Annotated in this window: 108 protein-coding genes and 1 tRNA gene (2 of these 109 only partly in view); 84 read left to right on the forward strand and 25 right to left on the reverse strand. The window is 70.4% G+C overall.

From position 1 onward, the window contains the following. A protein-coding gene (locus GNT64_RS01040) for a M61 family metallopeptidase (protein ID WP_156677840.1) crosses the window boundary here: on the reverse strand, window positions 1-1,507 show its 5' portion. 461 nt of this gene lie to the left of the window's left edge; only the first 1,507 of its 1,968 coding nucleotides appear in the window; its start codon is at window positions 1,505-1,507; its stop codon lies beyond the left edge, outside the window. Between the two features lie 163 nt (window positions 1,508-1,670). Here GNT64_RS01040 and fabD point away from each other — a divergent pair, with 163 nt between their 5' ends. Both fabD and fabG read left to right on the forward strand, forming a co-directional pair. Beyond that, entirely contained in the window at window positions 1,671-2,606 is a 936-nt protein-coding gene (gene fabD / locus GNT64_RS01045) for an ACP S-malonyltransferase (protein WP_156677841.1), read from the forward strand. A 237-nt stretch (window positions 2,607-2,843) separates the two neighbouring features. Beyond that, window positions 2,844-3,584, forward strand: a complete 741-nt coding sequence (fabG, locus tag GNT64_RS01050; protein WP_156677842.1) for a 3-oxoacyl-[acyl-carrier-protein] reductase — start codon at window positions 2,844-2,846, stop codon at window positions 3,582-3,584. On the opposite strand, the gene GNT64_RS01055 is transcribed toward fabG, so the two are convergent. Continuing rightward, entirely contained in the window at window positions 3,538-4,770 is a 1,233-nt protein-coding gene (locus GNT64_RS01055) for a glycosyltransferase family 87 protein (RefSeq protein ID WP_156677843.1), read from the reverse strand. The genes fabG and GNT64_RS01055 overlap by 47 nt on opposite strands. A 127-nt stretch (window positions 4,771-4,897) precedes the next feature. Between GNT64_RS01055 and GNT64_RS01060 the strand changes: the two genes are divergently transcribed. The 3 genes from GNT64_RS01060 (at window position 4,898) to mltG (ending at window position 7,516) form a co-directional block, all read left to right on the forward strand. Next, window positions 4,898-5,134, forward strand: coding sequence for an acyl carrier protein (locus GNT64_RS01060; protein ID WP_145150105.1), 237 nt, complete (start codon window positions 4,898-4,900; stop codon window positions 5,132-5,134). A 123-nt stretch (window positions 5,135-5,257) separates the two neighbouring features. Then, window positions 5,258-6,517: a beta-ketoacyl-ACP synthase II gene (gene fabF / locus GNT64_RS01065; RefSeq protein WP_156677844.1), complete on the forward strand. Its 1,260-nt coding sequence runs from the start codon at window positions 5,258-5,260 to the stop codon at window positions 6,515-6,517. Between the two features lie 3 nt (window positions 6,518-6,520). Beyond that, window positions 6,521-7,516 (forward strand): endolytic transglycosylase MltG, encoded by a 996-nt coding sequence (gene mltG / locus GNT64_RS01070; RefSeq protein ID WP_156677845.1) that lies wholly within the window; start codon window positions 6,521-6,523, stop codon window positions 7,514-7,516. A 24-nt stretch (window positions 7,517-7,540) separates the two neighbouring features. Here mltG and GNT64_RS01075 read toward each other — a convergent pair whose 3' ends face one another. Further along, window positions 7,541-8,470 carry a right-handed parallel beta-helix repeat-containing protein gene (locus GNT64_RS01075; RefSeq protein WP_156677846.1) on the reverse strand — a complete coding sequence of 310 codons (930 nt, stop codon included), beginning with the start codon at window positions 8,468-8,470 and terminating at the stop codon, window positions 7,541-7,543. 87 nt (window positions 8,471-8,557) lie between these two features. Continuing rightward, window positions 8,558-9,082 carry a CHAP domain-containing protein gene (locus GNT64_RS01080; RefSeq protein ID WP_156677847.1) on the reverse strand — a complete coding sequence of 175 codons (525 nt, stop codon included), beginning with the start codon at window positions 9,080-9,082 and terminating at the stop codon, window positions 8,558-8,560. Between the two features lie 259 nt (window positions 9,083-9,341). Here GNT64_RS01080 and typA point away from each other — a divergent pair, with 259 nt between their 5' ends. The 7 genes from typA to GNT64_RS01115 all read left to right on the forward strand — a co-directional run bounded on the left by typA (window position 9,342) and on the right by GNT64_RS01115 (window position 17,524). Next, complete coding sequence (typA, locus tag GNT64_RS01085) at window positions 9,342-11,162, forward strand: translational GTPase TypA (protein WP_156677848.1); 1,821 nt, start codon at window positions 9,342-9,344, stop codon at window positions 11,160-11,162. Between the two features lie 114 nt (window positions 11,163-11,276). Next, complete coding sequence (locus GNT64_RS01090) at window positions 11,277-11,933, forward strand: cysteine hydrolase family protein (protein ID WP_231639170.1); 657 nt, start codon at window positions 11,277-11,279, stop codon at window positions 11,931-11,933. Between the two features lie 246 nt (window positions 11,934-12,179). Further along, entirely contained in the window at window positions 12,180-13,013 is an 834-nt protein-coding gene (locus tag GNT64_RS01095; protein ID WP_231639171.1) for a c-type cytochrome, read from the forward strand. Further along, the gene (ctaD, locus tag GNT64_RS01100) at window positions 13,010-15,526 is read left to right on the forward strand and encodes a cytochrome c oxidase subunit I (protein ID WP_156677850.1); all 2,517 of its coding nucleotides are present in this window, start codon (window positions 13,010-13,012) and stop codon (window positions 15,524-15,526) included. The genes GNT64_RS01095 and ctaD overlap by 4 nt, the downstream gene beginning before the upstream one ends. After that, entirely contained in the window at window positions 15,523-15,903 is a 381-nt protein-coding gene (locus tag GNT64_RS01105) for a hypothetical protein (protein WP_156677851.1), read from the forward strand. The genes ctaD and GNT64_RS01105 overlap by 4 nt, the downstream gene beginning before the upstream one ends. Continuing rightward, window positions 15,900-16,481, forward strand: a complete 582-nt coding sequence (locus GNT64_RS01110; RefSeq protein WP_156677852.1) for a cytochrome c oxidase assembly protein — start codon at window positions 15,900-15,902, stop codon at window positions 16,479-16,481. Before GNT64_RS01105 ends, GNT64_RS01110 begins: the two co-directional genes overlap by 4 nt. Continuing rightward, complete coding sequence (locus tag GNT64_RS01115) at window positions 16,478-17,524, forward strand: c-type cytochrome (protein ID WP_156677853.1); 1,047 nt, start codon at window positions 16,478-16,480, stop codon at window positions 17,522-17,524. The genes GNT64_RS01110 and GNT64_RS01115 overlap by 4 nt, the downstream gene beginning before the upstream one ends. A gap of 25 nt (window positions 17,525-17,549) precedes the next feature. Here GNT64_RS01115 and GNT64_RS01120 read toward each other — a convergent pair. After that, window positions 17,550-17,626, reverse strand: a tRNA-Pro gene (locus GNT64_RS01120). A 262-nt stretch (window positions 17,627-17,888) separates the two neighbouring features. On the opposite strand from GNT64_RS01120, the gene GNT64_RS01125 reads away from it, so the two are divergent. After that, window positions 17,889-19,421: a UbiA family prenyltransferase gene (locus tag GNT64_RS01125; protein WP_156677854.1), complete on the forward strand. Its 1,533-nt coding sequence runs from the start codon at window positions 17,889-17,891 to the stop codon at window positions 19,419-19,421. Window positions 19,422-19,428: 7 nt separating this feature from the next. After that, the gene (locus GNT64_RS01130) at window positions 19,429-19,788 is read left to right on the forward strand and encodes a DMT family transporter (RefSeq protein WP_197277219.1); all 360 of its coding nucleotides are present in this window, start codon (window positions 19,429-19,431) and stop codon (window positions 19,786-19,788) included. A 28-nt stretch (window positions 19,789-19,816) separates the two neighbouring features. Here the strand turns inward: GNT64_RS01130 and GNT64_RS01135 are convergent, their stop codons facing one another. From GNT64_RS01135 to GNT64_RS01150, 4 genes are all read right to left on the reverse strand, one after another. Then, window positions 19,817-21,322: a TolC family outer membrane protein gene (locus tag GNT64_RS01135; protein ID WP_156677856.1), complete on the reverse strand. Its 1,506-nt coding sequence runs from the start codon at window positions 21,320-21,322 to the stop codon at window positions 19,817-19,819. Further along, the gene (locus tag GNT64_RS01140) at window positions 21,322-22,671 is read right to left on the reverse strand and encodes an HlyD family type I secretion periplasmic adaptor subunit (protein ID WP_231639172.1); all 1,350 of its coding nucleotides are present in this window, start codon (window positions 22,669-22,671) and stop codon (window positions 21,322-21,324) included. Before GNT64_RS01140 ends, GNT64_RS01135 begins: the two co-directional genes overlap by 1 nt. A gap of 1 nt (window position 22,672) precedes the next feature. Next, on the reverse strand, window positions 22,673-24,409 hold the full coding sequence (locus GNT64_RS01145; RefSeq protein WP_197277220.1) for a type I secretion system permease/ATPase: 1,737 nt from the start codon (window positions 24,407-24,409) through the stop codon (window positions 22,673-22,675). A 76-nt stretch (window positions 24,410-24,485) separates the two neighbouring features. After that, a complete protein-coding gene (locus GNT64_RS01150) occupies window positions 24,486-25,448 on the reverse strand; it encodes a DUF808 domain-containing protein (protein ID WP_156677857.1) in 963 nt (320 codons plus the stop codon). 156 nt (window positions 25,449-25,604) lie between these two features. Here GNT64_RS01150 and GNT64_RS01155 point away from each other — a divergent pair, with 156 nt between their 5' ends. Then, on the forward strand, window positions 25,605-27,620 hold the full coding sequence (locus GNT64_RS01155; RefSeq protein ID WP_231639173.1) for a transglycosylase domain-containing protein: 2,016 nt from the start codon (window positions 25,605-25,607) through the stop codon (window positions 27,618-27,620). A 61-nt stretch (window positions 27,621-27,681) separates the two neighbouring features. Here GNT64_RS01155 and bfr read toward each other — a convergent pair whose 3' ends face one another. The 8 genes from bfr to GNT64_RS01195 all read right to left on the reverse strand — a co-directional run bounded on the left by bfr (window position 27,682) and on the right by GNT64_RS01195 (window position 33,719). Then, window positions 27,682-28,167 (reverse strand): bacterioferritin, encoded by a 486-nt coding sequence (gene bfr, locus GNT64_RS01160; RefSeq protein WP_156677859.1) that lies wholly within the window; start codon window positions 28,165-28,167, stop codon window positions 27,682-27,684. A 97-nt stretch (window positions 28,168-28,264) separates the two neighbouring features. Next, the gene (locus GNT64_RS01165) at window positions 28,265-28,435 is read right to left on the reverse strand and encodes a (2Fe-2S)-binding protein (protein ID WP_156677860.1); all 171 of its coding nucleotides are present in this window, start codon (window positions 28,433-28,435) and stop codon (window positions 28,265-28,267) included. A 63-nt stretch (window positions 28,436-28,498) separates the two neighbouring features. After that, window positions 28,499-29,719, reverse strand: coding sequence for a DUF418 domain-containing protein (locus GNT64_RS01170; protein WP_156677861.1), 1,221 nt, complete (start codon window positions 29,717-29,719; stop codon window positions 28,499-28,501). Between the two features lie 4 nt (window positions 29,720-29,723). Continuing rightward, on the reverse strand, window positions 29,724-31,880 hold the full coding sequence (gene purL / locus GNT64_RS01175; RefSeq protein ID WP_156677862.1) for a phosphoribosylformylglycinamidine synthase subunit PurL: 2,157 nt from the start codon (window positions 31,878-31,880) through the stop codon (window positions 29,724-29,726). Between the two features lie 94 nt (window positions 31,881-31,974). After that, window positions 31,975-32,193 carry a hypothetical protein gene (locus GNT64_RS01180; RefSeq protein ID WP_156677863.1) on the reverse strand — a complete coding sequence of 73 codons (219 nt, stop codon included), beginning with the start codon at window positions 32,191-32,193 and terminating at the stop codon, window positions 31,975-31,977. 93 nt (window positions 32,194-32,286) lie between these two features. Further along, complete coding sequence (locus tag GNT64_RS01185) at window positions 32,287-32,550, reverse strand: hypothetical protein (RefSeq protein WP_156677864.1); 264 nt, start codon at window positions 32,548-32,550, stop codon at window positions 32,287-32,289. A 144-nt stretch (window positions 32,551-32,694) separates the two neighbouring features. Then, the gene (locus tag GNT64_RS01190) at window positions 32,695-33,075 is read right to left on the reverse strand and encodes a hypothetical protein (RefSeq protein WP_156677865.1); all 381 of its coding nucleotides are present in this window, start codon (window positions 33,073-33,075) and stop codon (window positions 32,695-32,697) included. A gap of 110 nt (window positions 33,076-33,185) precedes the next feature. Next, window positions 33,186-33,719, reverse strand: coding sequence for a DNA-deoxyinosine glycosylase (locus tag GNT64_RS01195; RefSeq protein ID WP_156677866.1), 534 nt, complete (start codon window positions 33,717-33,719; stop codon window positions 33,186-33,188). A gap of 61 nt (window positions 33,720-33,780) precedes the next feature. Here GNT64_RS01195 and GNT64_RS01200 point away from each other — a divergent pair, with 61 nt between their 5' ends. From GNT64_RS01200 to GNT64_RS01305, 22 genes are all read left to right on the forward strand, one after another. Further along, complete coding sequence (locus GNT64_RS01200) at window positions 33,781-34,800, forward strand: cysteine synthase A (RefSeq protein WP_156677867.1); 1,020 nt, start codon at window positions 33,781-33,783, stop codon at window positions 34,798-34,800. Between the two features lie 114 nt (window positions 34,801-34,914). After that, complete coding sequence (locus GNT64_RS01205; protein WP_231639174.1) at window positions 34,915-35,196, forward strand: hypothetical protein; 282 nt, start codon at window positions 34,915-34,917, stop codon at window positions 35,194-35,196. 152 nt (window positions 35,197-35,348) lie between these two features. Continuing rightward, window positions 35,349-36,602 (forward strand): hypothetical protein, encoded by a 1,254-nt coding sequence (locus GNT64_RS01210; RefSeq protein ID WP_156677868.1) that lies wholly within the window; start codon window positions 35,349-35,351, stop codon window positions 36,600-36,602. A gap of 153 nt (window positions 36,603-36,755) precedes the next feature. Continuing rightward, entirely contained in the window at window positions 36,756-37,328 is a 573-nt protein-coding gene (locus tag GNT64_RS01215) for a division/cell wall cluster transcriptional repressor MraZ (RefSeq protein WP_156677869.1), read from the forward strand. Then, complete coding sequence (rsmH, locus tag GNT64_RS01220) at window positions 37,325-38,329, forward strand: 16S rRNA (cytosine(1402)-N(4))-methyltransferase RsmH (protein WP_231639175.1); 1,005 nt, start codon at window positions 37,325-37,327, stop codon at window positions 38,327-38,329. Before GNT64_RS01215 ends, rsmH begins: the two co-directional genes overlap by 4 nt. Next, window positions 38,326-39,003, forward strand: a complete 678-nt coding sequence (locus GNT64_RS21470) for a hypothetical protein (RefSeq protein ID WP_197277222.1) — start codon at window positions 38,326-38,328, stop codon at window positions 39,001-39,003. Before rsmH ends, GNT64_RS21470 begins: the two co-directional genes overlap by 4 nt. Beyond that, window positions 39,000-40,736, forward strand: a complete 1,737-nt coding sequence (locus GNT64_RS01230; protein WP_479683740.1) for a peptidoglycan D,D-transpeptidase FtsI family protein — start codon at window positions 39,000-39,002, stop codon at window positions 40,734-40,736. The genes GNT64_RS21470 and GNT64_RS01230 overlap by 4 nt, the downstream gene beginning before the upstream one ends. Continuing rightward, a complete protein-coding gene (locus GNT64_RS01235) occupies window positions 40,723-42,186 on the forward strand; it encodes a UDP-N-acetylmuramoyl-L-alanyl-D-glutamate--2,6-diaminopimelate ligase (protein WP_156677870.1) in 1,464 nt (487 codons plus the stop codon). Before GNT64_RS01230 ends, GNT64_RS01235 begins: the two co-directional genes overlap by 14 nt. 124 nt (window positions 42,187-42,310) lie before the next feature. Continuing rightward, the gene (locus GNT64_RS01240; RefSeq protein WP_156677871.1) at window positions 42,311-43,708 is read left to right on the forward strand and encodes a UDP-N-acetylmuramoyl-tripeptide--D-alanyl-D-alanine ligase; all 1,398 of its coding nucleotides are present in this window, start codon (window positions 42,311-42,313) and stop codon (window positions 43,706-43,708) included. After that, entirely contained in the window at window positions 43,696-44,766 is a 1,071-nt protein-coding gene (gene mraY, locus GNT64_RS01245; protein ID WP_156677872.1) for a phospho-N-acetylmuramoyl-pentapeptide-transferase, read from the forward strand. The genes GNT64_RS01240 and mraY overlap by 13 nt, the downstream gene beginning before the upstream one ends. Next, window positions 44,763-46,187 (forward strand): UDP-N-acetylmuramoyl-L-alanine--D-glutamate ligase, encoded by a 1,425-nt coding sequence (murD, locus tag GNT64_RS01250; protein WP_156677873.1) that lies wholly within the window; start codon window positions 44,763-44,765, stop codon window positions 46,185-46,187. The genes mraY and murD overlap by 4 nt, the downstream gene beginning before the upstream one ends. 13 nt (window positions 46,188-46,200) lie before the next feature. After that, window positions 46,201-47,385, forward strand: a complete 1,185-nt coding sequence (locus GNT64_RS01255) for an FtsW/RodA/SpoVE family cell cycle protein (RefSeq protein WP_156677874.1) — start codon at window positions 46,201-46,203, stop codon at window positions 47,383-47,385. After that, window positions 47,382-48,551 (forward strand): undecaprenyldiphospho-muramoylpentapeptide beta-N-acetylglucosaminyltransferase, encoded by a 1,170-nt coding sequence (gene murG, locus GNT64_RS01260; RefSeq protein ID WP_156677875.1) that lies wholly within the window; start codon window positions 47,382-47,384, stop codon window positions 48,549-48,551. Before GNT64_RS01255 ends, murG begins: the two co-directional genes overlap by 4 nt. Continuing rightward, window positions 48,548-49,966, forward strand: a complete 1,419-nt coding sequence (murC, locus tag GNT64_RS01265; RefSeq protein ID WP_156677876.1) for a UDP-N-acetylmuramate--L-alanine ligase — start codon at window positions 48,548-48,550, stop codon at window positions 49,964-49,966. Before murG ends, murC begins: the two co-directional genes overlap by 4 nt. Next, window positions 49,963-50,160: a hypothetical protein gene (locus GNT64_RS01270; protein ID WP_156677877.1), complete on the forward strand. Its 198-nt coding sequence runs from the start codon at window positions 49,963-49,965 to the stop codon at window positions 50,158-50,160. Before murC ends, GNT64_RS01270 begins: the two co-directional genes overlap by 4 nt. Further along, entirely contained in the window at window positions 50,157-51,077 is a 921-nt protein-coding gene (gene murB / locus GNT64_RS01275; RefSeq protein ID WP_197277223.1) for a UDP-N-acetylmuramate dehydrogenase, read from the forward strand. The genes GNT64_RS01270 and murB overlap by 4 nt, the downstream gene beginning before the upstream one ends. 151 nt (window positions 51,078-51,228) lie before the next feature. After that, the gene (locus GNT64_RS01280) at window positions 51,229-52,167 is read left to right on the forward strand and encodes a D-alanine--D-alanine ligase (RefSeq protein ID WP_156677878.1); all 939 of its coding nucleotides are present in this window, start codon (window positions 51,229-51,231) and stop codon (window positions 52,165-52,167) included. Further along, window positions 52,164-53,138: a cell division protein FtsQ/DivIB gene (locus GNT64_RS01285; RefSeq protein ID WP_156677879.1), complete on the forward strand. Its 975-nt coding sequence runs from the start codon at window positions 52,164-52,166 to the stop codon at window positions 53,136-53,138. Before GNT64_RS01280 ends, GNT64_RS01285 begins: the two co-directional genes overlap by 4 nt. Before the next feature lie 57 nt (window positions 53,139-53,195). Beyond that, window positions 53,196-54,461 (forward strand): cell division protein FtsA, encoded by a 1,266-nt coding sequence (gene ftsA, locus GNT64_RS01290; RefSeq protein ID WP_156677880.1) that lies wholly within the window; start codon window positions 53,196-53,198, stop codon window positions 54,459-54,461. A 97-nt stretch (window positions 54,462-54,558) separates the two neighbouring features. Beyond that, complete coding sequence (ftsZ, locus tag GNT64_RS01295; RefSeq protein WP_156677881.1) at window positions 54,559-56,007, forward strand: cell division protein FtsZ; 1,449 nt, start codon at window positions 54,559-54,561, stop codon at window positions 56,005-56,007. Between the two features lie 180 nt (window positions 56,008-56,187). Continuing rightward, window positions 56,188-58,971, forward strand: coding sequence for a tetratricopeptide repeat protein (locus tag GNT64_RS01300; protein ID WP_156677882.1), 2,784 nt, complete (start codon window positions 56,188-56,190; stop codon window positions 58,969-58,971). 44 nt (window positions 58,972-59,015) lie between these two features. Continuing rightward, on the forward strand, window positions 59,016-60,179 hold the full coding sequence (locus GNT64_RS01305; RefSeq protein ID WP_156677883.1) for a deoxyguanosinetriphosphate triphosphohydrolase: 1,164 nt from the start codon (window positions 59,016-59,018) through the stop codon (window positions 60,177-60,179). Window positions 60,180-60,267: 88 nt separating this feature from the next. On the opposite strand, the gene GNT64_RS01310 is transcribed toward GNT64_RS01305, so the two are convergent. Together GNT64_RS01310 and GNT64_RS01315 are read right to left on the reverse strand one after the other, a co-directional pair. After that, window positions 60,268-60,933 (reverse strand): DUF4336 domain-containing protein, encoded by a 666-nt coding sequence (locus GNT64_RS01310; RefSeq protein WP_197277224.1) that lies wholly within the window; start codon window positions 60,931-60,933, stop codon window positions 60,268-60,270. 143 nt (window positions 60,934-61,076) lie between these two features. Next, window positions 61,077-61,886 carry a Rossmann-fold NAD(P)-binding domain-containing protein gene (locus GNT64_RS01315; RefSeq protein ID WP_156677884.1) on the reverse strand — a complete coding sequence of 270 codons (810 nt, stop codon included), beginning with the start codon at window positions 61,884-61,886 and terminating at the stop codon, window positions 61,077-61,079. 136 nt (window positions 61,887-62,022) lie between these two features. Between GNT64_RS01315 and pepN the strand changes: the two genes are divergently transcribed. Then, the gene (gene pepN, locus GNT64_RS01320; protein WP_156677885.1) at window positions 62,023-64,623 is read left to right on the forward strand and encodes an aminopeptidase N; all 2,601 of its coding nucleotides are present in this window, start codon (window positions 62,023-62,025) and stop codon (window positions 64,621-64,623) included. Window positions 64,624-64,804: 181 nt separating this feature from the next. Here pepN and pdxH read toward each other — a convergent pair whose 3' ends face one another. Beyond that, entirely contained in the window at window positions 64,805-65,380 is a 576-nt protein-coding gene (gene pdxH, locus GNT64_RS01325) for a pyridoxamine 5'-phosphate oxidase (protein WP_156677886.1), read from the reverse strand. Between the two features lie 76 nt (window positions 65,381-65,456). On the opposite strand from pdxH, the gene GNT64_RS01330 reads away from it, so the two are divergent. The 3 genes from GNT64_RS01330 to GNT64_RS01340 all read left to right on the forward strand — a co-directional run bounded on the left by GNT64_RS01330 (window position 65,457) and on the right by GNT64_RS01340 (window position 72,422). Then, window positions 65,457-68,828, forward strand: a complete 3,372-nt coding sequence (locus tag GNT64_RS01330; RefSeq protein WP_156677887.1) for a transglutaminase family protein — start codon at window positions 65,457-65,459, stop codon at window positions 68,826-68,828. A gap of 38 nt (window positions 68,829-68,866) precedes the next feature. Next, window positions 68,867-71,344 (forward strand): circularly permuted type 2 ATP-grasp protein, encoded by a 2,478-nt coding sequence (locus GNT64_RS01335; protein ID WP_156677888.1) that lies wholly within the window; start codon window positions 68,867-68,869, stop codon window positions 71,342-71,344. Between the two features lie 196 nt (window positions 71,345-71,540). Beyond that, on the forward strand, window positions 71,541-72,422 hold the full coding sequence (locus tag GNT64_RS01340; RefSeq protein WP_156681358.1) for a transglutaminase family protein: 882 nt from the start codon (window positions 71,541-71,543) through the stop codon (window positions 72,420-72,422). A gap of 81 nt (window positions 72,423-72,503) precedes the next feature. On the opposite strand, the gene GNT64_RS01345 is transcribed toward GNT64_RS01340, so the two are convergent. Beyond that, complete coding sequence (locus GNT64_RS01345; protein ID WP_156677889.1) at window positions 72,504-72,770, reverse strand: hypothetical protein; 267 nt, start codon at window positions 72,768-72,770, stop codon at window positions 72,504-72,506. Window positions 72,771-73,019: 249 nt separating this feature from the next. Between GNT64_RS01345 and GNT64_RS01350 the strand changes: the two genes are divergently transcribed. Then, a complete protein-coding gene (locus GNT64_RS01350) occupies window positions 73,020-73,910 on the forward strand; it encodes an RcnB family protein (protein ID WP_197277225.1) in 891 nt (296 codons plus the stop codon). 18 nt (window positions 73,911-73,928) lie between these two features. Here the strand turns inward: GNT64_RS01350 and GNT64_RS01355 are convergent, their stop codons facing one another. Together GNT64_RS01355 and GNT64_RS01360 are read right to left on the reverse strand one after the other, a co-directional pair. After that, window positions 73,929-75,239, reverse strand: a complete 1,311-nt coding sequence (locus GNT64_RS01355; protein WP_156677891.1) for a M20/M25/M40 family metallo-hydrolase — start codon at window positions 75,237-75,239, stop codon at window positions 73,929-73,931. 79 nt (window positions 75,240-75,318) lie between these two features. After that, window positions 75,319-75,774: a universal stress protein gene (locus GNT64_RS01360; RefSeq protein WP_156677892.1), complete on the reverse strand. Its 456-nt coding sequence runs from the start codon at window positions 75,772-75,774 to the stop codon at window positions 75,319-75,321. Between the two features lie 133 nt (window positions 75,775-75,907). Here GNT64_RS01360 and GNT64_RS01365 point away from each other — a divergent pair, with 133 nt between their 5' ends. From GNT64_RS01365 to gdhA, 34 genes are all read left to right on the forward strand, one after another. Continuing rightward, entirely contained in the window at window positions 75,908-77,242 is a 1,335-nt protein-coding gene (locus tag GNT64_RS01365; RefSeq protein ID WP_156681359.1) for a pyruvate dehydrogenase complex dihydrolipoamide acetyltransferase, read from the forward strand. A gap of 82 nt (window positions 77,243-77,324) precedes the next feature. Then, complete coding sequence (locus tag GNT64_RS01370) at window positions 77,325-77,819, forward strand: endonuclease domain-containing protein (RefSeq protein ID WP_231639176.1); 495 nt, start codon at window positions 77,325-77,327, stop codon at window positions 77,817-77,819. After that, window positions 77,735-79,147 (forward strand): dihydrolipoyl dehydrogenase, encoded by a 1,413-nt coding sequence (lpdA, locus tag GNT64_RS01375; RefSeq protein ID WP_156677893.1) that lies wholly within the window; start codon window positions 77,735-77,737, stop codon window positions 79,145-79,147. Before GNT64_RS01370 ends, lpdA begins: the two co-directional genes overlap by 85 nt. Before the next feature lie 167 nt (window positions 79,148-79,314). Then, window positions 79,315-79,872, forward strand: coding sequence for a phosphatase PAP2 family protein (locus GNT64_RS01380; RefSeq protein ID WP_156677894.1), 558 nt, complete (start codon window positions 79,315-79,317; stop codon window positions 79,870-79,872). 231 nt (window positions 79,873-80,103) lie between these two features. Beyond that, entirely contained in the window at window positions 80,104-80,475 is a 372-nt protein-coding gene (gene rpsL / locus GNT64_RS01385) for a 30S ribosomal protein S12 (protein ID WP_156677895.1), read from the forward strand. Window positions 80,476-80,553: 78 nt separating this feature from the next. After that, complete coding sequence (gene rpsG, locus GNT64_RS01390; RefSeq protein ID WP_156677896.1) at window positions 80,554-81,024, forward strand: 30S ribosomal protein S7; 471 nt, start codon at window positions 80,554-80,556, stop codon at window positions 81,022-81,024. A gap of 30 nt (window positions 81,025-81,054) precedes the next feature. Further along, on the forward strand, window positions 81,055-81,282 hold the full coding sequence (locus GNT64_RS01395) for a hypothetical protein (RefSeq protein WP_156677897.1): 228 nt from the start codon (window positions 81,055-81,057) through the stop codon (window positions 81,280-81,282). 42 nt (window positions 81,283-81,324) lie between these two features. After that, on the forward strand, window positions 81,325-83,418 hold the full coding sequence (gene fusA / locus GNT64_RS01400) for an elongation factor G (protein ID WP_156677898.1): 2,094 nt from the start codon (window positions 81,325-81,327) through the stop codon (window positions 83,416-83,418). Between the two features lie 77 nt (window positions 83,419-83,495). Then, window positions 83,496-84,686 (forward strand): elongation factor Tu, encoded by a 1,191-nt coding sequence (gene tuf / locus GNT64_RS01405; RefSeq protein ID WP_156677899.1) that lies wholly within the window; start codon window positions 83,496-83,498, stop codon window positions 84,684-84,686. A 138-nt stretch (window positions 84,687-84,824) separates the two neighbouring features. After that, entirely contained in the window at window positions 84,825-85,133 is a 309-nt protein-coding gene (gene rpsJ / locus GNT64_RS01410; protein WP_156681361.1) for a 30S ribosomal protein S10, read from the forward strand. Between the two features lie 251 nt (window positions 85,134-85,384). Next, complete coding sequence (gene rplC, locus GNT64_RS01415; protein ID WP_156677900.1) at window positions 85,385-86,224, forward strand: 50S ribosomal protein L3; 840 nt, start codon at window positions 85,385-85,387, stop codon at window positions 86,222-86,224. 2 nt (window positions 86,225-86,226) lie between these two features. Then, on the forward strand, window positions 86,227-86,853 hold the full coding sequence (gene rplD, locus GNT64_RS01420; protein ID WP_156677901.1) for a 50S ribosomal protein L4: 627 nt from the start codon (window positions 86,227-86,229) through the stop codon (window positions 86,851-86,853). Beyond that, window positions 86,846-87,160: a 50S ribosomal protein L23 gene (locus GNT64_RS01425; RefSeq protein WP_156677902.1), complete on the forward strand. Its 315-nt coding sequence runs from the start codon at window positions 86,846-86,848 to the stop codon at window positions 87,158-87,160. Before rplD ends, GNT64_RS01425 begins: the two co-directional genes overlap by 8 nt. 4 nt (window positions 87,161-87,164) lie before the next feature. Then, on the forward strand, window positions 87,165-88,001 hold the full coding sequence (gene rplB, locus GNT64_RS01430; RefSeq protein WP_156677903.1) for a 50S ribosomal protein L2: 837 nt from the start codon (window positions 87,165-87,167) through the stop codon (window positions 87,999-88,001). 3 nt (window positions 88,002-88,004) lie between these two features. Further along, window positions 88,005-88,280, forward strand: coding sequence for a 30S ribosomal protein S19 (gene rpsS / locus GNT64_RS01435; RefSeq protein WP_156677904.1), 276 nt, complete (start codon window positions 88,005-88,007; stop codon window positions 88,278-88,280). Next, a complete protein-coding gene (gene rplV / locus GNT64_RS01440) occupies window positions 88,280-88,663 on the forward strand; it encodes a 50S ribosomal protein L22 (RefSeq protein WP_156677905.1) in 384 nt (127 codons plus the stop codon). Before rpsS ends, rplV begins: the two co-directional genes overlap by 1 nt. A 1-nt stretch (window position 88,664) precedes the next feature. After that, window positions 88,665-89,360 (forward strand): 30S ribosomal protein S3, encoded by a 696-nt coding sequence (rpsC, locus tag GNT64_RS01445; protein WP_156677906.1) that lies wholly within the window; start codon window positions 88,665-88,667, stop codon window positions 89,358-89,360. Window positions 89,361-89,433: 73 nt separating this feature from the next. After that, on the forward strand, window positions 89,434-89,865 hold the full coding sequence (gene rplP / locus GNT64_RS01450; RefSeq protein ID WP_156677907.1) for a 50S ribosomal protein L16: 432 nt from the start codon (window positions 89,434-89,436) through the stop codon (window positions 89,863-89,865). Window positions 89,866-89,867: 2 nt separating this feature from the next. Next, complete coding sequence (gene rpmC / locus GNT64_RS01455; RefSeq protein ID WP_156677908.1) at window positions 89,868-90,071, forward strand: 50S ribosomal protein L29; 204 nt, start codon at window positions 89,868-89,870, stop codon at window positions 90,069-90,071. Window positions 90,072-90,083: 12 nt separating this feature from the next. Beyond that, entirely contained in the window at window positions 90,084-90,356 is a 273-nt protein-coding gene (gene rpsQ / locus GNT64_RS01460) for a 30S ribosomal protein S17 (protein ID WP_156677909.1), read from the forward strand. A gap of 14 nt (window positions 90,357-90,370) precedes the next feature. Then, entirely contained in the window at window positions 90,371-90,742 is a 372-nt protein-coding gene (gene rplN, locus GNT64_RS01465; protein ID WP_156677910.1) for a 50S ribosomal protein L14, read from the forward strand. Window position 90,743: 1 nt separating this feature from the next. Next, window positions 90,744-91,061, forward strand: a complete 318-nt coding sequence (gene rplX / locus GNT64_RS01470; protein ID WP_156677911.1) for a 50S ribosomal protein L24 — start codon at window positions 90,744-90,746, stop codon at window positions 91,059-91,061. Next, on the forward strand, window positions 91,054-91,638 hold the full coding sequence (rplE, locus tag GNT64_RS01475; RefSeq protein ID WP_156677912.1) for a 50S ribosomal protein L5: 585 nt from the start codon (window positions 91,054-91,056) through the stop codon (window positions 91,636-91,638). Before rplX ends, rplE begins: the two co-directional genes overlap by 8 nt. 59 nt (window positions 91,639-91,697) lie before the next feature. Next, a complete protein-coding gene (rpsN, locus tag GNT64_RS01480) occupies window positions 91,698-92,003 on the forward strand; it encodes a 30S ribosomal protein S14 (protein WP_156677913.1) in 306 nt (101 codons plus the stop codon). Between the two features lie 10 nt (window positions 92,004-92,013). Continuing rightward, window positions 92,014-92,409, forward strand: coding sequence for a 30S ribosomal protein S8 (rpsH, locus tag GNT64_RS01485; RefSeq protein ID WP_156677914.1), 396 nt, complete (start codon window positions 92,014-92,016; stop codon window positions 92,407-92,409). A 1-nt stretch (window position 92,410) separates the two neighbouring features. Then, window positions 92,411-92,944, forward strand: coding sequence for a 50S ribosomal protein L6 (gene rplF / locus GNT64_RS01490; RefSeq protein WP_156677915.1), 534 nt, complete (start codon window positions 92,411-92,413; stop codon window positions 92,942-92,944). Then, complete coding sequence (gene rplR, locus GNT64_RS01495) at window positions 92,944-93,300, forward strand: 50S ribosomal protein L18 (protein ID WP_156677916.1); 357 nt, start codon at window positions 92,944-92,946, stop codon at window positions 93,298-93,300. Before rplF ends, rplR begins: the two co-directional genes overlap by 1 nt. Then, on the forward strand, window positions 93,301-94,065 hold the full coding sequence (rpsE, locus tag GNT64_RS01500; protein ID WP_156677917.1) for a 30S ribosomal protein S5: 765 nt from the start codon (window positions 93,301-93,303) through the stop codon (window positions 94,063-94,065). It begins immediately after the preceding gene. Between the two features lie 5 nt (window positions 94,066-94,070). Continuing rightward, window positions 94,071-94,250 carry a 50S ribosomal protein L30 gene (rpmD, locus tag GNT64_RS01505; protein WP_156677918.1) on the forward strand — a complete coding sequence of 60 codons (180 nt, stop codon included), beginning with the start codon at window positions 94,071-94,073 and terminating at the stop codon, window positions 94,248-94,250. A 99-nt stretch (window positions 94,251-94,349) separates the two neighbouring features. Continuing rightward, complete coding sequence (rplO, locus tag GNT64_RS01510; protein ID WP_156677919.1) at window positions 94,350-94,904, forward strand: 50S ribosomal protein L15; 555 nt, start codon at window positions 94,350-94,352, stop codon at window positions 94,902-94,904. 130 nt (window positions 94,905-95,034) lie between these two features. Beyond that, window positions 95,035-96,402 carry a preprotein translocase subunit SecY gene (gene secY / locus GNT64_RS01515; RefSeq protein ID WP_156677920.1) on the forward strand — a complete coding sequence of 456 codons (1,368 nt, stop codon included), beginning with the start codon at window positions 95,035-95,037 and terminating at the stop codon, window positions 96,400-96,402. A 28-nt stretch (window positions 96,403-96,430) separates the two neighbouring features. After that, window positions 96,431-97,093, forward strand: coding sequence for an adenylate kinase (locus tag GNT64_RS01520; RefSeq protein ID WP_156677921.1), 663 nt, complete (start codon window positions 96,431-96,433; stop codon window positions 97,091-97,093). A 22-nt stretch (window positions 97,094-97,115) separates the two neighbouring features. After that, complete coding sequence (locus GNT64_RS01525) at window positions 97,116-99,026, forward strand: hypothetical protein (protein ID WP_197277226.1); 1,911 nt, start codon at window positions 97,116-97,118, stop codon at window positions 99,024-99,026. A gap of 120 nt (window positions 99,027-99,146) precedes the next feature. Next, entirely contained in the window at window positions 99,147-100,508 is a 1,362-nt protein-coding gene (gdhA, locus tag GNT64_RS01530) for an NADP-specific glutamate dehydrogenase (RefSeq protein WP_156677923.1), read from the forward strand. A gap of 164 nt (window positions 100,509-100,672) precedes the next feature. Here the strand turns inward: gdhA and GNT64_RS01535 are convergent, their stop codons facing one another. Both GNT64_RS01535 and glsA read right to left on the reverse strand, forming a co-directional pair. After that, window positions 100,673-101,407 (reverse strand): Stf0 family sulfotransferase, encoded by a 735-nt coding sequence (locus GNT64_RS01535; protein ID WP_197277227.1) that lies wholly within the window; start codon window positions 101,405-101,407, stop codon window positions 100,673-100,675. Window positions 101,408-101,563: 156 nt separating this feature from the next. Continuing rightward, complete coding sequence (gene glsA / locus GNT64_RS01540) at window positions 101,564-103,405, reverse strand: glutaminase A (RefSeq protein WP_156677925.1); 1,842 nt, start codon at window positions 103,403-103,405, stop codon at window positions 101,564-101,566. A 382-nt stretch (window positions 103,406-103,787) separates the two neighbouring features. Here glsA and GNT64_RS01545 point away from each other — a divergent pair, with 382 nt between their 5' ends. The 8 genes from GNT64_RS01545 to guaA form a co-directional block, all read left to right on the forward strand. Continuing rightward, a complete protein-coding gene (locus GNT64_RS01545) occupies window positions 103,788-104,489 on the forward strand; it encodes a winged helix-turn-helix domain-containing protein (RefSeq protein WP_156681362.1) in 702 nt (233 codons plus the stop codon). Window positions 104,490-104,517: 28 nt separating this feature from the next. After that, entirely contained in the window at window positions 104,518-105,888 is a 1,371-nt protein-coding gene (locus GNT64_RS01550) for a sensor histidine kinase (RefSeq protein WP_156677926.1), read from the forward strand. Window positions 105,889-106,080: 192 nt separating this feature from the next. Then, the gene (gene rpsM, locus GNT64_RS01555; RefSeq protein WP_156677927.1) at window positions 106,081-106,449 is read left to right on the forward strand and encodes a 30S ribosomal protein S13; all 369 of its coding nucleotides are present in this window, start codon (window positions 106,081-106,083) and stop codon (window positions 106,447-106,449) included. 99 nt (window positions 106,450-106,548) lie between these two features. Next, window positions 106,549-106,938, forward strand: a complete 390-nt coding sequence (gene rpsK / locus GNT64_RS01560; protein ID WP_107969344.1) for a 30S ribosomal protein S11 — start codon at window positions 106,549-106,551, stop codon at window positions 106,936-106,938. 83 nt (window positions 106,939-107,021) lie between these two features. Continuing rightward, entirely contained in the window at window positions 107,022-108,083 is a 1,062-nt protein-coding gene (locus tag GNT64_RS01565) for a DNA-directed RNA polymerase subunit alpha (RefSeq protein WP_156677928.1), read from the forward strand. Window positions 108,084-108,234: 151 nt separating this feature from the next. Beyond that, complete coding sequence (gene rplQ, locus GNT64_RS01570; RefSeq protein ID WP_156677929.1) at window positions 108,235-108,657, forward strand: 50S ribosomal protein L17; 423 nt, start codon at window positions 108,235-108,237, stop codon at window positions 108,655-108,657. A gap of 141 nt (window positions 108,658-108,798) precedes the next feature. After that, window positions 108,799-110,952, forward strand: coding sequence for a prolyl oligopeptidase family serine peptidase (locus tag GNT64_RS01575; protein ID WP_479683750.1), 2,154 nt, complete (start codon window positions 108,799-108,801; stop codon window positions 110,950-110,952). Between the two features lie 201 nt (window positions 110,953-111,153). Continuing rightward, on the forward strand, window positions 111,154-112,607 hold the 5' portion of the coding sequence (guaA, locus tag GNT64_RS01580; protein WP_156677931.1) for a glutamine-hydrolyzing GMP synthase. 142 nt of this gene lie beyond the right edge of the window; the window shows 1,454 of its 1,596 coding nt (coding positions 1-1,454); it begins with the start codon at window positions 111,154-111,156; its stop codon lies off the right edge, out of view.

The following is a 112,607-nucleotide window of genomic DNA, read 5'->3' on the forward strand; positions in this document are numbered from 1 at the left end:
TCAGAAAGCCGGCCCAGTCGAACGGGGCGACGCCGTTCAGCGTCTGCACCACGGTGTCGAGATCGTAGGTGGAGACGCCCCAGTCGCGATCGCCGGGGCCGAAGAAGGCGCGGGCGAAATCGTCGAGCGACTTGCGGCCGCCGGTCAGCTCGCGGATCTTCATGTCCGCGTCCAGCCACAGCAGCAGGCCCTCATTGTAATAATCCTCCGATCGTTGCCAGCTGAGCCACGGCTGCGGCCGCCTGGCCGACATGATCGGATCGTTGGTGGTATCGGCCAGCGGCCGCCACTGGCGGCCGGGCCGCTTCTCGTGCAGCGCCGCGATCATCGCGTAGGCGGCGAGCGTATCCTCCTTCGAGACAATGCCGGAGCGGGCGCCCAGCACATAGCCCCAATATTGCGTCTGCCCTTCGTACACCCACAGCAGCGAATTGCGCATCGGCATCGAGAAATCGGGCGTGAACAGGTCCGCGCCACGGCGATACTTGCCGTCCCAGCTGTGGGTATATTCGTGCGGCAGCAGGTTGTGGCGGCCGGCATTGGCATCCCACTTGGTGAAATAGCCGGGCACGACGCCGTTCTCGCTGGATCGGTGATGCTCCAGGCCGATGCCGCCCTGCCGCTCGCTGATGGCCAGCAGGAAATCATAGTGGTCGTAATGCTGCGATCCGAACAGCTTCACCGCCTGCCGCACCAGCTCGCGATGCTTCTCGATCTGGTCCGGCGTGGCGGCGAGTTCGCCGGGCGTGTCGGCGACGATGTTGAGGCGGACGCCGGGGGCGAGCTGTTCCTGGCGGAAGAAGCGGCCGGCGAACATCGGCGAATCGACGAGATCGTCGAAGTCGATCGTCTTGAACGCCACGGTGCCGGTCGCGGCCGGGTCGCGCGGTTCCAGCGCGGTGCCGTAGCGCCAGCCGGCGGGCAGGATGGCGGTGGCGTCCACCGGTATGCCGCGGGTGAAGTAGCCCGCCGGGTAGAAGGCGACGAGGTTCCACTGCAGGTTCAGCATGTCCGGCGTGGCGACGATGCGGCCCTGGGCGGCGCTGGTGGGCGACAGATACTGGAACTCCGCCATCACCTCGGTCGCGCCGGCCGGCACGTCCAGGTGGATGGCGTAGACGTTCACCGGATCGCGCCGCCACGCGATCGTCGCGCCCCCGGCGGTGAAGCGGAAGCCGGCGACGTCGTCGATCGGGCCGCGCGGGGCGTGGTTGCCGGGCAGCCACTCGGGATAGAGCAGGGTCAGGCGGGTGGTGCCGGCGGCGACGGGGATCACCTCCTTCACCCGGAAGATGCCGCGCGCGGTGTCGGTGGCGTCCACCGTCAGCCGGATCGTGCCGGGATAGGGCATGTCGCGCGCGGGCGGGATGGTGGCGGGCAGGGCGGTCGGCTGCGGCGCGCTCTGCGGCACCGGCTGGGCGAGCGCCGGCGCGGCGGTGGCGAGCAGGGCGGCGGACAGCGCCGTGGCGAGGGCCGTGGACAGGGCGGAAAGCGGGGCTGGGCGCATGGTGGCTCCGGTGCGTTCGATCATGACCGCCTGCCTGTCCGCTCGGGCAGGCGTCGTCAATCTGTCATCCGGCCGGGCGGTCGTCCGGCCGGGCCTTGCCTTCGGCGCGCGGCCTACCTAACCGGCTGGACCTTGTTTTCGATCCGGAGCGGAGCCTCTTCCCATGCGCGCATTCCTCTTTCCCGGGCAGGGCAGCCAGGTCGTCGGCATGGGGCGCGACCTCGCCGATGCGAGCGCCACGGCGCGGGAGGTGTTCCAGGAGGTGGACGAGGCGCTTGGCCAGCACCTGTTCCGCCTGATGGCCGACGGGCCGGACGCGGACCTGATGCTGACCGAGAACGCCCAGCCGGCGATCATGGCGAACGCCGTCGCCACCTTGCGCGTGCTGGAGCGCGAAGGCGGCGCGCGGCTGGCCGAGAAGGCCGATTTCGTCGCCGGCCACAGCCTTGGCGAATATAGCGCGCTGTGCGCCGCGCAGGCGATCGACCTCGCGACCACGGCGCGGCTGCTGAAGACGCGCGGGCGGGCGATGCAGGCGGCGGTCCCGGTGGGCGTCGGCGCGATGGCGGCTCTGCTCGGTGCCGACGTCGCCAGGGCGCAGGCGCTGGCGGAGGCGGCGGCCGAGGGGCAGGTCTGCACCGTCGCCAACGACAATGATCCGACGCAGGTCGTGATCTCCGGCCACCGCGAGGCCATCGAGCGGGCGGTGGCGATGGTGAAGGAGCATGGCATCAAGCGCGGCGTGCTGCTGCCCGTCTCGGCGCCGTTCCACTGCGCGCTGATGCGCCCGGCGGCGGAGGCGATGGCCGAGGCGCTGGCCGCCGCCGATCTGCGCCCGCCGCTGGTGCCGGTCTACGCCAACGTGACGGCGGCGCCGGCGGCCGACCCCGACACCATCCGCGACCTGCTGGTGCGGCAGGTGACGGGCACCGTGCGCTGGCGCGAGAGCGTGGCGGCGATGGCGGCGGCCGGCGTGACCGACTTCGTCGAGTTCGGCGGGAAGGTGCTGGCGCCGATGGTGAAGCGCATCGCCCCCGACGCGACCGTGACGAGCGTGGTGGCGATGGCCGACATCGAGGCGCTGGCGAAGCGGCTGTAGGCGCGGAACGCGGCCGGGATCGAAGTTTATCTCCTTGTGTCGAGCGCAGTCGAGACACGGCTGGCGGCACTCGAAACCATCGCCGTTATGCTAGACGCGACCGCAGCGTCCCTCGACTGCGCTCGGGAAAAGGTGAAGCTGGTCTCTCGACTGCGCTCGGGACAGGGAGAAGCGGGCTTCACTCGTTCGGGATGCGGCGGGTAGACGATCCGGTCACGGATCAGGAAAGGAAACAGCATGTTTGACCTCGATGGCATGACCGCGCTCGTCACCGGCGCGTCGGGCGGTATCGGCTCGGCGATCGCGCGCGGGCTGGCGGGGCAGGGGGCGCGGCTGGCGCTCAGCGGCTCGAACGCAAGCAAGCTGGAGGCGTTCGCCGGAGAGATCGGTGGCGATCACGCCATCCTTCCGTGCGACCTCGCCGATGCGGCAGCGGTGGACGGGCTCGTGCCGCGCGCGGCGGAGGCGCTCGGCGGCAGGCTCGACATCCTCGTCAACAATGCCGGCGTTACGCGCGACAACCTCGCCATGCGGATGAAGGACGAGGAGTGGGATCAGGTGATCCGGGTCAACCTGGAAGCCGCGTTCCGCCTGGTCCGCGCCGCGGCCAGGCCGATGATGAAGGCCCGCTTCGGGCGCGTCATCTCGATCACCTCGGTCGTTGGCGTCACCGGCAATCCGGGGCAGGCGAACTATGCCGCCTCCAAGGCCGGGCTGATCGGCATGTCCAAGGCGCTGGCGCAGGAGCTGGCGAGCCGCGGCATTACGGTGAACTGCGTCGCGCCCGGCTTCATCGCCTCGGCCATGACGGACGCGCTGCCGCAGGCGCAGAAGGATGCGCTCACCACCCGCATCCCGGCGGGCAAGCTGGGCGAGGGCGCGGATATCGCCGCCGCGGTGGTGTATCTCGCCAGCCGCGAGGCCGCCTACGTCACCGGGCAGACGCTGCACGTGAACGGCGGAATGGCGATGATCTGAGCGGGGCCGCGGCGTCCAGCAGCACCGCGCGGCGCAGCGCCAGCGCGAACACGGCGGCGGCGGCGATCAGGGCGACGGGCACGCCGGTGAGGGCCGTGGCGGCGCGGGCGAACAGCGGCGCGGCCCAGGCGAAGGCGAGCAGGCTCGCCTCCCACCGCAGGCGCCCGCGCGCGCCGGCGTCCGCCGCCAGGAAGGCGATGGCGACGCCGAGCATGACGAAGTCGTAGTCGAGCACATAGGGGGTGGAGAGCAGGGCCGCCGCCAGCACCGCCGCGTTGCGCACCGCCGGCGCCGCCCGCGTGGCGAGGACGGCGCCGGCCACGGCGAGGACGGTCACGATCGTCTGCGCGGCATAGGCGGCCGGCACCGCCCCGCCCCACATCCGCACGAACGAGAAGGCGCTGGCGATCTTCTCCCACCCGGTCGAGCCCTGCTCGATCACCACGGTGCGGGTGAGCGGCAGCGAATCGAGGAAGGCCCGCCACACCGGCCAGCCCCACGCGACCAGGGTGGCGGCGCACAGCAGCGCCGCCGATGCCGCCGCCCCGGCGATCGCCCGCCAGTGCCGCCCGGCTATCAGGACGAGCGGCAGCAGCACGGCGAACTGCGGCTTGTAGACGAGGCAGCCGATCAGCAGCCCGGCCGCGAACGGCCGGCGATCGAGCAGCAGCAGCCCGCCGCCGAGCAGGGCGGCGGAGAGGAAGCCGTTGTGGCCGTGGCCGAGGCAGACGAGCACCACCGGCGCGCCGAGCGCGACGCGCAGGGTGAGCGGGTGCGGCACGATGCGGCGCACCAGCAGCAGCGCCGGCGCCAGCGTGGCCGCCTGCCACACGATCAGCGCCGGCACGTAGGGCATCGTCGCCAGCAGCGCCGCCACCAGCAGGAACGGCGGCGGATAGTGCCAGCCGTAGAAGGGCACGGCCGGATCGTGGTGCGCCGCCACCTGCACGGCATGGTGCGCCGGCCAGTTCCACGCCAGCGCGGCGCGGCCGTGATCGGCCATCCACCCGGCCGTCCAGACGTTGGAGAAATCGGTGCCGAGCGGCCGGCCGGCCGCATCCAGCGTGCCGTGCGCGCCGAGCGCCAGCACCGCCAGCGACAGGATCGTGGCGGCCAAGGTCATGGCCGAAACGGCACGGACGCGGCGTGCCGTCAGCCAGTCCCCGGTGGCGATCTTTTCCAGCATCGGCGCAGCCTAGCCGCGCCGCCGTTAGATAGGGTTAACGTGCTGCGACGCGCAACGCGATGTGCTTGCCAGCGGCGACGCCCCCGTCTAGGGCACGGCAAAACACGGCCCGAAGGAAGGTGACACCATGAGCGAGACCGCCGAGCGCGTTAAGAAGATCGTTGTCGAGCATCTGGGCGTGGAGGCCGAGAAGGTCACCGAGGACGCCAGCTTCATCGACGATCTGGGCGCCGACAGCCTCGACATCGTCGAACTGGTGATGGCCTTCGAGGAGGAGTTCGGCGTCGAGATTCCCGACGACGCGGCCGAGAAGATCGCCACCGTGAAGGACGCGATCAGCTATATCGAGGCGAACAAGGGCTGAGCCCGTAGCGGCCGGGCCGCGCCAAGAGCCGACAGGTTACAGCGGCTCCCCGGCCTGGGGCATGATCGGGCCGGGGGGCCGTTTGCCGTTGGACGAACAGGATCATAAGGACAGGAGAGAGCCATGCGCCGCGTGGTCGTAACCGGATTGGGGCTCGTCACGCCGCTGGGCGCGGACGTGGAGACGGCGTGGGCGAACATCCTCGCCGGCAAGTCGGGCGCGGGGCAGATCACCCGCTTCGACACCGCCGGGCAGAAATGCACGATCGCGTGCGAGGTGAAGCCGGCCGACCACCCCTATGGCTTCGATCCCGGCAAACGCGTGGACCACAAGGTGCAGCGCCAGGTGGATCCGTTCATCGTGTTCGGCATCGATGCCGCCGGCCAGGCGCTGGAGGATGCCGGCCTGACCGAGATGACCGAGGCGGAGCGGTTCCGCGCCGGCTGCTCGATCGGCTCCGGCATTGGCGGCCTGCCGGGCATCGCCAGCGAATCCCTGATCTGCGAGAATAAGGGGCCGTCGCGCGTCTCGCCCCATTTCGTCCACGGCCGGCTCATCAACCTGATCTCGGGCCAGGTCTCGATCAAGTACGGGCTGATGGGGCCGAACCACGCGGTCGTCACCGCCTGCTCCACCGGCGCCCACTCGATCGGCGATGCTGCGCGGATGATCGCGATGGACGATGCCGACGTGATGCTGGCGGGCGGCGCGGAGGGCGCGATCTGCCCGCTCGGCATCGCCGGCTTCGCGCAGGCCAAGGCGCTCTCGACGCGCAACGACGAGCCGGAGAAGGCGAGCCGCCCCTACGATAAGGATCGCGACGGCTTCGTCATGGGCGAGGGCGCCGGCGTGGTGGTGCTGGAGGAATATGAGCGGGCCAAGGCGCGCGGCGCGAAGATCTACGCCGAGGTGATCGGCTACGGCCTCTCCGGCGACGCCTATCACGTGACGGCGCCGCACCCGGAGGGATCGGGCGCCTACCGGTCGATGGAGATGGCGCTGCGCAAGGCCGGCCTGGCGCCTGCCGACATCGACTATATCAACGCCCACGGCACATCGACGCCGATGGGCGACGAGCTGGAGCTGGGCGCCGTGCGGCGGCTGTTCGGCGATGCGCTGGGCAACGTCTCCATGTCGTCGACCAAGTCGGCGATCGGCCACCTGCTGGGCGGCGCGGGCGCGGTGGAATCGATCTTCTGCATCCTGGCGCTGCGCGACCAGATCGTGCCGCCGACGATCAACCTCGACAATCCGAGCGACGGCTGCGTCGGCGTGGACCTGGTGCCGCACGTGGCGAAGAAGCGCGAGGTGCGGGCGGTGCTGAACAACTCGTTCGGCTTCGGCGGCACCAACGCCAGCCTCGTGATGCGCAAGGCCGGCTGAGCCATGGCGCGGCGCGGCCGGTCTGGTAAGGTCGGCCGCTGGCTGATCCTGGTGGCGGTGCTGGCGGCGCTGGCGATCGGCGGCTGGGCTTATGTGACGCGCGGCTGGAAGGCGGCCGGGCCGCTCTCGGCGGAAACGGGCGTGACGGTGCCGGAAGGCGCATCGCTGGCCGCCGCCGCGCGGGCGCTGGAGAAGGCCGGCGCGATCCGATCGACCACCGGCTTCCTGCGCGACGTGAAGCTGTTCGGCACGACCGACCCGATCCGGGCCGGCGAATATGCCATCCCGGCGCGGGCCAGCGAGGCGGAGATCCTGGCGCTGCTGCAATCCGGCAAGGTGCGGCAGCGGCTGGTGGTGGTGCCGGAGGGGATGCCCTCCATCCTGGTGCAGCAGCGGCTGGCGACCCAGCCGCTGCTGACCGGGCCGGCGGCGATCCCGGCAGAGGGATCGGTGCTGCCCGACGGCTACAGCTTCGAGCGGAACGAGGCGCGCGCCGCCGTGCTGGCGCGGATGCAGGCGGCGATGACGAAGGCGCTGGCGGAGGAGTGGAAGCGGCGCCGGCCGACCACCGCCGTCGCCAGCCCGCGCGAGGCGCTGATCCTGGCCTCGATCGTGGAGAAGGAGACGGCGCTCGCATCGGAGCGGCGGATGGTGGCGGCGGTCTACTCGAACCGGCTGCGTGCCGGCATGATGCTGCAGGCCGATCCGACCACGATCTACCCGATCACCCATGGCAAGCCGCTGGGCCGGCGCATCCGCAAGTCCGAACTGGCGGCGGTGAACGGCTACAACACCTATGCGATGGCGGGGCTGCCGGCGGGGCCGATCTGCAACCCGGGCCGCGCCTCGATCGCGGCGGTGCTCGATCCCGCCGACAGCCGTGCGCTCTACTTCGTGGCGGACGGGAAGGGCGGGCACGTGTTCGCCGAGACGCTGGCGCAGCACAATGCGAACGTGCAGCGTTACTACGCCCTGAGGCGCGCGCGCGGAGAGATGTAGGGTGCCGCTGCCGGGGCGCCGATCTTAGCGCGTCTCGAACGGCTTGATGCCCTTGCCCAGCATGTTGGGCGAGACGGTGAGCGGCTCGTGGCTCCAGTCGGCCACGAACACGGTCGGCCAGGTGATGCCCGGCGCCAGCGACGCCTTGTTGCCCGTCACGCGCAGGCCCGCCGATGGCGTCTCGCGCGCTTCCGGGGCGACGGTGATGAAGGCGGAGTGATTCTCCTTGTCCGGCCCCTGGACGAAGGTGTTGCCGGTGATGCTGCCGGTGGCGCCGCTGGAGAGATCGATCATGTAGTTGGTCGTGTGGCCGCGCGTATCGTCGAAGCTGGAATCGCTCACGGCGATGCGGCGGGCGCGGCTCTTGAGATAATGGCCGCCACGCCCCCGCTCGAAGCGGGAGCGGACGACGGTGAGCGAGCCGTAGGCGTTGACGTACACGGAGTGCGCGCAGGACATGCCGCGATCGCAGCGGCCGAGGCCGGCGAAGCTCGAATCCTCGATACGGATGCTCGACGCGGGATCGTCGGCGGTGAGGATGCCCTCCTCGGAATCGCGGAAGATGGCGTTGCGGACGAGCAGCGGGCCTTTCTCCAGCCGGATGCCGGCGCCGTTGGCGTCGGGCACGCGGATGTTCTGGAAGACCAGGCCGTCCACCACCGCATCCCGCCCGCGCAGCACCAGCACGGCCTTGCCCTCGCAGGCGGTGCCGTCGAAGATGGCGGTGCGCGGGGTGACGGCGCGGTAGGCGATGCGGCCCGCCTCCTGCACGGCGCAGTCGCGATAGGTGCCGGGCGCGATGCGGATCACGGCATCGCGATCGCCGATCGACTTCACCGCATCGTCGAGCCGGTAGAAGCCCCTGCCGCTATCCTCGATCGTGAACGGCGCCGGCCCCTGCGCGGACAGCGGAGCGGCGATGGCGGCGGCGAGCAGGGCGAGGGCGATCTTCATGGCAGGCGTCTCCCGGAGAGTTCGTTCTCTGCGGGGCGGCGCGGCGGAAGTCGATATCAATAGGTGGTTAACCGCGTTGCGTCGCGTTCAGCGATCCAGCATCGCCACTTCGGTCGGGCGGCCGTCGGCATCGGCCTTCGCCCCGCTCTTGTCGGCGTAGATGAAGCCGAAGGCGGGATAGGCGCGGGTGCCGAGATCCTTAAGCGGGGCGTACCACACGCGCACCTGGCTCCAGTCGCCCTTCGGCGAGGTGTCCATCACGGTGACGTCCTTCTCCACCTGCCCGCGATGGCCGTTGATCAGCGACCAGTTGGCGTGCGTCACCTTGATGATGCGATCGCTGACGACCTTGCTGACGGTGGCGACATGGCCCGAGCGCATCGAGCCGATCGCCTTGAACACCAGCACCGCGCCGGCCTTGGGCACGCTGCCCTGGGCGTAGCGGCCAACCGCCTGCTGCCACCAGCCGGCGGCGGCGCCGAACAGCTGGATGCCGGAGATCATGCGGGCGAACGGCGCGCACTGCCAGGAGGCCGCCTGGGCGCCGGTGCTGCCGAAGCAGGCCGCAAGAAGGAGCACGGAACCGAACAGGTTCCGGGTGGTTTTCATCATCTGGATTCGCGCCCCGACTTCGTGTCGAGCCTTGGGTAGCCAGGGTCGGTTAAGGCTGTGAACCCTTCGCCTCGCCCTTTGCGGCGAGGCGAGCCGATCCTGCGTTCGGTGCGCCGCAGCATCGAAACGGCTGCGACCTTCGTCTGATCCGGCTTGCGACGTTCGTCGCGACCGCCGGCGGAGTGCCGCAGGGTTGTTGCATCGCCATATTTCCGTTATGCGCGCGGCCAAATCCCCTCATCTTCAGGACCACACGACCATGAGCCTCCGCAACGTGGCGATCATCGCGCATGTCGATCACGGCAAGACGACGCTCGTCGATCAGCTGTTCCGCCAGTCCGGCACGTTCCGCGACAATCAGCGGATCGAGGAACGGGCGATGGATTCGAACGATCTGGAGAAGGAGCGGGGCATCACGATCCTCGCCAAGTGCACCTCCGTCGAGTGGGAGGGCACGCGGATCAACATCGTCGACACGCCGGGCCACGCCGATTTCGGCGGCGAGGTGGAGCGCATCCTCTCGATGGTGGACGGCGTGATCCTGCTGGTCGACAGCTCGGAAGGCGCGATGCCGCAGACCAAGTTCGTCACCGGCAAGGCGCTGGCGCTGGGCCTGCGCCCGATCGTCGTGGTCAACAAGATCGACCGGGCGGACGAGCGCACGCAGGAGGTGCTGGACGAGGTGTTCGACCTGTTCGTCAGCCTTGAGGCGAACGACGACCAGCTCGACTTCCCGGTGCTGTTCGCCAGCGGCCGCAACGGCTATGCCAGCGAGGACGCCGCCGCGCGGGAGGGCACGCTGCGCCCGCTGTTCCAGAAGATCGTCGATCACGTGCCGGCGCCCTCGGCCGATCCGGACGGGCCGTTCAAGTTCCTCGTCACCCTGCTCGACCGCGACAATTTCCTTGGTCGCATCCTCACCGGCCTCGTCTTCTCGGGCTCGGTGAAGACGAACATGCCGATCCACGCGCTCGACAATGACGGCAACATCGTGGAGACGGGCCGCGCCTCCAAGATCATGACCTTCCGCGGGCTGGAGCGGGTGCCGACCGAAGAGGCGAATGCCGGCGACATCATCTCGATCGCCGGGCTGACCACCGCCACCGTGTCGAACACGATCGCCGACCCGACCGTCAGCGAGCCGCTGCACGCCCAGCCGATCGACCCGCCGACGCTCTCGATGCGCTTCGCGGTGAACGATTCACCGATGGCGGGCCGCGAGGGCAGCAAGGTGACGAGCCGCATGATCCGCGACCGCCTGTTCCGCGAGGCGGAATCGAACGTGGCGATCAAGGTGACGGAAGCGGCCGACAAGGACAGCTTCGAGGTGGCCGGGCGCGGCGAGCTGCAGCTGGGCGTGCTGATCGAGACGATGCGCCGCGAGGGCTTCGAGCTCGGCATCAGCCGGCCGCGCGTGCTGTTCCGCGAGGATGAGGACGGCAAGCGGACGGAGCCGTACGAGACGGTGGTGATCGACGTGGACGAGGAGTTCTCCGGCACCGTCGTCGAGAAGATGAACATCCGCAAGGCGGAGCTGACCGACATGCGCCCATCCGGCGGCGGCAAGACGCGGATCACCTTCTCCGCGCCGTCGCGCGGGCTGATCGGCTATCATGGCGAGTTCCTGTCCGATACGCGCGGCACCGGCATCATGAACCGGCTGTTCGAGAAGTACGGGCCGCACAAGGGCAATATCGAGGGCCGCAAGAACGGCGTGCTGATCTCGAACGGCGCGGGCGAGGCCAATTCCTATGCGCTGGGGCCGCTGGAGGAGCGCGGCATCCTGATGGTGGGGCCGGGCGAGGCGCTGTACGAGGGCATGATCATCGGCGAGAACGCCAAGACGGACGACCTTGAGGTCAACCCGATGAAGGCCAAGCAGCTGACCAACTTTCGCGCATCCGGCGGCAAGGACGACGCGATCCGCCTCACCCCGCCGCGCCGGCTGACCCTGGAGCAGGCCATCGCCTATATCGACGATGACGAGATGGTGGAGGTGACGCCGAAGAACATCCGCCTGCGCAAGCGCCACCTCGATCCGCACGAGCGCAAGCGGGCGAGCCGCGCCAAGGCGGCCTGATCGCGCTTCGGACAGGGGCGGTGGGCGGAGGCGCCCGCCGCCCTTTTTCCGTTACGGAACCTGCGCACGACGATGCCGTTACGCCTCCGTCAGGAACGGGAGGCGGCGTAAGCGATGGAGATGGCGGGCGCGGCCGGAGCGGCGAGCAATGGCGCGGAAGCGGCGGGGGCGATCGCACCCGCCCGCGATCGCAGTGGCGGGCGGACGGCCCTGCTGATCGTCGACATGATCAACGATCTCGACTTCGTCGGCAGCCGGACGATGCGCCGCGATGCGGTGCGGATCGCGGCCACGATCGCCGACCTGCGGCGGCTGGCGGCGGCGCGCGACGTGCCGGTCGTCTTCATCAACGACAATTTCGGCCAGTGGCATTCCGAGCGGACGCGCCTGGTGGAACATGCCCGCCGCCCCGGCAGCCAGGGCCGCGCGATCGTGGACCAGCTGGAGCCGGACGCGGAGGACTTCTTCGTCATCAAGCCGCAATTCTCCGGCTTCTACGCGACGAACCTGCCGGTGCTGCTGCCCAAGCTCGGCGTGCGACGGCTGATCCTCACGGGTCTCGCCACCGACATCTGCGTGCTGTTCACCGCCGCCGACGCGCACATGCGCGACTATGACATGTGGGTGCCGCGCGACTGCGTGGCCGGCACCAACCCGGAACGCGACCGCTGGGCGCTGGAGCTGATGCGGCAGAGCATGGCGGCCGAGGTGCGGCCGACCAGCGAACTGACGCTCGACGCCTGGCTCGGCAACCCGGCGACGCAGGGCTGATCGCGGCACGCCCGGCCGGCGCGCGCCATCGAGCAATGAAACGTCGCACCAGCGGCAGGTAGGCGGGGTGGACGACGGCGGCGCCGCATTGTTATCGCGGGCCGACCGCCGCCCGAGGGGACCATCATCTTCGCACGATCGTACAGGCCGCTGTTTCTCGCCGTCACGCTTGCGGGGTGCAATCGCCATCAGTCCGCGCTCGCGCCGTTCGGCGAGGAGGCGGCGGCCACGCGGGCGCTGACGATCGTGCTGCTGATCGCCGCGGTGGCGATCGCGGCGGCGATGACCCTGCTGATCCGCCACGCGATCCGCGCGCCCGCCGAGCGGCTGAGCCACGCGCAGGGCATGCGGCTGATCCTGTGGCTGGGCGGGGTGGTGCCGACGGTGCTGCTGCTGGCGCTGCTGGTGGCGTCGCTGCCGATGATGCGGCCGATCGCGATGACGGCGGCCGACCTGCGCATCGACGTGACGGGTGAGCAATTCTGGTGGCGCGTCGGCTATCGGCGGGCCGGGGCAGCGCCGATCGCCAGCGCCAACGAGGTGCGCCTGCCGGTCGGCCGCACCGTGGCGCTGCACCTTGCGGCGGGCGACGTGATCCACAGCTTCTGGATCCCCGGGCTGGCGGGCAAGATGGACATGATCCCGGGCCGGACGAACATGCTGGTGGTCCGCGCCACCAGGGCCGGGCGGTATCGCGGAGTCTGCACCGAGCTCTGCGGGCTTTCCCACGCGCTGATGGCCTTCGACGTCGTCGCGATGCCGCCGGCCGCGTTCGACGCGTGGCTCGCCGCAGAGGCCGGGCCGGCGGCGCACGGCGACGCCCTGTTCCGGCGCTACGGCTGCGGCGGCTGCCACGCGATCCGCGGCACCGGGGAGACCGGCGCGATCGGGCCGGACCTCACCCGTTTCGGCGCCCGATCGACCCTGGCGGCCGGCGTGCTGCCGATGACGACGGCCAACGTCGCCAACTTCATCCGCCATCCCGAGGCGACCAAGCCCGGCGTTCGGATGCCGGCGTTCGACGCGATGCCGCAGGACCATGCGACCGCCATCGCCCGCTACCTGCAGGGCCTGCGATGAGCGCCCAGGACGATCCCGCGCTGCGCCGCGCGCAGGAGGAGCGGCTACGCGCGGCGTGGCAGCCGCCTAAGGGGCTGTTCCTGCGGTGGACCGACGTGAACAACAATCGCGTGGGCGTGTGGTACACCCTGACGGCGTTCGCCTTCATGCTGTTCGCCGGCGTGCTGGCGCTGGTGATGCGGGCGCAGCTGGCGGTGCCGGAGAACGATCTCGTCTCGGCCGGCACGTTCAACCAGCTGTTCACGCTGCACGGCTCGATGATGATGTTCCTGTTCGCGGTGCCGATGTTCGAGGCGGTCTCGATCATCCTGCTGCCGCAGCTGCTCGGCGCGCGGGATCTGCCGTTCCCGCGCCTATCGGCCTTCGGCTACTGGAGCTTCCTGATCGGCGGCGTCTTCGTCGGCGGATCGATCTTCTTCAACGCCGCGCCCGATGGCGGCTGGTTCATGTACCCGCCGCTCACCACCCGCACCGACCTGTCGGGGCTGGGGGCGGACATCTGGATGCTGGGCCTCAGCTTCATCGAGGTATCGTCGGTGGCGGCGGCGGTGGAGCTGATCGTGGGCGTGCTGAAGTGCCGCCCGCCGGGCATGCGGCTGAACCTGATGCCGCTCTACGCCTGGTACATATTGGTGGTCGCGGTGATGATCCTGTTCGCCTTCCCGCCGCTGATCGCCGGCGACATCCTGTTCGAGATGGAGCGGCTGCTGGGCTGGCCCTTCTTCGATGCGGCGCGGGGCGGCGATCCGCTGCTGTGGCAGCACCTGTTCTGGATCTTCGGCCATCCGGAAGTCTACATCGTCTTCCTGCCCTCGATCGCGCTGTTCGCGATGCTGATCCCCACCTTCGCCCAGCGCCACCTGCTCGGCTATCCGTGGATCGTGCTGGCGGCGGTGGGCACGGCCTTCCTCAGCTTCGGCCTGTGGGTGCACCACATGTTCGCCACGGGACTGCCCAAGATCAGCCTCGCCTTCTTCTCGGCCGCGTCTGAGGTGGTGGCGATCCCCACCGGCATCCAGGTGTTCGCCTTCATCGCCACCCTGTGGGCGGGGCGGGTGATCTGGTCCACGCCGCTGCTCTACGCCGTGGGATCGATCGCGATCTTCACCATCGGCGGGCTCACCGGCGTGATGGTGGCGATCGCCCCGTTCGACTGGCAGGCGCACGACACCTATTTCGTCGTCGCCCACCTCCATTATGTGCTGATCGGCGGCACCTTGCTGCCGCTGTTCGGCGGCCTCTATTACTACTGGCCGCTGGTGACGGGAAAGACGCTGTCGGACAGGATCGGCCGCGCCGCCTTCTGGATCCTGTTCGCCGGCGCCAACCTGGCCTTCTTCCCGATGCACCTCTCCGGCCTGGCCGGCATGCCGCGCCGCGTGTTCACCTATCCGGCGGAACTCGGGATCGGCGGGCTGAACCTCGCCTCCACGATCGGCGCGTATCTGTCCGCTTTTGGCGTGCTGCTGATCGTGATCGATCTGGCGCTCTCGCCACGCCGCGCCAAGGCCCCGCGCAACCCGTGGAACGCCGGCACGCTGGAATGGCTGTCCCACCCGGACGACGAGAATTGGGGCATCCGCTCCGTGCCGCTGATCGAGAGCCGCTATCCCATCTGGGACCAGCGGGACTTCGTGGCGAAGGTGGACGAGGGCCGCTTCTTCCTGCCCGACGCCGAGGAGGGGCGGCGCGAGACGATCGTCACCTCCGTGCTGGATGCGCGGCCGATCCAGGTGCTGCGGCTCGGCACGCCCAGCGTGATCCCGATGCTCACGGCGGTCGCGCTGGGCAGCGTGTTCATCCTCACGACCTTCCATCTCTACGCCACGGCGCTGGCGGGTGCGGTGGCGACGCTCGCCTGCGTGCTGACCTGGCTGTGGACGGGCACGGCCGAGATACCGGAGAAGCCGTGCAAGGCGATCGGCCACGGTCTGGTCGTGCCGCTCTACCTATCCGGCCCGGCGGCCGGCGGCTGGTGGGCGATGTTCATCACGATGATGGCGGACGCCACGGCCTTTTCCGGCCTGGTCTTCGGCTATTATTTCTACTGGACGATCCACCCCGATTTCCCGCCGCCGGACGCGGCCGGGCCGGGCATGCTGTGGCCGATGGCGGCGCTCGCCCTCACCCTCGTCGGCTGGGGCGCCACGGTGGCGGCGCGGCAGGTGCATGCGGCCGGGTGGATCGGCGCGGCGCGGGCGCTGCTGGCGCTGGCTATCGCCGCCACGCTCGCCAGCCTCGCCGCCGGCCTCGCCGGGCCGTGGACCACCGGGCTCGATCCGGCGCGCCACGTCTACCCCGCGATCGTGTGGACGCTGGCGATCTGGACGGCGGCGCATGCCGGCATCGGCGCGATCTGCCAGAGCTATGCGCTGGCCCGCAGCCTGGCCGGCCGAATGACGCCCGTATATGATGCCGATCTGCGCAACATCACCGTCTACATGCACTTCCTCGCGCTCACCGCGCTGGTCGCCTACGCCACGATCGGCCTGTTCCCAGAGGCGGCGGCATGAGGCGGCGGCTGCGGGATCGGATCGCGGGCCTGCGCGCGACCCTGTGGACGCTTATCGTGCCGCCGGCGACATGGGCGGCGCACTTCCTGTTCTCCTATCTGTGGGCGGCGCTGAACTGCGCGAAGATCGGCCGGTTCGCCCGCTTCCCCACCGTGTTCGCGGCCGGCACCGTGGCGGCCTTGGCGATCATCGCCGCGGCCGGCTGGATCGCCTATGTGCAGGCGCGGCTGGAGGGCGACGCCCCGCCGCACGACGCCGGCACCGAGATCGACCGCCTGCGCTTCCTGGCCCGCGCGACCGAACTGCTCGCCGCGCTGAGCGCCATCGGCGTGGTCTTCACCGCGGTGCCGGTGATCTTCCTTACGGACTGCCGGTGAGGCGCGCCGCCCTGATCGCGGGCGCGGCGCTGCTGCCGGCGGGCTGGGCGGCGGCCGCCGCCGGCGGAATGACGGGCCACATGGCCGGCCACATGATCGCCGTGGCCGTCGCCGCGCCGCTGATCGCCTGGGGGATCGGCGGCACGGCGGCCGATCCCGCCCGACGCTGGCCGCGGCTGGTGACGCCGATGGCGATGATGCTGGTGGAACTCGTCACCGTGTGGAGCTGGCACCTGCCGGCCCTGCGCGCGCTGGCGGACGGCGGCTGGCCGTGGCTGGTGGCGGAGCAGGCCTGCTTCGTCGCGGCAGGCGTGCTGCTGTGGGCGGCGGTGCTGGGCGCGGGGCCGGATCGGCGGGCGGCGGGCATCGGCGCGCTGCTGCTCACCTCGATGCACATGACCTTGCTGGGTGCGCTGATCGGCCTCGCCCCCCGGCCGCTCTACGCGCACCATCACGGCCTGCAGGATCAGCAGATCGGCGGCGTGGTGATGCTGATGGTGGGGGCGGCGAGCTACTTCGTCGGCGGGCTGGCGATGCTGGCCGATCTGCTGCGCACGAAGCCCGGCGTGCGCGCATGACGATCCGCCTCACCTGGGCGCGCGCCGCCACCGCCTTGCTGGGACTGGCGGTGGCGGGGCTGCTGTTCGCCTGGTCCGGCGTGTTCAACGTCGCCGCCTCGTCCGGCCACTGGGCGGTGACGGACTGGTTCCTGCACTGGACGATGCGCAACTCGGTGCGCACCTATGCCGCCTTCACCGCGCCGGCCGAGCCGGCCGATGCCGCCGGCCTCGTCAGCGCCGCCGGCCTCTACGACACCTCCTGCGCGGTCTGCCACGGCGCGCCGGGCCGCCGACCCTCGCCGGTGATGCAGGCGGCGACGCCGCCGGCGCCCGACCTCACCGTCACCGCGCGCGAGTGGAGCGACGCCGAGCTGTTCCGCATCATCGCCCACGGCGTGAAGTTCACCGGCATGCCCGCCTGGGGCGCGCCCGACCGGCCGGACGAGGTGCGCCGCATGGTCGCCTTCGTCCGCCGGCTGCCGGCGATGAGCCCGGCCGCCTATCGCGCCCTGGCCGGCCCGCGCGCCGGCTGCACGACCTGCCACGGCGGCGACGGGCGCGGGCGCGGACAGGCGGACATTCCGATCCTCGGCGGGCAGCGGCCGGCCTATCTGCTCGCCGCGCTGAAGGCCTATGCCGCCGGCACGCGCCACAGTGCGGTGATGGGCAATGCCGCCGCCGCCCTCTCCGATGCCGACATGCGGAGCCTGGCCGGCCTGTTCGCGGCGATGCCGGGCCTGGGCACGGCGCAGTCCGGCGGATCGCCGGCGGCCCGCGCCATCGTGGAGCGCGGCCTGCCGCAGCGGCAGCTGCCCGCCTGCATCAGCTGCCACGCGCCCGGCCGGCCCTATCCGATCCTGACCGGCCAGCGCGCCGCCTATATCGCGCAGCGGCTGCGCCGGTGGCGCGGCGAGGAGGCGGTGGTCGACGCGCGCAAGAGCCACGCGACGATGCCCGTCATCGCCCGCCGCATCCCCGAGGCGCTGATCGATCCGGTGGCGGAACTGCTGGCCGGCCCCTGCGGCGCGGGTAATGCGGACTGCGCGCGGACGCCGGACTGAGGCGAGAGGCGCCGCCTGCGTCGCGTGGTCGGGGAGACAGGATTCGAACCTGCGACCCCCTGGTCCCAAACCAGGTGCGCTACCAGCCTGCGCCACTCCCCGAGCGGGTTCGCCTTAGTTGCACGGCATCGCCAGCGCAAGCAGCGCGGGGTTGCCGATCATGCCCTCGCCATCCCTGACGAAGTGCGCTGCGGCGATCCGGTCGACGGTCGGCACACAGTGCGGGCGGCGCGGTGCTGGGCGACGGCTCCTCGCCCGGTATTCACGGTTCCGTTTCTCCGATCGTCCGCCGGTACGACCGCCGCTGCGCCTTACCGCCCGTTAAGGGATCGTCATCCATAAGCCCGCCGGCGGCGGCTGCGACTTGGCCTTTGCCGTCGCCGCCGCGAAGCGGCAGGGTATGGCCGGCGATCGGGGGAACGGAGTGGCGGCGAGCGATCTGCGGGAGGTACGGGCCAGCGAGCGGCTACGCGCGGCACCGCCACGCCCGCTCGTCGTCGATCTCGATCATACGCTTGTGCGCACCGATACGCTGGTCGAGAGCATCGTCTGGATCCTCTTCCACGCGCCGTTCCGGCTGTTCGCCGTGCTGGCGGCGCTGCCGGCCGGGCGGGCCGCGTTCAAGGCGGCGGTGGCGCGCGCGGCGCGGCTCGATTGCGCGAGCCTGCCCTATGACGAGGAGATACTGGCGCTGATCCGCGACCGGCGCACGGCGGGCGGCGAGGTCCACCTCGTCACCGCGGCGCATGAGAGCATCGCGGCGGGCGTCGCCGCCCATCTCGGCCTGTTCGATCGGGTGATCGGCACCGCCGGCGACGACAATGTGAAGGGTGCGCGCAAGGCCGCCCGCATCGCCGCCGCGATCGCCGGCCCCTATGCCTATATCGGCGACAGCCGATCGGACGTGCCGGTGTGGGCGGCGGCCGAGGAGCGCCTGATCGTCTCGCGGCGGCCGGACTTCGTCGCGCGGATCGGCCGCGAGGGGATCGTGCCGGCGGCGGTGCTGGCCCGGCCGGGCGGCGGGCCGCGCGCGTGGGTAAGCGCGCTGCGGTTGCACCAGTGGCCGAAGAACGCGATCCTGCTGGCGCCGCTCGCTCTGTCGCAGCAGATCGGCAATCCGCGCGCGGCGCTGACGGCGCTGGCCGCCTTCCTGCTGTTCGGCCTCGTCGCCTCGGCCACCTATATCGTCAACGATCTGGCGGATCTGGCTGCCGATCGCGTCCATGCCACCAAGCGCCACCGCGCCTTCGCCGCCGGCCGCCTCTCGCCGCTGGACGGGCTGGCGGCGGCGGCGGCGCTGATGGCGGCGGGGCTGGGCCTCGCCTTCGCGCTCCACGCCGGCTTCGGCCTCTATCTGGCGGGCTATGTCGGGCTGACGCTGCTCTACTCGTTCCGGCTGAAGCGGGAGCCGCTGGTGGACGTGCTGGTGATCGGCGGCCTGTTCTCGCTGCGTATCCTGGCCGGCATGGCGGTGCTGGACCAGCCGATCTCGCTCTGGCTCACCTCGTTCACGATGATGCTGTTCACCGGGCTGGCCATGGCCAAGCGGCATGCCGAGGTGATCCGCGCCGCACGCACGGGCCGCGCCCTGCCGGGGCGCGACTATGAGCCCGGCGACGCGCCGATCACCGCCGCGATCGGCGTGGGCGCGGGCGTGGCCTCCACTTTGGTGATGCTGCTCTACATGCAGTTCGAGGCGAGCCTGACCGGCCTCTACGTGCGCACCGGGCCGCTGTTCGTGATGCCGGTGGTGCTGGCGTCGTGGCTGATGCGCATCTGGTCGCGCGCGCAGCGCGGCAACCTGCACGACGATCCGGTGATCTTCGCCCTGAAGGACGGGGTGAGCTGGGGCCATGCCGCGGCCATCGCGATCCTGTGGGTCGCGGCGGCCTACTGATCCGGCGATGACCCCGCTCGCCTTCGTCCTCGTGCTGTTCAGCGTGTGCTGCAACGCGCTGGCGCAACTGCTGCTGAAGGCGGCGGTGACGCGTGCGGGCACGCTGACCCCGGTGACGATGGGCCTGCGGCTGGCCGGCGACGCCGGTTTCTGGGGCGGCGTGACCGCCTTCGGCGCCAGCTTCGCCCTCTGGCTGCTGGTGCTGGCGCGGCTGCCGGTTAGCGTCGCCTATCCGCTCGCGTCGCTCGGCTACGTGCTGGCCGCAGGCCTCGGCGTAGCGGTGCTCGGCGAGCCGCTGACGGCGCTGCGGATCGCCGGCGTGCTCACCATCTGCGCCGGCGTGGTGCTGCTGACCGCCACCGCCTGACCGCGTCGACGCCCCGCGCGCGCTTTCCTCAAGGTATCGTCTGCACGGCGGGCGCCGGGGGCATCGGCCCGCTGCCGGGTTTCAGCGTGCCGGCCGCCGGATCGCGTGGGCGCCGATCGCGCACCGGGCTCTGCAACGCCGCGTCGGCCGCGTGCAGCAGCGGCTGGTAGGGCGGGATCAGCACATCCCGCACGCGGCGCAGGTTGCGCTGCGGATCGTAGGGCACCACGGCCTCCACCAGCCGCGGCGCCTCCAGCACGCCCATGCTGGCGAGCAGGTTCGCTCGCGTGAGATATTCGTTGGCGAGCGCCTGCGCCAAGGCGGTGCGCGCATCCAGCAGGTCGCGCGTCTGATCCAGCACGTCCAGCGTGGTGCGCACGCCCGCGCGCTCCTGCTCGCGCGCGCCGGCGTAGGCGGCCTCGGCGCTGACCACGGCGTTGCGATAATCGGCGATCGTGCCGCGCGCGCCGATCATCTGATCCCACGACTGGGCGATCGCCTGGCGCACCTCGCGGCGCGTCTGATCGACGAGATACCAGTCCTGATCGTTGCGCTTCTGCGCCTCCCGCACGCGGGAGGAGGTGAGGCCGGAGTTGAACACCGGCACCGTCGCCACCACGCCGCCGACGAAGAAGTCGCGCCGGCTGTCGATGAACTGGGTGACGGTATCGCGCCCGCCGGACGCCTGCAGCGACACGACCGGGCCGAACTCCGCCCGCGCCGTGCCGATCGCGGCGCGCGATGCATGCTCGCGTGCCATAGCGGCCAGCAGCGAGGGGTTGTTCTCGTCCGCCACGCCATAGGCCTGGTCGAGCGAGAGGGGCATGCCGGCCAGCGGCGGCTCCGGCGCCAGATCGCCCGGCAGCGCGCCTACCGCGAGCAGATACTGGCCGCGGCTCACCTCCAGCGCCGCCGTCGCCTCCTTCACCCGGGCGAGGGCGAAGTTCACCCGCACCTCGGTCTGCGAGAAATCGGTGGCGGTCGCCTCGCGCCCCCGCAGCCGCGCATCCGTATCCTCGCGCTGGCGCGAGAGCAGCGCGAGATTCTCCTGCGCGATGCCCAGCAGCTGCCGATCCCGCCGCACGGCGACATAGGCGGTGATGACGGCGGTGAGCACGTTCGCCTCCGTCTGCCGCAGGGTCTCGCGCGCGGTATCGATGTTGGCGTGGGCCACGCGCACGCCGCCGCTGAGCCGGCCGGAGGTGAACAGCGGCTGGTCGACCGTGCCGGTATAGCTGTTGGCCGTCGCGCTCGCCCGATTGCGGCCGTTGGGCAGATAGTTCGTCTCGCTGGAATAGTTGCGGCCGACGCGGGCGGTGAGGGTGGGGCCGTAGCCCGACTTCGCCTGCACCAGCTGCTCGTCCACCGCGCGCACGCCGGCGCGCTGCGCCTGCAGCTGCGGGTTGGTGCGGTAGGCGGTGGCGATCGCATCGGCCAGCGTCTCGGCCCGCGCGGCGGGGCCGATCGCTGCCACGGCCGCGAGCACGGCCCACGCCGCCGCCAGCCGCGGCCCTTCTGCCCGTCGGCGCGGCATCAGCCCTCGCGGAAGGATCGCCGCAGCTGATCGCGCAGCGGCTTGGTGACGTAGGACATCAGAGAGCGCCGCCCGGTCTGGATGAAGGCCTCCACCGGCATGCCGGGCACCAGCTTCAGCCCGCCGAGCCGCTTCAGCTCCCCGGCGCTCACGTCCACGCGGACGATGTAGAAGCTGCTGCCGGTCCGTTCGTCCATCGTCCGCTCCGGCGCGATGCGGGCGACGGTGCCGTTCAGCTCCGGCGTGGTCGGGGCGCTGAAGGCGGAGAAGCGCAGCACCGCCGGCTGGCCGGGGCTCAGCTGGTCGATGTCGCCGGGGCTGATCTTGGCCTCCACCGTCAGCCGGTCGGTATCGGGCACGATCTCGACGATGGTGGCGCCCGCCGGCACCACCCCGCCGACCGTGGTGTAGGCCAGCTTGTCGACCACCCCGGCATAGGGTGCGCGGATCGTGCTGCGCCCGTAGACGTCGCCGGCATTCACCGTGTTGACCTGCTGCTCGGCCAGCTTGCGCGTCACCTCGGCCAGTTCGGCGCCGGCGCTGGTGCGGGCATCCTGATCGAGCTGGATCATCTGCTGGCGCGTCTCGGTGATGCGCGCCCGCGTCTGGGCGATGTTCGCCTGCAGCGATGCGGCGGTGCCCTTCAGGTCGACGGCGGTGCGTTCCAGCTGGTTCAGCCGGCTGGTGGTGACGAGCTGCTTGTTCCACAGCTCTCGCACGCTCTCCCGCTCCGGCCCGATCAGGCGCATCTGCTCCTGCCCGGCGGCGATCTGCACGCGATAGCTCTCGATCTGCTGCTCCAGCTGCTTCACCCGCTCGACCAGCTGGGCGCGCTGGCCGGTGACGGAGCCGCGCTTCAGCGCGAACAGCCGCCGCGCCTCGGCCACGGCGGCGCGGGCGGAGGGATCGCCGCGCGCCAGCAGATCGCGCGGAAAGGCGATCGCGCCCGCGCCGTCCCGCTCGGCGGTGAGGCGGGCCTTGTCGGCCAGCAGCTGGTCCAGGCTCTCGCCCGTCACCTCGGCGTTCACGCTGGTGACGGTGGAATCGAGGCGCATCAGCGGCTGGCCCGCCTTCACCCGATCGCCGTCACGCACATACACCTCGGCGATCACGCCGCCGGTGGGATGGCCGATCTTCTTGACCTTGGATTCGACCGTGACCTCGCCGTAGCCGATCACCGCGCCGGCCACCTGCACGATCGAGGCGAGGCCGAACAGGCCAAACACGAGCACCGCGACGACGATCATGCCCGCGCGCATGCTGCGGCGGAGCGACCTCTCCGGATCCGCATCGACGATGTCGCGGTGGTCGTCGCCGGCGAGCACGGCGCCGGGCAGCTGGTAGACCATGTCAGGCGTCCTGCATCGGGGGGGCGGCGGTGCGGATCTTGCCCTGCTGGCCGAGCACCTGCTTCAGCACCTCGTCGCGCGGGCCGAAGGCGCGCAGGCGGCCCTCGCGCATCACCAGCACCTTGTCGACCACGGCCAGCGCCGCCGGGCGGTGCGCGACGAGGATCACTATCCCCTTGCGCGCCCGCACACCACGGATCGCCTCTGCCAGCGCCGCCTCACCCTCCGCGTCCAGGTTCGAGTTCGGCTCGTCCAGCACCACGAGGAACGGCGCGCCGAAGAGCGCGCGGGCCAGCGCCACGCGCTGCTGCTGCCCGGCGGAGAGCGTCTGCCCGGCGGGGCCGACCTGCGTCTCGTAGCCGTCTTTCAGGTGCAGGATCAGGTCGTGCACGCCGGCGCTGCGGGCGGCGGCGATGATCGCCTCGGGCGCCGCCTCCGGATCGAACCGGGCGATGTTCTGCGCGACCGTGCCCTCCATCAGCGAGACGGACTGGGGCAGGTAGCCGATATGGGCGCCGAGCGCATCGGAATCCCACTGGTCGAGCGCGGCGCCGTCGATCCGCACGGTGCCGCGCGCCGGCGTCCACACGCCCACGATGCCGCGCACCAGCGAGGATTTGCCGGAGGCGCTCGGGCCGATCACCCCCACCGCCTCGCCCGCTTCCATGCGGAAGGTGACGTCCACCACGCTCGCCTGCTCGGCGCCCGGCGGCACCAGGGTCAGATGCTCAATCTCCACGCTCGCGCCCGGCGCGGGCAGGGGGGTGACGGCGGCCTCGGGCGGCATCGACTGGAGCAGCTGCGTCAGCCGCGCCCAGCCCTGCCGCGCGGCGACGAAGCCGCGCCAGTTGGCGATCGCCAGCTCCACCGGCGCCAGCGCGCGGGCGGTGAGGAAGGAGCCGGCGAAGATGACGCCGCCGGACGCCTTGCCGTCGATCACCAGCAGCGCGCCGACGGTGAGGACGGAGGATTGGAGGAACTGGCGGAAGATCTTGCTGGCGCTGCCCAGCGTGCCGGTGGCCTGGTTCAGCTTCTCCTGCGAGCCGAGCTGGTGGCGGCTCACATCCTCCCACCCGGCCGCCACGCGGCGGCGCATGCCCAGCGCGTGGATCACGTCCGCGTTGCGCCGCGCCGCGTTGGCCAGCGCGCTGCGCGCCGAGGAGATCGCCGTATTGTAGCGCATCGGCGCGCGGCTCACCCGATCGGTGGCGAAGGTGAGCGCGACGAGGACGAGGCCGCCTGCCAGCGCCGTGACGCCCAGCCACGGATGGAACAGGAACAGGATGGCGATGAAGAAGAACATCCACGGCAGGTCGATCAGCGCGCCCGGCCCGTTGCCGGCCAGGAAGTTGCGGATCTGATCGAGATCGTGGATCGGCTGCAGGCCGTCCCCCGGCACCGCGCGGCGCAGGCTGAGCCGCTGGACGATATCGTGGATGCGGCCGCGCATCCGCCCGTCCAGCGCGGCGGCGATGCCCACCAGCATGCGCCCGCGGATCATCTCGATCAGCGCCTGGAACACGTAGACCACCGCCACCATGACGAGCAGCCCGATCAGCGTCGGTACGCTGCGGCTGGGCAGCACCATGTCGTAGACCAGCATCATGTACATCGAGCCGCCGAGCAGCAGGATGTTGAGCACCGCGCTCATCAGGGCGACGCCGACGATCGCGCTGCGGCACCGCTCCAGCGCGGCCCGCAGCTCCGATCCCCTGTCGACACCCGTCACCGCCGCCATATGCCGCTATCGCCCTCTACGCCCGGCCCGATCCCGTCGCGCGACGCCATAGGCACAAGCGGCGCCGCCGCCCATCCTAATGTGGCGCCGCCGCCGTGGCGCGGCCGCGGCGGCTCTGCACCGCGTGGACGAGGAGGGCGATCAGCCCGCCCAGGATCGCGCCGAGGATGCCGGAGCAGAGCGCGAAGACGATCCACTCCACGGCACCCGCCACGCCGGGCAGCGCGCCGGCGGCGGCCAGCGACGCCTGGTGGATCCACTGCGGGATCGGCGTCAGGTGGAAATGTTCGAGCCCGTGGACGATGATGCCGCCGCCCACCCACAGCATCGCCGCCGTGCCGATCGCGCCCAGCCAGCGCATCAGCACCGGCATCGCCCGCACCAGCCCGCGCCCGATCGCCTGCCGCGCATGGCTGCCGCGCCGTGCCAGGCGCAGGCCGATATCGTCCATCTTCACGATCAGCGCGACCACGCCGTAGACCGCGACCGTGATGCCGATGCCGACCACCGCCAGCGCCAGCGCCTGCACGGTGAGCGACCGATCGGCCACGTCCGCCAGCGCGATCGCCATGATCTCGCCCGAGAGGATGAAGTCGGTGCGGATGGCGCTGGCGATCTTCGCCTGTTCCAGCGCCGCGGGATCGCCCGCCAGCGCCGGATCGTCCTCGGCGCCGTGGGTGTCGCCGGTGATCGCCTCGATCAGCTTCTCCGCGCCTTCGAAGCACAGGTAGCTGCCGCCGATCATCAGCAGCGGCGTGACCGCCCAGGGGGCGAAGGCGCTCAGCAGCAGCGCGCCCGGCAGCAGGAACAGCAGCTTGTTACGCAGCGAGCCGAGCGCGATGCGCCAGATGATCGGCAGCTCCCGCTCCGGCGACAGGCCGGTGACGTAGCCCGGCGTCACCGCCGTATCGTCCACCACCACGCCGGCGGCCTTGACGCCCGCCTTACCGGCCGCCGCCGTCACGTCGTCCAGCGATGCCGCCGCGAGCTTGGCGATGCCGGCGATGTCGTCAAGCAGCGCGACCAATCCTGACGCCATGCGTATGCGGACCTTCCGATAGCCAATGCCCGCTCCGGCTCTAGCGTGCCCGGCGGGCGATACAATCCCGCGGAGGCCGCCCGCCCGGCGCGGCTTGCCTCCGTTCATCCGCGCTTCGATATGGAAGGGGCATGGCATGACGGAGTGGCGGCGGGCGTGATCGAACAGGAACTGCCGACTGCCGCCGGGGGCGCTGGGGAAAGTGCGCCCCCGCCGCCCGCCCGCCGGCCGCCGTGGCGGCGGCCCCGGCTGGCCATCCCGATCGGCATCGCTCTGATCCTGTTCCTCTGGCTGGCGCTGACGGCGCCGCTCTCCCGCGCGCTGGAGCCGCTGCCGACGCCCACCCTGCTGCTGGTGAGCGCCGATGGCGTGGCGATCGCCCGGCGCGGATCGATCAAGGAGCGGCCGGTCGTCGCCTCCGCCCTGCCGCCCTATGTGGGCGGCGCCTTCGTGGCGATCGAGGACCGGCGCTTCTACGGCCACTGGGGGATTGACCCGCGCGGCATCGCCCGCGCGGCGTGGACCAACCTGCTCGCCGGCGGCGTGGTGCAGGGCGGCAGCACGATCACCCAGCAGCTCGCCAAGACGGCCTTCCTCTCGGCCGACCAGAATTTCGGGCGCAAGGCGCAGGAGGTGCTGATCGCCTTCTGGCTGGAGGCGTGGCTGACGAAGGACGAGATCCTCTCGCGCTATCTCTCCAGCATCTACTTCGGCGACGGCGTCTACGGCCTGCGCGCCGCCGCCCGCCACTATTTCAACGTGGAGCCGGAGCGGCTCTCGATCGCGCAGGCGGCGATGCTGGCGGGGCTGGTGAAGGCGCCATCGCGCCTTGCGCCGACGAAGGCGCTGGCGGCGGCGCAGGCACGATCGCGGCTGGTGCTGGCGGCCATGGCGGAGAATGGCGTCATCCCCGCGTATCGCGCGGCCGTGGCGCCGGCGCGGGTGCGGCGCGGCGGGCGGGAGCTGCCCTCCGGCGGCTATTTCGTCGACTGGGTGGCCGGCCAGGCGCGCGACGCGGCGGCGGCGGACTATGGCGAGGTCCGCGTCGCCACCACGCTGGACGCCGGCATGCAGAAACGGGCGGAGCAGGTGCTGGCCCGCTGGCTGGATCGCACCGGCGCGCGGATGCACGCCACCCAGGCGGCGCTGGTGGCGATGCGGCCCGACGGGCGGGTGGTGGCGATGGTCGGCGGGCGGAACTACGGCAAGAGCCCGTTCAACCGGGCGACGCAGGCGCTGCGCCAGCCCGGATCCGCCTTCAAGACGTTCGTCTATCTTACGGCATTGCGCCAGGGCTACACGCCGGACAGCCCGATCGAGGACACGCCGCTGACCATCGGCGACTGGTCGCCGGAGAATTACGAGCGCACCTATCGCGGCACGATCCCGCTGCGCGAGGCCTTCGCCCGATCGAGCAACGTGGCGGCGGTGCGCCTGTCCGAAGCGGTGGGGCGGGATCGGGTGATCGCCACCGCGCGATCGCTGGGCATCACCTCGCCGCTCACGCACAATCCGAGCCTCGCGCTCGGCACCTCGACGGCGACGCTGCTGGAGATGACGGCGGCCTATGCCGGCATCGCCGGCGGCAGCTATCCGGTGCGCCCGCGCGGCCTGCCGGCGGCGGCCGAACCCGGCTGGCGGGAGCGGATATGGTCCACCCGGCAGCAGCTGGACCGGCGGCGCGAGTGGCCCGAGATGCTCGACCTGCTGGACGCCGCCGCGACGCGCGGCACCGGCCGGGCGGCCGCGCTGCGGGTGGCCACCTTCGGCAAGACGGGCACGACGCAGGACCATCGCGATGCGGTGTTCATCGGCTTCGCCGGCGACCTCGTCGTCGGCATCTGGGTGGGCAATGACGACAACAGCCCGATGACGCGGGTGACGGGAGGCGGCCTGCCGGCGCAGATGTGGCACGATTTCATGAGCGGTGCACGGCTGACCGAAGGCGCGCCGCTGCCGCGCGAGCGCCCCGCGCCGCCGCCGGAAGACCGCACCGAGCTGGAGGCGCTGCTGCCCGACGATATCGGCGACGCGATCGCCGGCACCCGCGAGGCGATAGAGCAGGCGCGCAACCTGCAGGCGGCGATCGAGGGCTTCGACGAACCGCCGCCACCGCCCGAGCCGCAGGAGGCGCCCCCGCCGGAAGAGCCGGAGCCGGAGCCCGAGCAGTGACGCGACGGGCGGCGCGTGCCCGGTCCATCGCCCCGGCGCGCGCCGGGGCGATGGAGGAGCGTCAGTCCATCTTCTCGGCGGGCTTGGACTGGAGCTGGACGTAGTTGTTGATGCCCATCCGCTCGATCATGTCGAACTGGCGCTCCAGATAGTCGACATGCTCCTCCTCATTGTCGAGGATCTTGAGCAGCAGGTCGCGGCTGACATAGTCGCGCACCGTCTCGCAGTGGGCGATGCCCTCGCGCAGCACGGGGATCGCCTCATGCTCCAGCGCCAGATCGGCGCGCAGCACCTCCTCCACGCTCTCGCCGATCTTCAAGCGGCCGAGCAGTTGGAAATTGGGCAGGCCATCGAGGAACAGGATGCGCGCCGAAAGCCAGTCGGCATGCTTCATCTCGTCGATGGACTCGTGACGCTCGAACTCGGCGAGATGCTCAACGCCCCAGTGGTCGAGCAGGCGATAGTGCAGCCAATATTGATTGATTGCGGTCAGCTCGTTCTTGAGCGCCGTGTTCAGATAGTCGATAACCTGGGCGTCGCCCTTCATGATGGCCTCCGTCGATGGATGGCCGTCTATAACGCGCCGAACGCCTCAAAGCACCCGAAAAACCGCGGAAATCCGCCACAAACGGCAGTTGCGAGCGTCAGGCAGTAGCGTGCTCGGACGCGATGATCTCGCGCGCGAACGGGACGCATTGGCCGCAGCGCGGACGCCGGCCGAGCGAGGCATAGGCGCTGCACGGGCTGCTGTGCCCGGCGCGCGCGGCGGCCCGGACATCCTTCTCGCGGATAGCATTGCAAACGCAAACGACCATCAACGACTCTCCTGCTACGCGGCGATGGTATCGCTGCTGATAGTCAGTCGCAATAGTCTTTCGTCATTTCGCGATGGCGAGCGTGCGTCGGGTGAGCGCGCGCCAGAGCCATTCTGCCGGCCCATAGGCGAATCGATCGAGCCACGGCTGCGACCATGCCAGGATGATGAGCCAGATCGCCGCGACCACGCAATAGAGTTCGGCCCGCTCCAGCCGCGCGTACAGGCCGAAGCCGTAGCCGTAGAACAGCGTCGTCGCGATCAGGGTGGAGCCGAGATAGTTGCTCAGCGCCATCCGCCCCGCCGCCGCGAGCCGGCCGAACACGTCGCGCATCCGGCCTGAGCGGACGGCCAGCACGATCGCGGCGGCGTAGGCGAGCGCGATCCACGGCCGCAGCAGGAAGGTGAGCGCGTCCGCCAGCGGGATCGTCGCCGGATCGAAGCGGGCGGCGACGAGCATGGCGGCGACCGGCACCGTCAGCATCGCCGCCGCGACGCCGGCGCCCACGCAGGCGCGATAGGCGGGCTCGGCCCATCGCCCGGCGAAGAACCCGAGCCGGTGCAGCGCCATGCCGAGCGCGGCATAGCCGAGCGTCTCGGCCAGGGTCAGCGGCAGCAGCACCGTCTGGAACATCCACGTCGTCGGCGCGCGGGCGGCGAACACGTCGGCCACGCCGCCGCGATAGAGCGCGATCTCCCGCGCGATCCGTGCCGGCGGGGGCGAGGCTTCGGCCAGGATGTGCGCCCACGCGTCGATCACGCCGTCCGGCGCGTCGGGCAGCGCGGCGGCGGCCTTCAGCGCGCCAAGCTGCGTCCAGGCCAGCATGTCGTCCGCCAGCATCACGGCGAAGCAGCAGGCGGCGGCGAACAGCAGCGCCCGCACCGGCCAGCGCCGCGCCACGGACAGGATCGCCCCCGCCACCGCATATTGGACGAGGATGTCGCCGAACCAGAAGCCCCAGGCATGCACCATGCCGAACAGGAACAGCCACGCCATGCGCACCAAATGCGGCGCCGCGCGATTGCCGTCCCGCTCCGCCGCGATCAGCATCGATGCGCCGAACAGCATCGTGAACAGCGCCCGCATCTTGCCGTCCGCCAGCACGTAGGCGATCGCCCAGGCGGCCAGGTTCGCGCCGTCTGCGCCGCCGTGATGATGCGGATCGACATAGGCGTAGGGCGGCAGGCCCATCGCCACGATGTTCATCACCAGGATGCCGAGCACGGCGAAGCCGCGTATCGCGTCGATCGCGGGCAGGCGCCGACCCTGCCCGGGAGAGATCATGGGATCACCCCATCAGGGCCGGGAAGAAGCCCTCGTGCGCGGTGCGCAGCGCCGCCAGCGGCACGCCGGCCACGGCATCGCCGCCGGTGGTGCCGATCGCGGTGGCGCCCTGCGGCAGCGGCACGCCGGCGGGCAGGGTGACGAGGTAGCGGCCCTGATCCTCGCCGAAGGCCGCGCCGGCATCGAGCGGCAGGGTGAGATCGGCGCCGATGCCGCCGGCCAGCGCCATCTCGGCGATCGCGACCAGCAGGCCGCCGTCCGAGACGTCGTGCACCGCGCTCACCGATCCGCCGTGGATCAGCGCGCGCACCGCATCGCCGGTCGCGCGCTCGGCGGCCAGATCGACCGGCGGCGGCGGGCCTTCCTCGCGCCCGTGGATCTCGCGCAGCCACAGCGACTGGCCGAGATGGCCGGCGCCGCCCGGCGCGCCGAGCAGCGCGATCGTCTCGCCCGGCGCCTTGAAGGCGATCGTCGCGCTCCGCGTCCAGTCGGCGAGGAGCCCGATGCCGCCGATCGCAGGCGTCGGCAGGATGGCCGAGCCGCCGCCCGTCGCCTTGCTCTCATTGTAGAGCGAGACGTTGCCCGACACGATCGGGAAGTCGAGCGCGACGCACGCTTGCGCCATGCCCTCCAGGCAGCCGACGATCTGGCCCATGATCTCCGGCCGCTGCGGATTGGCGAAGTTGAGGCAGTTGGTCACGGCGAGCGGCGTCGCCCCCACCGCCGTCAGGTTGCGCCATGCCTCCGTCACCGCCTGCCGGCCGCCTTCCACCGGATCGGCGAAGCAGTAGCGCGGGGTGCAGTCGGTCGTCATCGCCAGCCCCTTGGGCGTGCCGTGGACGCGCACCACCGCCGCGTCGCCGCCGGGCCGCTGCACGGTATCGCCGCCGACCATGTGGTCATATTGTTCCCAGATCCAGCGGCGGCTGGCGATATCGGGCGATGCCATCAGGCGCAGCAGCTCGGCGGCCACGTCGCCGCCGGCCGGCACGTTTGCCAGAGGCGCCCGGGGCGGCGTCGGCACGTGCGGGCGATCGTAGAGCGGCGCCTCGTCGGCCAGCGGCGCCAGCGGGATGTCGGCCACCGTCTCGCCGCGCCACGTCAGGATCATCCGGCCGGTATCGGTCACGCGGCCGATCACGGCGAAATCCAGCTCCCACTTGGTGAAGATCGCCTCGGCGAACGCCTCTCGCCCGGGCTTCAGCACCATCAGCATGCGCTCTTGCGATTCGGAGAGCATCATCTCGTAGGGCGTCATGCCCACCTCGCGCTGCGGCACGTCGTCCATCACCAGCTCGATGCCGACGCCGCCCTTGGACGCCATCTCGACCGAGGAGGAGGTGAGGCCGGCGGCGCCCATGTCCTGAATGGCGACGATCGCGTCGGAGGCCATCAGCTCCAGGCAGGCCTCGATCAGCAGCTTCTCGGTGAAGGGGTCGCCCACCTGCACGGTCGGGCGCTTGGCGTCCGCATCCTCGCCGAAGTCGGCCGAGGCCATCGTCGCGCCGTGTATCCCGTCCCGCCCGGTCTTGGAGCCGACATAGACGATCGGATTGCCGATGCCGGAGGCGGCCGAGTAGAAGATGCGGTCCGTGTCGGCGACGCCCACCGTCATCGCGTTGACCAGGATGTTGCCGTCATAGGCCGGGTGGAAGTTCACCTCGCCGCCGACCGTGGGCACGCCGACGCAGTTGCCGTAGCCGCCTATGCCGCGCACCACGCCGGAGATCAGGTGCCGCATCTTGGGGTGATCGGGCCGACCGAAGCGCAGCGCGTTCAGGTTGGCGATCGGCCGCGCGCCCATGGTGAACACGTCGCGCAATATGCCGCCGACGCCGGTCGCGGCACCCTGATAGGGCTCGATATAGCTCGGATGGTTGTGGCTCTCCATCTTGAAGATGGCGGCCTGCCCGTCGCCGATATCCACGACGCCGGCATTCTCGCCAGGGCCGCAGATCACGCGGGCGCCGGTGGTCGGCAGCGTCTTCAGGTGGATGCGGGACGATTTGTAGCTGCAATGCTCGGACCACATGACCGAGAAGATGCCGAGCTCCGTCAGGTTCGGCACGCGGCCGAGGGCGTGGAGCACCCGCTCATATTCCTCCGGGCTGAGACCATGTTCGGCGACGATCTCGGGCGTGATGGTGGGGGTGCTGCTCATGGCGGCAGCCGATAGCCGAGGGGCCGGCGCTTGTCAGCCGTCTGTCAGTCGTCTGTCGGCCGTGACCGCGCCGTGCGGATGCGGCGCGCCGAACTCAGCGGCCGGCCGACTCGTGGTCGCCGGTCGCTGCCCGCAGCGCCTGCCGCGCCGCATATTGGACGGCCCAGCCGATCGCGAAGGTGATCGCCAGCGGCAGCGCCACCTTGAGCGTGCTCTCCGCCACGGCACCGATGATCGCGCCCTTGGCACCCGAGTCGCCGTCCGAACGGTCGATCGCCACGCCCACCAGCATGCCCAGAACATTGTCTACCATGGTCTAGCCTCCACCCGCGTCGCGCCGTCATGGGCGCGTACATCCAAGCGCCTGGTCGCGGCGGGTGTTCCGCCCGGTGGCCGAAGCGCGGCTCTACGCGTCCGGCCGGCGGCGGCGGACGCGCGAGAGGCGGCGGCCGATCACCAGGCCGGCCGAGCTCATCAGGAAGAGGGCGATCGTGTCCGGCTCCGGGATGCGGGTCGCGGTGGTCGCGGGCCGGTGGCGAGCCGCCGCGACGGGTGCGCGATCGGCCGGCGCGGTATCGCCGGCGGCCATCGCGGCAGCCGGAACGGCGACAGCCGTCACCGCGGCCGCAAGGGCGAAGGCGACGAGCCGGATCGGACGCGGGCGGACCATGCGGACGTCATAGTCCGATTCGTTGCAGGTGCGAAGTAAATTGGTGGTTAACGATGCTTCAAGGAGCGCCGACCGGACAAGAAAAGGCCGGCGGGATCGCTCCCGCCGGCCGGAAATCGAAAGCGGTGCGCGTTCGCGGCGCGATCAGGCCTTGCAGCTCTGACTCGGCTTGCCCGGCTGGGTCATCATCACCTGGGTGCCGGTGCCGGAAACCGAGTAGCCCTCGCCGGTCAGCGGCTTGCCCGCCTCCTCGGCGGTCAGCTTCGTGACGGGGCCGTCCTTCTGGGCGCGCAGATCGGCCGTCTTCTCGCCACCGTAGAAGTCGATGTAGACGACGCTGTTGTCCTTGCAGCGGAACGTGCGGCTGGCGAGCAGCGGCGGCGGCAGCTCGATCGGAGCCGGGGCGGCGGTGTTCGCCTCCGCCGCCTCCGTGGCGTTGGCGGCCGGCGTCTCGGACTTGTTGCAGGCCGCGAGCGCGATGAGCGCGAGCGGAGCCGCGCGGAGCAGAAGGGGGGATATGTTCATAGCGATGCGACTCTCCACGATTGCGCCGTTTCCCGTCAAGCCGGACTTTGGTTACATTTTGCCGCACCGCAATGAAATTTTGCACGGTTCGCCGCCGGATCGGCGATGCGTCACAAAAAGGTACGCAGCCTCCGCCACTCGGCCGCCTTTGCGGCGAACGCCAGCGTGTAGGCCGGGCTGCTCGACGGCAGCATGATCGTGGCATGGCGCGTCGCCATGGCCGGTATCTGCCGCAGCGCGAGAGCGGCCGCCGTCCTGCCGTTGAACGCGATCGCGCGCAGCGCGGGCAGGCGCGCGACCAGGCCGGCGAGGTCGTTGGGCGCGATGTCGCGGATGGCGCTGTCCAGGCTGCCGCGCCGTGCCGCCTCGGCCACCATGTCCCACAGGCCGATCCCGGCATCGCGCAGGGCGGCCAGCCGGCCGGCATAGTCGAGCGCGGGCAGGTCGCGCCCGATCGCCTCGCCGGTCAGGCGCCAAAACTGGTTCTGCGGATGCGCATAATAGCGGCCCGCCGCCAGCGAGGCGACGCCCGGCAGGCTGCCGAGAATCAGCACCCGCGTCCGCCCGTCCGTCACCGGCGGGAACGAGCGGTGGCGCGGCGGCGGATCGGGCGGGGCGGCGGGCATCGGCGGCGCATCCAGCATTTGGGGCCGGCAAAGACAAGCTCGCTTGCCGCTGCCCGGCCGGCTCGGCTATCCGCCGGCCATGCCCATCGCCCCCAATCCCGTCGCGTCAGGCTCGCTCGCCCTGATCGGCAACACCCCGCTCGTGCGGCTCGCCGGCCCCAGCGCCGCCACCGGCTGCGAGATCCTCGCCAAGTGCGAGTTCATGAACCCCGGCGGATCGGTGAAGGACCGCGCCGCCCTGTTCATCGTCGAGGATGCCGAGGCGAACGGCACGCTGAAGCCGGGCGGGGTGATCGTGGAGGGCACGGCCGGCAATACCGGCATCGGCCTGGCGCTGGTGGGCAACGCCAAGGGCTATCGCACGATCATCGTGATGCCCGAGACGCAGAGCCAGGAGAAGAAGGACACGCTGCGCGCGCTGGGCGCCGAGCTGGTGCTGGTGCCGGCCGCGCCCTATTCCAATCCCGGCCACTTCGTCCACACCTCGCGCCGCATCGCCGGGGAGACGGACAATGCCGTCTGGGCCGACCAGTTCGACAATATCGCCAACCGCATGGCTCATATCCGTACCACCGCGCAGGAGATCTGGGCGCAGACCGGCGGGCGAATCGACGGCTTCGTCTGCGCCGCCGGCACCGGCGGCACGATCGCCGGCGTGGGCATGGGGCTGAAGGAGCATGACGAGCGGATCACCATCGGCCTGGCCGATCCGCACGGCGCCGCGCTGTACGAATATTATCGCTCGGGCGAGCTGAAGGCGGAGGGCAGCTCCGTCGCCGAGGGGATCGGGCAGGGGCGGATCACCGGCAATCTCGACGGCGCGCCGATCGACGTGCCGTTCCGCATCTCCGACGAGGCCGGCATGGAATGGGTCACGCGGCTGCTGATGGAGGAGGGGCTCTGCCTGGGCCTCTCGTCCGGCATCAACGTGGCGGGCGCCGTGGCGCTGGCGCGGGAGATGGGGCCGGGCAGGACGATCGTGACGATCCTGTGCGATCCCGGGTTCCGCTATCTCTCCACCCTGTTCAACCCCGCATGGCTGGCCGCCAAGGGGCTGGCCGTGCCGCCGTGGCTGGCCGAGCGGGGGCCGGCGCGCTGACGCAGTGCCGGCCACCGCATCATCCGTTCGTCTCATCGACATTGCCGCCCATGCCGATTAACCTTCCCGCCCTCACGGATTCGCCACGTGGCCGCTGATCGGGGAGGCGAGCGGATGCAACGGGTGCGCATCGGCCTTACAGGTCTCGCCTGCGTGTTCCTGCTGGTGCTGCTGGCGGCGGCCTTCTTCGGCCTGACCAGCAACGAGCAGACGACCGGCCCGCTCGCGCCGCCGCAGGCGACGACGCCGGCCGCGGACGGCAACGCCGTGGAGACCCCGCGCGAGCCGCTGGCGGAGCTGGGCGTGGCGCCCGGCTTCGGCGGCGATCAGGCGACCACCAACAGCGCCGCGCCGCCTTCCGCCAAGGCCCCGCCGGCCGCGCCCGCCGCCCGCTGACCGGGAACGAGCCGACGGATCGGCGGCTGCCGCATCGGCCGGCGATCGACCGGCCGTACGCGCGGGTCGCGCTGGCGGCGGCCGGCTTTGCCCTCGCCGAGCTCGTCCTCGGCCTCACCCTCGGCGCTTTTCTCGATCGGGATCGGGCGGAGGTGACCCTTTTCCTCGCCTGGCGGCCGGCGCTGCTGCTGGTGCTGGCGATCGCCATGGCGCGATGGCGGCCGCCGCTGCGCATCGCGGGCTACGCCGCCGCGCTGCTGCTGGCGAGCGGCAGCGCAGCGCTGCTGGTGGTGTCGCTCGGCGGCGGCCGCATCGCCGGCGATGCGGCGCGGGCGATCCTTGCCGGCGCGCTGATGGCCGCCCTGTTCGATCTCGCCCTGGTCGCCGCGCGGCTGGCGGAGCCGCGCGCGCCCCGGCTGCTGGGCGCCGCGATCGGCATCGGCCTGCTGCTGGTGCCCGGCCCGCGCCGCCTGTTCGAGCGCATCGCGCTGCCGCCCCCGCCGCCGCCCGTCGCCGGTGCGCGGCCGACCGTGACCCTGCTGAGCGGGCTGCCGCTGCTGTGGGCCGATGACGGGCCGCCCGCCGCGCGGCCCAACGCGACGATGCGCCGGCTGGCGGCCGAGTTCCGGCTGCGGCCGATCGACGCCGCCACGCCCGCCGCGCTGACCGCCGCGCCCCTCCTGCTCGCCGCGCAGCCGCGCGAGCTTGGCGCGGACGAGATCGAGGCGCTGGACGGGTGGGTGCGCATGGGCGGCGGCGCCGTGCTGCTGGTGGATGCGGATCTGCGCTGGCCGGGCGGACCGCCGCCGGGCGACGCGCGCCGGCCGCCGCGCTGGGCGACGCTGGCGCCGCTGCTCGCCGGCTGGGACGTTACCCTCTCGCGCGGGGCTCGGGGCATCGCCACCGTGGATCTACCGGGTACGGGCGGCGTGCGGCGGATCGTGACGGACGCGGCAGGCCGCCTGCGCGTGGGGCCGGGCTGCCGGCTGCTCGCTGAGGGCCGGGCGGCGGACTGCCGCATCGGGCGCGGCCGCGCGCTGATCCTGGCGGACGCCGACATGATGGACGATCGGCTGTGGGTTGGCGTGGGCGAGGCGGGGGACGACCGCCTGCACCGCGGTGGCGACAATGCGATGCTGCTGGCCGAGTGGCTCGACCGGCTCGCCGCCAACCCGCGCGATCGCGCCGGCGAGTCGGTGTTCTGGCGGCGTGTCGGGACGCCTGTGACCGCATGGGTTTGCGTGGGCGCGCTGCTGCCGGCGCTGCTGATCGGCCTGATCGCCGCTTGCGACATTCGTCGCATCCGCCATTTCGGATCAAGTGATAGGCACAAGCTTATCCACAGGAACAAAAAGGGAAGAACGGCGGAAAAGAGCCATGTTCGCGAACAGCCGCCACCCGGCTAATACACAGGCTTGACTACGCCATCCCATAAGAAACCATTTGTTCCTACACCTGCCCCATGTTAGCCCCTTGATTGCAGGGGGCGACCTGTCTTCGTGGCGTGAGTGCGAGACGGGCCGCCCGGTGGGGTTTCCCGCCGCTGACGGGGCAAACGGGTGGCGATTTCGGATCTCTTTCGCGGGCGGGCGCTGAACGCCATCGACAAGAAGGGGCGGGTTTCCGTCCCGTCCGATTTCCGCGCGACCATCCAGACCCGCCACCGCCGCGTGATCGCCGAGGACGGCTTCGATCCCGCCGCCGGCGACGGCGAGACCCGCCACGCCAATGCCGGCAAGGTTGTGATCGTGGTGCGCGACCGGCAGCGCCCGTGCCTCTCCGCCTTCGAGAACCAGTATGTCCGCGAGCTGCGCGGCAAGGTGGAGCGCCGCCACGCGAAGCTGGAGGGGATCGAGCAGGAGCAGGCGGTGAAGAAGGATCTCGCCATGCTCGGCCGCGCCGACGATCTCTCGTGGGACGTCAACGGCCGGATCGTCCTCAGCCCGCGCCTCTGCGAGAAGATCGGCGTCGATCCGAACGCGGAGGACGGCAAGGGCAACCTCGTGCTGTTCTTCGCCATGGGCGAGACCTTCGAGATCTGGAACCCCGAGACGTTCATCGCGGCGATGGCGGACGAGGATCCGGACTCGGCCGACGACGTGCGCGACATGCTGGCGGATCGCCTGCGGTGAGCGCGCCCACGCCAACCCATGACGCGCACGATCCGCGCCACGCGCCGGTGCTGCTGGACGAGGTGATCGCCGGCCTGGCCCCCGCCGGCGGCGAGACGCATGTCGACGGCACCTTCGGCGCGGGCGGTTACACCCGCGCCATCCTGGCGGCCGGCGTCGCGCGCGTGATCGCCTTCGACCGCGATCCCGATGCGGTGGCCGAGGGGCAGGCGCTGGTCGCGGCGCACGACGGCCGCCTGGCGCTGGTGCCCGATCGCTTCAGCCGCATGGCCGAGGCGCTGGCGGAGCACGGCATCGACGCGGTGGACGGCGTGACGCTGGATATCGGCGTCTCCTCGATGCAGCTCGACCGGGCCGAGCGCGGCTTCTCCTTCCAGGCGGACGGGCCGCTGGACATGCGGATGGAGCAGGAAGGGGCAAGCGCCGCCGACTTCCTCAACACCGCCGACGAGGACGAGATCGCCGACGTGATCTACCAGCTGGGCGAGGAGCCGAAATCGCGCCGCATCGCCCGCGCCATCGTGGCGGCACGGCCGATCGCGCGCACAAGCGAGCTCGCCGCGGTCGTGCGCCGCGCGACCGGCCACAAGCCGCACGACAAGAAGGATCCGGCGACCCGCACCTTCCAGGCCATCCGCATCCACCTGAACCGGGAACTCGGCGAGCTGGAGGACGGACTGGCCGCCGCCGAGCGCGTGCTGAAGCCGGGCGGGCGGCTGGCCGTGGTGAGCTTTCATTCGGGCGAGGACCGCATCGTCAAGCGCTTCCTGCGTCAGCGCAGCGGCGCCGCCCCCGGCGGATCGCGCCATCGGCCGGACGGCGGCGCCGCTGGCCCGGCACCCAGTTTCGAGGCGGTGGCCAAGGCGGTGCGCGCCGGCGAGGCGGAGGTTGCGCGCAATCCGCGCGCCCGATCCGCCACGCTGCGCGTGGCGCGGCGCACCGCCAACCCTTCCTGGTCCCACTCCTCCCGGCCCCACTCAGAGAAAGGCCTTGCATCATGATGGCGGCGCGCTTCCGTTCGGTCACCTGGGTCGCGATCGCGCTGGTGCCGGCGCTCGGCAGCTATCTGGTGACGCAATATGTCGCGGCGGAGCGGGCGGAGCTGGCGCGGGTGGAGCGCAGGATCGGCCAGAGCCGCAAGGCGATCCGCGATCTGGAGACGGAGCTGGGCACGCGCGGCAGCATGGCCCAGATCGAGCGGTGGAACGCGCAGACGCTGGCCCTCGCCGCGCCGACCGCGCAGCAGTTCATCAGCGGCGACGTGCGCCTGGCGAGCCTGACGGCGTTGCCCTCGCTGCCGCGTCCGGCGATCGCCGTGGCGCCTGCGACGGCGGTGGTGGCGGATGTGCGGCAGGCCTCGTTCACGCCGGCGCCCGCCGCGTCCGCGCCCACGCCTGCGCCGACGAAGGCGGCGGCCCCGGTCGAGAAGGCGGCGGCGCCGCGTGCCGAGGTGCGCCAGGTGGCGTTCCGGCCCGCGCCGAAGCGCGCGGCGGCGGAGCCGGAGGCCGAGCCGCAGCCGCTGCTGCGCCAGACCAACTATATGCGGCCCCCGCGCGATCAGGCGCGGGCGGCGCCGACGAAGGTGGCGATGCTCTCCGCCGGGCCGCTCGACGCGCGAGCGCTCGCCGACATCGGCCGCATCGCCACGGCCGAGCGCGGCAGCCGCCGCCCGTGAACGCGCCCTTCGCCGCCCCGCTCGCCTCGATCGCGGCGCCGCCCGAGCGCGTCCGCCAGGCGGATGCGCGGGTGGAGAGCACCTCCGTCGCGCACTTCCGCCTGATGGTGATGATGCTGCTGTTCATCGCCGCCACGGCGGTGGTGGCCGGCAAGCTGGTATGGATGGCGGTGGCGTCCGATCCGGCGCCGGCCGGCACGAGCACCTACGGCCTGATCCCGCCGCGCGCCGACATCGTCGATCGCAACGGCGTCACCCTGGCGCGGACGATCGACGCCTGGTCGATCGCGGTGCATCCCAACCAGCTGATGAACCCGCCGGATGTGATCGCGGCGAAGCTGGCGGCGATCCTGCCCGATCGCAGCGAGGCGGAGTATCTGGCGATCCTGCGATCCGGCAAGCGCTTCGTCTACCTGAAGCGGCGCGCGCTGCCGGAGATCATCCGCCAGGTGAACGCCATCGGCGAGCCGGCGATCGCACTGGGGCGGGAGCCGGAGCGGCTGTACCCGCAGGGCAATCTGGCCAGCCACGTGATGGGCTGGCTGGATCAGGACGGCAGGCCCACCTCCGGCATGGAGCGCGTGCTGGATGCGCGGCTGACCGCCGACGCCGGGCGCGGCCGCCCGGTCGCGCTCTCGATCGACAGCCGCGTGCAGGCGGCGCTGGAGACCGAGCTGAACGCCGCGATGCTGAAACATTCGGCGATCGGCGCGAGCGGGCTGGTGCTTGACGTCCGCTCCGGCGAGGTGCTGGCGATGACCTCGCTGCCCAGCTTCAACCCGAACGCGCCGAGCTTCGGCCGGGTCGAGGATCTGGCGAACAAGTCGACGCTGAACGTGTACGAGCTGGGCTCCACGTTCAAGATGATCACGATGGCGAACGCGATCGAGAGTGGCGTCGTCACCTCCATGTCAAAGCGCTACGATGCGACGGTGCCGCTGCAGATCGGCCGCTTCAAGATCAAGGACGATCATCCGCAGAAGCGCTTCCTCGACGTGCCGGAGATCCTCGTCCACTCCTCGAACATCGGCACCGCGCGCATCGCCGACGAGATCGGGCCGCAGCGCACCGCCGCCTTCTTCCGCAAGCTGGGCTTCGATGCGCCCGCCGACATCGAGCTGGGCGCCAAGGGCCGGCCGCTGTGGCCGAAATTCTGGGCGCGGACGACCACGATGACGGTCGCCTACGGCCATGGCATCGCGGTGACGCCGCTGCACCTGGCGAGCGCCTATGCGGCGCTGGTGAACGGCGGCGTGTGGCGCCCGGCGACGCTGCTGAAGCGGCCGCCCGGGGCGGCGCCGCAGGGCCGCCGCGTGATATCGGAGGCGACCTCCGCGCGGATGCGGCAGCTGATGCGGCTGGTGGTTATGAAGGGCACCGGCCGCAAGGCGGACGCGCCCGGCTTCCGCCTGGGCGGCAAGACGGGGACGGCGGAGAAGCCGCAGGCCGGCGGCTACCGCAAGAACGCCAACGTCTCCACCTTCGCGGGCGTGTTCCCGATGGACGATCCGCGTTACGTGATCATCGCCATGCTGGACGAGCCGAAGGGCACCGCCGACACGTTCGGCTACGCCACCGCCGCGTGGACGGCCGGCCCGGTGATCGCCCGCACCGTCGCCCGCGTCGGCCCGCTGCTGGGCGTGATGCCGAGCCTGACGCGCGATGTGGACGAGAGCGAGCTGCTGCCGCTGCTGTGGGAGCCGAAGGGGGCCGATCCGCATGCGGTCGAGTGACCTGCCCACGCTGGCGGCGGACGTGGGCGCGCAGGCGAGCGGCGCGGCGGTGGCCACGGCGCGCGTCACCGGCTTCGCGATCGATCATCGCAAGGTGGCGCCGGGCACCGTGTTCGGCGCCTTTCGCGGCGCGCGGGTGAACGGCGAGGATTTCATCGCCGCCGCCATCGCCGCCGGCGCGGTGGCGGTGGTGGCGCGGCCGGAAGTGACGGTGGAAGGCGCGCTGCACATCGCCGATGCGGAGCCGCGTCGCGCCTTCGCCCGGCTGGCCGCCCGCTTCTTCGCGCCGTTCCCGGCCACCGTCGTCGCCGTGACGGGCACGAACGGCAAGACCTCCACGGTGGAATTGGCGCGTCAGCTGTGGCGGATGGCGGGGCACAATGCGGCCTCGATCGGCACGCTCGGCGTCACGACCGCCGAGGATCAGGTCTCGACCGGGCTGACCACGCCGGACGTCGCCACCTTCCTGGGCAATATGGGCGGGCTGGCGCGCGAGGGGGTGAGCCACGTCGCCTACGAGGCGTCGAGCCACGGGCTGGACCAGTATCGCAGCGAGGGGCTGCCGGTGGCGGCCGCCGCCTTCACCAATCTCAGCCGCGACCATCTCGACTATCATGGCACGATGCACGCCTATCTGGCGGCCAAGCTGCGCCTGTTCACCGAGGTGGTGGACCGGCACGGCGCGGCGGTGGTGTGGGCCGACGACGAGGCGTCCGCGCGGGTGATCGAGCTGGCGGCCGAGCGCGGCCTGCGGCTGTTCACGGTGGGCGCGGCCGGCGAGGCGCTGCGCCTCGTCGGCCGCGAGCCGACGGCGCTGGGCCAGACGCTGACGGTCGCCGCCGGCGGATCGACCCACAGCGTGAAGCTGCCGCTGATCGGCGCCTATCAGGCGGCCAACGCGCTGGTGGCGGCCGGGCTGGTGATCGCGACAGGCGGCGAGCCGGCGCGCACCCTCGCCGATCTCGCCCGCGTGCAGCCGGTGCGCGGGCGGCTGGAACGGGCGGCGATCTCCCGCGCGGGTGCGCCCGTCTACGTCGATTACGCGCATACGCCCGACGGTCTGCGCGCCGCGATCGAGGCGCTGCGGCCGCATACGCGCGGGCGGCTGATCGTGCTGTTCGGCGCGGGCGGCGATCGCGACGCCGGCAAGCGGCCCGAGATGGGCAGGGTGGCGGCGGATCTGGGCGACCTGGTGATCGTGACCGACGACAATCCGCGCGGCGAGGATCCGGCCGCGATCCGCGCGGAGGTGCTGGCGGGCGCGCCGGCCGCGCGCGAGATCGGCGGGCGGCGCGAGGCGATCGCCGCCGCCATCGCCGGCGCGGGTGCCGACGACGTGGTCCTGCTGGCCGGCAAGGGCCACGAACAGGGCCAGATCGTCGGCAGCGGCGAGGCGATGCGCGTGCTGCCGTTCGACGACGTATCGGTGGCGCGGGAGTGCGCGGCATGAGGGGGGTGCGGTTCCCACTCCCCTGCAGGGAAGGGAGGCGGGGGGCGGGGGAATCCCGTTCGGTCCCGATCACCCGTGATGGAGTCACCCACCCCAACCCCTCCCTTGAAAGGGAGGGGCTTCTGTGACCCTCTGGACCGCCGCCGCCATCGCCGCCGCGACCGGCGGCGTCGCGCATGGCGACTTCGCCGTGGACGGCGTCGCGTTCGACTCGCGCGAGGTGGGGCCGGGCGACCTGTTCGTCGCGCTGAAGGGGGAGGCGACGGACGGGCATCGCTTCGTCGACAAGGCGTTCGCGCAAGGGGCGGGCGGGGCGATCGTGAGCGAGGCGGTGGCGCACCCCCACGTGCTGGTCGCGGACACGGCGGCGGCGCTCGACGCGCTGGCGCAAGCGGCGCGCGCGCGGACGGCGGCGCGGATCGTCGGCGTCACCGGCTCGGTCGGCAAGACCGGCACCAAGGAGGCGCTGTTCGCGGCGCTGGACCGCGCGGGGCCGGGCGGCGCGCACCGCTCGGTCAAGAGCTACAACAACCATGTCGGCGTGCCGCTGAGCCTGGCGCGGATGCCGGCGGACGCGCGCTTCGGCGTGTTCGAGATGGGCATGAACCATGCCGGCGAACTCGCCGCGCTGACCCGCATCGTGCGGCCGCACGTCGCCATCGTCACCGCGATCGCGCCGGCGCACAGCGCCTTCTTCGCCGACGAGGTGGCGATCGCCGACGCCAAGGGGGAGATATTCGGCGGGCTGGAGCCGGGCGGCACCGCCATCGTGCCGCACGACAGCCCGCACCGCGACCGGCTGATCGCGGCGGCGCGGCCGCACGCGGCGCGGATCGTCACCTTCGGCCAGGACGCCGCCGCCGACGTGCACGTGCGCGAGGCGGTGCGGACGGAGCGCGGCACGCTGGTATCGGCGCGGATCGGCGCGGCGGAGCTGACCTTCACGATCGCGCTGCCGGGCGACCACTGGGTCTCGAACGCGCTCGCCGTGCTGGCGGCGGTGCAGGCGGTGGACGGCGATCTCGCCGCCGCCGGCCTCGCGCTGGCCGACATGGCCGGCCTGCCCGGCCGCGGCGAGCGGCGGCGGGTGCCGGTGAACGGCGGCGAGGCGCTGGTGATCGACGAGAGCTACAACGCCAACCCCGCATCGATGAAGGCGACCATCGCGCTGCTGGGGCAGGAGCGTGCGGCCCGCCGCATCGCCGTGCTGGGCGAGATGCGCGAGCTCGGCGATCTCTCGCCGGCGTACCACGCGGCGCTGGCCGACATGCTCGCGGCGGCGGACGTCGATTATGCACTGCTCGTCGGCGCGGAAATGGCGCCGCTCGCCAAAGCGCTTGAGGGGCGCATCGATTTCGCGCATGTGGCCGCCGCCGACGCCGCCCGCGATCCCCTGTTCGGGCGGATCGCACCGGGCGACGCCGTGCTGATAAAAGGGTCGAATGCCGTCGGGCTCGCCCGCCTCGTCGAGGCGCTGGCGGCCGGTTCGGCGGTAACGGACGCAGCCACATGCTCTATCTGATCGCCGAGCACCTCGGGTTTCCGGGGCTCCTCAACCTCATCCGCTACATCACCTTCCGCGCGGGTGCCGCGGCGATGACGGCGCTGGTGATCGGCCTGGTGATCGGGCCGCGCTTCATCGGCTGGCTGCGCGTGCGGCAGGGCAAGGGCCAGCCGATCCGGTCGGACGGGCCGCAGACCCATCTCGCCAAGGTGGGCACGCCGACGATGGGCGGGCTGATGATCCTCACCTCGCTGGCGATATCGCTGCTGCTGTGGATGGATCTGGCGAACCGCTACACGTGGGGCGTGCTGATCGTGACGTCGGGCTTCGGCCTGGTCGGCTTCATGGACGATTACGACAAGGTGAAGAAGCGCAGCCACAAGGGCGTATCCGGCAAGGTGCGGCTGCTGCTGGAGTTCATCATCGCCGGCGGCGCCGCCTGGCTGATCCTGAACGGCAACGGCACCGAATTGTACGTGCCCTTCTACAATGGCGCGGTGATCGATCTCGGCCCGCTCTACATTTTCTTCGCCGCCTTCGTGATTGTGGCGTTCGGCAATGCGGTGAACCTGACGGACGGGCTGGACGGACTGGCGACGATGCCGGTCATCATCGCCAGCCTGGCCTTCTTCGTGATCGCCTATCTGGTCGGCAACGCCAAGTTCGCCGGCTATCTGGGCATCCCGCACGTGCTGGGCGCGGGCGACCTGACGATCGTGACGGCGTGCATCATCGGCGCGGGCCTGGCCTTCCTATGGTTCAACGCGCCGCCGGCGGCGGTGTTCATGGGCGATACCGGCAGCCTGGCGCTGGGCGGCGCGCTGGGCGCGATCTCGGTCGCGACGCATCACGAGATCGTGCTGGCGATCGTCGGCGGGCTGTTCGTGCTGGAGGCGGTTTCCGTCGTCATCCAGGTCTATTATTACAAGCGGACGGGCAAGCGCGTGTTCCGCATGGCGCCGATCCACCACCATTTCGAGCAGCTAGGCTGGAGCGAGCCGACCGTGGTGATCCGCTTCTGGATCATCAGCTTCGTGCTGGCGCTGGCTGGCCTCGCCACGTTGAAGCTGCGGTGATCACCTCGCCCGCCTTTCGCGGCAAGCGCTATGCGGTGCTGGGGCTGGCGCGCTCGGGCCTCGCCACGGTGCAGGCGTTGCTGGCAAGCGGCGCGCACGTGACCGCGTGGGACTCGAACGAGGAAGCGCGCACGAAGATCCTCCCCGGCACGGGGAGGGGAACCGCGCGCAGCGTGGTGGAGGGGGAGAGCGGCGTCGCACTTGCCTCGCGAGGAACAGCATCTGCCGAGCGCCCCCTCCACCGTCCTGCGGACGATCCCCCTCCCCGTGCCGGGGAGGATTTTGTGCTGGCCGATCCGCTCTCGATCGATCTCGCGGGCTTCGACGGCATCGTCGTGTCGCCCGGCGTGCCGATCAACCGGCATCCGATCGCCGGCGCGGCGAAGGCGGCCGGCGTGCCGCTGATCGGCGACATCGAGCTGTTCGCGCAAGCGCGCGCATCGCTGCCGCCGCACCGGGTGGTGGGCGTCACCGGCACCAACGGCAAGTCGACCACCACGGCGCTGATCCACCACATCGTCGCCTCGGCCGGGGTGCCGGCGATGCTGGGCGGCAATATCGGCCTGCCGATCCTGCGTCAGCAGCCGCTGGCGCCGAACGCCAACGGGGCCGGCGTCTACGTCCTCGAACTCTCGTCCTACCAGCTGGATCTGACGCAGAGTCTCGCCTGCGACGTCGCCGTGCTGCTGAACATCACGCCCGACCATCTCGACCGCTATGACGGGTTCGCCGGCTACTCCGCCTCCAAGGGGCGGCTGTTCAAGATGCAGAAGGCCAACCAGGTGGCGGTGATCGCGATCGAGGACGATCCCAGCCGGGCGATCGCGGCGGGGGTGGTCGGCGGGCTGGTGACGATCACGGCGGCCGATGCCGGCGACCAGAAGGACTGGCCGGCGCTGCAGGGGCCGCACAACGCGCAGAACGTCTCCGCCGCCGTCGCCGCCACCCGCGCGCTGGGCATCGACGAGGCGGTGATCGAGGCGGCGCTGGCGACCTACCCCGGCCTGCCGCACCGGATGGAGCGCGTGGCGGAGAAGGCGGGCGTTCTCTACGTGAACGACAGCAAGGCCACGAACCCGACCTCCACCGCCCCGGCGCTCGCCGCCTATCCGGCGGTGCACTGGATCGTCGGCGGCCTCGCCAAGACCGACGATCTCGACGCGTGCGAGCCGCATCTCGGCCATGTGCGCGGCGCCTATACGATCGGCGACAGCGCGGCCATGTACGAGAGGCTGCTGCGCGGGCGGGTGCCGGTGGTGGAGAATGTCGGCACGCTGGAGCATGCGGTGCGCCGCGCCGCCGCCGTGGCCGTGGCCGGCGAGGTGGTGCTGCTGTCGCCGGCCTGCGCCAGCTTCGACCAGTTCCGCGATTTCGAGGCGCGTGGCGACGCGTTCCGCTCGCTCGTGGAGGGGCTGACATGAGAAGGCTGGGGGCATGACGGCATCGACGATCCAGCGTAGCCGCAAGCAGGTGGTGCGGCTGGGCCGCGCCGATCGCAGCTGGTACGCGACCTGGTTCTGGGAGATCGATCGCGTACTGCTGCTGCTGGTGGTGCTGCTGATCGGCATCGGCCTGATCGCCGTAGCCGCCGCGTCGCCCGCGGCCGCCGGGCTGGAGGGGAAGCCGCCGCTCTATTATTTCACGCGCCAGCTGGTCTGGGTCGGCCTCGGCGTGCCGACGATGATCGGCGTCTCCATGCTGCCGAAGGATGTGGCGCGGCGCTGGTCGATCTGGGCGGCGGTGCTGTTCGCCGCCTGCCTGGTGCTGGTGCCGTTCGTGGGCATCAAGGTGAACGGCGCGGTGCGCTGGATCGGCGTCGATCCGCTGCGCTTCCAGCCGTCCGAGTTCCTGAAGCCCTTCTTCGTGGTGGCGCTGGCGTGGATGCTGTCGCTGAAGCAGCAGGATCGCAGCCTGCCGGTGGTGCCGCTCTCCTTCGTCGGCGTCGGCGTGATCGCGCTGTTCCTGATGAAGCAGCCCGATTTCGGCCAGACGGTGATCTTCGTCTGCGTGTGGATGGCGCTGCTGCTGATCTCCGGCGTGCCGATGCGCTTCCTGTTCTGGCTGGGCGGAGTGGGGCTGGCGGGCATCGTCGCCGCCTTCCTGTTCTACGATGTCGCGCGCGGGCGGATCATGGAGTTCGTCACCGGATCGGGCGACACCTACCATGTCGACGTGGCGCATGCGACGATCGTGAACGGCGGCCTGGTCGGCCTGGGGCCGGGCGGCGGCGTGCGCAAGTTCAAGCTGCCGGAATCGCACAACGACTATATCTTCTCGGTGATCGGCGAGGAGTTCGGCCTGATCTCCTGCCTGGCGATCGCCTTCATCTACCTCGCCATCATGGTCCGCGTGTTCATCAAGCTGCTGGACGAGGAGGACAGCTTCCTGATGCTGGCCGCCGCAGGCCTCGCCACCCAGTTCGGCCTGCAGGCGCTGGTGAACATGGCGGTGAACGTGCAGGTGGTGCCCTCCAAGGGGATGACCTTGCCGTTCATCAGCTATGGCGGCTCGTCGCTGCTGGCCGTGTCGATCGGCTTCGGCCTGCTGCTGGCCTTCACCCGGCGCAACCCCTATCTGACCCGCTCTCCCTATGTGGTGAAGTGGAGCGGTCGCACATGAGCCAGCATATCCCCGGCATCACCCGCCACTTCGTGCTGGCGGCCGGCGGCACCGGCGGTCACATGATCCCGGCGCACGCGCTGGCGGCCGAGCTGATGCGGCGCGGCCACCGTGTGGCGCTGGTGACGGACGAGCGCGGCGCCCGCTTCCCCGGCCTGTTCGGCGGCGTGCAGACCCACATCCTGCCGGCCGGCCGGCTGGAGGGCGGGCCGATCGGCTGGCTGCGTGCGGCGCGGGCGATCCATGCCGGGCGGGAGATGGCGCGCCAGCTGTACCGCACGTTCGAGCCTTCCGCCGTGATCGGCTTCGGCGGCTATCCGGCGCTGCCGGCGCTGCTGGCGGCGCTGAAGCAGGGCATCCCGACCGCGCTGCACGAGCAGAACGCGGTGCTCGGCCGCACCAACCGGCTGCTGGCGCGGCGGGTGGATGCGATCGCCACCGGCTTTTCCGGCGTGGAGCGGCTGGCGGCGCGGCTGGAGCCGAAGGTGCGCGTGGTGGGCAATCCGGTGCGCGACGAGATCACGGCGCTGCGCGACCAGCCCTTCCCGCCGATCACCGAGGAGGGCGCCTTCCGCATCCTGGTGACGGGCGGCAGCCAGGGCGCCAGCATCCTCTCCGAAGTGGTGCCGGAGGGGCTGGGGCTGATGCCCGTCACCTTCCGCCGGCGGATGCAGGTGACGCAGCAGTGCCGGCCCGAGGATATCGAGACGGTGCGCGCCAAATATGCCGGGCTCGGCATCCCCGCCGATCTCGCCACCTATCTGCCCGATCTGCCGGAGCGGCTCGGCTGGTCCCACCTGGTGATCGGCCGCGCCGGCGCCTCGACGATCGCCGAGCTGACGGTGGCCGGGCGGCCGGCTATCCTGATCCCCTATCCGGCGGCGACCGACGACCACCAGACCGCCAATGCGCGCGAGATGGTGGCGGCGGGTGGCGCGCGGCTGATCCGCCAGCCGCGCTTCACCCCCACCGAACTCGCCAAGCAGATGCAGAAGCTGGCGCTGGAGCCCGGCGCTCTGCAGAATGCCGCCAAGCGCGCCTGGAGCGTCGGCCGCCCCGATGCGGCGCGCGACCTGGCCGACGTGGTCGAGGGGCTGGGGCGCACCCCGGTCGTCGACGGGCTGCCGGCCGATCCACCGAAACTCGCCAGGGAAGCCTACGCATGAAGGGTGTCGCGACCGACATCGGCACGATCCACTTCATCGGCATCGGTGGGATCGGCATGTCCGGCATCGCCGAGGTGATGCACAATCTGGGCTACAAGGTGCAGGGATCGGACGTGGCCGAGGGCTATGTGATCCAGGGCCTGCGCGACAAGGGCATCGACGTGATGATCGGCCACCGGGCCGAGAATCTGGGCGACGCCGCCGTGGTCGTCACCTCCACCGCGATCAAGCGCGGCAATCCGGAGGTGGAGCTGGCGCTGGAGACGCGCGTGCCGGTGGTGCGCCGGGCCGAGATGCTGGCCGAGCTGATGCGGCTGAAATCCACCGTCGCCGTGGCCGGCACCCACGGCAAGACGACGACGACCTCGATGGTGGCGGCGCTGCTGGACGCCGGCGGGGTGGACCCGACCGTGATCAACGGCGGCATCATCAACAGCTACGGCTCCAACGCGCGGCTGGGCGCCAGCGACTGGATGGTGGTGGAGGCGGACGAGAGCGACGGCAGCTTCCTGCGGCTGGACGGCACCTACGCGATCGTCACCAACATCGATCCCGAGCATCTGGATCACTACGGATCGTTCGAGAAGGTGAAGGACAGCTTCGTCGAGTTCGTCGAGAACGTGCCGTTCTACGGCGCGGCGCTGCTGTGCCTCGACCATCCCGAGGTGCAGGCGCTGATCCCGCGCGTGCGCGACCGCCGCGTCGTGACCTACGGCTTCTCGGCCCAGGCGGACGTGCGCGGTGTGAACGTGACGCCGATCCCCGGCGGCAACCGCTTCGAGGTGATCGTGCGCCACCGCGACGGCACCAGCCGATCGATCGAGAATATCGAGCTGCCGATGCCCGGCCGCCACAATGTGCAGAACAGCCTGGCGGCGATCGGCGTGGCGCTGGAGATGGGCATAGCGGACGCGGTGATCGCCAGGGGCTTCGCAGCGTTCGGCGGGGTCAAGCGCCGCTTCACCAAGGTGGGCGAGATCGCGCTGGCCGGCGGCACGGCGACGGTGATCGACGATTACGGCCACCACCCGGTGGAGATACGGGCGGTGCTGGCCGCGGCGCGCGAGGGCGTGCAGGGGCGCGTTATCGCGGTGGTGCAGCCGCACCGCTACTCCCGCCTGGGCGATCTGATGGGGGATTTTCAGTCCGCCTTCAACGATGCCGACATCGTCTATGTCGCGCCCGTCTACGCGGCTGGCGAGGAGCCGGTGGAGGGCGTCGACGCGGCCGCGCTGGTGCGTGGCCTGAAGACGCGGGGGCATCGCGCCGCGCAGGAGATCGCCGGGCCGGACGAGCTGGCCGCCACCTTGCGCGATGTCGTGCAGGGCGGCGACATGATAATCTGCCTGGGCGCCGGCGACATCACGAAATGGGCCGCCGGGCTGGCCGGCGCCATCCAAGGAGAAAGAGCATGAACGATCCGTTCGTCGCCTGGAAGATGCTGCAGGACCAGATGATGGCCGCGCAGAAGGCGCAGCTTGAGGCCGCGACCAGGATGATCGGCCTCTCCGCGCCGATGGAAGGCGCGATGAAGGCCGCGCAGAACGTCGCCGATGCCAACGCCAAGGCGTGGGAGACGTGGATGGGCATGTGGGGCGTGCGCAAATGAACCCAGCCGCCAGCGTCGCGGCCTCGCCCGTCATCCCGTCCGTGCGCGGACGGCTGACGGCGGCCGCGCCGCTGGCGCCCCTCGTCTGGTTCAAGAGCGGCGGCACGGCCGAGTGGCTGTTCGAACCGGCCGACGAGCAGGATCTCGCCGGGTTCCTGCGGGATCTCGACCCGGCGATGCCGGTGATGGGGCTGGGTCTCGGCTCCAACCTGATCGTGCGCGACGGCGGCGTGCCGGGCGTGGTGGTGCGGCTCGGCAAGGCCTTCGCCAGGGTGGCGGCGGACGTAGGCGACCTTTCGCTCGCCTGCGGGGCGGGGGCCTCGGGCATCCTCGTCTCGTCGACGGCGCGCGACGCCGGCATCGGCGGCCTCGAGTTCCTCCGCTCGATCCCCGGCACCGTCGGCGGCTTCGTGCGGATGAACGGCGGCGCCTACGGCCGCGAGACGGCGGACGTGCTCGTCCACGCCACCGTGATGTATCGTGACGGCCGGACGGACACGCTGGACGCGGCCGAACTCGGCTACACCTACCGCCACTCCGATCTGCCGCCGGACGCGATCGTCGTGGCGGCCCGTTTTCGCGGTCACGCCGCCGATCCCGCCGTGATCGGCGCGGAGATGGACCGCATCGCCGCCGAGCGCGAGGCGAGCCAGCCGCTGCGCAGCCGCACCGGCGGCTCCACCTTCAAGAACCCGCCGGGCGAGAAGGCGTGGGCGCTGGTCGATCGCGCCGGCTGCCGGGGGCTGCGGCGCGGTGACGCGCAGGTATCCGAAAAGCACACGAACTTCCTGCTGAACCTGGGCGGCGCGACCTCCGCCGACATCGAGGCGCTGGGCGAGGAGGTGCGCGAGCGCGTGCTGGCCGAGACGGGGGTTGCTCTGGAGTGGGAAATCCAGCGCGTGGGAGTGGCCGGATGATCCTCCCCGGAACAGGAAGGCGGACCATGCGCAGCATGGTGGAGGCGCGGCGCGGCCGGGCGCCTTCCCTTACTGGTTGCGCGACGCCGCTATCCCCCTCCACCACGCCGCTGCGCGGCGCGGTCCCCCTCCCCGTGCCGGGGAGGATCTGATGCACGTCGCGGTGCTGATGGGCGGCTGGTCGGCCGAGCGCGCGGTGTCGCTGACCAGCGGCAACGGCGTGGCGGACGCGCTGGAGTCGCTCGGCCACCGCGTGACCCGCATCGACATGGGCCGCGACGTGGCCGCCCGGCTGGCGGAGGCCGCGCCCGACGTGGTGTTCAACGCGCTGCACGGATCACCCGGCGAGGACGGATCGGTGCAGGGCATGCTCGACCTGATGGGGCTGAGATACACCCACAGCGGCCTCGCCACATCGGTGATCGCGATCGACAAGCAGCTGACGAAGAACGAGCTGGTGCCGCACGGCATCCGCATGCCGGCGGGGCTGATGGTCGCGTCCGAGAGCCTGTACGCCGCCGATCCGCTGCCGCGCCCCTATGTGCTGAAGCCGGTGAACGAGGGTTCCTCGGTCGGCGTCGCGATCGTCACGCAGGAGGGCAATTACGGCAGCCCGATCGGCCGCGACGCGGATGGCCCGTGGCGGCATTTCGACCGGCTGCTGGCCGAACCGTTCATCAAGGGGCGCGAGCTGACCGTGGCGGTGCTCGGCGGCGCCGAGAACGGGCGCCCGCTGGCGGTGACGGAGCTGAAACCCCGGAGCGGCTTCTACGATTACGACAGCAAATATACCGATGGCCTGACCGTCCACATCTGCCCGGCGCAGATCCCGGCGGAGATCGCCTCCTCCGCCCTGGCGATGGCGGTGAAGGCGCATCGCGTGCTCGGCTGCCGCGGCACCAGCCGCTCCGATTTCCGCTGGGACGAGGAGCATGGCGAGGCCGGCCTCTATCTGCTGGAGGTGAACACCCAGCCCGGCATGACGCCGCTGAGCCTGGTGCCCGAGCAGGCGCGCCACATCGGCATGAGCTACGCACAGCTCGTGCAGCGCATCGTCGACGAGGCCATGGACGGCGGGAGCGCGGCATGACGACGGTGCGCGCCCAGCCCGCCACGATCCGCCGCGGCACATCGCCCAGGAAGCGCGCGCCGGTGAAGCCGCGCGTGGTGGTGAAAACGCAGGCGCAGGCGACGCGGGCGCTGGCCATCGTCCCGCCACGCGTCGCCGAACTGGCCCGGCGCATCGGCCGCTACCTGCTGGCGCTGCTGCTGATCGCCGCCGCCGTGGCCGGCTTCGTCGCCATGGGCCTGCCGCAGATGATCGGCCTGCAGGCGGGCGAGCTGCTGGGCCGCGCCGGCTTCGCGGTGAAGCGGGTGGAGATCACCGGCATCGACCGGATGGACCGGCGGCAGGTGGAGAATGCCGCGCTGGACCAGCAGGCGCGGGCGATGCCGCTGGTGGACCTGGCCGGGATCCGCGCGCGGCTGCTGATGCAGGGCTGGGTGAAGGATGCCCGCGTCTCCCGCCGCTTCCCCGATACGCTGGTGATCGACATCGTCGAGCGGCAGCCAGCCGCCATCTGGCAGTATCAGCGGCGGCTGGCGCTGGTGGACGCGCAGGGCCGGGTGATCGAGCAGGTGCGGCTGGAGGGCACGCCGCTGCCCGACCTGCCGATCGTGATTGGGCCGGGCGCCAACCTGCGGCTGGCGGCGCTCGCCAGCCTGCTCTCCGCGGCGCCGCAGCTGCGGCCGGTGCTGGACGGCGCGAGCTGGATCGGCGATCGCCGCTGGGACATCCGCTTCCGCTCCGGCGAGACGCTGTCGCTGCCAGAGGGCGACACGCAGGCGCGCGCCGCGCTGATCGACTTCGCCAGGCGCGACGGCGTCGCGCGGCTGCTGGGGCAGGGCATCATTCGCTTCGACATGCGCGTGCCCGGCCGCTTCGTGGTGCGGGTGAAGGATCCGGTGCCGCCGCCCGCGATCGACACGCCGCCGCCGACCGCGGCGAAACCACCGGCCTCGCCGCCGCCCGCCGACGACGGCGCGACGAACAACACATGAGATGCGCCGCCGCCTGTTCCTGGGGGAGGACGGCCGGCGGCGCCGAAGGGGGACAGCATGGCCAACACGCATAACGGCAAGCTCATCACCGCGCTGGATATCGGCTCCTCCAAGGTCTGCGCGCTCATCGCGCTGGCGCCGGAAGAGGGCGGCGAATTGCAGGTGCTGGGCACCGGCCAGCGCGAGAGCAAGGGCGTGCGGCGCGGCTACATCGCCGACATGGAGCGCACCGAGGCGGCGATCCGCGAGGCGGTGGAGCAGGCCGAGCGCATCGCCCGCACCAACATCGAGGACGTGTGGGTCAGCTTCTCGGCCGGCGGCCTCGTCTCCACCCTGGCGAGCGTGGAGGTGGATCTCGGCGGCCACCGCATCGAGCAGCGCGACATCGACGACCTGCTGGCGGCCGGCCGCGGATCGATCGACCCCGAAGGGCGGATGGTGCTGCACGCGCAGCCGACGCTCTACACGCTGGATGGCCTGAAGGGCACCAAGACGCCGCTGGGCCTGCATGCCGACCGGCTGGGCGTGGACATCCACGTCGTCGCGGCGGAGGCCTCGCCGGTGCGCAACGTCGATCTGTGCGTGCGATCGGCCCACCTGGAGGTGAAGTCGATCGTCGCCTCGCCCATCGCCACCGGCATGGCCTGCCTGTCCGACGAGGAGCGCGAGCTGGGCGTGGCGCTGGTGGAGCTGGGCGCCGGCGTGACCAACGTCTCGCTGTTCGCCGGCGGCATGCTGGTGGGGCTCCACTCGATCCCGATGGGCGCGTCCGACATCACCGACAACATCGCCTCCGCCTTCGGCATGCGGCGCTTCGATGCGGAGCGGATCAAGGCCTTCTACGGATCGGCCACCACGTCGCCACGCGACAATCACGACATGATCGACATCGCCCCGATCAGCGGCGATGCCGACGGCGCCGACGTGGGCCGGATGACGCGGGCGCAGCTGATCGCCATCATCCGCCAGCAGCTGGAACACTGGATGAACGAGGTGGCGACGACCCTGAAGGCGCTGGGCTTCACCGGGCCGGTGGGCCGGCAGGTGGTGCTGACGGGCGGCGGCGCGGAACTGAAGGGCATGGCCGATTACGCGCAGGGGCTGCTCGGCCGATCGGTGCGGATCGGCCGGCCGCGCGGCCTCTCCGGCCTGCCGGAGGCGCATTCCGGCCCGGCCTTCGCCACCGTTGCCGGGCTGGTGCAATATGCTGCGTCCGATCCGGTGGACCTGCGGCAGATCGTGCCCTCCACCACGATGGTCCACCGGCCGACGGCCTCCAGCGTGGTGCAGCGGCTGATCGCGGCCTTCCGGCAGGGCTACTAAATCGATCCCGCGTTAACTTTTCACGTGCGTTGCCGATTCGGATCGGGCAGTTTTGGGCAAAGCGTAGGGCCGTGGTGCGGCTACAGGAGATTATCAGATGACGATCGAGTTCATGCGCCCCGAGGTCGACGAGTTGAAGCCGCGCATCAGCGTGATCGGCGTCGGCGGCGCGGGCGGCAACGCGATCGCGAACATGATCGCGTCCGACGTGCAGGGCGTCGACTTCATCGTCGCCAACACCGATGCGCAGGCCCTCAACGCCTCCTCGGCGGAGAGCCGGATCCAGCTGGGGCTGAAGATCACGCAGGGGCTGGGCGCCGGATCGCGGCCGGAGATCGGCCGGGCGGCGGCCGAGGAGACGATCGAGCAGATCGAGCGCGCGCTGGACGGCGCCCACATGTGCTTCATCGCCGCCGGCATGGGCGGCGGCACCGGCACCGGGGCCGCGCCGGTGATCGCCAAGGCCGCGCGCGATCGCGGCATACTGACGGTGGGCGTCGTCACCAAGCCGTTCAGCTTCGAGGGCAATCGTCGCGCCAAATCGGCCGACGCCGGCATCGAGGAGCTGCAGAAGCATGTCGACACGCTGATCGTGATCCCCAACCAGAATCTGTTCCTGGTCGCCAACCCGAACACGACCTTCAAGGACGCCTTCAAGATGGCGGACGAGGTGCTGCAGCAGGGCGTGCGCGGCATCACCGACCTGATGGTGATGCCGGGCCTCATCAACCTCGACTTCGCCGACGTGCGTTCGGTGATGGGCGAGATGGGCAAGGCGATGATGGGCACGGGCGAGGCATCGGGCGACAATCGCGCGATCGAGGCGGCCGAGAAGGCGATCGCCAACCCGCTGCTGGACGGCGTTTCGATGAAGGGCGCCAAGGGCGTCATCATCTCCATCACCGGCGGCGAGGACATGCGCCTGATGGAGGTGGACGAGGCCGCCAACCACATCAAGGAACTCGTCGATCCGGACGCCAACATCATCTGGGGTTCGGCGTTCAACAACGATCTGGAAGGCAAGATCCGCGTCTCGGTGGTGGCCACCGGGATCGAGGCGGACACCTCCGCCGCCGCCGAGCCGGCCAAGCTGTTCGCCTTCCCCCAGTCCCGCAAGGCCGAGCCGGCGGCGACGCCTGCCGCGGCCCCGGCGGCTGCGGCACCCGTGGCCGAGCAGGCGCCCGCGCCCGTCGCCGAGCAGCCGGCGCCTCCGCCGGCCGCAGCGCCCGTGGCGGCAGCCCCGGCACCGACACCGGCGGCCGAGGAGGAACTGCTGCTCGACACCGGCACGATGCTGACGCCGGAGCCGGAGCCGGCGCCCGCCACCGTGCGGCCCGAGCAGGCCCGCCCGGCCTGGCTGACCCCGCCGGCCGAGGCGCCCGCCCCGGCCCCGCGCATCGCCCGCGAGGGCGGCACCCTGTTCGAGCGCATGTCGAACATCGCGCGCGGCGCGGCCAAGGCGCAGATCGAGCCGGAGGCCGAGCAGAAGCGCGGCGTAGAGCCGCTCGACATCCCGCGCTTCCTGAACCGCCAGAACAATCAGTAGGCTACGTCGCGCGACGGTGCGATGCGCGCGTGCCGGCGCGGGGTGCCGTCACGTCGGCCGGGCGACGTGGCGACGGCGTGGCCCGGCGGCCGTTCGTCCGGACCGCGCACCGGCTGGTCGCGCGGCGGTGACGCGGCGGGTTGAAGCCGCCCGGCGCGGCCCGCTTATCTGCTCCTGACCATGACATCGCGAATCCTTTCCCCGCGCGCGCGGCTGCTGGCGCTCATCCCGCTGGCGATGCCGGGCGCCGTGCTGGCGGCGCAGGCCACGCCGTCGACGGCTTATCCGGCATCCGGCTATGGCGCCCCCGCCTATCCGGCGATCGCCGACGTCGATCCGGTGACGGCGCTGAGCCGATACCTGCGCATGCTGGCCGCCAACCCGCGCGATCTCGCTTCCCTCACCGGGGCCGGGCGGGCGGCGCTGGCGGTGGGCGACGCGAACGCCGCGCTCGGCTTCTATGCCCGTGCCGAGGAGATCGCGCCGCGCAACGGGCGCATCAAGGCGGGCCTCGCCACGGCGCTCGTCCAGATGGAGCAGCCGCGCACGGCGCTGAAGCTGTTCGACGAGGCGGTGGCGCTCGGCGTGCCGGCGGGCGACATCGCCGCCGATCGCGGGCTCGCCAACGACCTGATCGGCGACAATCGCCGCGCACAGGCCGACTACACGCTGGCGCTGCGCGCGAAGGACGATGACGAGACGGTGCGGCGGCTCGCCTTGTCGATGGCGATATCCGGCGATCGCGCCGGCGCGCTGACGATGCTGGAGCCGCTGCTGCGCCGGCGCGACAGCGGCGCGGTGCGCGCGCGCGCCTTCGTGCTGGCGCTGACCGGCGACCAGGCGGGCGCGGCCAATGTGGTGCGCGGCGCGATGCCCGGCCCGCAGGCGACGGTGATGGCGACCTTCATGGGCCGGCTGGTGAAGCTGAACCCCGCGCAGAAGGCGCTGGCGGTGAATTTCGGCTACTTCCCGTCCGACGCGCGATCGTACACGGCGGCCGAGCTGTTCGCCGATGCGCGATCGACGCCGCTGCCGGCCGCGATCGGCACGGCGGGCGCGGCGCGCGACCCGCGTGGCGACCGACGCGGCGATACGCCGCTGATCCCGGCCGGCGAGGCGCTGGGGCCGCGCATCGCGACCGCTGCCGACGTGGCGGACCTCCGCGCGCCGCGCCGCCGCCCTGGCTTCGGCGAGACGGCCGAGGTGCTGCCGCCGGCGCACGTGCTCGCCGCCCCGATCCCCGGGCAGACGGCCGTGCCGGCTGCGACGCGGGCGACGGTCGCCGCCGCCACGCCTGCGCGCATGGGTGGAGCGACCGCTCCGGTGCCGCGTCCGGCGACCATGGCGGGCGTCACGCAGGCCCTGACGCCATCGGCCGCGTCGGCGCCCACCCGGCTGGCGCAGGCGGACCCGGTGCGGATGCGCGCGATCGACGGCGTGCCTGGCACGGCCGAGACGCAGGGCACGGCAGCGACGCGCGCGCCGGCGATGCCGTCTGCGCCGGCGGTGGCGTTCGCGGGTGCCGGGTCCGTTGCCGCCGCTCCACCAGTGGCGGTGCCATCGGCGACGTTCACGTCGGCCACGCCGCAGCCGGCGCGAACGACGTCGGCGACCGTCATGGTGCCGCCGGCATCGATCGCCTCGAGGACTGCCGCCTCGGCGACTTCGCAGCCGGCGGGGATGACGACGGCGACCAGCACAGAGCCGGCGGCACCGACGGGCTCGAGCACCGCCACCTCGGCGACCGCGCAGCTGGCGCGGACGACGACGGCGATCGGCACGGAGCCGCCGGCATCGACGGGCTCGGCGACGGCCGCTTCGGCCCCGCAGCCGGCCGCGGCAGGATCGATCGCGGTGGCGACATCGGCTGCTGCACCGTCCGTGACTGCCTCCGCCGTTCCGCCTGTCGCGCCGGATGCGACCGCGCCGACGGTCGCCACCACCGCGACGACGAACGCGCCCGCACCGCTGCCTGTGCCGGGCGGGGCGGCGGCGGCGCTGGTCGTCACCGCGCGTGGGCCGGCGCTCGCCGGCGTCGAGCCCGTCGCGCCGGAGCGCATCGTGGACTTGCCGCCGTCGCGCGCGCCCGTCGCCCAGCGGCCCGCGCCGGTGGAGCGTGCGCCCGCCCAGGAGCCGGCAGCCGGCAGCCGCGAGGCGGTCCGCAGGCAGATCGATCGATCGACGCGCGGCGCGGGCAGGGACGTCGGCGAGGATCCGGCCGGCGCCGCGACGACGAGCGGCCGGACGAAGGTGGCCGGCCGCGACAAGGCCGTGCAACTGGCCGCCGCCGACGAGCGCAGCGGCACGTCTGCCGGCCGGGGCGCGGAGAAGCCGTCGGCCAAAGGCGGAACGGCGGCGAAGGGGAGGATGGCGGAAAAGGCCGCCGATGCCGACAAGGTGGGCGGCAGAAGCAAGGCGGCGGACGCGGTAGCCGGGAAGAAGGCCGGCGACAGGGACCCGGTATCCGCCAGAAGCAAGGTTTCCGCCCGTGATGCCGCCGCTGGCAAGGGCAAGGATGCCGAGCCGGATGTGGCGCCGGCGAAGGGCAGGGCCGGCGACAAGGGCAAGGCCGCGGATAAAGGCAAGGCGGCCGACAAGGGCAAGGGCGCCGACAAGTCGAAGACCGCCAAGGCCGACGAGAAGGCGGACGACCGGAAGACCGCCGCCAAGGCCGAGGCCAAGGGCAAGGTGCCGGAACGCTACTGGGTGCAGGTCGCATCCGGCAGCAACAAGGCCAATCTGGACAAGGCTTGGGACAATGTGAAGGGCAGGGCGCCCAAGCTGCTGGAGGGCAAGGCGACCTATACGGCGCCGTGGCGCGCCTCCAACCGGCTGCTGATCGGCCCGTTCAAGACGGCGGAGGAGGCGCAGGCGCAGGTGAACCGGCTCGGCAAGGCGGGCGTCTCCGGCATCCAGTTCACCACCCGCGCCGGCAACGACGTGGAGAAGGTGACGGCGCGGTAGCGCGCGATTCCCAAGCGCTGCCGGCCCCTCTATGGAGGCCGGCGATGACCGCCCCCTACGCCTCCGATCCGGCCGCATCGCGCGGGCGGCTGCACGACGAGGGGCGCGATGCCACGCGCGGCCCGCGCGACGCCTTCCAGCGCGATCGCGACCGGATCATCCACGCGATCGCCTTCCGCCGGCTGGGTCACAAGACGCAGGTGTTCGTCGCGCCGGACGGCGACCATTATCGCGTCCGTCTGACGCACAGCCTGGAGGTGGCGCAGATTGGCCGCACGATCGCCCGCGCGCTGGGGCTGAACGAGGATCTGACCGAGGCGTTGTGCCTGGCCCACGATATCGGCCACCCCCCGTTCGGCCACGCGGGCGAGGAGGCGCTGACCGCCGCCGTGGCCGATGCCGGCGGCTTCGACCACAATGCCCACACGCTGCGCGTGCTGACGACCCTGGAGACGCCCTATCCGCGCTGGCCGGGGCTGAACCTGGGCTGGGAGACGCTGGAGGGCTTGGCCAAGCATAACGGCCCGGTGGCGGGCACGCCGCCCTGGGCGCTGGCGGAGGCGGATGCCGCCTTCCCGCTCGATCTGGGCACCTGGCCCTCGCTGGAGGCGCAGGTGGCGGCGCTGGCGGACGACATCGCCTATGACAATCACGATATCGACGACGGCCTGCGCGCCGGCCTGATCGACCTTGCCGAGGTGGTGGCGCAGCCGCTGGTGGCGCCCGGCTGGGCGGCGGTGAGCCGGCGCCTGCCGGACCTGGCGCCGGAAGCGCGGGTGGCGGAGCTGATCCGCGAGCAGATCGGCCGGATGGTGAACGACCTGCTCGCCGAGACTCGCGCGGCGATCGCGCGGGCGGCGCCCGGCAGCGTCGATGCGGTGCGCGCGGCGGGAGCGGCGCTGGCCCGCTTCTCGCCGGCGATGACGGTCGAGGAGCGCGCGTTCAAGCGGTTCATGTATGCGCGGCTGTACCATCATCCGAGCCAGCGGGCGATCGCGGAGCGGGCGCGGGGCGTGATCGCGGGGCTGGCCGCCGCCTATCGCGCCGATCCGGCGCTGTTGCCGCCGCACTGGCGCGATCGCCTGCCGCCCGACGAGCCCGCCCGAGCCCGCCACGTCGCCGACTTCATCGCCGGCATGACGGATCGCTACGCCCTGGCCCGCTATCGCGCGCTGATCGGCCCGATGGACCTCGGCGGCTGGGTGTGAGGGGCCATGGCAGGAGGTGGTTCCGTGCGCCGCGGCATCGGCTCCCCCGCCTGCATCGCAGAAGAGCGCGCGGCGGCCCGTTCCGAACCTAGTCGAGCAGCCAGCCGAAGGCGTGCGCGATCGCGGCCCGGCCACCGTGCGGGATCGGTGCGGCATGCGCCGCCAGCACCGCTTCGGCCGGCCAATCGAGGATCTGCCCGACCGCGCGGCGAGCGGCGGTCCGGTCGCGGAACGTAGCCCGGAACTTTCGGGGGACGGTGGGCCGAGGCGCGGTAAGCAGATCGAGCCGTGCGACAAGTGCGCGCCAGCCCGTGAACCAGCCGCTCTCGAAATGCTGGATCAGATCGGCGAAGATGACCGTTCGGCTTGCGCGATGGAAGAAGACGACTTCGGTCGTGATCCGGTTTCCCCGCATGACGACCTGATCGATATCGTTCGCCCACGCCGCTGCCGGCGCATCGCCCAGATCCTCATCCCACCTGAGGTCTCGGCGCTTCTCGCGTAGCCCTAGTGCCGCATAGGATCTTGCCTCCGGATAGGCGGCCTGCCACTCACCGACGAACATGTGGTGCAGGGAATTGGGCGCGACGATGTGGCGCACCGGGCCGAGCGCATCGACCCGCGCGGCAAGATCGACGGACAAGGCCACAGGCGACCAGACGAACAGCGTGCCGTCCGACAGGCGGATCAGGATCATCCGCGTGGGATACAGGAAGCCCGCGACGGATACCGGCGGCCCGTCGGCCGTCCACATGTTCTCACCGAAGGGTCGCAGCATCCTTGCCCCGGAGTCTCCGCAAACGTCAGCAGGTTCCTGCCGCTTCTGCCTGCCGCCCCGATACAGAGCATCGCGCCCGGCGGGAAGCCATCGCTGCCGGCGATGCCGGGCTCGTCGTCTCAGTTCGCCGGCGTCCGCGAGATCGCGCGCAAGCCCGCGCAATAATCCGGATGGCGCGGACTCCAGCCGAGCAGCCGCCTCGCCTTGCCGTTCGCGACGCGGCGGTTCTCCGCATAGAAGGCCAGCGCCGCCGGGGAGAGGCCGGCCTCGGCCAGCGGCAGCAGCGGCGGCCAGGGGCGGCCGAGCAGGTCGCACGCCGCCTCGATCACGCGGTTCTGGCTGCACGGCGCGTCGTCGGCCACATTGTAGGCGCCGGGCGGCCCCGCCGCGAGGCTCGCCAGCACTGCGCCGACGATGTCGTCGACGTGGATGCGGCTGAACACCTGATCGGGCAGGGCGATGCGGTGGGCTCGGCCTTCCGCCACCCGGTCCAGCGCGGAGCGGCCGGGGCCGTAGATTCCGGGCAGGCGGAAGATGCGGGCTTCCGGGTGGAGCGTGAGCCAGCGCGCGTCGGCGGCGTTGCGGCCGCCGCGCCGGCCGGCGAGCGGCGTGGCCTCGTCCACCCAGGCCCCGGCGGCATCGCCGTAGACGCCGGTGGAGGAGAGATAGCCGATCCAGCGCGCGGGCGCCGCCGCCAGCGCCGCGCCATAACGCGCGAGCACGGGATCCTCGCCCTCGGCCGGCGGCACGGAGGAGAGGATGTGGGTGGCGGCGGCGATCGCCGGCAGCACGGCCGCCGCATCGTCGAACGCGACATCGCCTGCGGCCGCCGAGCGGCGCGCCGCGATCACCTGCCAGCCGCGGCCGCGCAGCGCCGCGCCGATGCGGCTGGCGGTGTAGCCGGGGCCGAAGATCAGAAGCGTGGTCATGGCGCCCTTCATCCGTCGTCGGGCCGGCGCGCGCGGGCGTGAAATGCCGCCTGCGCGCCGACCCACGCCCGCTTCCCGGCGGTTACGGCAGCGCGAGGCGCTTCCACCCCGGGCGATCAGGCTCTAGGTTGTCGCGATGCTCGATATACAGACAGCCGCCGTCTCGCCACCGCCGGTGATCCGCCGCGAGGATTATCGGCCGCCCGACTGGCTGGTGCCGGACGTGTCGCTCGACTTCCGGCTGGATCCGGCGGAGACGCGGGTGTTCGCCCGGCTCAGCGTCACGCGCAACGGCGATCACGGCCGGCCGCTGCGGCTGGACGGCGACGGGCTCGATCCGCTGGCCGTGCGCATCGACGGCCAGGCGCTGGCGGACAGCTGGCGGATGGACGGGCCGGCGCTGGTGATCGACCTGCCCGGCGACGCCCACCTGATCGAGACCGAGGTGGCGATCGCGCCGGAGCGCAACACGCAGCTGATGGGGCTCTACGCCTCGGCCGGCATGCTGTGCACCCAGTGCGAGCCGGAGGGCTTCCGCCGCATCACCTTCTTCCCCGATCGGCCGGACGTGCTGAGCCGCTACACCGTGCGGCTGGAGGCGGACGAGGCGACCTATCCGCTGCTCCTCTCGAACGGCGATCGCACCGACGGCGGCGGCCTGGCCGAGGGGCGGCACTGGGCCGAGTGGCGCGATCCGTTCCCCAAGCCCACCTATCTGTTCGCACTGGTCGCCGCCGATCTCTCGGCCAATCGTGACGGCTTCACCACGCGCAGCGGCCGCGCGGTGGACCTCGCCATCTGGGTGAAGCCGGCCGATCTGGGCAAGACGGAGCATGCGATGGCCGCCCTGAAGGCGGCGATGGCGTGGGACGAGCAGGCCTATGGCCGCGAATATGATCTCGGCGAGTTCAACATCGTGGCGGTGGCCGACTTCAACTTCGGCGCGATGGAGAATAAGGGCCTCAACATCTTCAATTCGCGCTACATTCTGGCCGATCCGGATACCGCCACCGATGCCGATTACGATGCCGTGGCCGGCGTCGTGGCGCACGAATATTTCCACAACTGGTCTGGCAACCGCGTGACCTGCCGGGACTGGTTCCAGCTCTCCCTGAAGGAGGGCTTCACCGTGCTGCGCGACCAGCAATTTTCCGCCGACCAGGGATCGCCGGCGGTGAACCGGATCGAGAATGTGCGGGCGCTGCGCGCCGCGCAATTCCCCGAGGATGCCGGGCCGCTCGCCCACCCGATCCGGCCCGATGCCTATATGGAGATATCGAACTTCTACACCGCCACCGTCTACAACAAGGGCGCGGAGGTGATCCGCATGCTGCACACGATGCTGGGCGCGCAGGCGTTCCGGCTGGGCAGCGACCTTTATTTCGAGCGGCACGACGGGCAGGCGGCGACGTGCGAGGATTTCGTGCGCGCCATGGAGGATGCGAGCGGCGCCGACCTGGCCGACTTCCGCTTGTGGTACGGGCAGGCCGGTACGCCGCGCGTGCACGCCACGATCACCCACGAGCCGGCGAGCGGACAGGCGCGCCTCACCCTGGGGCAGACGGTGCCGGCGACACCCGGCCAGCCGGACAAGACGCCGATGCCGCTGCCCCTGAAGGTGGCGCTGTTCGGCGAGCTGACCGGCACCACGATCGCGCCCGAGCAGGTGGTGCTGCTGGACGGGGCCAGCAAGGAGGTGCTGTTCGAGGGCGTCGGCGAGCGGCCGGTGCTCTCGATCAACCGCGGCTTCTCCGCGCCGGTGGTGGTGGAGACGGATCGCTCGGCCGCCGACCTCGCCTTCCTCTCGGCCAATGACGACGATCCGTTCGCCCGCTACGAGGCGATGCAGCAGCTGATGGTCGATACGCTGGTGGTGGCGGTGGCGACCGGCGAGGCGGACCATGCGCCGGTGATCGCGGCGGTGGAGCGCACCTTGACCGATCCGGCGCTGGACCCCGCCTTCGTGGCGGAGGCGGTGCTGCTGCCGAGCGAGGCGTTCGTCGGCGACCAGATGCTCGTGGTCGATCCGCCGGCGATCCATGCCGCGCGCGAGGCGCTTCGCGCGGCGCTCGGTTCGGCGCTTGAGGAGGAGTGGCGCGCGGCCTACGGCAAGGCGCAGGCCAACCGCTACGAATATACGCCGCCGGCCAAGGGACTGCGCCGGCTGCGCACCGTGGCGCTCGGCTACCTGGCGGCGGCAGGCGTCGCGGACGCGGCGGCGCTCGCCTTCCGCCAGTATGACGAGGCGGACAACATGACCGACCGGCAGGGGGCGCTGGGCGTGCTCGCCAACGGCACCGCGCCGGAGCGGGAGGAGGCGCTGGACCTGTTCTACGAGCGCTATCGCGCGAACGGGCTGGTGCTGGACAAGTGGTTCACCACCCAGGCGCTCTCCGCCCGCGCCGATACGATCGACGCGGTGGAGCGGCTGGCGCGGCATGGCGACTTCACCCTGGCGAATCCCAACCGCATCCGCTCGCTGGTGGGCGCCTTCGCGGCCAACCAGCGCGCCTTCCACGACATATCCGGGCGGGGCTATCGCTTCCTGGCGGACATGGTGATCGCGGTGGACCGGCTGAACCCCTCCACTGCCGCCAAGCTGATCCCGCCGCTCGGCCGCTGGCGCCGCTTCGACGAGACGCGCGCGGCGCTGATGAAGGCGGAACTGCGCCGCGTGCTGGAAGCCGCCGGCCTCTCCAAGGACGTCTTCGAGCAGGCGAGCAAGAGCCTGGGGTGAAGGGGGGGCGCCGAGGCTGGTGAGGTTGACGGTTTTCCTCCCGCCGTCACCCCGGACTTGTTCCGGAGCCTACTTCGCCACGCATGTTGACGCCTGAGCCTCATGCCTCACCGCTTGCCCGGCGGTAGGTCCCGGAACAGGTCCGGGTGACGGGCCGGAGCTTCGCCATGGCGGCGGGGCGTCACGGGAACAGCAGCCCCTCGCCCCAGCCGTCGCCGTCGCGGGTGAAGAGGCGGCGTTCGTGGAGGCGATGGGCGCGGTCCTGCCAGAATTCGATGCGGTCGGGCAGCACGCGATAGCCGCTCCAGTGCGGCGGGCGGGGCACGTCGCCGCCGGCGAAGCGCTCCTCCATCGCGGCGAAGCGCGCCTCGAAGGTGGCGCGGGCATCCAGCGGGCGGGACTGGTCCGACGCCCAGGCGCCGAGCCGCGAATCGCGGCCGCGGGTGGCGAAATAGGCATCGCCCTCGGCATCGCTCACCCGTTCCACCGGCCCTTCGACGCGCACCTGCCGGCGCAGCGACTTCCAGTGGAACAGCAGGGCGGCGCGGGGCTGCGCGCGCAGATCGTCCGCCTTGCGGCTTTCGAGGTTGGTGTAGAACACGAAGCCGCGCGCATCGTGCCCCTTCAGCAGCACCATGCGCGCCGCCGGCTGGCCGGATGCATCCACCGTGGCGAGCGTCATCGCGTTGGGATCGTTGACCTCGCGGGCCTGCGCCTCGGCGAACCAGCTTTCGAACAGGGCGTGCGGATCGGTCATGCGGTAAAGGTTAGCCGAGTGCTGCGGCGCACGCCATCGGTTGCGCCCCCCTGTCAGGTGTGGTGCAAAGGGCGGCATGATTCAGGCCGCGCTCCACCACCGCACCTCCTATCGCTACGACCGGCCCGTCCAGCTTGGCCCGCAGGTGGTGCGGCTGCGCCCGGCGCCGCACAGTCGCACGGCCGTGCCGAACTACTCGCTGACGGTGACGCCGGACAGCCACTTCATCAACTGGCAGCAGGATCCGCACGGCAACTGGCTGGCGCGACTGAACTTTCCCGAGAAGACGGACGAGTTCAGCATCACGGTTGACCTGATCGCCGACCTGGTCGTGATCAACCCGTTCGACTTCTTCGTCGAGGATTATGCCGAGAACCGGCCGTTCGCCTATGCGCCGGACCTGCGCACCGATCTGACAGCCTATTTCGACGTGGAGCCGCAGGGGCCGCTGTTCGACGCGCTGGTCGCCGAATTCGAGGGGCGGCAGCAGCGCACGATCGACTTCCTCGTCGACCTGAACGTCGCCCTGAACCGGCGGATCGGCTACGTGATCCGCATGGAAGCGGGCATGCAGGAGCCCGAGCGGACGCTGGAGATCGGCACCGGATCCTGCCGCGACAGCGGCTGGCTGCTGGTGAACCTGCTGCGCCGGCTGGGCTTCGCGGCGCGCTTCGTCTCCGGCTACTCAATCCAGCTGAAGCCGGACGTCGTGGCGGTGGAGGGGCCGAAGGGCGTGGCGGAGGACGTCGTCGATCTCCACGCCTGGGCGGAGGCCTATGTGCCGGGCGCGGGCTGGATCGGATTGGACGCGACCTCCGGCATGTTCGCGGGCGAGGGGCACATCCCGCTCGCCGCGACGCCGCACTATCGCTCGGCCAGCCCGATCACCGGCGCGCTGATGGAGCCGGCCGACGTGGAGTTCGGCCACGAGATGACGGTGCAGCGCATCGCCGAAGCGGTGCGGATCACGGCGCCGTTCACCGATGCGCGCTGGCAGGCGCTGGACGCGCTTGGCGCTCGCGTGGACGCCGATCTGGTGGCGCAGGACGTGCGGCTGACGACGGGCGGCGAGCCCACCTTCGTCGCCGCCGACGATCCGGAAGCGGGCGAGTGGAACGGCGACGCGGTCGGCCCGACGAAGGCGCTGTTCGCGGACCGGCTGATCCGCATGATGCGCGAGGCGTTCGCGCCCGGCGGCCTGATCCACCACGGCCAGGGCAAATGGTATCCGGGCGAGAGCCTGCCGCGCTGGGGCTATTCGGTCTACTGGCGGCGGGATGGCGTGCCGGTGTGGCGCGATGCCGGGCTGATCGCGCAGAGCGCCGTCACCGGCGCGACGCTGGACGAGGGTGCTGCCGGCCGCTTCCTGCAGGCGGTGGCCGGCGGTCTGGGCGTGGCGGCGGATTACGTCCAGCCGGCCTATGAGGACGGCATCGAGTGGGCGGTGAAGGAAGCCTCCCTGCCCGAGAATACCGACCCCACCGATCCCCGGATCGAGGATCCGGAGGCGCGGGCGCGCATGGTGAAGGCGTTCGAGCGCGGCCTTTCCAAGCCGGTCGGCTACGTGCTGCCGGTGCAGCGGTGGAACGCGGCGGTGGCGCCCGACGCGCGCAAGGCGTGGCGCAGCGAGCGGTGGCGGGTGCGGCGCGGCAAGCTGTTCCTGGTGCCGGGGGACTCGGCGCTCGGCTATCGCCTGCCGCTGAGCGCGCTCGCCTACGTGCCGCCGTCCGATTATCCCTATCTGCACGTGCGCGACACCACCGAGCCGCGCCCGCCGCTGCCCGACTATCGCGATCAGGCGGCGCCGGCGATGGCGACGGCCGAGGGCCACGAGCAGCGCATCGAGCAGGTGGCGCAGGCGAGCGGCGGGCACGATCCGCAGGAGCGGCAGGAACAATATATCATCGAGGGGGCGGTGCGCACCGCCGTGACGGCCGAGCCGCGCGGCGACCATCTGGCGGTGTTCCTGCCGCCGACCGAGGCGCTGGAGGACTATCTGGAGCTGGTCGCCCAGATCGAGGCGACGGCCGAGGCGCTGAAGGTGCCGGTGCGGATCGAGGGCTATGCCCCGCCGCCCGATCCGCGCCTGATGGTGCTGCGCGTGACCCCCGATCCCGGCGTGATCGAGGTGAACGTCCAGCCTTCCTCCAGCTGGGCGGAGACGGTGGCGATCACCGAGGGCGTCTACCGCATGGCGCGCGAGATCGGCCTCACCGCCGACAAGTTCATGATCGACGGCCGCTCGATCGGCACCGGCGGCGGCAACCATCTGGTGCTGGGCGGCCAATCGGTGAACGATTCGCCGTTCATCCGCCGGCCGGACATGCTGAAGAGCTTCGTGCTCTACTGGCAGCGCCACCCGGCGCTGAGCTATCTGTTTTCCGGCATGTTCATCGGGCCGACCAGCCAGGCGCCCCGCATCGACGAGGCACGCCACGACGGCCTCTACGAGCTGGAGATCGCGCTGGCGCAGGTGCCGCATCCCTTCTCGTCCGCACCGGGCGAGGGCGAGACGCCGGCGCCGTGGGTGGTCGACCGCCTGTTCCGCAACCTGCTGGTGGACGTGACCGGCAACACCCACCGCACCGAGATATGCATCGACAAGCTCTACTCGCCCGACGGGCCGACCGGCCGGCTGGGCCTGGTGGAGTTCCGCGGGTTCGAGATGCCGCCCGAGCCGCGCATGAGCCTTGCCCAGCAGCTGCTGGTGCGCGCGCTGACCGCGTGGTTCTGGCGCGAGCCGCAGGAGGGCGGGCTGGTGCGCTGGGGCACGCAGCTGCACGATCGCTTCCTGCTGCCGCACTTCGTGTGGGCCGATTTCCTGGACGTGCTGGGCGATCTGCGCCGCGCCGGCTACGATTTCGATCCGAGCTGGTTCGAGGCGCAGCGCCAGTTCCGCTTCCCCGTGCACGGCACGGTGAACGCCGGCGGCGTGAGCCTGGAGATCAGCCACGCGCTGGAGCCGTGGCACGTGCTGGGCGAGACGGGCGCGATCGGCGGCACCGTGCGCTACGTCGACAGCTCGACCGAGCGGTTGCAGGTGAAGGCGACCGGCATCGTGGCGGAGCGGCACATCGTCTCCGTCAACGGCCGCGCCGTGCCGATGACCGCCACCGGCCTGTCGGGCGAGATGGTGGGCGGCGTGCGCTACAAGGCGTGGGCGCCGGCCAACTGCCTGCATCCGCGCCTGCCGGCCAACGCGCCGCTGACCTTCGACCTGCTCGATCGCTGGAACGGGCGGTCGCTCGGCGGCTGCGTCTACCATGTCGCGCACCCCGGCGGCCGCAGCTACGATACCGTGCCGGTGAACGACTATGAGGCCGAGACCCGGCGCCGCATCCGCTTCCAGGAAGGCGGCCATACGCCCGGCACCGTGGCCATGCCGCGGCAGGAGCAGGCCGGCGAGTTTCCGCTGACGCTCGATCTGCGCACGCCGGCGCCGCGCTAGTCACCGTGGCGACCGATCCGATCGAAAGGCTGCCGGGCATGCCGAGCCGGGGCGAGGGATGGCTGACCTCCTACCGCGAGAAGGCCGGCCCAGGCGATGTGCTGCGCGGTGACGAGGGGCGTGGCGCGCGCTGGTGGCGCACGCTGCTGGAAGGCTTCACCCATGTCGGCGACGGCAGCCTCGGCCAGTTGCAGGATCGCATCGGCCGGCAGGTGAAGGAGCTCGGCACCGCCTTCCGCCTGCCCGGCGAGGCGGACGAGCGGGCGTGGCCGCTGTCGGCCGTGCCGCTGCTGATCGGCGAGGACGAGTGGCGCGGCATCGAGGCGGGGATCTGCCAGCGGGCCGAGCTGCTGGAGCTGATCCTGGCCGACGTGTTCGGCGAGCAGAAGCTGGTGCGCGACGGCGCGCTGCCGGCGGCGCTCGTCACCGGCAGCCGCCATTTCTGGCGATCGATGATCGGGGTGCCGCCGCCGGGCGGGCGGCGGCTGCACATCTACGCCGCCGATCTGGCGCGCGGCCCGGATGGCGAGTGGCGGGTGCTGGCCGATCACGCGCGCACGCCGGCCGGCGCCGGCTACGCGCTGGAGAACCGGCTGGCCGCCAGCCGCGTGATGGGCACCCTGCAGACGCGCCTGAACGTGGAGCGGCTCGCCCCCTTCTTCTCCGCCTTCCGCGCCGGCCTGGCGGCCGTGTGCCACCGCGACGACCCGCGCATCGCGCTGCTGACGCCCGGCCGCTACAATCAGAGCTATGCCGAGCAGGCGCATCTCGCGCGCTATCTGGGCCTGCTGCTGGTGGAGGGCGGCGATCTGGCGGTGCGCGACAACCAGCTGTTCGTCCGCACGGTGGAGGGGCTGAAGCGGGTCGATGCGCTGTGGCGGCGGATGGACACCCGCTTCATCGATCCGCTGGCGTTCGATTCGCGCTCCGCCATCGGCGTGCCGGGGCTGATGGACGCGGTGCTGGCCGGCAACACCGTGATCGCCAACGCGGCCGGCGCCGGCGTGGTGGAATCGACCGGCATGAGCGCCTTCCTGCCCAATCTGGCGCGGCGGCTGACCGGCACCATGCTGCGCCTGCCGAACATCGCGACATGGTGGTGCGGGCAGCCGCGCGAGCGCGCCCATGTCGAGGCGAACATGGCCGACCTGCTGATCGCCCCCGCCTTCGGCGACCGGCCGGCGGGCCTGGCCGACGGGCGCGCCGTGCTGGGATCGCGGCTGGACGGGCCGGCGCGGGCGGCGCTGCTGGCGGGGCTGGCGCGGCGGCCGCAGGATTATGTCGGGCAGGAAGTGGTGCGCCTCTCCACCATGCCGGCGGCGGCCGGCGACAAGCTGGTGGCGCGCCCCTTCACCCTGCGCGTGTTCGCCGCGCGCGATGGTGCGGGCGACTGGACGGTGATGCCCGGCGGCTTCGCCCGGCTGGGCGAGGATGCCGATTCGCGCGCGGCGGTGATGGGCGAGGGCGCCTTCTCGGCCGACGTGTGCGTCGTCGGCCGCGCGCCGGTGGAGAGCGTGTCGCTGCTGCCCGCCAACGTCGCCATCCGCCGCAACCCCGGCACCCTGCCCAGCCGGGCGGCGGACAATCTGTTCTGGCTGGGCCGCTATCTGGAGCGCGGCGAGGCGACCTTGCGGCTGGTGCGCGCGGCGCTGGGCGGCACGATCGATTCGGTCGGCGGCGCGGCGCTGGTGCCGGCCACGGTCGCGCGGCTCACCGGCCTGCTGATCTCCAGCGGGGCGGCCGGCGGCGGCGGTAAGGAGGAGGAAGAGGAGGCGCGCAGGGCGGATGTGCGCACGCTGGCGACGGCAGCGCTGGACGGGACGGGCGGCGCCAGCGTGCGCAGCCTGCTCGGCTCCGTCCACGCGATCGCCGAGGGCACGCGCGATCGTCTGTCGGCCGACGTGTGGCGCCTCATCGACGCGGCGCCGCCGGCCGCGCAGGACGAGGATGCGAGCGGGCTGCTGGGCCGCGCGACGGCGCTGCTGGAGCGTTTCTCGGCGCTCGCCGGCCTCGCCGCCGAGAATATGGGGCGCACCGCCGGCTGGCGCTTCCACGATCTCGGCCGGCGGATCGAGCGGGCGGCGATCGTCTGCCGCCAGCTGCGCGCCTTCGCCGGCGACGATGCCGGCGCCGACGACCTGACGACCCTGCTCGACCTGAACGACAGCCAGATCAGCTACCGTGCCCGCTACATGACCGGGCTGGCGCTGGCGCCGGTGCGCGACCTGATCGCGCTAGACCCGTTCAACCCGCGCGCGCTGGCCTTCCAGGTGGAGCGGATCCGCGCCCATCTGGACGCGCTGCCGCGCCTGAAGGACGACGGCATGGCCGAGGAGCCGCAGCGGCTGGCGACGGAGATCGACGCGCTCGTCTCCATGCAGCGCGCCGAGTCGCTGGGCACGCACGCGGTGATGGCGGTGGAGAACCGGCTCTACGCCCTGTCCGACGCGATCGGCCGCCGCTTCTTCCTACAGGACAACGAGACCTTGCGGGCCGCCGGGATGACGCTGGCGTGAGCGGGGGAAAGAATAGTCGCCCGATCGGGTCCGGTCCAGCCTATCGTCACTCCGGACTTGTTCCGGAGCCCACCTTGCCGCGACCGCCGTGTCGTGCGCTTCCAGCGACGCCGCTCGCCGCCGGGTGGGCCCCGGAACAAGTCCGGGGAGACGGATGGTGTGAGATGGCGGCCTGCATCGAGGATCACCGCCCATGATGTGCTACAACGTCTCCCACCTCACGCGCACGCGCTATGCCCGGCCGGTGCGGTTCACCCGGTGCAACCTGCGGCTGCGGCCGATCGAGTGGGACGGGCAGGTGGTGGAGAGCTACGACCTCGCCGTCACGCCCTCCGCCTCGTTCGTCGAGACGCGGCCGAGCGGCTATGCCGTCAACGTGCAGCGCATGCTGATCGACCGGCCGGCGAGCGAGGTGGCGATCCGCAGCCGCTTCCGCGTGACGGTGAACCGGCCGGTGCCGCAGGTGCGCGACGACGATCCGACGGTGGCCGAGGTGGGGGCGGCGGCGCGCGGATCGCGCGACCTCTCGGCGACCGGGCCGGGCAATTACCTGTTCGCCTCGCCGATGATCCCGCTGGATCCGGCGATCGGCGCGTGGTGCGCCGAGGAGCTGGCGCCGGACCGGCCGGTGGTGGAGGCGTGCTACGCGCTCACCCGGCGCATGACGGCCGAGTTCCGCTACGACGGCAAGGCGACCGAGCTCGATACGCCGCCGGCCGAGGCATTCGCCAAGCGCCACGGCGTGTGCCAGGATTTCGCACAGATCATGATCGCCGGCCTGCGCGCGGCCAGCGTGCCGGCGGCCTATGTCAGCGGCTATCTCCGCACGATCCCGCCGCCGGGCAAGGCGCGGCTCGTGGGCGCGGACGCGACCCATGCGTGGGTGCTCGCCTGGTGCGGACCGGCGCGCGGCTGGATCGGCTTCGATCCGACCAACGCCTGCGCGATGGCGAGCGACCACATCGTCACCGCGATCGGCCGCGACTATGCCGACGTGGCTCCGATCGGCGGGATATTCCTGGGCGGCGGCCGGCAGAAGATCGACGTCGAGGTGGATGTCGAACCGATCGAGGGGTAAGGGGAGCGGCGCCCGCGGTGACGGCGCGATCCTCTCCTCACCTGTACCGAGCGTAGGCGAGGTACGATTCCGGCGGGTCGATCATTTGCCGCGGGCGCGCGGCGGCTGCGGCGCGCGGGGACGCGCGCTCTGCGCCTCGGCGATCGCATAGCCTTCCTTCTGCAGCATCGTGAAGGCGCTGCGGACGCTGGCGGCGACGGTGGCCTGCACCGGCTGCGGCAGATCGTTGAAGGCGGTGTTCGGGTGGATGGCGTTCAGGTCGCGCAGCAGGGCGTTGGGCAGACCCTTCGATGCCTCCTTCAGCGCGACGATGGCATCGACGACGGCCGCGTTGACGGCCTGCTGCATGATGTCTGTGGCGGAGCGTGGCATGCGGGCTCAACACACCGAAGCGGCGGCGAGGTCAACGGGAACATTGCGAGGGCGCGACGGCGCGGGGCGTGCCCGCGCAGCCGCGCCGTGCCCTCCGAGTTCCAAAACGGGACTGGGCGGGCGCCGCCGCGCGTGGTCGCGCCACGACGAAGCTGTTAAGCTATGGTTTACCACGACGCGTCTCGTGAGCAGGCGCTCGTCGCCTGGCACAGGGAGCGGTTAACCATGGTGAGTCTCGGAAAAGTCTGGCTGGCGTTGTCTCTGGCGGCCTGTGCCGCGGGCGCGCACGCCGCCGTCGACTCGCTGCCGGGCGGGGTGCCGGCGGATACGCCGGTGGAGCCTGCCGGGCGTGCCGTGCCGCCCGCCGCCGGCAGCTGGACGCGGGACGGCTGGTCCGATGCGGCACGCGGCCCGGCATCTCGCGCGCCGATCGCTCAGCCTGTCGCGCCGCCGCCTGCCGCTCAGCCGCCCGTCGCCCGGGCGCGGCCGGTGGCGATGCGCGACGATGCGCCGCCGCCGGACGCCTATCGCGATCGCGGTCCCGGCGCCGATCGCGCGCCCGGCGGGCCGCGCGACGGGTGGCGGCGCCAGACCTGGGACGGTGGGCGCGGCAACGGCTTCCGCTATCGTCGTGGCGGGCGGCTGCCGGGCGTGTTCGCCTCGCCCCGCTACGTGGTGCGCGACTGGGACGGCTACGACCTGCCGCCGCCCGGACCGGGGCGCGACTGGGTACGCTATTATGACGACGCCGTGCTCGTCGATCGCGGCGGCTATGTCATCGATGCGGTGCCGGATATCGGCTGGGACGATTTCGGCCCGCGCCCCGGCCGCGATCCGCATTTCGCCTATGACGAGGACGCCTATCGGGACACCGATCCGCGCTGGCACGGCGGCGGCGCGACCTATGATCGGCCGGATTGTCGCGGCGTGCCCTACGGCCACCCCTGCGTGACCTACGGACCCGGCGGCGCGACCACCGTGGTGGTGACGACCGCGCCCAGCGTGACGAAGACGACCACCGTGACCGAGAGCTACGTCACCACCTCGCGCCCCCGGCACGTCGCGACGCGCCACCGCCCGGCGGCGAAATCGAAGCTGCTGCGGCGCGGTCGCTGACGCCGGCGCCCGTCGCCGTCACTTGCGCGGCGCGGCGCCGGCGAAGGTGACGAGGCTCTCCGCGCCGGCGGCGGAGAGGGCCGACACGCCGAAGAAGTGATCGTCGATGTTGACGTTCTTCAGCACGACGCGGCCGGCATCGGCCTGGCAGCGGCGCTCCTCCCACGTCCGCCGATCGGCGCGGCGGATGTGGACGCAGTAGCTGGCGGCGCCCGCGACCGGCGTCCACGCGACGACCGTGTCGGCCGAGACCGCGCCCGCGATCGTCGCCTCGGCAGGGGCGGGCGGGGCGGCGGCGAGCTGGCGCAGCACGGCGACGTTCAGCGCCGTCACCCGCGCCAGATAGGGGAAGTCGACGCCGTCGATCGTATCGCCGTAGCGGGTGCCGCCCTCCGTCCGCAGATCCTGATGCTGGCGATCGTAATTCTCCACCGCCTCGGAGAAGCGCACGGCCGGGTAGCCCGCCTCCAGGAACGGCGTCTGATCGCCGCCCCGGCCGAAGCGATCCGGCCGGCCGACGGCGACCACCTCCAGCCCTGGCGTCGCGGCGGCGATGGCGGCGATGCGCTTGGCCAGCGCGCGCGAGGGGCCGTCATCCTCGCCGCCGGTCGCGCGGCGCCCGACCGTCTGTTCGGGCGTGTCGGCGGCGCGGATGCCCTCGCTGAACACGCGCACGCGGCCGTCGACATGATCGCCGCCCTGGCCGTGGGTGTTGCCGACGATGTCGTTGTTCAGCACGGCGGCCACCTGCCAGCCGCGCCTGCGCGCCGTATCCGCCAGCAGCTTGCCGCCCCACAGCCCCTGCTCCTCGCCCGAGAGGAGGGCGTAGACGATCGTGCCGGCGAACCTCTCGCGCGAGAGCAGGCGGGCCGCCTCGATCACCAGGGCGACGCCCGAGCCGTCGTCGTTGGCGCCGGGCGCGTCGCTGGTCGCGTCCATCACGTCGGTGACGCGGCTGTCGATGTGGGCCTGCACGATCAGGACGTGGTTCGGATCGCCGCTGCCGCGCTGCACGGCGATCACGTCCGCCACCTCCACGCCGTCCGGCGCGCGCGGGCCGGTGAAGCGATCGGCCACCGTCTCGATCGCCAGGCAATCGCCGCACGCTTTGCCGATCGCGGCGAAGCGGGCGGCGCCCCAGCGGCGCGCGGCGCCGATGCCGCGCTTCGGATCGGTGGTGGTGGAGAGCGTGTGGCGCGTGCCGAAGCCGACGAGCGCCGCCACCGTCGCGCGAAGTTCGGTCGGGTCGGGCACAAGCGGCGGCGGTGCCGCAGCGACGAGCGGCAGGGCGGCGAGGGCGAGCATTGCGGGGGCGAGCAGCTGTTTCATCGCTACAGGCTGCCGGATCGGGTCGGGGCACGCAAGCGAAGGGCGGGCGCGTGGCTGGGGACGCGGCACCGCCGGCCGGTCAGCTCAGCCGGTCGAGCGCCTCGTCGCTGAGCGAGCCGGGGATGATCATCACCGGGCACGGCATCGTGCCGGCGCCGGCACCGGCGAAATATTCCACCAGCGGCCCCGGCCCGTCGCTGGCGGCGGCGCCGAGCACCAGCGCGGCGGTGTCCGGCCGGTCGGCCAGCATCTCCCGCACTACCGCCACCGGATCGCCCTGGCGCACGGTGAGGGTGGGGCTGAGGCCGGTCTCCTCGATCAGCTCGCCGGCGGCGGTGGCGACGAGGGCATCCACCCGCAGCCGCGCCTCCTCCTCCATCGCCGCCTGCACGCCGCCCCACTGGACGAACTCCGGCGGGGCGACGAGAGCAAGGATCTCGACCGCGCCGCCCGTCCTGGCCGCGCGGCGGGCGGCGAAGCGCAGCGCCACGCGGGCCTCGTCATTCTCGTCGATCACGACCAGATAGGTGCGCATCGCGCCGCTCTCCCCCAACGGCTCCGAAGTGAGCCATAAGCCGGCGGCGCGCAAGCGTTCAGCCTTGACCATCGGCCACCACATGGCCGACAGACCGCGCGTGAACGCGACAAGCCGGGGAGTGGCCGAATCCATGCCGATCGAGCTCAAGATGCCCGCGCTCTCCCCGACGATGGAGGAGGGGACGCTGGCCAGGTGGCTGGTGAAGGAGGGCGACGCGGTGAAGTCCGGCGACCTGCTGGCCGAGATCGAGACCGACAAGGCGACGATGGAGTTCGAGGCGGTCGACGAGGGCACGATCAGTAAGATCGTGGTGGCCGAGGGCACGGACGGGGTGAAGGTGGGCGCGGTGATCGCGCTGATCGCCGGCGAGGGCGAGGATGCCGCGGCGGATGAGGCGCCGGCGGCGAAGGCCGACGCTCCGGCTGACGGGAAGGCGCCCGCCAAGGCGGAGGCATCGAAGGCCGAGGCACCGAAGGCGGAAGCGCCGGCCAAGGCCGCCGCCGCGCCCGCCAAGCCGGCCGCGCCGGCCACGGCCGAGGCGGCGACTTCCGGCGATCGGGTAAAGGCGAGCCCGCTGGCGCGGCGGCTGGCGGCGGCGCAGGGCATCGATCTGGCGGGGCTCAGCGGCTCCGGCCCGAACGGCCGGGTGGTGAAGGCGGATCTGGAGAGCGCCCAGCCGGCCGCGCCGAAGGCCGAAGCGCCCGCGGCGGCGCCCGCGCCAGCGGAGGCGGCCCCGGCGGAGCAGCCGGCACCCAAGGCCCCGGCCACCAGCGATATCCCGCACGAGGCGAGCAAGCTCTCGAACATGCGCAAGACGATCGCGCGGCGGCTGACCGAATCCAAGCAGACGGTGCCGCACATCTACCTGACGGTGGACATCCGGCTCGATGCGCTGCTCGCCCTGCGCGGTCAGCTGAACGCGGCGCTGGAGAGCCGGGGCGTGAAGCTGTCGGTGAACGACATGCTGGTGAAGGCGCTGGCGGTGGCGCTGACGGAAGTGCCGAGCTGCAACGTGCAGTTCGCCGGCGACCAGCTGCTGACCTTCACCCGCGCGGACATATCGGTGGCGGTGTCGATCCCCGGCGGCCTCATCACGCCGGTGGTGGTGGATGCCGGGGCCAAGAGCCTGTCCACGATCGCGACCGAGATCAGGGATCTGGCCGGCCGCGCGCGCGAGGGCAAATTGAAGCCGGAGGAATATGCCGGCGGCACCGCCTCGCTCAGCAACATGGGCATGTACGGGATCAAGCAGTTCGAGGCCGTCATCAACCCGCCGCAGGGCATGATCATGGCGATCGGCGCGGGCGAGCAGCGGCCGTACATCGTCGACGGCGCGCTGGGCGTGGCGACGGTGATGAGCGCCACCGGCAGCTTCGACCACAGAGCGATCGACGGCGCGGACGGCGCGCAGCTGATGCAGGCGTTCAAGCGACTGGTGGAGAACCCGCTGGGCATGCTGGCGTAGGTGACGGCTTGGGGACGAGCGACTCCTATCCCCTCAAGGGAGAGGGCGGGGCCCGCCGCGCAGCGGTGGGGGGGAGAGGGCGGTGACAGGCTACGCGCCACATACCCTGAAACGCGCCAAGGAAATGCGACGAGCCCCGACCGAAGCGGAGCGCCGGTTGTGGACGCAGCTGCGTGGCAGCCGGCTGGGTGGAGCGAAGTTCCGGCGCCAGCAGCCGATCGGGCCTTACATCGCCGACTTCGTGTGCCAGCAACGGCGGCTGATCGTGGAAGCCGACGGGTCGCAGCATGTTGAGAGCGGGCATGATGCGCGACGCGACGCCTATCTGATTGCTCAGGGATATCGCATCGTCCGCTTCTGGAACAACGATGTCATGACGAACCCGCAAGGCGTGGAAGAGGCGATTCGCACGGCTCTGGCATGCCCTCACCCTCCCGCAGCTTCGCTGCGGGCCCCCCTCTCCCTTGAAGGGAGAGGGGTTTGGAGACTTCGATGGCTGACCAATACGACCTCATCGTCCTCGGTTCGGGCCCCGGCGGCTATGTCGCGGCGATCCGGGCGGCGCAGCTGGGGCTGAAGACCGTGATCGTCGAGCGGGAGCGGCTGGGCGGCATCTGCCTGAACTGGGGCTGCATCCCCACCAAGGCGCTGCTCCGCACGTCCGAGATCTACCATTATATGCAGCATGCCGACGCCTACGGCCTGTCGGCCAGCAACGTGGCGTTCGATCTCGCCAAGGTGGTGGAGCGCAGCCGCAAGGTGGCCGGGCAGCTGAATGCCGGCGTCAAGGGGCTGATGAAGAAGAACAAGATCGCCGTGGTCGAGGGCGTCGGCACGATCACCGGCAAGGGCAGGCTGTCGGTCAAGCAGGGCGACAAGACGACGGAGCTTACGGCGAAGAACATCATCGTCGCCACCGGCGCGCGCGCCCGCGACCTGCCCTTCGCCAAGGCGGATGGCGAGCGCATCTGGACCTACCGCCACGCGATGGTGCCGCCCGAGATGCCGACGAAGCTGCTGGTGATCGGATCGGGCGCGATCGGCGTGGAGTTCGCCAGCTTCTACAACGACATGGGCGCCGAGGTGACGATCGTCGAGATGCTCGACCGGATCCTGCCGGTGGAGGATGCCGAGGTCTCCGACTTCATGCAGAAGGCGCTGACCAAGCAGAAGATCACGATCCAGACCGGCGCGGGCGTGGAGAAGATCGAGACCGGACCGAAGGGCGTCAAGGCGACCATCAAGGGCAAGGACGGAAAGTCCGCCGTGGCCGAGTTCAGCCACGTGATCGTGGCGATCGGCATCGTCGCCAACATCGAGAATATCGGGCTGGAGGCGCTGGGCGTGAAGACCGAGCGCGGCCAGATCCTGACCGACGGCTACGGCAAGACCAACGTCGATGGCATCTGGGCGATCGGCGACGTCACCGGCGCGCCGTGGCTGGCGCACAAGGCCAGCCACGAGGGCGTGATCGCGGTGGAGGCGATCGCGCAGGCGGCCGGCAACAAGGATGTGCACCCGCACCCGATGAACAAGGCCAACATCCCCGGTTGCACCTATTCCCGCCCGCAGGTGGCGAGCGTGGGGCTGACCGAGGCCAAGGCGAAGGAGGCCGGGCACGAGCTGAAGGTCGGCAAGTTCCCGTTCATCGGCAACGGCAAGGCGATCGCGCTCGGCGAGGCGGAGGGCTTCGTCAAGACGGTGTTCGACGCCAAGACCGGCGAATTGCTGGGCGCGCACATGGTGGGCGCGGAAGTGACCGAGCTGATCCAGGGCTATGTCGTCGCGCGTCAGCTGGAGACGACCGAGGCCGAGCTGATGGCGACGGTGTTCGCCCACCCGACCCTAAGCGAGATGATGCACGAGAGCGTGCTGAGCGCCTACGGCCGGGCGATCCACTTCTGATGGGATCCTCCCCGGAACGGGGAGGGGGACCATCCGCAGGGTGGTGGAGGAGGAGCGCCGCCGGCGACGGAGTCAGGGGTGGCGTCCCGCCGCTCTCCCCCTCCACCGGCTCCGCCGGTCCCCCTCCCCGTGCCGGGGAGGATCTTGTTGCCGCGGCGACGCTCTTGATGGGCGCCGTCGCGATCGGGCTCGCCGTCCATGCGGGATGGACGGAAGCGTTCGATCGGGCGCTGCTCTTCGCCTTCGCGCCGCCCGCCGGCCTTGTTGCCTTCGTGCAGATGGTGACGTGGTTGGGCAATGCGACGACCCGCATCGCTGTCGCCGCGCTGGTGGCGCTCTGGCTGCTGATGGCGCGCGACTTGCGGCGGGCGCTCGTGCTGGGCGGTGTGGTGGCCGGCGGGATGATCCTGAACACGGCCTGCAAGCTGATCGTGCTGCGGCCTCGGCCGGACCTGCTGGCGCGGCTGGACCATGTCACCACCAGCAGCTTCCCCAGCGGCCATGCGGCGAACGCGACGATCCTCTACGTCGCGCTGGCCTGGCTGGCGCCGGAGCGGCATCGTTCGGCGGCGCTGGCGGCGGCGCTGGTGCTGGCCGCCGCGATCGGCCTTTCGCGCATCGCGCTGGCGGTGCACTGGCCCAGCGACGTGGCGGCGGGCTGGTGCCTGGGCCTCGCCTGGGCGATCGCGTGGCGGCGTCCGCTCGCGGCGGGCGCTGCCGGTTGACCGGCCGCGAGTCGGCGTCTATAGCGCGCGCCTGTCCAAGGGCTGGAGGCTCGCGTCCCATCGGGATTCGGTCGCTCGCGGACTGAGCTTGAACATTGCTGATGCGTGGGCGGGCCTCGGGTGGGTCGATTTATCGGCCGCCGGGGCTTTCGTGCATCCGCCTTTCCGGGAATCCGGGCCGGCGGGGCAATTCGGGCATCGGTAAAGTAACTCTAAAAGGTGAAGGGCTTCATGCCGACGATCAACCAGCTAGTGCGCCACGGCCGCGTTCTCCAGAAGGAGAAGTCGAAGGTTCCGGCGATGGACAAGAACCCGCAGAAGCGCGGTGTCTGCACCCGCGTCTACACGACGACCCCGAAGAAGCCGAACTCGGCGCTGCGCAAGGTGGCCAAGGTCCGCCTGACCAACCAGCGCGAGGTGATCAGCTACATCCCCGGCGAGGGGCACAATCTGCAGGAGCATTCGGTGGTGCTCATCCGCGGCGGCCGCGTGCGCGATCTGCCGGGCGTGCGCTACCATGTGCTGCGCGGCGTGCTCGACACGCAGGGCGTGAAGGATCGCCGCCAGTCCCGCTCCAAATACGGCGCCAAGCGCCCGAAGTGACGCTCGCTTGAGCATGCAGTGAGGCACAGTAAGCCCCGGACGGGTTCCGGAACCGGCTGAAGCAGCAAGGATAAGAGAATGGCACGTCGTCGTCGTCCCGAGAAGCGCATCATCCTCCCCGATCCCAAGTTCGGGGACGAGGTGCTCTCCAAATTCATGAATTCCGTCATGCTCGACGGCAAGAAGTCCACCGCCGAGGGCATCGTCTACACGGCGCTGGACGTGGTCGAGACCCGCGCGCGGCGCGACGCGCTGGGCGTGTTCCACGATGCGCTGAACAACATCAAGCCGGGCATCGAGGTGCGCAGCCGGCGCGTCGGCGGCGCGACCTATCAGGTGCCGGTCGAGGTGCGGCCGGAGCGGAGCCAGGCGCTGGCGATCCGCTGGCTGATCGCTGCCGCTCGTGCGCGCAGCGAGAACACGATGTCGGCCCGCCTCTCCGGCGAGCTGCTGGACGCGGCGAACAACCGTGGCAACGCGGTGAAGAAGCGCGAGGACACGCACCGCATGGCCGAGGCGAACCGCGCCTTCTCGCATTATCGCTGGTAGCCGCTATATAGGACGGCGAGGGCAGGGATCATGGCATCAGTAACCGAGCCGACCGTCGACGAGCTGAACCGCCAGTCCCAGCGGCTGGAAGCTGAGACCCGCAAGCTGATGGCGGAGGCCAACAAGCTCACGGCGGAGCAGCTGAAGTTCCAGGCGGAGCGCGAACTGATGCCCCGCTCGATGGTGTTCCAGGCGATGCTGGCCACCGCCGCGCTGCTCGGCGCGGGTGCCGCGATCGCCAAGCTGTTCTTTCCCTAAGCGTCTCGGCGCTACCAACGCATCTATCAAGGACCACAGATCATGGCCCGCAGCCATCCGCTCGACAGGTATCGCAACATCGGCATCATGGCGCACATCGACGCCGGCAAGACGACGACGACCGAGCGCATCCTCTACTACACCGGCAAGTCGTACAAGATCGGCGAGGTGCATGAGGGCACCGCGACGATGGACTGGATGGAGCAGGAGCAGGAGCGCGGGATCACGATCACGTCGGCCGCCACGACCTGCTTCTGGCGGGCCGAGGAAGGCAAGGGCGAAGAGCACCGCATCAACATCATCGACACGCCCGGCCACGTGGACTTCACCATCGAGGTGGAGCGTTCGCTGCGCGTGCTGGACGGCGCGGTCGCCTGTTTCGACGGCGTGGCCGGCGTTGAGCCGCAGTCCGAGACGGTGTGGCGCCAGGCGGAGAAGTACAAGGTTCCGCGCATGTGCTTCGTCAACAAGCTGGACCGCACCGGCGCCAGCTTCGAGCGTTGCGTGAGCATGATCAAGGACCGTTTGGGCGCGCGCCCGGCCGTGCTGTACCTGCCGATCGGCATCGAGGGCGGCTTCAAGGGCCTAGTCGATCTCGTCGAGAACCGCGCCATCATCTGGCTGGAGGAGTCGCTCGGCGCGAAGTTCGAGTATCAGGACATTCCGGCCGATCTCGCCGATGCCGCCGCCACCGCCCGTTCCGAGCTGATCGAGATGGCGGTCGAGCAGGACGACGAGGTGATGGAGGCGTATCTGGAGGGCAACGAGCCCGACACCGCCACCCTGAAGAAGCTGATCCGCAAGGGCACGCTGGAGTTCGCCTTCGTGCCGGTGCTGTGCGGCTCCGCCTTCAAGAACAAGGGCGTGCAGCCGCTGCTGGACGCCGTGGTCGACTATCTGCCGAGCCCGCTGGACATTCCGCCGGTGGAAGGCGTGAAGCTGGACGAGACGCCCGCCACGCGGCCGCCGGCCGACGACGCGCCGATGTCCGCGCTGGCGTTCAAGATCATGAACGATCCGTTCGTCGGCACGCTCACCTTCGCGCGCATCTACTCGGGCAAGATGGATGCGGCCACCACCGTGATGAACTCGGTGAAGGACAAGAAGGAGAAGGTCGGCCGCATGCTGCTGATGCATGCCAACAGCCGCGAGGACATTCAGGAGGCCTATGCCGGCGACATCGTCGCCCTGGCCGGCCTGAAGGACACGACGACGGGCGACACGCTGTGCGCCCAGAACGCGCCGATCATCCTGGAGCGGATGGAGTTCCCCGAGCCCGTGATCGAGCTTTCGGTGGAGCCGAAGACGAAGGCCGACCAGGAGAAGATGGGCGTCGCGCTCAACCGCCTGGCGCGCGAGGATCCGTCGTTCCGCGTGTCGTCCGACGCCGAGAGCGGCCAGACGATCATCAAGGGCATGGGCGAGCTCCACCTGGAGATCCTCGTCGACCGCATGCGGCGCGAGTTCAAGGTGGAGGCCAATGTCGGCGCGCCGCAGGTGGCCTATCGCGAGAGCCTCGCGAAGAAGGTCGACGTGGACTACACCCACAAGAAGCAGTCGGGCGGCTCCGGCCAGTTCGGCCGCATCAAGTTCACGGTGGAGCCCGGCGAGCGCGGCCAGGGCGTGATCTTCAAGGACGAGGTGAAGGGCGGCAACGTCCCCAAGGAGTATATCCCCTCGGTCGAGAAGGGCATCCGCGAAGTGGCGGCGACGGGATCGCTGATCGGCTTCCCGATCATCGACTTCACGGCGACCCTGTACGACGGCGCCTATCACGACGTCGACTCCTCGGCGCTCGCATTCGAGATCACGGGGCGCGCCGGCATGCGCGAGGCGGCCCAGAAGGCCGGCATCAAGCTGCTGGAACCGATCATGAAGGTCGAGGTGGTGACGCCGGAGGATTATCTGGGAGACGTGATCGGCGACATGAACTCGCGCCGCGGCCAGATCCAGGGCACCGACAGCCGGGGCAACGCCCAGGTGGTCGAGGCGATGGTGCCGCTGGCCAACATGTTCGGCTACGTGAACCAGCTCCGCTCGTTCACGCAGGGACGCGCGCAGTACAGCATGCAGTTCTCGCATTATGACGAGGTGCCGCAGAACGTGGCGGACGAAGTCAAGGCGAAGCTGGCGTAACGGCGAAATTGTGGTTATGGGCGCGTCCGCATCGGGCGGCGCGTCCGGCAAAACGGTTGAGAAGAAGGTAGGACACCATGGCGAAAGCTAAGTTCGAGCGGACGAAGCCGCACTGCAACATCGGCACCATCGGTCACGTCGATCACGGCAAGACGTCGCTGACGGCAGCGATCACGAAGGTGCTGGCGGAGACCGGCGGCGCGACGTTCACCAGCTACGACAATATCGACAAGGCGCCGGAAGAGCGCGAGCGCGGCATCACCATCTCGACCGCGCACGTCGAGTATGAGACGACCGGCCGCCACTACGCGCACGTCGATTGCCCGGGCCACGCCGATTACGTGAAGAACATGATCACCGGCGCCGCGCAGATGGACGGCGGCATCCTCGTCGTCTCCGCCACCGACGGCCCGATGCCGCAGACCCGCGAGCACATCCTGCTCGCCCGCCAGGTCGGCGTGCCGCAGCTCGTCGTGTTCATGAACAAGGTCGATCTGGTCGACGATCCCGAGATCCTCGAGCTGGTCGAGCTGGAGATCCGCGAGCTGCTCTCCAAATATGATTTCGACGGCGACAACATCCCCGTCATCCAGGGCTCGGCCGTCGCCGCGCTGCAGGACAAGACGCCGGAGATCGGCCATGACGCGATCCTGAAGCTGATGGCCGCCGTCGACAGCTGGATCCCGCAGCCGGAGCGGCCGCTGGACAAGCCGTTCCTGATGCCGATCGAGGACGTGTTCTCGATCTCGGGCCGCGGCACCGTCGTCACCGGCCGCGTCGAGACCGGCCAGGTGAAGGTCGGCGAGGAAGTCGAGATCGTCGGCATCAAGGACACTCGCAAGACCGTCGTCACCGGCGTCGAGATGTTCCGCAAGCTGCTCGACAGCGGCCAGGCCGGCGACAATATCGGCGCGCTGATCCGTGGCGTCGGCCGTGAGGAGGTCGAGCGCGGCCAGGTGCTCTGCAAGCCGGGCTCGATCAAGCCGCACACCGAATTCTCGTCGGAAGTGTATGTGCTGTCGAAGGACGAGGGCGGCCGTCACACGCCGTTCTTCGCCAATTATCGCCCGCAATTCTACTTCCGCACGACGGACGTGACCGGTGAGGTCGTGCTCCCCGAGGGCACCGAGATGGTGATGCCGGGCGACAACGTGCAGCTGGGCGTGAAGCTGATCGCCCCGATCGCGATGGAGGAGGGCCTGCGCTTCTCGATCCGCGAGGGTGGCCGCACCGTCGGCGCCGGGGTTGTCAGCTCCATCTCGAAGTAATATGTGACGCGGCCGGCCGGCTCTCCCACGGGAGAGTCGGCCGGCCTATTTATGTGAGGGGTGGATCGCAGGATCGGCCCTTACTGATCGACGCGGTCACGAACGATCGCGTCTGGCTCTTTCGCAGCGGTGGTGGACATGGACTCGAATATTCGCATTCGCCTGAAGGCTTTTGATCACCGCGTGCTGGATCAGGCCACCGGCGACATCGCCGACACCGCCCGCCGTACCGGCGCGCTGATCCGTGGCCCGATCCCGCTGCCGACGCACATCGAGAAGTTCACGGTCAACCGTGGCCCGCACATCGACAAGAAGTCGCGCGAGCAGTTCGAGGTGCGCACCTACAAGCGCCTGCTCGATATCGTGCAGCCGACCCCGCAGACCGTGGACGCGCTGATGAAGCTCGACCTTGCCGCGGGTGTTGATGTCGAGATCAAACTCGCCTAAGAGACTGCCTCCAAGCGGCGCCGATTCGGTGCCGCTTCGCTTTTTCGCCGGACCGCGAGGATCGGCGTAGGAAGAGCAGGGATACCGGCCAGCATGCTGGCGACCGAGTCCCCGTCTTCTGCCTGAGATGGTGGAAATCAGCCCTGACGGGGGCAATCGGGTTTCGGGCTGAGGTCTTCGCATCCGCGGAGGCCTTTTTCGTTGGTCACGCTCCCACGATCCGGGGAGCCTCTGCAGGGAAGGAACGGATCATGCGTACTGGCGTGATCGCCAAGAAGATGGGGATGACCCGCCTGTTCCAGGAGGATGGCCGGCACGTGCCCGTCACCGTCCTGAGCCTGGAAGGCGTGCAGGTCGTCTCGCAGCGCAATGCCGAGCGCGACGGTTATGTCGCGGTCCAGCTGGGCGCGGGCACCGCGAAGGCGAAGAACCTCTCGAAGCCGGAGCGCGGCCATTTCGGCAAGGCCGAGGTGGAGCCGAAGGCCAAGCTCGTCGAGTTCCGCGTGGACGCCGAGAACCTGATCGACGTGGGCGCCGAGATTTCGGCAGACCATTTCGTCGCGGGCCAGCTGGTCGACATCGCCGGGCAGACGCAGGGCAAGGGCTTCCAGGGCGGCATGAAGCGCTGGGGCTTCGGCGGCCTGCGCGCGACGCACGGCGTGTCCGTGTCGCACCGCTCGCTCGGCTCGACCGGCCAGCGCCAGGATCCGGGCAAGGTCTTCAAGAACAAGAAGATGGCCGGCCACATGGGCGATCGCCAGCGCACCCAGCAGAATCTGGAGATCGTGCGCACCGATCCGGAGCGTGGCCTGCTGTTCGTCAAGGGCTCGGTGCCCGGCTCGAAGGGCGGCTGGCTGATCGTCAAGGACGCGACCAAGGTCGCGCGCCACGCCGACGCGCCGCTGCCGGCCGGGCTGAAGTCCGCCCGCATCGTTCACGAGGAAGCGCCGGCCGGCATGGTCGAGCCCGCTGCCGTGCACGAGCTGCCGCACGATCCGAGTGCCGAGGAGGTCGCCGCCGGCGTCGCCGCGGCCGACCGGGCGATCGCCGCCGACGAAGCGGCCGCCACCACCGACGGCCAGGAGGGCTGATCATGAAGGTTCAGGTTCAGAACCTCGACGCCAGCGGGGCCGGCGACATCGAGCTCGCCGATGCCGTGTTCGGCGTCGAGCCGCGCGCGGACATCCTGCACCGCGTCGTCACCTGGCAGCTCGAGAAGCGTCGCGGCACCGCCCGCGCCGCGCGCGAGCGGTCGGACGTGGCCCGCTCGGGCAAGAAGTTCGGTCGCCAGAAGGGCGGCGGCACGGCTCGCCACGGCGATCGCCGCGCCCCCGTGTTCATCGGCGGCGGCAAGGCGCACGGCCCGCGCGTTCGCGACTTCAATCCGTCGCTGAACAAGAAGGTCCGCGCGCTCGGCCTGCGCATGGCGCTCTCGGCCAAGGCGAAGGACGGCAGCCTGATCGTGCTCGAGGCGCTCGACGTGGCCGAGGGCAAGACCAAGGCGCTGGTGGGCCAGCTCGCGCAGCTGGGCTTCGCCAGGAAGACGCTGGTGATCGACGGCGACGCGCTGAACGTCAGCTTCGCGCAGGCGTCCGGCAACCTCTCCGGCATCAACCTGCTGCCGGCGATCGGCGCCAACGTGTACGACATCCTGAAGCATGACACGCTGGTGCTGACGCGCGCCGCAGTCGAGAAGCTGGAGGCGCGCCTCAATGGCTAAGAAGGACCAGAAGGCCGTGGACCTGCGTCACTATGACGTGGTCCTCAGCCCGCACATCACCGAGAAGACGACCCTGCTCTCCGAGCATAACGCCGTCGTGTTCAAGGTGGCGGGCGATGCCTCCAAGCCGGAGATCAAGGCGGCCGTCGAGGCGCTGTTCAACGTCTCGGTCACGGGCGTGAACACGATCGTCCAGAAGGGCAAAGTCAAGCGCTGGAAGGGTGCGCCCTACACGCGTTCCGACGTCAAGAAGGCGATCGTCACCCTGGCGGCTGGCGACACCATCGACGTGACCACGGGGATCTGAGGCGATGGCACTCAAGAATTACAACCCGACGAGCCCGGCCCGCCGCGGCCTGATCCTCGTCGACAAGTCGTCGCTGTGGAAGGGTAAGCCCGTCAAGGCGCTGACCGAGGGCAAGCGCAAGTCCGGCGGCCGCAACAACATGGGCCACGCCACCGCGCGCGGCATCGCCGGCGGCCACAAGCAGAAGTATCGCATCATCGACTTCAAGCGTCGCAAGTGGGACGCACCGGCGATCGTCGAGCATCTGGAATATGATCCCAACCGCTCGGCCTTCATCGCCCTGGTGAAGTATGAGGACGGCGAGCTGAACTACATCATCGCCCCGCAGCGTCTCGCCGTGGGTGACTCGATCGTGGCGGCCAGGAAGACCGACACGAAGCCGGGCAACGCGATGGAGATCGGCCAGGCGCCGGTGGGCACGATCGTCCACAATGTCGAGATGAAGCCCGGCAAGGGTGGTCAGATCGCGCGCGCGGCGGGCACCTACGTGCAGATCGTCGGTCGCGACAAGGGCATGGTGATGGTCCGCCTGAACTCGGGCGAGCAGCGCTACATCCGGTCGGACTGCATGTGCACGGTGGGCGCGGTGTCCAACCCGGACAACGCCAACCAGAACCTCGCCAAGGCCGGCCGCAACCGCTGGCTGGGCAAGCGCCCGCTGACCCGCGGCGTCGCCAAGAACCCGGTCGACCATCCGCACGGCGGTGGCGAGGGTCGGACCTCGGGCGGCCGCCATCCGGTGACGCCGTGGGGCAAGCCGACCAAGGGTGCGCGCACCCGCTCGAACAAGGCGACGGACAACATGATCATCCGTTCGCGTCACGCGAAGAAGAAGAGGTAATCCATGGCCCGTTCCGTCTGGAAAGGTCCGTTCGTCGATCTCCACCTTCTCAAGAAGGCGGAAGCTGCGGCCGACGGCGGCACCCGTGGTGCCATCAAGACCTGGTCGCGTCGCTCGACGATCCTGCCGCAGTTCGTGGGGCTGACCTTCAGCGTCTACAATGGCCGCAAGTTCGTGCCGGTGTCGGTCAACGAGGAGATGGTCGGCATGAAGCTGGGTGAGTTCGCGCCGACGCGCTACTTCCCCGGCCACGCCGCCGACAAGAAGGGCAAGCGCTGATGAGCAAGCCGGCATCCCCCCGCAAGGTGGGCGACAAGGAAGCGCTCGCCGTCGCCACGGCGGTGCGCGGTTCGGCGCAGAAGCTGAACCTGGTCGCCGCGCTGATCCGCAACCGCAAGGCGTCCGACGCGCTGAACGTGCTCGCTTTCTCCAAGAAGGCGATGGCGGTCGACGTGCGCAAGTGCCTGGCCTCGGCCATTGCCAACGCCGAGAACAATCACAATCTCGATGTCGATGCGCTGGTGGTACAGGAAGCCTCCGTCGGTCGCGGCCTCGTGATGAAGCGTTTCGCGACGCGCGGCCGTGGCCGCTCCTCGCGCATCGAGAAGCCGTTCTCGCGCCTGCGCGTCGTCGTGCGCGAAGTCGAGGAGGCTGGGGAGTAACATGGGCCAGAAATCCAACCCGATCGGCATGCGGTTGCAGATCAACCGCACGTGGGACAGCCGCTGGTACGCGGACGGCGCCGATTATGGCCGCCTGCTGCTTGAGGATCTGAAGATCCGCAAGTTCATCATGAAGTCGCTGCCGCAGGCGGCGATCTCGAAGGTGGTGATCGAGCGTCCGGCCAAGCTGTGCCGCATCTCCGTCTATGCCGCGCGCCCTGGCGTGATCATCGGCAAGAAGGGTGCGGACATCGAGAAGCTGCGCCGCACGCTGGGCAAGATGACCTCGTCCGACGTGAGCCTGAACATCGTCGAGATCCGCAAGCCGGAGATCGACAGCAAGCTCGTCGCGCAGTCGGTCGCCGACCAGCTGGAGCGTCGCGTGGCGTTCCGCCGGGCGATGAAGCGGGCCGTGCAGTCCGCCCTGCGCCTGGGCGCAGAGGGCATCCGCATCACCTGCGCCGGCCGTCTCGGCGGCGCGGAGATCGCGCGGACCGAATGGTATCGCGAGGGCCGGGTGCCGCTGCACACGCTGCGCGCGAACGTCGACTATGCCGAGGCCGAGGCGCACACCGCCTACGGCGTCTGCGGGATCAAGGTGTGGATCTTCAAGGGCGAGATCCTCGGCCACGATCCGCTCGCGCAGGATCGGCTCATGATGGAAGCTCAGACCTCGGGGGTCCGTCCGGCACGCTGAGGCCCAATCCCTTAACGGGGACTCCTCAGTTGCCTGATCGACCGTTGATCGGTGTCAGAAGGCGATTTTAGAAATGCTGCAACCAAAGCGCACCAAGTTCCGCAAGGCCTTCAAGGGCCGCATCTCCGGCGACGCCAAGGGCGGGACCGCGCTCAATTTCGGCGCGTTCGGCCTGAAGGCAATGGAGCCGGACCGGATCACCGCCCGTCAGATCGAGGCGGCGCGCCGCGCGATCACCCGCCACATCAAGCGCCAGGGCCGCTTGTGGATCCGCGTGTTCCCGGACGTGCCGGTCTCGTCGAAGCCGGCCGAGGTCCGCATGGGCTCCGGCAAGGGCTCGCCGGAATTCTGGGCCGCCCGCGTGAAGCCGGGCCGCATCCTGTTCGAGCTGGACGGCGTGCCCGGCCCGATCGCCCGCGTCGCCTTCGAGCGCGCGATGGAGAAGCTCCCCATCAAGACCAAGGTGGTCGCCCGCCTCGGTGAATCCGTCCACGAGGCCGTCTGACCATGGCAAAGATCGCAGATCTCACGTCGTCGAGCGACGACCAGCTTTCGACCCAGCTGGGCGAGCTGAAGCGGGAGCAGTTCAACCTGCGCTTCCAGGCGGCGACGAACCAGCTGGAGAAGCCCAGCCGCGTGCGCGAGGTGCGCCGCACGATCGCGCAGATCAAGACGCTCCAGACGCAGCGCGCGTCTGCGGCAAGCAAGTAAGGAGCACCAGCCATGCCGAAGCGCGTGCTGACGGGAACGGTGGTCTCCGACAAGACCGACAAGACGGTGGTGGTCCTCGTCGAGCGCAAGGTGAAGCACCCTGTGTACGGCAAGATCATGCGCCTTTCGAAGAAGTATCACGCCCATGACGAGGCGAACACGTTCAGGGAAGGCGAGATCGTCCGCATCGAGGAGTGCGCGCCGATCAGCAAGCTGAAGACGTGGAAGGTGCTGGCCAAGGCCGATCCGGACGCTCCGGCGTCTGCCGAAGCCTACACGGCCTGAAGGAGGACTGACCGATGATCCAGATGCAGTCCAACCTCGACGTCGCCGACAATTCGGGCGCCAAGCGCGTTCAGTGCATCAAGGTGCTCGGCGGCTCCAAGCGGCGCTTCGCGACCGTGGGCGACGTGATCGTCGTCTCGATCAAGGAAGCCGCGCCGCGCGGCAAGGTGAAGAAGGGTGACGTGCACCGCGCCGTCATCGTCCGCACCGCCAAGGACATCCACCGGGCCGACGGCTCGACGATCCGCTTCGACGGCAATGCCGCGGTGCTGATCAACAAGAATAGCGGGGAGCCGATCGGCACCCGCATCTTCGGCCCGGTCGTGCGCGAGCTGCGCGGCAAGGGCCACATGAAGATCATTTCGCTCGCGCCCGAGGTGCTGTGACATGGCCGCGTTGAAGATCAAGAAGGGCGACCGGGTGGTCGTGCTGTCCGGCAAGGACAAGGGCAAGACGGGTGAAGTCACCAAGTCCATGCCCAAGGATGCGAAGGTGATCGTGTCGGGCGTGAACGTCTCGACCCGCCACCGCAAGCCGAGCCAGGGCAACCCGCAGGGCGGCCTCGACCGGGTCGAGGCGCCGCTGCACGTGTCGAAGGTCGCGATCGCGACGGCCGACGGCAAGCCGACGCGCGTCCGCTTCGAGGTGCGCGACGGCAAGAAGGTCCGCGTGGCCGTGAAGACCGGGGAGACCGTCAATGGCTGATGCCGCTTATACGCCGCGCATGAAGCGGATGTACGACGAGACCATCGCCAAGGCGATGACCGAGAAGTTCGGCTACAAGAACGTCATGGAAGTGCCCCGGCTCAGCAAGATCGTGCTGAACATGGGCGTGGGCGATGCGACGCAGGACAAGAAGCGCGTCGAGCAGGCCGCGGCCGAGATGACGCTGATCGCCGGCCAGAAGGCCGTCGTGACGAAGGCGAAGAAGTCGATCGCGCAGTTCAAGCTGCGTGAGGGCATGCCGATCGGCGCGAAGGTGACGCTGCGCCGCGAGCGGATGTACGAGTTCCTCGACCGTTTCGTCACGATCGCGCTGCCGCGCGTGCGCGACTTCCGCGGGCTGAACCCGAAGTCGTTCGACGGCCGTGGCAATTATGCCACCGGCCTGAAGGAGCAGCTGATCTTCCCCGAGATCAGCTACGACAAGGTCGACAACATCCGGGGCATGGACGTGATCGTGGCGACGACCGCGAAGACCGACGAGGAAGCGCGCGAGCTGCTCCGCCTGTTCGGCTTCCCGTTCCCGCAGGAAGAAACCGCAGAGAAGAAGGCGGCCTGATAGGCCCTCTCCCATCCCTCTCCCCTCGCGGGGGCGGGCTAGAAGGAAGAACTTAAGTCATGGCGAAACTGAGTTCGATCAACAAGAACGAGAAGCGCAAGAAGCTGGTGAAGCAGTATGCCGGCAAGTTCGCGGCTCTCAAGGCGATCGCGGACGACGAGTCCCTCGACGAGGGCGAGCGCATCATGGCGCGGCTGAAGATGTCGTCGCTGCCGCGCAACGCGAACCCGACCCGGGTGCGCAACCGCTGCGAGCTGACCGGCCGCCCGCGTGCTTACTACCGCAAGTTCCGGCTCTGCCGCGTGCAGCTGCGCGATCTGGCCAACAAGGGCCTGATCCCCGGCGTCACGAAGTCGAGCTGGTAAGGATTATCAGATGGCATTGACCGATCCCCTGGGCGATCTGCTCACCCGCATCCGCAACGGCCAGCGGGCGCGCAAGGACAGCGTGCTCTCGCCCGCCTCCAAGCTGCGCGCGCGCGTGCTGGATGTGCTCCAGCGCGAGGGCTATATCCGCGGCTATTCCGAGGAGGAGCTGGCCGGCCATAGCGGCCTACGCATCGAGCTGAAATATTTCGAGGGCCAGCCCGCGATCCAGCACGTCGCGCGCGTCTCCAAGCCGGGCCGCCGCGTCTATTCGGGCTCCAAGGAGCTGCCGCGCGTGCGCAACGGCCTTGGCATCACCATCGTCTCGACGCCGAAGGGCGTTCTGTCCGACGCGGAAGCGCGCGACCAGAACGTCGGCGGCGAGGTGCTCGCGGAGGTATTCTGATATGAGCCGCATCGGTAAGAAGCCGGTTCCGATCCCCGCCGGGGTGACGGCCGCGATCGAGGGCAGGACGCTCTCCGTAAAGGGCGCCAAGGGCACGCTGACCTTGAACCTGGCGGACGAGGTGACGTACACGGTGGAGGATGGCGGCATCTCGGTGCAGCCGGCCAACGACACCAAGCGCGCCCGGTCCTTCTGGGGCATGCAGCGCACGCTGGTGCAGAACCTCGTTACCGGCGTGACAGAGGGCTTCACCAAGAAGCTGCTCATCACCGGCGTGGGCTATCGCGCGTCCGTGCAGGGCAGCAAGCTGAAGCTGCAGCTGGGCTACAGCCACGATGTCGACATCGACGTGCCGGAAGGCCTGACGGTGGCGACGCCCGATCAGACGACCGTGAACATCAGCGGGATCGACAAGCAGGCCGTGGGCCAGCTGGCCGCCGAGATCCGCCGCTGGCGCAAGCCCGAGCCCTACAAGGGCAAGGGTATCAAATATGCGGGCGAGTTCATCTTCCGCAAGGAAGGGAAGAAGAAGTAATGGCCAAGGGTCTTTCCCTCTTCCAGAAGCGTCGCCAGCGCGTTCGCACGGCATTGCGCGTGAAGGGCAATCTGCGTCCGCGCCTCTCGGTCCACCGCTCTGGCCGGCACATCTACGCGCAGGTGATCGACGACGAGCAGGGGCGCACCGTCGCCTCCGCCTCGACCTTGGAGAAGGACGTGCGCGGCACGACCGGCGCGACGGCCGATGCGGCCGCGGCGGTAGGCAAGCGGCTGGCCGAGAAGGCCGCCGCCGCCGGCGTCACCAGGGTCGTGTTCGATCGCGGCGGCTTCCTGTTTCATGGCCGCGTGAAGGCGCTGGCCGATGCCGCCCGCGAAGGCGGATTGGAGTTCTAAATGGCTGACACCAACGAGATCCAGGGCCAGCCCGGCGCCCCCGCCGACGGCACCCCCCAGGACGGCCCGACCAACGATCGCGGCCCGGGCGGCCCGGGCGGGCGTGGCCCGCGCGGCGGCCGTGGCGGCCCCGGTGGCGGTCGTGGCCCCGGGGGCGGCAATCGCGACCAGCGCGGCGGCAATCGCGGCCGTCGCGACGATCGTCGCGGTGGCGGCCAGGACGAGGGCGGCGAGGAGCTGATCGAGAAGCTGGTCCACATCAACCGCGTCTCCAAGACGGTGAAGGGCGGCAAGCGCTTCGGCTTCGCGGCGCTCGTGGTCGTGGGCGACGGCAAGGGCCGCGCCGGCTTCGGCCATGGCAAGGCGCGCGAGGTGCCGGAGGCGATCACCAAGGCGACCGCCGCCGCCAAGAAGGCGATGATCCGCGTTCCCCTGCGGGAAGGCCGGACCCTGCACCATGACGGCCGCGGCCATTTCGGTGCGGGCCTGGTCTATCTGCGGGCGGCGCCCGCCGGCACCGGCATCATCGCCGGCGGCCCGATGCGCGCCATCTTCGAGAGCCTGGGCGTGCACGATGTCGTCACCAAGTCGGTCGGCACGAACAACCCGTACAACATGATCCGCGCGACCTTCGAGGCGCTGGGCGACCAGACCAGCCCCAAGTCGGTGGCGCAGCGGCGCGGCAAGAAGATCGCCGACCTGCTCGGCCGTGGCGGCGCCTCCACCGAGGTGGCCGAGGCCGAAGCCGTCGCGGTGGTGGAGTAAGCGACATGGCGACCCTGAAGATCACCCAGACGGGATCCCCGATCCGCCGCATCGACAAGCAGCGCGCGACCCTCGTCGGTCTCGGCCTGAACAAGATGCACAAGACGGTGGAGCGCGAGGACTCGCCCGAGATTCGCGGCATGATCCGCGTGGTGCAGCACATGGTGAAGGTCGAGGAGGCCTGAACCGACGAAACGTCGCCCGCGAGGGTGGCGTGTCGTTCTAGGGGCGCTATACGGCGCCCCCTTATTTCCAGCGCGACTAAAGCGAAAGCGAGTGCTCCGATGAAACTGAACGATCTCCGCGACAATGAGGGCGCCCGCAAGGGCCGGGTGCGCGTCGGGCGCGGCATCGGCTCCGGCCTGGGCAAGACGGCCGGGCGCGGCCAGAAGGGCCAGACGAGCCGCTCCGGCGTCTCGATCAACGGCTTCGAGGGCGGCCAGATGCCGCTGCACATGCGTATCCCGAAGCGCGGCTTCAACAACATCTTCGCCAAGGATCATGCCGAGGTCAACCTGGGCGCGATCCAGAAGCTGGTCGATGCCGGCACGCTGGCCAGCGGCGGCACGATCGACCACGCGGCGCTGAAGGCGGCCGGCGTGGCGCGCGGCGGCAAGGACGGCGTGCGCATCCTGGGCAAGGGCAGCCTGACGGCCGCCCTCAGCTTCCGCGTCGCCGGCGTCTCGGCCGGCGCCAGGGCGGCGATCGAGGCGGCGGGCGGCTCGGTCGAGGTGATCGAGGTGGTCGCGGCGGCGGACAAGCATGCCGCCAAGCACCGCGTCGCTCAGAAGGCGCGCGCGGCGGACAAGGATGCCAAGAAGTCGGCGGCCAAAGCCTGACCCGCCGCCGTCCGGGCACCTTCGGCTTAGACAAAGCCGGGCTCGACATTATATGAGGCGGCGGGGGGCGTAGAGGCACTCCGCCGCCGCATCATTTTTCCGGGCCGTATTTTCTGGGGTCGAGCATCACATGGCATCCGCAGCCGAACAAATGGCCGCCAACATCAGCCTTGGCCAGTTCGCCAAGGCGACCGAGCTCAAGAAGCGGCTCTGGTTCACCCTGGGCGCGCTCGTCGTGTTCCGGCTGCTCAGCTTCGTGCCGCTGCCCGGCATCGATCCGATCGCGCTGAACTCCCTGTTCGAGACGACGCGCGGCGGCGTGCTCGATTTCTTCAACACCTTCTCCGGTGGCTCGCTGGAGCGGATGAGCCTGATCGCGCTGGGCGTGATGCCCTACATCACCGCCTCGATCGTCATCCAGCTGGCGACGTCGCTGTCGCCGACCCTGGGCGCGATCAAGAAGGAGGGCGAGAGCGGGCGCAAGAAGCTGAACCAGTATACGCGCTACGGCACCGTCTTCCTCACCGCCGTGCAGGGCTATTTCATCGCCGTGGGCCTGGAAGGCTGGGGCGCGGGGCAGGGCATGACGGCGGTGGTCGATCCGGGCCTGCTGTTCCGCATCACCTGCGTGATCTCGCTGATCGGCGGCACGATGTTCCTGATGTGGCTGGGCGAGCAGATCACCAGCCGCGGCATCGGCAACGGCGTCTCCCTCATCATCATGGCCGGCATCGTCAGCCAGCTGCCGCACGCGCTGGCGCAGGTGTTCGAGGGCGGGCGCACCGGCTCGCTCTCGCCTGTGCTCATCATCGGCACGCTGGTGCTGGTGCTGGGCCTGATCGCGTTCATCTGCTTCATGGAGCGGGCGCAGCGCCGCGTGCTGATCCAGTATCCCAAGCGCCAGACCCAGCGCGGCATGATGCAGGCGGACAAGAGCCACCTGCCGTTGAAGATCAACACGGCCAATGTGATCCCGCCGATCTTCGCCTCCTCGCTGCTGCTGATGCCACTGACGATCACCCAGTTCGCCGGGCAGCGCGTGGCGGGGGAGAGCCGGTGGGGCGATTTCGTCATCAGCCTGAACCAGTGGCTGCAGCACGGCACGCCGCTCTACATGACGCTCTACGCGGCGGGGATCATCTTCTTCTGCTTTTTCTACACCGCCGTGGTGTTCAATCCGGAGGAGACGGCGGACAATCTGAAGCGCTACGGAGGCTTCATCCCCGGCATCCGCCCGGGCAAGAACACCGCCGACTATCTCGATTACGTGCTGACGCGGATCACCGTGCTGGGCGCCGCCTACCTGACCTTCATCTGCCTGGTGCCGGAGGCGCTGGTGGCGCGGGCGGGCATTCCCTTCTATCTCGGCGGCACTAGCCTTCTGATCGTCGTCAACGTAACCATCGATACCGTGACCCAGATTCAGAGCCATCTGCTGGCGCACCAATATGGCGACCTCATCAAGAAGGCGAAGCTGAAGGGCGGTATGCGCCGCTAGGCGCGGTCAGGGCAGGGGACGGACAGGCATGAACATCATTCTGCTCGGGCCGCCGGGGGCGGGCAAGGGCACCCAGGCGAGCCGGCTGGAGCAGCAGCGCGGCATGGTGCAGCTCTCTACCGGAGACATGCTGCGCGCCGCGTTGAAGGCCGGCACGCCGGTGGGCGTGAAGGCCAAGGCGGTGATGGAGGCGGGCGAGCTGGTGTCCGACGCGATCGTCTCGGCCCTGATCGGCGAGCGGCTGGACGGGCTGGACGGCGCGGGCGCCATCTTCGACGGCTATCCGCGCACCGCCGCGCAGGCCGAGGCGCTGGACGTGCTGCTGGCCGAGCGCGGCCGCACCCTGGACCATGTGATCGAGCTGGCCGTTGACGAGGACGCGCTGGTCGAGCGGATCACCGGCCGCTTCACGTGTGCCAAGTGTGGCGAGGGCTATCACGATCGTTTCAAGCAGACGGCCGTCGCCGGCGTATGCGACGTGTGCGGATCGACCGAGTTCAAGCGCCGCCCCGACGACAATGAGGAGACGGTGCGCACGCGCATGGCCGAGTATCGCGCCAAGACGGCGCCGATCCTGCCGCTGTACGAGGCGCGCGGCATCGTGGCGCGGGTGGACGGCATGGCCGACATCGACGCGGTGACGCAGCAGATCGCCGCCATCCTCGATCGGGCGAACGCCCCGGCGGCCTAAGTCAGCGGGGAGGGGCCGGTCGATGCGGAGGCTGATGACCCTGCTGCTGGGCATGGTGCTGGCGGGCCTCGCCGCGCGAGCGGGGGTGGCGGCCGAGCCTGTGGCGGGTGGCGCTGCCCGGCCCACCATCCAGCAGCTGTTCGACCAGGCGCAGGCGGCCGCCGTGCGCGGTGACGTCGCGGCGGCCGTGGCCGGCTATGAGGCGATCGAGCGGCGCCTGGGTGAGAAGGCGCGGCCGGCGACTCTCGCGCTCGTGCGGGGGCGGCGGGGCGTGCTGCTGAACGACCTCCGCCGTTCGGAGGAGGCCGAGCCGCTGCTGCGCTACGCCCTGGCCAACATGGCGGGCGACGATCCGTCGCTCGCCAGCGATCGCATCGATGTCGCAATGGCGCTGGGAATCCTCGACGAGCGCACGTTCGATTACGTCGCGGCGCTGCGATCCTATCGCCTGGCGGAGGCAGCGGCGACCAGGCCGGAGAGCAAGCGGGCGATCTGGGCCGCGCAGGCCCGCGTCACGATGTTCGACGATCCCGCCGCCGCGCTGGCGCTGGTCGACAAGGCGCTGGCCGTTCCCGCCGGCGGCGACGCCAAGGCCGCCGCCCAGATGGATGCGCTGTATCGCAACCTGAAAGGGCGCGTGCTGTTGAACGCGCGACAGTTCGCCGCCGCCCGAGTGGAGCTGGAAGCGGCGGTGAAGGCGCTCGGCGGGCTCACCCTGCAGCTGGACCTCGCCGACGTGTCGGCGCGATCGGACGCGGCGATCGCGGCGCTGCTGGCGGGCAACCAGGAGGCGGCGCGCCGCTACATGGCCTATACCGGCGCCGGCACGCAGCGCGACGTGCTGCCGCCGCCGATCGACGGAGACAATGCGCCGCTCTGCGACGCGGATGCCGGGCTGCTGCCGGACACGGTCGGCGTCGTCGAGCTCAGCATCCGTGATGACGGGAGCGTGGGCGGCGCCGCGCCGATCTATGCCTCGCGCAACGGCCCGGCCGCGCTGGCCTTCGCCAGGGCCGTGTCCGGCTGGACTTGGAAGCCCGAGGAGGCGGCCAAGATCAAGCCCTTCTTCCGGTCCGCGATGCGGATCGAGATACGCTGCTCGCTCGCGACCGATCGGCCGAGCGTGACGGACCTGCTGAAGCCGGCGGTGGCGGCGTGGCAGGCGACGCATCCGTCGCCCACGCTGCTGGAGAACAGGGTTGCGCTCCCTGTCGGGGAGTGGATGGCGCTTACACGCCAGGCGCAGGCCGCCGCTCTGGCGGAGAAGGCGCCGGCGCAGGTCGTCGCCTACCTCTCGATACGGGAAGCGTCCTTGCTCGCTTTCGGAACCACAGGTCGCGCGGCGTGGCGCCGGCAGGTGCCGGTGCTGGCCGCGGCCGCGGCGCGCGCGCCGATCGCGCAGGATCCCCAGGCGCGGGCGGCGGTGCTGCTGGTGCAGGCGGACGTGCTGATGGCGCTGCGCGACTATCGCGTGGCACAGCCCGTGCTGGAGGCGGCGGTCGCCGGACCCGGCCTCGACCCGCACGACCCGCTGATGGTCGGCGCGCTGCTGCGGCTGGCCACGACGAAGGCGCAGCTCGGCGACCTCGCGGCGGCGCGCGCCGCCTATCGCCAGTCCGGCCTGACGGCGCAGCAATGCGCCCTCGTCGATGCCGTTCCGGCGCTGACGGCCAGCAATGCCAGCTCCAACGATTTCCCGCAGGAGGCCCTACGCTGGGGCTTCGAGGGGTGGACGAAGACCGAGTTCGACGTGACCGCCGGCGGGCGGACCGCCAATGTCCGGACGCTCTACGCCTATCCGCCGTTCGTCTTCTCGCCGGCCAGCGTCGCCATCCAGTCCGGCGCGCGCTACACCCAGAGCTACCGTCCGGAGGGTGGCCTGGGCTGCGGCGGCAGCCAGCAGCGCCTCCGCTTCGGCCTGCCGTACAAGTAGCCGCGCACCGCAAAGTAAGATTTGCTTACACGCCAAACGTGCTACCACTCCCGCCACGATCGCGCCTCGATTCACGAAGGCGCACGGCGGGTCCGATCATTGCTGATTGGAGGGGCATCTATGGCTGTTACCGACCACGTCGATCTGCCGACGTTCATCGAGGGCGTGAAGAAGCGCAATCCCGGCCAGCCTGAATTCGTTCAGGCCGTGCAGGAGGTTGCCGAGGACATCTACGATTTCATCGAGGACAAGGAGCAGTATCACTCCGAGCAGATCCTCCGCCGCATCGCCGAGCCGGACCGGATCATCTCGTTCCGCGTCTGCTGGGAGGATGACAAGGGCAATGTCCGCGTGCAGCGCGGCTATCGCGTGCAGAACAACAATGCGATCGGCCCGTACAAGGGCGGCATCCGCTTCCACCCCTCCGTCACCGAATCGGTGCTGAAGTTCCTCGCCTTCGAGCAGACCTTCAAGAACGCGCTGACCGGCCTGCCGATGGGCGGCGGCAAGGGCGGCGCCAACTTCAACCCCAAGGGCAAGAGCGACCGCGAGGTGATGCGCTTCTGCCAGAGCTTCATGACCGAGCTGTACCGCCATGTCGGCGCGGACGTGGACGTGCCGGCCGGCGACATCGGCGTGGGCGGGCGCGAGATCGGCTACATGTTCGGCCAGTATAAGCGCATCACCAACCAGTTCACCGGCGTGCTGACCGGCAAGGGGCTGGAATATGGCGGCTCGCTGATCCGCCCGGAGGCGACCGGCTACGGCGCCGTCTACTTCCTGCGCAACATGCTGAAGACGAAGGGCGAGGACATCACCGGCAAGACGGCGGTGATCTCCGGCTCCGGCAACGTCGCCACGCATGCGGCGGAGAAGATCGTCCAGCTGGGCGGCAAGGTGCTGACGCTTTCGGACAGCCAGGGCTTCATCCACGATCCCGAGGGCATCAGCCAGGAGAAGATCGACTGGGTGAAGGCGCACAAGACCAAGCGCCGCGGCCGCATCGAGGATTATGTCGCCGAGTATAAGGGCGCCAACTACACCGCCGGCAAGACGCCGTGGGGCGTGCCCTGCGACATGGCGCTGCCCTGCGCCACGCAGAACGAGCTGCTGGGCGAGGATGCCAAGACGCTGGTCGCCAACGGCTGCAAGGCGGTGTCGGAAGGCGCCAACATGCCGACCGACCTGGAGGGCGTGCACGTGTTCAAGGATGCGCGCATCCTCTACGCGCCCGGCAAGGCGGCCAACGCCGGCGGCGTCGCCGTGTCCGGCCTCGAGATGAGCCAGAACAGCGAGCGCCGCAGCTGGAAGGAGAGCGAGCTGCAGCAGCTGCTGCTGGACATCATGGAGGGCATCCACACCAGCTGCCTGACCTATGGCGGCGTGGCCGGCGAGGCGGGCTATACCGACTATGTACGCGGCGCGAACATCGCCGGCTTCAAGAAGGTGGCCGACGCGATGCTGGCCTACGGCGTGGTGTAAGGGTGAAGGGGCGCCGCTGCCTGGGGGTGGCGGCGCCTGTTATCGGCGGCGCGACACGTGGTGGGTGCGTCTGGATTGGTTGAAAGCGGACGTTGCGCATCAGCGAGCCGGTTAAATGAGTTGGTTTAAGTTTTAGCTTACTTGCAAGCGGCTTTGCCGGATTACTATTCGCCCGCTAAGTAACGCGTCCGGAACGCAATGTCGGTTTCGTCAGACACCTTGCTACAGAAAGCGGAAGCTGCCGATATAATCTCCGGTTTGAAGGTGCGTCCGGCGATACGCTCAGCCAGATTGCTGAAATGGTGTCCTGGACTCTCGACGAAGTTCTCATACCAAAGAATCTCGGGCGTTATGCCGGCAAGTGCAAACAGGTTGTTCCATTCTGCATAGCAGCGCTCTGTATATACCGAGTATCTTTCAATCTCGGCGCGGTCGTACCGCACGGATGCGCGCTGGGACCTCCGCTCCTGCGGGCTCGTCGAGTGATAATATCCACTCTGATTAGCCAGGAAATGGGAGATGCCCTGCGATAATATGTCTCTCCGCTGCAAAAAGAAAACAATGCATGGACTAAGGCTATCGACCAGGGCCTTCAGCTTTCTCACGCGGCCGGCGTGATAGATAATCTCGAAGTCGTCTTTGGCATCGAAATCGCTCCATTGAAGCGTCATGCTAACGCAAGGTGCACCTGCCTCAATGCTTTGCTTCACGAAGCATTTGGCAAGCCCGCACATTCCTTCATCATCGAACGCGGCCTCAAGTAGTTCCTGTCCGGGCGCAGAGCCCTGCTGAAACTCGGTCAAAAGCTCGATGGCGTAGCCGAGGCCGAGCATGTTCAACGTCTCGGCTATCCATGATTTACCAGACCGTTGAACCGTACAGATAATGTAATTGTTCAACAGGAACTCCCTTCTTGGTGTAAACTTCAGTGTTTACATGTAACACGTCGTAGAAACTGCCGTGAGCGAAGCAGATCGGATAACGCATCGTCCATGCAACGAGCTTGAGCCCGTGAGGAACGACCGCGACTGGGCGAGGTCGGCCGCTTAGCCCCGTCACCGCTCCAGCGCGCGTATCTCGTTGTTCGCCAGCCGCAGCCGCTCGGCCAGATCGCGGGTTATGTTGCTGACGATGCGGATCAGGATGGCGGGCCGGCGGCGGCCGAGATCGTCCATCTCCTCGATGCCGAAGCCCCAGGCCTGCACATCCTCGTCGGCGACGATGTCGGCCGAGCGGCGGCCGCGTTCGATCAGCGCCATCTCGCCGCAGCTCATGCCGGGGCCGACCGAGCCCAGCCGGATCGAGCGGGCCGGGTCGCCCGCGACGGGCAGGCGGATGCTGGCCGAGCCTTCCGCCAGCGCGAAGAATAGCGGCGCCTCCTCGCCCTCGCGCGCCAGCGCCTCGCCGGCGGCGAAGGCGAGGGGTATGGCGAGCGCGCGCACCTGGGCGACCTCGGCCGCCGTCAGCCCCTCGACGATGTCGAGATCGGCGAACGCCACCGCGCGCGTCGCCACGTCGGGCAGGCGAGCGGCGATCAGCGCGTCCTCGCAATATTCCAGCGCCGCCTCGCGCGTCGCGGCGATCTCCGCCTTGCCGGCCAGCGCGCGGAGGAGCGCGGCGGTCGGCCCGTCCGCGTCGACATGGGCGAAGATCAGCGTCTTGCCGCCTGCCGCCAGCGTTTCCGCGAGCCCGGCCAGCAGCCGCTCGGCCGCGATATCCGCCGAGAGGATGCGGCGCAGGTCCAGGATCAGCCAGTCGGCCTGCACCGAAAGCTCGGTCGCGCGGCGGACGATGCGCTCGCACGAGCCGAAATAGAGGCCGCCCTGCGCCTCGATCACGCGGATGCGCGCGCCCTCGCGCTCCAGCAGGCGCAGCTCGGCGTGGCGGCGGGCGCGCTTGGAGCGGATGCGGTCGCCGCGATACTCCGCGCGGATGGCGTTGCGCACATTGGGGTGCGTGCCGAAGATGTGGAGGCCGAAGGCGTCGGCGATCTCGCCCGCCGCCGCCACGCCGCGCACGCTGTTGCCGTTGCCGTCGATCGGCGGCGACCAGATGGCGATGCCGGCCTGGCCCGGGATGATGAGGATGATCGCGCCGGAAACGCCGCTCTTGGCCGGCAGCCCGATCTCGTAGCTCCACTGGCCGGCATAATTGTACATGCCGCACATGTTCATCACCGTCAGCACGTCGGGCACGTGGGTGCGGGCGAGGGCGCGGATGCCGGTGCGCGGGTTCACCCCGTCATTGGCGATCGTCGCGGCCATCACGGCCAGGTCGCGCGTGTCCACCAGCAGCGAGCATTGGCGGAAGTAGAGGTCCAGCACCTCTTCCGGATCGCGCCGTATCATGCCGGAGTTCAGCATCATGAAGGCGATCGCGCGATTGCGGTGGCCGGTCGCCTTTTCCGAGAGGTAGACGGCCTCGTCCAATTCCAGCGTGCGGCCGGCATAGCGCGCCATCAGGGCGGAGAGGGCGCGCTGGCGCTCGGCCGGATCGGCGCCCTCGATCAGCTCGGCGGTGGCGATGGCGCCGGCGTTCACCATCGGGTTGAACGGCCGGTTGTGCACCTGGTCCAGGCTGATCGAGTTGAAACTCTCGCCGGTCGGCTCCACGCCGACATGGGCCAGCACCGCCTCCCGCCCCAGCCGGTCGAGCGCGTGGCCGTAGACGAACGCCTTGGAGATGGACTGGATGGTGAAGCGCCGGCCCGCGTCGCCAGCGGCGTAGACGGTGCCGTCCACCGTGGCGATGGCGATGCCGAACGCGGCGGGATCGGCCTTGCCAAGCTCCGGAATGTAGGTGGCCGGCTTGCCTCCGTTCGCGCCGGCGAGCCGCGCGTGGAGATCCGCCAGGAAGGCGTCGATCGGTCCCGGTGCCGCGCCGCCCGTCCGCCCCATGCCGTCCTCCCCGCTTCCCCGCCGCCCTGCTTCGGAGATCGCCGGCCGGTCGTCAACGCCGCGATCATGACGCGCTTGTCACAAGCGCGCCACCGGGCGGACGGGGCGACTCGCCTATCGTGCCTGGACACGGAGCGGGCAGGCTCCGGCGACGGCGGTGAGACACCACGTTCCGCCTGCCCGCCCCGTGACCGATAGCGCATGCAGACGAAGGCCCCTTTGCCTCCGATCGACGATGTCCCGAGCTCCCGGCGTGCTGCCCGCGCCGGGCCGCAGCCCCCCGATCCGCCCCTGACCGGATCGGGGGGTTGCCCCCTTGCGCCAGGCGGATCAAGAACGAGCGGTGTTGCGCCATGCTGACGACGGCCGGACGGGGATGGTGATGGGACGCAGGATATTGCTGGTCGAGGACGATGCCGACACCGCCGGCTATCTCGCCCGTGGTCTGAGCGAGCAGGGGCATGTCGTCGATCAGGCGGCGGACGGGCGCGAGGGCCTGTTTCTCGCCAGCGACGGCGCCTACGACCTCGTCGTGATCGATCGCATGCTGCCGGGGCTGGATGGCCTCTCGGTGGTGCGGGCGCTGCGGGCCGCGGGCATCGGCACGCCGGTGCTGATCCTCTCCGCGCTGGGCTCCGTCGACGACCGGATCGACGGGCTTGAGGGCGGATCGGACGATTATCTCGCCAAGCCCTTCGCCTTCGCCGAACTGCTCGCCCGCGCCAACGCGCTGTTTCGCCGCGCCGAGGGCAAGGCTTCCGGATCGGCCGAGACGCGGCTCGTGGTGGGCGATCTGGAGATCGACCTGCTCGGCCGCATCGTGCGCCGGCGCGGCCAGCCGATCGAGCTGAAGCCGCGCGAGTACAGCCTGCTGGAATATCTCGCGCGCAATGCCGGCCGCGTCGTCACCCGCACCATGCTGCTGGAGCAGGTGTGGGATTATCATTTCGATCCCGGCACGAACGTGGTGGACGTGCATGTCAGCCGCCTGCGCCGAAAGCTGGAGGAGGGGTTCGGCCAGCCCATCCTGCACACCGTGCGCGGTGCCGGCTACCGTCTCGCCCCGGCCGCCGCCGCTGCCTGAGGGCGCGCCGGCGCCAGCGGCGGGCCGCATGGGCGCGCGGGTTCCCGTCACCTTGCGGGTGGCGGCGCTGGCGATGCTGCTCGCCCTGCTCTCCAATCTCGCGCTGCTCGGCTTCATCCGCTGGCGCACGCATGACGACGCCTTCGCCAGCCTGCGGGTGCAGGCGCTGGAACAGGCGCGGGCGCTGGCCGACGTGCATGCGGCCGGCGGCGTGGCGGCGCTGCGCGCGACGATCGCCGATCTGGCGACGGCGGGCGACAGCCGCTTCGTGGCGGCCATCCTCGATCCCGCCGGCCGGCCGATCATGGGCAATCTGGGCAAGGAGAGCCTGCCGGGGCTCGTCCGCTCCGTAGGCTTCGAAACGATCGCGCTGCGCCGCGCCGGCGCCGCGCGCGAGGAGGCGGCGGGCATCGTCTCGCGCCGCCTGGACGACCGCACGTGGCTGGTGAGCGGGTTGGTGCTCGGCGAGCGGCTGGCGCTGCAGCGCACGCTGGAGCGATCGCTGGCGCTGGCGGTGGTGCTGTCGGTGCTGTTCGGGGTGATCTGCGGCCTGGTGACGGCGGGCTATGTCGGCAACCGCGTGCGGGCGATCGCGGCGGTGGTGGACGATGTGGGCGCCGGCGATTTCGCCCGGCGCGCGCCGATCGCCGGATCTGGCGACGCGTTCGATCTGCTCTCTATCCGGATCAACCTGATGCTCGATCGCATCGGCGCGCTGATGGGCGAGCTGCGGTTGCTGACCGACAGCCTGGCGCACGACCTGCGATCCCCCGTCAGCCGCCTGCGCGCGCGGATCGAGGGGGCGATGACGGTGGACGACGAGGCGCAGCGCGACGCCCTGCTCGGCGGCGTGTTGGCGGAGGCCGATTCGCTGATGCGCATCCTGACGACGGTGCTGGAGATCGGCCGCACCGAGGCGATGGCCGGGCGCGAGCGTTTCACCCCGATCGATCCGGCCGCGCTGGTCGCCGGGATGGCCGAGATGTACGAGCCGCTGGCCGAGGAGGCCGGCGTGGCGCTGGCGCTGGACCGGCGGGGGGCGCTGCGGCCGGTGCCGGGACACCGCCAGCTGCTGGCCCAGGCGCTGAGCAACCTGATCGACAATGCGCTGCATTATGGCGCGGCGGGGGGTGAGATCCGGCTGTTCGCCGTCGCCGGCGAGGACGGCCTGTCGCTGGGCGTCGCCGACCGCGGGCCGGGCATCGCGCCGGCCGACCAGGCGGAGGCGCGGCGGCGGTTCGGCCGGCTCGATTCGTCGCGGTCGGCGCCGGGGGCGGGGCTGGGGCTGGCGCTGGTGGAGGCGGTGGCCCATCTGCACGGAGGCACGCTCCGCCTCGACGACAATCATCCGGGCTTGCGCGCCACGCTGCTTTTGCCGATGGCGCGCCAAGCCGCCTGAGCGCCGCCGCGCGGGCGGCGTGCGCCCGCGATGCCGCGCTTGACTCGCGCCGCGCGGCGACCTAATTGGCGGACATCCCACAGATCGATATGCGGCGGCGCCGACTTGCGCCCGCCGTTTTTCGTTATGGCGGGCCAACGCGTCGAGATGGGCCGCTCGCCAGGCTGCCCGTGGAGCAGGAGAAAGCACAGCATGGCACGTATCGCGGGTGTGAACATCCCGACCAACAAGCGCGTCGAGATCGCGCTGACCTACATTCACGGCATCGGTGCCACCAAGGCCAAGGAAATCACCGGCAAGATCGGCATCACGCCGGAGCGCCGCGTGCAGGACCTGACCGATCAGGAAGTCCTCCAGATCCGCGAGGCGATCGACGCCGGCTACACGGTGGAGGGCGATCTGCGCCGCCAGGTGGCGATGAACATCAAGCGTCTGATGGACCTCGCCTGCTATCGCGGCCTGCGCCATCGCAAGGGCCTGCCGGTCCGCGGCCAGCGCACGCACACCAACGCGCGCACCCGCAAGGGCAAGGCCAAGCCGATCGCCGGCAAGAAGAAGTAAGCAAACAGTCCGGGGGACTGTTTGCTCCGCCGGAGGCAGGCCGCGATCGGGCGCCGCCTCACGGAGTGTCCCCGGCCAAGAAGGTAGGGAAATCGGAAAATGGCACGCGAACCCCAGCGCATCAAGCGGCGCGAGCGGAAGAACATCACGGCCGGCGTGGCCCACGTCAACGCCAGCTTCAACAACACCATGATCACCATCACCGACGCCCAGGGCAACGCGATCAGCTGGTCCTCGGCCGGCATGATGGGCTTCAAGGGCAGCCGCAAGTCGACGCCCTACGCCGCCCAGGTCGCGGCGGAGGATGCCGGCAAGAAGGCCGCCGAGCATGGCGTGCGCACCCTCGAGGTCGAGGTGAAGGGCCCGGGTTCGGGCCGCGAATCCGCCCTGCGCGCGCTGCAGGCGGTCGGCTTCCACATCACGTCGATCCGCGACGTGACGCCGATCCCGCACAATGGCGTGCGCCCGTCCAAGCGCCGGCGCGTCTGATCGTCTCGCGGGGGCTTGCGGCTCCCGTCCTGTTTCCGGCCGTGGCGGACGCGTCGCGGCCCAACCCCAAGGGATCTGAGCCCATGGCTGTCAACGCCAAGAACTGGCAGGAAATGAAGAAGCCGAACGGCCTCGAGAAGAAGCCGGGCGGGGATACGCGGCGCCGCGCGACCTTCGTCGCCGAGCCGCTGGAGCGCGGCTTCGGCCTGACCCTCGGCAACTCGCTGCGCCGGGTGCTGCTCTCGTCGCTGCAGGGCGCCGCGATCACCTCGATCAAGATCGAGAACGTGCTGCACGAATTCTCGTCCCTCGCCGGCGTGCGCGAGGACGTGACCGACATCGTGCTGAACGTGAAGCAGCTCGCCATCCGCATGCAGGGCGAGGGGCCGAAGCGCCTCCAGCTCTCCGCCACCGGCCCGGCCGAGGTGACGGCGGGCGACATCGCCGTTTCCGGCGACATCGAGGTCATGAACCCGGAGCTGGTGATCTGCCATCTCGACGAGGGCGCGACCCTGAACATGGAGCTGACCGCCGATATCGGGAAGGGCTATGTGCCCTCGGCCAATAACCGCCCGGTGGATGCGCCGATCGGCCTGATCCCGATCGACTCGCTCTACTCGCCGGTGCGCCAGGTGGCGTACAAGGTGGAGAATACCCGCGTCGGCCAGGAACTGGACTATGACAAGCTGACGATCACGGTCGAAACCGACGGCACCGTCACGCCCGACGACGCGCTCGCTTACTCGGCGCGGATCCTGCAGGACCAGCTGCAGCTGTTCGTCCACTTCGACGACGCGATGGCCACCACCTCCGCGCCGATCGGCGTGCCGGCGGCCGCCCAGTCCGTTGCGGAGCCGGAGGCGAACTCGAACCAGCTGAACCGCTATCTGCTGAAGAAGGTGGACGAGCTGGAGCTCTCGGTGCGGTCGGCCAACTGCCTGAAGAACGACAACATCATCTATATCGGCGATCTGGTGCAGAAGACCGAGGCGGAGATGCTGCGCACGCCGAACTTCGGCCGCAAGTCCCTGAACGAGATCAAGGAAGTGCTGGCCTCGATGGGCCTGCGGCTGGGCATGGAAATCCCCGGCTGGCCGCCCGAGAACATCGAGGAAATGGCCAAGAAGCTCGAACAGGAATTCTAGGCTCATCTCCCCCTCCCGAAGTGGGAGGGGGGATCAAGGGAAAGGGCGGTCCCTCATCACCGCCTGGCACGGGGTTCCGAAAGGGCACCATCAAAGCCCTGCTTTGATGGGATCCAGTACGGCCCCCTGACGAACGAGAAGGAAGACGATCATGCGCCATCGTGTCGGCGGACGTAAGCTTCAGCGCACCTCCAGCCATCGTGCAGCCCTGTTCCGCAACATGGCCGCGGCCCTCATCAAGCATGAGCAGATCACCACCACGCTCGCCAAGGCGAAGGAGCTTCGCCCCTATGTCGAGAAGCTAGTGACACTCGCCAAGAAGGGCGGCCTCTCCAATCGCCGGCTGGCGCATGCGCGGCTGCTGGACGACGCGCAGCTGGTGAAGCTGTTCGACGAACTGGGCGGTCGCTACGCCGGCCGCGCCGGCGGCTACACCCGCATCATCAAGGCCGGCATCCGCGCATCCGACGCGTCGCCGATGGCGATCATCGAGTTCGTCGATCGCGACGTTTCGGCCAAGGGGCAGGATTCCGGCCCGGTGCAGGGCGACGATGATCTGGACGAGGCGGCCTGATCTCACGCGCGCCGCAGGGTGATCCCGTCGCGGGGGTGCGGTCGCAAGGCCGCGCCCCTTCGTCGTTTCGGGCCATTTACCACTTCCTCAAGATCTTCCGATCCACAAGGGTTCGAATCCATGCGTCTGAGAAGCGTTCTGATGCTTGCCGCGCTGGTGCCCGCCGCGACGGCTCCCGTCGCTTTCGCGGCAGCGCCTGCCCGCCAGTCGAGAGAAAGTGCCGCCATGTCGCCATCGCCAAAGCCCGTCTACCCCGCCACCGAGCGCGGCGACGTGCGCGAGACCCTGTTCGGCGAGACGATCGCCGATCCCTATCGCTGGCTGGAGAACGACGTCCGCACCGATCCCAAGGTGCGCGCCTGGGTGACGGCGCAGAGCGAGGCGGCGAACGCCTATCTGGCAACCCTGCCCGGCCGTGGTGTCATCGAGCGCCGGCTGAAGCAGCTGTGGGACTATGAGCGGTTCGGGCTGCCGGTAACTGCCGGCGGGCGCATCTTCTACCAGCGCAACACCGGCCTCCAGAACCAGTCGCCGCTCTACGTGCAGGACGGCGTGGCCGCCGCGCCGCGCCTGCTGATCGATCCGAACCTGTGGGCGGCGGACGGCGCCACCGCGCTTGCCGAGTGGAAGCCCTCGGTCGACGGCAAGCGCGTGGTCTACGCCGTGCAGGACGGCGGCACCGACTGGCGGACGCTGAAGGTGCTGGACGTCGACAGCGGCGCGGTGCTGGACGACGAGGTTAAGTGGGCCAAGTTCACCGATCTGGCATGGGCGAGGAACGGCGCCGGCTTCTTCTACTCGCGCTTTCCGGAGCCGGCCGGCGGGGCGACCTACCAGTCGCTCAACCTCAACCAGGCGATCTACTTCCACGCGCTCGGCACCGCGCAGAGCGCCGACCGCCTCGTCTTCGCGACCAGGGACCGGCCGAAGCTGAACCACGTCGCGCAGGTGACGGAGGATGGCCGCTGGCTGCTCGTCGCCTCCAGCGAGGGGACGGACGCGCGCTACGAGCTGACCCTCGTCGATCTCACCAGCCCCAAGGCTGGCGCGCGCACGCTGGTGCGCGGGCTGGAGCATGCGTGGTCGCTGGCCGGCGCGGTCGGCGACACCTTCTACTTCGTCACCGATCTGGATGCGCCGCGCCAGCGGGTGGTGGCGATGGACGTGAAATCCGCTTCGCGGCCGATCCGCCAGATCGTCGCCGAGAGCGAGGCCAAGCTGGACGGCGCGACGATCGCCGGCGACCGCCTGGTTCTCTCCTATCTGCGCGATGCGAAGAGCGAGCTGCGCCTCGCCACGCTGGACGGCAAGGATCTCGGCACGGTGGCGCTGCCCGGCATCGGCACGGTCACGATCGGCGAGGGCCGTCACGACGACCCGACGCTGTTCTACAGCTATGGCAGCTATGCCGTGCCCACCTCCATCCTGCGGCTGGACGCGGCGACGGGGAAGGACAGCCTGTTCAAGGCGCCGCAGGTCGCGTTCGATCCGGCCGCCTACCGCGTCGATCAGATGTTCTTTGCCTCGAAGGACGGCACGCGCGTGCCGATGTTCGTCATCCGCCGCAAGGATTCCACCGGGCCGCGGCCGACCATCCTCTACGGCTATGGCGGGTTCGACATCTCGCTGACGCCGGGCTTCTCGCCGGCGGTGCTGCAGTGGGTGGAGATGGGCGGCACCTATGCGGTGGCCAACCTGCGCGGCGGTGGCGAATATGGCAAGGCGTGGCACGATGGCGGCCGCCTGGCCAACAAGCAGAACGTGTTCGACGATTGCATCGCTGCGGCCGAGTATCTGGTGAAGCAGGGCGTCGCCAGGAAGGACGGCCTCGCGCTGCGCGGCGGGTCCAATGGCGGGCTGCTGGTAGGTGCCGTCGTCAACCAGCGGCCGGACCTGTTCGCCGCCGCCACGCCGCAGGTGGGCGTGATGGACATGCTGCGCTTCAACCGCTTCACCGCCGGCCGCTACTGGGTGGACGATTATGGCGATCCGGCGAAGGAGGCGGACTTCAAGGTGCTGCGTGCCTACTCGCCTTATCACAACATCCGCTCCGGCACGGCCTATCCGGCGATCATGGTGGCGACGGCCGACACGGACGATCGCGTCGTGCCGGGCCACAGCTTCAAATATGCCGCGGCGCTGCAGGCGGCCGACATCGGCGACAAGCCCCACCTGATCCGCATCGAGACGCGCGCCGGCCACGGCTCCGGCAAGCCGACCGACAAGGTGATCGAGGAATATGCCGATTTGTGGGCCTTCGTGGCGGAGTGGACCGGGTTGACCGTTCCGGAATAAGCGCCGGTCCACTTACCCCGAGCGAAGTCGAGGGGCGATCCAGGGGGAGCGTGTCTCGACTGCGCTCGACACAAGGTGGGAGTGCCCCGAGCGGAGTCGAGGGGTGCACGTGCCACACCTCGTGCATCGGCTGCGCTCGACATCGGGATCGTGTGCAGGGTGGCGCTGGACTCGACCCCGCGCCTTCCTTATCCGCTCCCCATGACAGCTGAGCCCACCGCCGCCCCATCCACCAAGCCGTCCGCCAAACCGTCGGACTGCATCCTGATCGTCGATTTCGGCAGCCAGGTGACGCAGCTGATCGCCCGCCGCGTGCGCGAGGCCGGCGTCTATTCCGAGATCGCGCCCTACAATGCCGCCGATGCCGCGTTCGATCGGCTGCGGCCGCGCGGCATCATCCTCTCCGGCGGACCGGACAGCGTGACCCGCGCGGAGTCGCCGCGTGCGCCGCAGCGCTTCTTCGAGGCGGGCATTCCCGTGCTCGGCATCTGCTACGGTCAGCAGACGATGTGCCAGCAGCTCGGCGGATCGGTGACGGCCAAGGGCAATGGCGAGTTCGGCCGCGCCTATCTGGAGGTGTGCGAGCGATCGGCGCTGTTCGACGGCCTGTGGCGGGAGGGCGAGCGCCACCAGGTGTGGATGAGCCACGGCGACACGGTGGACGCGCTGCCGCCCGGCTTCCGCCCGGTCGCCCAGTCCGAAGGCGCGCCCTATGCGGTGAGCGCGGACGAGGCGCGGCGCTTCTACGGCGTGCAGTTCCATCCGGAGGTGGTGCACACGCCGGACGGCGGCAAGCTGATCGCAAATTTCGCGCGCCACGTGTGCGGGCTGGCCGGCGACTGGTCGATGGCCGAGTTCCGCGCCGCAAAGATCGCCGAGATCCGCGCGCAGGTGGGGCAGGGGCGGGTGATCTGCGGCCTGTCCGGCGGCGTCGACTCGGCGGTGGCGGCGGTGCTGATCCACGAGGCGATCGGCGATCAGCTGACGTGCGTGTTCGTCGATCACGGCCTGATGCGGCAGAGCGAGGCGGACCAGGTGGTCGGCCTGTTCCGCGAGCATTACGGCATCCCGCTCGTCCATGTGAACGCCGAGACGCTGTTCCTCAACGGCCTCGCCGGGCTCACCGATCCGGAGGCGAAGCGCAAGTTCATCGGCCGCACCTTCATCGACGTGTTCGAGAGCGAGGCGCGCAAGATCGGCGGAGCGGAGTTCCTGGCGCAGGGCACGCTCTATCCGGACGTGATCGAGAGCGTGTCGTTCACCGGCGGCCCGTCGGTGACGATCAAGAGCCACCACAATGTCGGCGGCCTGCCCGAGCGCATGAACATGAAGCTGGTGGAGCCGCTGCGCGAACTGTTCAAGGACGAGGTGCGCGCGCTGGGCCGCGAACTGGGGCTGCCGGACATCTTCGTCGGCCGTCACCCGTTCCCCGGCCCGGGCCTCGCCATCCGCATCCCCGGCGAGGTGACGAAGGAGCGCTGCGACATCCTGCGCAAGGCGGATGCGATCTACCTGAGCGAGATCCGCGCGGCCGGGCTGTACGATGCGATCTGGCAGGCCTTCGCGGTGCTGCTGCCGGTGCGGACGGTAGGCGTGATGGGCGACGCCCGCACCTACGACTCGGTCTGCGCGCTGCGCGCCGTAACCTCCACCGA

Source organism: Sphingomonas profundi, assembly GCF_009739515.1.
GTDB classification, from domain to species: domain Bacteria; phylum Pseudomonadota; class Alphaproteobacteria; order Sphingomonadales; family Sphingomonadaceae; genus Alterirhizorhabdus; species Alterirhizorhabdus profundi.

Bases quoted from the DNA above. Each gene is read 5' to 3' on its own strand.
- GNT64_RS01205 (WP_231639174.1), top strand. From the start codon at position 34,915: ATGCAACGGGTGCGCATCGGCCTTACAGGTCTCGCCTGCGTGTTCCTG.
- GNT64_RS01080 (WP_156677847.1), bottom strand. From the start codon at position 9,082: ATGATGAAAACCACCCGGAACCTGTTCGGTTCCGTGCTCCTTCTTGCG.
- gdhA (WP_156677923.1), top strand. From the start codon at position 99,147: ATGGCTGTTACCGACCACGTCGATCTGCCGACGTTCATCGAGGGCGTG.
- GNT64_RS01395 (WP_156677897.1), top strand. From the start codon at position 81,055: ATGGCATCAGTAACCGAGCCGACCGTCGACGAGCTGAACCGCCAGTCC.
- rpsQ (WP_156677909.1), top strand. From the start codon at position 90,084: ATGCCGAAGCGCGTGCTGACGGGAACGGTGGTCTCCGACAAGACCGAC.
- GNT64_RS01315 (WP_156677884.1), bottom strand. From the start codon at position 61,886: ATGACCACGCTTCTGATCTTCGGCCCCGGCTACACCGCCAGCCGCATC.
- GNT64_RS01130 (WP_197277219.1), top strand. From the start codon at position 19,429: ATGACCCCGCTCGCCTTCGTCCTCGTGCTGTTCAGCGTGTGCTGCAAC.
- pepN (WP_156677885.1), top strand. From the start codon at position 62,023: ATGCTCGATATACAGACAGCCGCCGTCTCGCCACCGCCGGTGATCCGC.
- rplF (WP_156677915.1), top strand. From the start codon at position 92,411: ATGAGCCGCATCGGTAAGAAGCCGGTTCCGATCCCCGCCGGGGTGACG.
- GNT64_RS01305 (WP_156677883.1), top strand. From the start codon at position 59,016: ATGACCGCCCCCTACGCCTCCGATCCGGCCGCATCGCGCGGGCGGCTG.
- GNT64_RS01165 (WP_156677860.1), bottom strand. From the start codon at position 28,435: ATGGTCGTTTGCGTTTGCAATGCTATCCGCGAGAAGGATGTCCGGGCC.
- rplQ (WP_156677929.1), top strand. From the start codon at position 108,235: ATGCGCCATCGTGTCGGCGGACGTAAGCTTCAGCGCACCTCCAGCCAT.
- fabG (WP_156677842.1), top strand. From the start codon at position 2,844: ATGTTTGACCTCGATGGCATGACCGCGCTCGTCACCGGCGCGTCGGGC.
- GNT64_RS01565 (WP_156677928.1), top strand. From the start codon at position 107,022: ATGGCTGTCAACGCCAAGAACTGGCAGGAAATGAAGAAGCCGAACGGC.
- rplD (WP_156677901.1), top strand. From the start codon at position 86,227: ATGAAGGTTCAGGTTCAGAACCTCGACGCCAGCGGGGCCGGCGACATC.
- GNT64_RS01355 (WP_156677891.1), bottom strand. From the start codon at position 75,239: ATGAAACAGCTGCTCGCCCCCGCAATGCTCGCCCTCGCCGCCCTGCCG.
- GNT64_RS01090 (WP_231639170.1), top strand. From the start codon at position 11,277: ATGGAGATGGCGGGCGCGGCCGGAGCGGCGAGCAATGGCGCGGAAGCG.
- GNT64_RS01340 (WP_156681358.1), top strand. From the start codon at position 71,541: ATGTGCTACAACGTCTCCCACCTCACGCGCACGCGCTATGCCCGGCCG.
- rplV (WP_156677905.1), top strand. From the start codon at position 88,280: ATGAGCAAGCCGGCATCCCCCCGCAAGGTGGGCGACAAGGAAGCGCTC.
- GNT64_RS01105 (WP_156677851.1), top strand. From the start codon at position 15,523: ATGAGGCGGCGGCTGCGGGATCGGATCGCGGGCCTGCGCGCGACCCTG.
- rplN (WP_156677910.1), top strand. From the start codon at position 90,371: ATGATCCAGATGCAGTCCAACCTCGACGTCGCCGACAATTCGGGCGCC.
- rplP (WP_156677907.1), top strand. From the start codon at position 89,434: ATGCTGCAACCAAAGCGCACCAAGTTCCGCAAGGCCTTCAAGGGCCGC.
- GNT64_RS01360 (WP_156677892.1), bottom strand. From the start codon at position 75,774: ATGCGCACCTATCTGGTCGTGATCGACGAGAATGACGAGGCCCGCGTG.
- tuf (WP_156677899.1), top strand. From the start codon at position 83,496: ATGGCGAAAGCTAAGTTCGAGCGGACGAAGCCGCACTGCAACATCGGC.
- secY (WP_156677920.1), top strand. From the start codon at position 95,035: ATGGCATCCGCAGCCGAACAAATGGCCGCCAACATCAGCCTTGGCCAG.
- GNT64_RS01350 (WP_197277225.1), top strand. From the start codon at position 73,020: ATGGTGAGTCTCGGAAAAGTCTGGCTGGCGTTGTCTCTGGCGGCCTGT.
- GNT64_RS01190 (WP_156677865.1), bottom strand. From the start codon at position 33,075: ATGAACATATCCCCCCTTCTGCTCCGCGCGGCTCCGCTCGCGCTCATC.
- GNT64_RS01150 (WP_156677857.1), bottom strand. From the start codon at position 25,448: ATGGCGTCAGGATTGGTCGCGCTGCTTGACGACATCGCCGGCATCGCC.
- rpsM (WP_156677927.1), top strand. From the start codon at position 106,081: ATGGCACGTATCGCGGGTGTGAACATCCCGACCAACAAGCGCGTCGAG.
- GNT64_RS01310 (WP_197277224.1), bottom strand. From the start codon at position 60,933: ATGTGGACGGCCGACGGGCCGCCGGTATCCGTCGCGGGCTTCCTGTAT.
- GNT64_RS01075 (WP_156677846.1), bottom strand. From the start codon at position 8,470: ATGAAGATCGCCCTCGCCCTGCTCGCCGCCGCCATCGCCGCTCCGCTG.
- rplX (WP_156677911.1), top strand. From the start codon at position 90,744: ATGGCCGCGTTGAAGATCAAGAAGGGCGACCGGGTGGTCGTGCTGTCC.
- GNT64_RS01255 (WP_156677874.1), top strand. From the start codon at position 46,201: ATGACGGCATCGACGATCCAGCGTAGCCGCAAGCAGGTGGTGCGGCTG.
- GNT64_RS01195 (WP_156677866.1), bottom strand. From the start codon at position 33,719: ATGCTGGATGCGCCGCCGATGCCCGCCGCCCCGCCCGATCCGCCGCCG.
- GNT64_RS01575 (WP_479683750.1), top strand. From the start codon at position 108,799: ATGCTTGCCGCGCTGGTGCCCGCCGCGACGGCTCCCGTCGCTTTCGCG.
- rplR (WP_156677916.1), top strand. From the start codon at position 92,944: ATGGCCAAGGGTCTTTCCCTCTTCCAGAAGCGTCGCCAGCGCGTTCGC.
- GNT64_RS01135 (WP_156677856.1), bottom strand. From the start codon at position 21,322: ATGCCGCGCCGACGGGCAGAAGGGCCGCGGCTGGCGGCGGCGTGGGCC.
- ctaD (WP_156677850.1), top strand. From the start codon at position 13,010: ATGAGCGCCCAGGACGATCCCGCGCTGCGCCGCGCGCAGGAGGAGCGG.
- rplE (WP_156677912.1), top strand. From the start codon at position 91,054: ATGGCTGATGCCGCTTATACGCCGCGCATGAAGCGGATGTACGACGAG.
- GNT64_RS01060 (WP_145150105.1), top strand. From the start codon at position 4,898: ATGAGCGAGACCGCCGAGCGCGTTAAGAAGATCGTTGTCGAGCATCTG.
- GNT64_RS01170 (WP_156677861.1), bottom strand. From the start codon at position 29,719: ATGATCTCTCCCGGGCAGGGTCGGCGCCTGCCCGCGATCGACGCGATA.
- GNT64_RS21470 (WP_197277222.1), top strand. From the start codon at position 38,326: ATGATGGCGGCGCGCTTCCGTTCGGTCACCTGGGTCGCGATCGCGCTG.
- ftsA (WP_156677880.1), top strand. From the start codon at position 53,196: ATGGCCAACACGCATAACGGCAAGCTCATCACCGCGCTGGATATCGGC.
- lpdA (WP_156677893.1), top strand. From the start codon at position 77,735: ATGGCTGACCAATACGACCTCATCGTCCTCGGTTCGGGCCCCGGCGGC.
- rpsG (WP_156677896.1), top strand. From the start codon at position 80,554: ATGGCACGTCGTCGTCGTCCCGAGAAGCGCATCATCCTCCCCGATCCC.
- fabF (WP_156677844.1), top strand. From the start codon at position 5,258: ATGCGCCGCGTGGTCGTAACCGGATTGGGGCTCGTCACGCCGCTGGGC.
- GNT64_RS01525 (WP_197277226.1), top strand. From the start codon at position 97,116: ATGCGGAGGCTGATGACCCTGCTGCTGGGCATGGTGCTGGCGGGCCTC.
- rpsC (WP_156677906.1), top strand. From the start codon at position 88,665: ATGGGCCAGAAATCCAACCCGATCGGCATGCGGTTGCAGATCAACCGC.
- GNT64_RS01235 (WP_156677870.1), top strand. From the start codon at position 40,723: ATGCGGTCGAGTGACCTGCCCACGCTGGCGGCGGACGTGGGCGCGCAG.
- rpsJ (WP_156681361.1), top strand. From the start codon at position 84,825: ATGGACTCGAATATTCGCATTCGCCTGAAGGCTTTTGATCACCGCGTG.
- fabD (WP_156677841.1), top strand. From the start codon at position 1,671: ATGCGCGCATTCCTCTTTCCCGGGCAGGGCAGCCAGGTCGTCGGCATG.
- GNT64_RS01330 (WP_156677887.1), top strand. From the start codon at position 65,457: ATGATTCAGGCCGCGCTCCACCACCGCACCTCCTATCGCTACGACCGG.
- GNT64_RS01345 (WP_156677889.1), bottom strand. From the start codon at position 72,770: ATGCAGCAGGCCGTCAACGCGGCCGTCGTCGATGCCATCGTCGCGCTG.
- GNT64_RS01200 (WP_156677867.1), top strand. From the start codon at position 33,781: ATGCCCATCGCCCCCAATCCCGTCGCGTCAGGCTCGCTCGCCCTGATC.
- GNT64_RS01520 (WP_156677921.1), top strand. From the start codon at position 96,431: ATGAACATCATTCTGCTCGGGCCGCCGGGGGCGGGCAAGGGCACCCAG.
- GNT64_RS01335 (WP_156677888.1), top strand. From the start codon at position 68,867: ATGCCGAGCCGGGGCGAGGGATGGCTGACCTCCTACCGCGAGAAGGCC.
- rplB (WP_156677903.1), top strand. From the start codon at position 87,165: ATGGCACTCAAGAATTACAACCCGACGAGCCCGGCCCGCCGCGGCCTG.
- GNT64_RS01115 (WP_156677853.1), top strand. From the start codon at position 16,478: ATGACGATCCGCCTCACCTGGGCGCGCGCCGCCACCGCCTTGCTGGGA.
- rpsE (WP_156677917.1), top strand. From the start codon at position 93,301: ATGGCTGACACCAACGAGATCCAGGGCCAGCCCGGCGCCCCCGCCGAC.
- mltG (WP_156677845.1), top strand. From the start codon at position 6,521: ATGGCGCGGCGCGGCCGGTCTGGTAAGGTCGGCCGCTGGCTGATCCTG.
- rpmD (WP_156677918.1), top strand. From the start codon at position 94,071: ATGGCGACCCTGAAGATCACCCAGACGGGATCCCCGATCCGCCGCATC.
- rplO (WP_156677919.1), top strand. From the start codon at position 94,350: ATGAAACTGAACGATCTCCGCGACAATGAGGGCGCCCGCAAGGGCCGG.
- murB (WP_197277223.1), top strand. From the start codon at position 50,157: ATGAACCCAGCCGCCAGCGTCGCGGCCTCGCCCGTCATCCCGTCCGTG.
- ftsZ (WP_156677881.1), top strand. From the start codon at position 54,559: ATGACGATCGAGTTCATGCGCCCCGAGGTCGACGAGTTGAAGCCGCGC.
- GNT64_RS01185 (WP_156677864.1), bottom strand. From the start codon at position 32,550: ATGGTCCGCCCGCGTCCGATCCGGCTCGTCGCCTTCGCCCTTGCGGCC.
- rpsN (WP_156677913.1), top strand. From the start codon at position 91,698: ATGGCGAAACTGAGTTCGATCAACAAGAACGAGAAGCGCAAGAAGCTG.
- mraY (WP_156677872.1), top strand. From the start codon at position 43,696: ATGCTCTATCTGATCGCCGAGCACCTCGGGTTTCCGGGGCTCCTCAAC.
- GNT64_RS01280 (WP_156677878.1), top strand. From the start codon at position 51,229: ATGCACGTCGCGGTGCTGATGGGCGGCTGGTCGGCCGAGCGCGCGGTG.
- rpsL (WP_156677895.1), top strand. From the start codon at position 80,104: ATGCCGACGATCAACCAGCTAGTGCGCCACGGCCGCGTTCTCCAGAAG.
- GNT64_RS01270 (WP_156677877.1), top strand. From the start codon at position 49,963: ATGAACGATCCGTTCGTCGCCTGGAAGATGCTGCAGGACCAGATGATG.
- fusA (WP_156677898.1), top strand. From the start codon at position 81,325: ATGGCCCGCAGCCATCCGCTCGACAGGTATCGCAACATCGGCATCATG.
- GNT64_RS01300 (WP_156677882.1), top strand. From the start codon at position 56,188: ATGACATCGCGAATCCTTTCCCCGCGCGCGCGGCTGCTGGCGCTCATC.
- pdxH (WP_156677886.1), bottom strand. From the start codon at position 65,380: ATGACCGATCCGCACGCCCTGTTCGAAAGCTGGTTCGCCGAGGCGCAG.
- GNT64_RS01365 (WP_156681359.1), top strand. From the start codon at position 75,908: ATGCCGATCGAGCTCAAGATGCCCGCGCTCTCCCCGACGATGGAGGAG.
- rpsH (WP_156677914.1), top strand. From the start codon at position 92,014: ATGGCATTGACCGATCCCCTGGGCGATCTGCTCACCCGCATCCGCAAC.
- GNT64_RS01545 (WP_156681362.1), top strand. From the start codon at position 103,788: ATGGGACGCAGGATATTGCTGGTCGAGGACGATGCCGACACCGCCGGC.
- GNT64_RS01145 (WP_197277220.1), bottom strand. From the start codon at position 24,409: ATGGCGGCGGTGACGGGTGTCGACAGGGGATCGGAGCTGCGGGCCGCG.
- GNT64_RS01285 (WP_156677879.1), top strand. From the start codon at position 52,164: ATGACGACGGTGCGCGCCCAGCCCGCCACGATCCGCCGCGGCACATCG.
- murC (WP_156677876.1), top strand. From the start codon at position 48,548: ATGAAGGGTGTCGCGACCGACATCGGCACGATCCACTTCATCGGCATC.
- rplC (WP_156677900.1), top strand. From the start codon at position 85,385: ATGCGTACTGGCGTGATCGCCAAGAAGATGGGGATGACCCGCCTGTTC.
- GNT64_RS01140 (WP_231639172.1), bottom strand. From the start codon at position 22,671: ATGGTCTACCAGCTGCCCGGCGCCGTGCTCGCCGGCGACGACCACCGC.
- GNT64_RS01550 (WP_156677926.1), top strand. From the start codon at position 104,518: ATGGGCGCGCGGGTTCCCGTCACCTTGCGGGTGGCGGCGCTGGCGATG.
- GNT64_RS01425 (WP_156677902.1), top strand. From the start codon at position 86,846: ATGGCTAAGAAGGACCAGAAGGCCGTGGACCTGCGTCACTATGACGTG.
- GNT64_RS01055 (WP_156677843.1), bottom strand. From the start codon at position 4,770: ATGCTGGAAAAGATCGCCACCGGGGACTGGCTGACGGCACGCCGCGTC.
- rpmC (WP_156677908.1), top strand. From the start codon at position 89,868: ATGGCAAAGATCGCAGATCTCACGTCGTCGAGCGACGACCAGCTTTCG.
- rpsK (WP_107969344.1), top strand. From the start codon at position 106,549: ATGGCACGCGAACCCCAGCGCATCAAGCGGCGCGAGCGGAAGAACATC.
- GNT64_RS01380 (WP_156677894.1), top strand. From the start codon at position 79,315: ATGGGCGCCGTCGCGATCGGGCTCGCCGTCCATGCGGGATGGACGGAA.
- rpsS (WP_156677904.1), top strand. From the start codon at position 88,005: ATGGCCCGTTCCGTCTGGAAAGGTCCGTTCGTCGATCTCCACCTTCTC.
- purL (WP_156677862.1), bottom strand. From the start codon at position 31,880: ATGAGCAGCACCCCCACCATCACGCCCGAGATCGTCGCCGAACATGGT.
- glsA (WP_156677925.1), bottom strand. From the start codon at position 103,405: ATGGGGCGGACGGGCGGCGCGGCACCGGGACCGATCGACGCCTTCCTG.
- murG (WP_156677875.1), top strand. From the start codon at position 47,382: ATGAGCCAGCATATCCCCGGCATCACCCGCCACTTCGTGCTGGCGGCC.
- GNT64_RS01180 (WP_156677863.1), bottom strand. From the start codon at position 32,193: ATGGTAGACAATGTTCTGGGCATGCTGGTGGGCGTGGCGATCGACCGT.
- bfr (WP_156677859.1), bottom strand. From the start codon at position 28,167: ATGAAGGGCGACGCCCAGGTTATCGACTATCTGAACACGGCGCTCAAG.
- typA (WP_156677848.1), top strand. From the start codon at position 9,342: ATGAGCCTCCGCAACGTGGCGATCATCGCGCATGTCGATCACGGCAAG.